Source organism: Streptomyces malaysiensis subsp. malaysiensis (genome assembly GCF_040653035.1).
Taxonomy (GTDB): Bacteria; Actinomycetota; Actinomycetes; order Streptomycetales; family Streptomycetaceae; genus Streptomyces; species Streptomyces malaysiensis.
On record NZ_JBEZNG010000010.1, the window covers coordinates 114,277 to 227,559 of the forward strand.

A 113,283-nucleotide genomic window follows, 5' to 3' on the forward strand; every position below is an offset into this window, starting at 1 on the left:
GCACCGCGGCGACGAGGACGGCGACCCGGGGTGACAGCGCCCCCGTGGCAATGGACGTGGCCATCGAATTGGCGGTGTCGTGGAAGCCGTTGGTGAAGTCGAAGGCCAGTGCCGTGAGGATGACGGCCACCAGAAGGAAGGAGACGGAGTCCATTCCCGACCTCCCGCACCAGGAGTGGTCCGGCACATCGTCCGCGTCGGACCGTCTCGTGAAGACCGCTGCCTGATGTCCACGCTAAGCGCGGCGTCAGAAGGGCGCCAACGCTGGCGGTCGGGCCCAACGGCCGGGCCCGGTCGGCACCGTGAACACGGCCCCGACCGGCGACACATACCGCTCGGGCCCGCCGTCAGGACCGCTCACCGGCAGCTCAGGGAGGCGCGGGCGTTGAGCGTCCGCACATCGCCTCCCGTGGTGTCCCGGTAGGTGTCGGTGAGGCGGGCGAGCTCCTCGGGGGTCCGGGCACCGGCCCGGTTCATGGCCCGGTTGGCCCGTACGACGGCCGCCGTCGCCTCGCGGCGCTCGGTCTCGTAGCGGGCCAGCGCGGCCGGCACACCCTCCGCCCGAGCGAGTTCGCGGGCCAGGACACGGGCGTCCACGACGGCCTGGGAGGCGCCGTTGGCCCCCACCGGATACATCGGATGTGCGGCGTCGCCGAGCAGCGTCACCCGCCCGCTCCCCCACCGCGGCAGCGGCTCGCGGTCGACCATCGGATATTCGAGGATCTCGCCGCTGCCGGTCAGCAGACCGGGCACATCCAGCCAGCCCAGCCGCCAGTCCGCGAAGTACGGCAGCACATCGGCGAGCCGGCCCGCCCGGTTCCAGGCCGCCTCCCCGGTGAGCGGTCCGGGCTCGGACATCCGCACCTGGCAGACCCAGTTGATCCGGCCGCCGCCGATCGGATACGCGACCAGCTCGGCGTCCCCGTCGCGCACGATCACCATCGAGCGCCCGGTGAGAAACGGCTCGGCCCGTGTGGCGCCCCGCCACATCCGGATGCCCGACCACAGCAGCGGACCGCCCCGCGGGTGCAGCGCAGCGCGGACCGCGGAGTGCAGCCCGTCGGCGCCGATCAGCGCCCGTGCGTACATGTCCTCGACCGCCCCCGTCGCGCGGTCGAGGACGCGTACGCGCACCCGGTCCCGCGCCCCGGAGCCGTCGAACCCCACCACCCGCGCCCCGGTGCGGACCGCGTCCGCGCCGATGCGCTCGCGGACCGCCGCCAGGAGCAGTCGCTGGAGCTCCCCGCGGTGGACCGAGTACTGCGGCCAGCGATAGCCCTGGGCCGCGCCCCGCGGTTCGGTGAAGATCCGTCGGCCGGACCGGTCGCAGTACACGTTCTCGGCGGTGGCCACGCCGATGGCGGCGAGCTCATCGCCGAGGCCGAGTTCGATGAGCTCGCGCACGGCGTGCGGCAGCAGATTGATCCCGACGCCGAGTGGCCGGATCTCGCGGGCGCTCTCGACGACCGCCACCTCGACCCCGGCCGCGTGGAGGCTCAGGGCGGCGGTCAGCCCGCCGATCCCGGCCCCGGCGATGAGCACGGTCATCACTCGGCTCCGGCCCCGGGGCGGATCTCGGGACGGATCTCGGGACGGTCGATGATGCGCAGCCAGGTGCCGTCCGGCTGGCGGCGGGCCACCTGCACCCGGCCGCCGGTGTGGTCGGCGGGCCGGGTCGAGGTGAGGGCCAGATCGCCGTAGTGGACGGTCGGCAGCGCCTCCTCCACCTGGAAGGGGCGCGGGGCATGCGCCAGCATCCGCTCGCAGACGGCGCGGATCGCCTCCCGGCCGACGGTCGTGGCGCCCGGCGGGTAGGCGAGCACCGCGTCGGGCTCGTAGAGCTCGGCCAGCCCCTCGGCGTCACCGGCGTTGGCGCGCTCCACGAACAGCCGGGCGAGATCCTCGGGGGTGGTGGCACGGGTACGGGTCTCGGTCATGGTCGACTCCTTTCGTCCGCCTCCACCCTCCGGCGAGCGCGATCAGAAGTCCAAGAGATGGTAAGTCTGATTGCTAGAATCATTCGTTATGGAGCTGCGGCAGCTTGAGTACTTCGTGGCGGTGGCCGAGGAGCGGAACTTCACCCGGGCCGCCGAGAAGGTGCATGTGGCCCAGCCGGGGGTCAGCGCGCAGATCCGCCGGCTGGAGCGTGAGCTGGGCCAGCAGTTGCTGGACCGCTCCGGCCGCTCGGTGCGGCTGACCGAGGCGGGCGCGGCGGTGCTCCCGTACGCACGGGCCGCGCTCGCGGCGGTGGCGGGCGCCCGGCTCGCGGTCGACGAGCTGACCGGACTGCTGCGCGGGCATGTCGCGGTCGGCACGGTCACCTCGCACAGCGTGGATCTGCCGGGGCTGCTGGCGGAGTTCCACGACGCCCATCCGGCGGTGGAGATCACCCTCACCGAGGCCACGTCGGCCGAGCTGCTGGAGGGTCTGCGCACGGGACGGCTCGACGCGGCGATCGTCAGCGTGGGACCCACCACCCCGCCCGGTGTCGAGCTGGAGGTGATCACGGATCAGCCGATCGTGGCCGCGGTCGGCCCCGGCCATGAGCTCGCCGTGCACTCGGCCATCTCGCTGGACACCCTGCGGGGCCGTGCGCTGATCAGCCTGCCGCGCGGCACGGGGCTGCGCACCCGGATCGACGAGGCGTGCGCGGCCGCCGGTTTCACTCCGCATATCGCGTTCGAGGCCAGCGATCCGGAGGTGCTGGCGCAGCTCGCCGAGCGGGGGCTGGGCGCGGCGATCCTGCCCGGCGCGTTCGCCGAGGCGCGGTCGGACCGGCTGCGGTCGATCCTCATCGACCGGCCGGCACTGCGGGGGCGGCTGGCCTTCGCCTGGCGGGCGGACGGCCCGAGCGGCCCGGCCGGCCGGACCTTCGTCGAGCGCGCCCGTACCGCCATGGCGGCCGGGGCGGCCACCCCATCGGACCCTGACCGCGCCGCCGGGTGAGCGGTCGTCCCCACAGGCGCGCATGGCACCACCCGTTGACAGCTCACCAGGGAAGATCCCAGAATTGCGGGCATGACCAGGCACCGGTTCGACGCGATGGGACATCTACGCGCCCCGGACCGAGCCGGGTGTGAGCGCTCGGGCCGATAGCCGGGACTCCGCACATCCCGCGGCCACCGCCCCCGCGCCCCGAGGCCACGCCGGTCATTCCTCTGACGCTCGCGATCGCCGGTCGCCCCCGACGACCCGGACATCGCGACGCCCCGGACGATCCGGACGTCGTTCCCGTGGCTCCCCGCGGCACGAGGGCGCCCCCCACCACCACCTGCCCCCTTGTCCGTTGTCACGCATGAGGAGACGCCATGACCGTCGTCGACACCACACCAGCAGCGGCTCTGCGCGAGGCCACCATCCCGCCGGACGGAATGTACGAGGGCGCGCGCGTGCTGCGGCGGCTGCCCGAGGAATGGGAGGAGCGTCCGTACGAGCGGTTCGAGGTCGCCCCCCTCGGACGCGTCATCGGGGCCGAGATCCGCGGCCTGGACCTCTCCCGGCCGCTGGAGCCCGCGCTGCGCGAGGAGCTCAACCGCGCCCTGCTGGAGTGGAAGGTGATCTTCTTCCGCGGCCAGCACCTCACCCCGGAGCAACAGCGCGGATTCGCCCGCCACTGGGGCGAGTTGGAGACCAACCCCCTGCTCGCCGCCGGTTCCAGCGAGGATGTCGTCCGCTTCGACAAGGGGTCCGGCGCCACACCGACCTTCGAGAACATCTGGCACACCGACGTCACCTTCCGCGCCCGCCCCGCGCTCGGCGCCGTGTTGCAGCTGCGTGAGGTGCCGCCGGTCGGCGGGGACACCATGTGGGCGGACATGGCGGCGGCGTACGACAACCTCCCGGTGGAGGTGAAGGACCGCATCGACGGCGCCACCGCGGTCCACGACTTCATCCCCGGCTTCGCCCGCTTCTACGAGCCCGAGCGGCTCGCCCCGTTCCAGGAGGTGTTCCCGCCGGTGGAGCACCCGGTCGTGCGCACCCATCCGGAGACCGGCCGGCGGATGCTGTTCGTCAACACCTCCTTCACCACCCGGATCACCGGGATGGAGCGGGAGGAGAGCGACCGGCTGCTGAGCTTCCTGTGCCGGCAGGCGCATGTTCCGGAGTACCAGGTGCGGTTCCACTGGCAGCCGGGCGACATCGCGTTCTGGGACAACCGCGCCACCCAGCATTACGCGGTCAACGACTACGCCCCGTATCCCAGGGTCGCCGAACGCGTCGCCATCGAGGGCGACCGGCCCTTCTGACCTCGGCCGACGGACGAGGCGGCCCCCGCCGCGAAGATTTTCGGTCATCCGCGAAGGCCTATGGAAGGCCCTGGAAAGCCCGCGCCCGGCGCGGACTCCCGCCAGGCGGATGGAACGATGCGCGGTGGGGGCCACATCGGAGGTATAACCGTTGCGGAATGGTCAGTTGACGAGCCGAGGGAGGGCGACGGGTGCGATACCGGGTCCTGGGGTCGCTTGAGCTGCGCGACGGCGAGGGGTGGGCTTCCCTCGGGCCGGCCAAGTGGCGCACGCTGCTCGCCGTGTTGCTGTGCCACGCCAACCAGACCGTCTCCACCGAGCGGCTCCTGGACGAGCTCTGGGGCGAGGGCCGGGCGCCCCAGAGCGCCACCAAACTGCTCCAGACCTATGTCTCCCGGCTCCGCCAGACCATGGGCGACGAGGCCGGGCAGACCCTGATCACCGAGAAGCAGGGCTACAAGGCACAGGGCTACCGGCTGGCGGTGGAGGCCGCCGAGTTCGACGCCCACCGCTTCGAGCAGCTGGTCGAGGAGGGTCGGCGATGCCTGGACCGGGAGGCGCCCGAGACCGCCGCGGAGCGGCTGCGCGAGGCGCTGGCGATGTGGCGCGGCACCCCCTTCGCCGATGTGCCCCCGACCCCGGCGGTGGCGGCGGAGGCCAGCCGTCTCGAGGAGTGCCGGCTCCAGGCCGTGGACGCCCGGATCGACGCGGATCTGCGGTGCGGGCGGCATACGGCCGTCCTGCGCGAGCTGGAGGCGCTGACCGTCGAGCATCCGTTCCGTGAGGAGCTGCGCGGCCGGCTGATGCTGGCCCTGTACCGGTCCGGCCGGCAGGCCGACGCCCTGGCCGTCTACCGCGATCTGCACCGGCTGCTGAACGAGGAGCTCGGGGTCGAGCCGACCCCGCCGCTGCGCGGGCTGCACGAGCGGATCCTGAACGCCGACGCCTCCCTGATGGCCCCGGCCGCCCCGGAGGCGGACCGGCCCTCCCCCGCTCCCCGCAAGGCCCCTCGCGGGCCCCGCCAACTGCCGCCCGCCAGCCCCGCGTTCACCGGCCGCCACGGCGAGGTCGCGGTGATCCAGGCGCTGATGGACGCGGCCGGGGACCCGGCTACGGACGAGGGCGGACGGTCGGTGGTGCTCGCGGCCATCGACGGCACCGGCGGGGTCGGCAAGTCGACCCTGGCCATCCATGTGGCCCACCAGCTCGCCGACCGCTTCCCCGACGGCCAGCTCTATGTGGATCTGTACGGGGCGACCGCCGGGCAGTCGGCCCTCGACCCCGGCGAGGTGCTCGGCCGCTTCCTGCGCGCGCTCGGTGTGGACGGCTCGAACGTGCCGGCCGACGCCGACGAGGCGTCCGCGCAGTTCCGTTCGCTGGCGGCGGGCCGGAGGCTGCTGGTGATCCTCGACAACGCCGCGAGCGTGGACCAGGTGCGGCCGCTGATCCCCGCCGGGCCGGGCTGTGCCGCGCTGGTCACCAGCCGGGAGATGCTGACCACCCTGGAGGGCGCCACCCATCTGCATCTGGATGTGCTCCCCCAGGACCAGGCGGTGGCGCTGCTGGAGCGGGTCGTGGGCGCCGAGCGGGTGGGGGCCGAGCCGGCGGAGGCCGAGGAGATCACCCGGCTGTGCGGCGGGCTGCCGCTGGCGCTGCGGATCGCGGGCGCCCGGCTGGCCGCCCGCCCCGCCTGGCCGCTGCGCACCCTGGTGACCAAGCTGACCGACGCCCGGGGGCGGCTGGACGAACTGCGCTTCGGCGATCTGGCCGTCCGGATCAGCTTCCAGGTGAGCTACGAGGCGTTCCGGCTCGGCCGGCGCTCCGACGACCTGGACGCGGTCCGCGCCTTCCGGCTGCTCAGCGTGGTGCACGGGCACGATATGAGCGTGCCGGTGGCGGCCGCGCTGCTGGACCTGCCCGCCGACCGCACCGAGAACGCGCTGGAGCGGCTGGTCGACGCCCAGCTCCTGGAGAGCCGGGACTCCGTCCGTTACCACATGCACGATCTGCTGCGGCTGTTCGCGTCGGAGCTGGCGGAGCAGGAGGAGCCGGAGGCGGAGCGCTCGGCGGCGCTGGAGCGGGCGCTGACGCGCTACGCGGCCACCGCCCAGCGGGCGGTCACCCTGCTCGACCCGCTCCGCCCCTGGCCCCGGCATCCCGTCGAGGGCCCGGCGGTCCCGCTGGACGGCCATGACGAGGCCGAACGCTGGCTGAAAGCCGAGCTACCCAATCTGCTGGCCGCCGTGGCCCAGGCGGCCGAGCCCGCCCGGCCCGAGGCGATCGCACGGCTGGGGCTGCGGCTGGCGCGGGCGCTCCAGTGGTTCCTCTTCCCCCGGGCCCACGCCCAGGACCTCTCGACCGTCAACGAGCTGGCCATCGAGACCGCCCGCCGCCTGGGCGACCGGGAGAGCGAGGCATGGGCGCTGGACGGCCTCTCCGCCGCGTACTGGCTGCTGCACAGCTATGACGAGGTGCGGGAGGCCCTGGAGTCGGCGCTGGAGATCTGGCGTGAACTGGGCCATCGGGAGGGCGAGTTGCGCTCCGCGTGCAATCTGGCGGACGCGCTGTGTGAACTGGGCCTGTTCGAGGAGGCCATCACGGCGCAGGAGCGGCAGCTGGCCCTCGCCCGTGCGGCCGGGGATCTGTCGGCCGAGGTGATCGGCCTGGGCAACCTCGGCCGGGCCCATCGGGGCCTGGGCCGTCCCGAGGACGCCCTGACCTGTTTCAAGGAGAGCCTGGAGTACGCCCGCCGCACGGGCAACATCCATCTGGAGGGCTTCGCCCTCTACGAGATCGGGATCACCTACATGGAACAGGGCAGGTTCCCCGAGGGCCGGACCCATATGGACCAGGCGCTGCCCGTGTGGAAGCGTCCCGGTACCTACGAGAGCTGGCGCGGGCACACCTGGAGCGGACTCTTCCCCGCCTGTATGACCTTGCAGATCGGCCCCGGCCCGCACTGAGAGGCGGGATCCGGGGCCCATCGGGCGGGGGGCGGGGTTTACGGCTCGCGAGGGGCGGGGTTCACGGCTCGCCGGGGGGCAGAGTTACGGCTTGTGGGGCGGCGGGGTTACGGCTTGCGGGCCACCCCGCCGTAGGCCCACACCCGTCTCGGGTCGGACTCGGCACCGATACCCGGGCGCCAGGAGGGCAGTTGCACCAGGCCCGGGTCGAGCAGTTCGAGGCCGGTGAAGAACTCCATGATCTCGGCATGGTCGCGGGCGACCAGGGTGACGGGGTCCCCGAAGCTGATGATCTCCCAGTCCCGGTCGGTGTCGAGGGTGAAGTCACCGGTGGCGTGGGAGAGGACCAGACAGCTGCCCGGCGCGGCCCAGTCCATGAGCCGGCGGACGATGCCGACGGGGTTCTCCAGGTCCTCGATGTAGTCCAGGACGAGGGCCAGCAGGATCGCGACCGGCCGCCCGGGGTCGAGCAGCCGCCGCAACTCCTCATGGCCCAGGAGGTCGTCGGGCGAGCGGATATCGGTCTTGACCATGGTGGTGCCGGAGACCGAGAGACGGGCCTGGCCATGGCTCGCCACGATGGGGTCGTTGTCGGCGTAGACCACTCGGGCGCGCGGATTCACGGCCTGGGCGATTTCATGCACATTCGGGTTCGCCGGCAATCCCGCGCCGATATCGAGGAATTGACTCATACCGGCGGAGGCGAGATGACGGACGGCGCGGTGAAGAAATCTCCGATTGGAGAGCGCGGTGTCGCGGACTTCCGGCGCGACTCCCAGAAATCGCTGGGCCTGCTCATAATCGGCGAGGTAATTGTCCTTACCGCCGACCAGATAGTTGTAGACCCTGGCCGGATTCGCCTGGCTGACGGCGAGACGGCCGTGGTCGGCCGGCCGCCACGCCCTTGTCCTGAGCCCGATGCCGGGTCCGCTGCTCTTCATCGTGAATCCCTTACCACTAGCACTGCCTCGCCTCGCCGCGAACGGTTCCTGATCACTGCGGATGCGGAGCCGCGCCCGGACGCCAGGTGACGGTCTCACTGGGCCCCGGTTCGGCCCAGGCGACCGGGTCCCGCGCCCACAGATGGAAGGGCAGGTCGTCATCGGCGGAGACCCGGCTGAGCTGCCCCCAGGAATACCCGCCCGAGTGGGCCGCGGCGGCCTGGAGTGCCGCTTCGAGACAGGCGCGAGCGGTGCGTTCGGCCCGGCAGGTACCGCTCGGGCCGGAACCCTCCACCCCGCCGGCGAGCTGGAAGGTGCTCCAGGCGTAGAGGAGTTCGTCCTCGATACGAGGCTGATGCTGCTGGTCGACGTTCACAGGCCCTCTCCAGACGCGTCCCTACCGGGCGGCTGTAGCGATGCGTCCAGCATGGAAGAGGGTGGATCAGCGGCGGTATACCGGCGGTAAAGCGAGGGCCGCGGCGGCTCGACCGGGTCCGCCCGGGTCGAGGTCCCCGCCGCGGCCGCATCGCGTTCCGCAAGGGAAAGGCCCTGGTCACACGCGCTGTGGCGACAAGGCGTGCGAGCAGGGCGGGCCGGTCAGCCGGCGAGCCAGGTCAGGACCTCCCGGTTGATCCGCTCGGGCGCCTCCAGGTGGAGGAAGTGCCCGGTGCCATCGATCAGTTCCATGCGCGAGCCGGCGGGGAGGTGGTCCCTCGCCCCCTGGACGACATCGGCGCCGATGCAGCCGTCGTCGGTGCCGTGCAGATACAGGATGGGGGTCTCCCCGGTGCTGGTGATGGCCTCCTGCTCGGCCGCGTACGCCGCCACATGGCGGGACGGGTCGAACAGGGCCCGGTAATAGCCGATCGCGGCGGCGAGGTTGGCCGGGTCCCGCAGGCTCTCCTTGACGTGCGCGATGTCCTCGGCGGCGTCCTGGTAGCCGGGCGACCAGTCCCGCCACAGGCCGTCGATCAGGGCCATGTCGTGCGCCGCCGCACCGGCCTCGGCCAGCGGCGTCTGGAACAGGAAGATGTAGAAGGAGCGCTTGAACTGGCCGTAGTCATAGTTGAAGAAGTCGGCCAGCACCCCGCCCAGCGGCGGCACCGACATCGTGACCGCGCGCCGCCAGCGCTCGGGGGCGCTGCCGGTGGCGCCGTACGTGGCGATGGCGCCCCAGTCGTGGCCGATGAGCACGGCGTCGCCGTCGCCGCCGAACGCCTCGTGCAGCGCGTTGGCGTCCGCGGCGATCGCCCCCGCCTGGTAGGCGCCGTCGGCGGGTATCCCGGTGGGCGCGTAGCCCCTCAGGAAGGGCGCGACGGCGTGGTAGCCCGCGTCCGCGAGCGCGGGGAGCAGATGACGCCAGGAGTGCGCGGAGTCCGGGAAGCCGTGCAAGCAGAGCGCCAATGGCGCGTCCGCCGGGCCCGCTTCGAAATACCCGAAATCAAGTCCATTTGCGTTGATGTTCTTGAGCTCTGTCACGCCCGAGGATGCTAATGCACCGTCAGGGTGCCGTCCATGTAGGGCCGGAACGGGCTGCGCACCGGGCCGGGGAAGTGGCAGACTGCGCTATACCGTCCAGAATTTCGATGACGCACCTGAGGTGTTTTCATCGGCCGAGCCCCAGGGAGGCCCGATGACCAGCCCGAGCAGCCCCGTCGCGGACCACCGCGACGCGATGATGCATCGCGGATTCCTCTATCGCGACGAGGAGGAAGTGATCGACATCTGCGTCCCGTTCCTCCGTGAGGGCCTGGAGGCGGACGACGCCGTGGCCGTCGTCGCCGCCGCCTCCAACATCGAGGCGTTGCGGGACGCCCTCGGGCAGGACGCCAAGGCGGTGCAGTTCGAGGAGGCGCTCAACTGGTACCAGCATCCGGTCAAGACCATCGCCGCCTATGACTCCTTCGTGAAGGCCGAGAAGCCCCGCCGGGTCCGGGTGATCGCCGAACCGGTGTGGCAGGGCCGTACCCCGCTCGAAGTGGTGGAGTGGGCGCGCTACGAGTCGATCGTCAACGCGGCCTTCGCCCACTCCGGCGCCCGCGCGATCTGCTGCTACGACCGGCGTCTGCTGCATCCCGAGATCCTCGCCTACGCGCGCCAGACCCACCCCGAGATCATCGACGGCCACGGGCCGGAGAAGAGCGACGCCTACACCGACCCCGGCCCGTTCAGCGCCACCTGCGACCGGCGCCCGCTGCCGTCCGCCCCGCGCGCGGCCGAGTCCGTGTCGATCGTCTCGACCGATCTGGACGCCGTGCGCGGCTTCGTCGCCGAGCGGGCGAGCCGGCACGGCATGGGCCATGACGCGCTGCGCAACATGGTCGCGGCGGTGAGCGAGGTGTCCACCACCGCGATCCGGCACGGCGGGGCCCCGGCGCGGCTGGGCACCTGGGTCCACGACGGCGATCTGGTCTGCGAGATCTCCGGCCCCGGCCACTGGTACCCGGACGCGCTGTGGGGCTTCACCCCGCCGGCCGACTCGGAGCCCGGATTCGGGCTGTGGGGCGTCCGTATGCTGTGCGACGTCGTGCAGATGCAGGCCGACGCGGACGGCACCCTCATCCGGCTGCGCACCCGGATCTGACCTCCCCGATCGACTGGGCGGCCGCTCGGCACCGCCCCGGCCGGATGCGGCCGGGGCGGTGCCGAGCGACACTGGCGTTGAGGCCGCCAGCCGTGCCGCGGAGTGCGGGTGGACGGGCCGCGATCCGTCTGGGAGGGCAGGCGATGAACACGCCCCACCGGCGCCGGGGTGCCCAGGGCACCCCGAGGGTGCGGGATCTGCCCACCCGCATCGACGCCACCGGCACCCGACGTGAGACGGACGCGCTGGGGACCGTCGAGGTCCCGGCCGACCGGTACTGGGGCGCCCAGACCCAGCGGGCCCTGGTCCACTTCGCGATCGGCGAGGACCGTATGCCCAAGGCGGTCTACCACGCCTACGGCCATGTCAAGAAGGCCGCCGCGCTGGTCAACGGCCGGGCGGGGCGACTGGCGGGATGGCGGGCGGATCTGATCGCCCATGTGGCCGACGAGGTGGTCTCCGGGGCGCTGGACGACCACTTCCCGCTGTATGTGTGGCAGTCCGGATCCGGCACCCAGACCAACATGAATGTCAACGAGGTCATCAGCAATCGCGCGATCCAGCTGGTCGGCGGCGTCATGGGCAGCAAGGACCCGGTGCACCCCAACGACCACGTCAATCTGGGCCAGTCCTCCAACGACACCTTTCCCACGGCGATGCACATCGCCGCGGTGCGCATCCTGCACGACCCCCTGCTGCCGCAGGTCAGCCTGCTCCAGGAGGCCATCGCCGCCAAGTCCCGCGCATGGTACGACGTCGTCAAGACCGGCCGCACCCATCTCCAGGACGCGGTTCCGCTCTCCGTGGGGCAGGAGTGGTCCGGCTACGCGGCCCAGCTCTCCGACGCGCTGGAGCGGCTGCGCGCCACCCTGCCGGATCTGTACCAGCTCGCCATCGGTGGCACGGCGGTCGGCACCGGTCTGGGCGTCCCCGAGGGCTTCGGCCCGGCGATGGCCCGGGAGATCGCCGGGGCCACCGGCCATCCGTTCAAGGTGGCGTCCAACTCCTTCGCGGCCATCAGCGGTGTGGACGCCATGGTGGCCGCCTCCGCCGGGCTGCGGGGCCTCGCCGTCCCCCTGATGAAGATCGCCGACGATATCCGCTGGCTCGCCTCCGGCCCGCACGGCGGGATCGGGGAACTCACACTGCCCGCGAACGAACCCGGCAGCTCCAGCATGCCCGGCAAGGTCAACCCGACGCAGTGCGAGGCCATGATGATGGTGTGCACCCAGGTGCTCTCCGACGACAACGCCGTCGCACACGCGGGCACCCGGGGCAACTTCCAGCTCAACGCGGCCCGGCCGCTCGTCATCAGCGACTTCCTGCACTCCGCCCGCATCCTCGCCGACGCCTGCGAGAAGCTGCGCGAGTACTGCGTGGAGGGCGTCCAGCTCAACCGCGAGCGGATCGACGAGTACCTCACCCGCTCGCTGATGCTGGTCACCGCGCTGGCCCCGGAGATCGGTCACGACAAGGCCGCCGCGATCGCCCGCAGGGCCGCCGTCGAGGGGACCACCCTGCGCGAGGCAGCCATCGCCAGCGGCCATATCGGCGCCGAGGACTTCGACCGCATCGTGGACCCCCGGAAGATGGCCCGCCTTCGCGACGGCTGAGCTCATCGGCACATCCCGTGCTCGGCCAGCGGCCCCACCTCCAGACCCGCGGCCCGGCACTCCGCCACCACCGTGGGCAGCGCGGCCAGCGCGGCGCGCCAGCAGCCGGTGGCCGCGGCGCGGTCGGTGTCATGCAGCAGAACGGTGGCGCCGCCGCGCAGATCGCGCCGTACGGTGGCGGCCACCGACCCCGGGGTGGCGTCCGCGGTCCAGTCGCGCCCCCAGGCCGACCAGAGGACGGGGGTGAGCCCGGCCCGTGCCGCCGCCAGCCAGCGGCCGCCGGTGAGGATGCCGTACGGCGGCCGGTACCACACCGGTGCCACGCCGGTGACCAGCCGTATCGCACGGGCGGCACGGGCGACCTCGGACGCGTCCCGGGACACCGTGGGCAGCCAGGGGCGGCTGTGGGTCCAGCCGTGGACGGCGAGCTCATGGCCCCGGCGGACGATCTCCGCGGTGGTGTGCGGGAAGCGTGTCACCCCGTCCCCCAGGACGAAGAAGGTGGCGCGGACGCCCAGTCCGTCCAGCACCTGGAGGAACCGCGGTGTGGTGCGCGGATCGGGTCCGTCGTCGAAGGTGAGGGCCACATGGTCGCACCGTCCACGGCCCGCCAGGGCGGGGAAGAGGACGCGCCGCGGCCCGGGCAGCCAGGTGCCGGCCGGTGCGAGATGCGCGGCCGCCGCGAGCAGCGCCGCGTTGCGCACCAGAACACCGGAGCGGTGGCGGGCGCTCATGGCGCTCCCCCACCGCCGGGCGCTCCGCCATTGCCGGATGTTCCGCCACCGCCGGGTGTTCCCCCACCGCCGGGGGCACTGCCACGGCCTGCCGCTCCCCCGCCGCCCGGTGCTCTCCCACCGCCGGGGACGCTCCCCCCACCTGCCGCTCCCCCACCGCCCGGTGCTCTCCCACCGCCGGGGGCACTGCCACCGCCTGCCGCTCCCCCGCCGCCCGGTGCTCCCCCACCGCCGGGGACGCTCCCCCCACCTGCCGCTCCCCCACCGCCCGGTGCTCTCCCACCGCCGGGGGCGCTCCCACCGCCGGGGGCACTGCCACCGCCGGGGGCGCTCCCACCGCCTGCCGCTCCCCCACCGCCAGGTGTTCTCCCACCGCCCGGTGCTCCCCCGCCGCCTGGTGTTCCGCCACCGGCGCCCGGGTCGCTCACCCTTCCGGGGGGCGAGACCCCGCCCTTCCGCGGCTGCTCGGGAACGGCCTGGTCCCAGGCGCCGCACATGGCGGGCGAGCGGGTCAGCCCCACGATCCCGGCCGCCATCAGCAGGATCCCGGCCACCTCGGGCACGATGCGCAGCCCCAGTTCGACGCGCTCGCCGAACAGCACCCAGCCCAGCGCGATGCTGACCAGGGCGTCGCCGAGGGTGAGCGCGGGCTGTGAGGCGGCCAGGGTGCCCGCGCGCAGGGTGCTCTGGAGCAGCAGGAAGCTCAGCAGCCCGACGACGCACACCGCGTACAGCGGCCAGTCGGTGAACACCTCGACCACTCCACCGGGGAATCGCCCGGTCATCTCCTTGATCAGCGCCGCCGTACAGGCGAAACACGCGGCGGTGGCGCTTCCGAGTGCGGCGGCGCGCGCGGCCCCGCGCAGCACCCGGGCCACCGAGATCAGGAGACCCACGGCGATGACCACCGCCACGCCCACGGGCAGCCAGCGGCCGTTCCGCGCCGTGCCGGCGCCGCTGGAGGGGTCGGCCGCCACCAGGAAGAGCGCGAGCCCGGCGGCGAGCATCGCGAACGACAGCCAGGTCCGGCCGTCCGGGCGGTGGCGGAAGACCAGACTGCCCACCACCAGGGTGAACAGCAGCTCGCTGACCAGCAGTGGCTGGACCACGGAGAGCCGTCCGACCGCCAGCGCGCCCACCTGCGCCACCGCCGACAGCATCATCGCGGCCAGCCCGGCCAGCCAGAACGGGCGGCGCAGCAGCCGTGCCAGCCGCAGCAGGTTCCGCATCGGGCCCCGGACGCCCCGCTCCTCCCGGACCTGGTCCATCGCGGCCCGCCGCTGGAGTACCGAGGCAGCGCCGTTGCCCAGGGCGGACAGCAGGGCCAGCACTACGGTCAGGACGCTCACCGGGGATCACCCGAAGCGTGAGGCCAACCGGTGGTACAGCCGTGGGGCCAGGGCCCGGACCACCGCGGGCAGCCGCATCCAGGCCGGTACGTACACCTCGTCCCGCCCGCGCTCGACGGCGTCCCAGACCGCGTCGGCGATCCGCTCGGGCGGCAGCGGACGGGGCAGCCGGCGGGTGTACGGGGTGCCGCGCCGGGCGAAGAACGGGGTGTCCACCACACCGGGGACCACATGGGTGACGCGCACTCCGGCCCGGCCCAGCTCATGACGCAGGGCGTCGGCGAAGACGCCGAGCGCCGCCTTGGCCGCGGAGTACACCGCCTCGCCGCGCACCCCGACGGTCCCGGCCACCGATCCGATCAGCACGATGTGTCCCCGCCGCTCGGCCTCCATCCGGGGCACGACCATGCGGACCAGGCGCATCGCGGCGAGCAGATCGACGCGGACCACCTGGTCGATGGCGGCGGGCGGCATCGTGGCGAAGGGGCCCGCCCAGCCCACGCCCGCCCCGGCGATCAGCAGATCCACCCGTCCGGCGGCACGGAGGGCGTCCTCGACGAGCGCCTCCGGACCCTCGGGCGCGGCCAGGTCGACGGGGAGGGCGAGGGCCGATGTCCTGGCGGCCACGCGGTCGAGCCGTTCCCGGTGGCGGCCGCTGACCAGCAGCCGCCATCCGCCCTCGGCCGCGATCCGGTCGGCGATGGCGGCCCCGATACCCGAGGAGGCACCGGTCACCAGCGCGACCCTGGTCCCGGTGGCGGCGGGGTGGCCGGTGTCCCGCACATGGCCGCGATCGAGGGGTGCGTCCGGGAGGGGGCGGATCATGACATCTCCCTGTCTCGCCGCCGACCGGCCGCTGGTCCTGGGTCACCGGCCGTCGAGCGCGCGGTTTGACGGCATGCGGAGCGGATACCTCCAGTGAGCCATGAGGAGCCGCGCCTCGCACCATCGGAGGTGGTCATGCACCCGCCGTCGGCACGTTTTCTTGTTGTGAGCGCCGGAATGGGAGCCGGACATGACGCGGTCGCCGCTGAGCTGGTCCGCAGGCTGGCGGACCGGGGCCAGGGGTCCGCCCGGGTGGATGTGCTGGAGTTGCTGCCGCACGGGATCGGGGCGGGGCTGCGTTCGTTCTATCGGACGACGATCCGCCGGGCCCCGATGGTGTACGAGGGCATCTACCGGGCGTTCTTCCGCCCCGGCAAGGGCCCCCGGCCGGGCAGCGCCCCGCTGGCCGCGCTCGCCGAGGCCCGGCTGCTGGCCCTGGTGGAGCGGGAGCGGCCGGACGTCGTCGTCCCGGTGTTCCATCTGGCCGCGCAGCTGACCGGCAGGCTCCGGGCGCGCGGGGCCCTGAGGGCGCCCAGCGCGGTCGTGGTGACCGATTTCGCGGTGCACCGCCAGTGGCTGCACCCGGGCAACGATCTGCATCTGTGTGTCACCCCGGATGCCGCGGAGGCGGTGCGCCGGGCGCTGGGCCGTCCGGCGGTGGCCACCGGACCGGTGGTGGCGGCGCGCTTCTTCGCCCCGGCGCCGGGGGCCGCGGGGTGGCGGCGTCGCTGGGGTGCGGTCGCGCCCGGGAGGCCACCGGTGCTGCTGTCCGTGGGGGCGTGGGGAGCGGGCACCCACGTGGCGGACACGGCGCGGCTGCTGTCCGGGGCGGGGTATCTGCCGGTGGTGCTGTGCGGCCGGGACGAACGGCTGCGCGCCGAGCTGTCCCGCCTGCCGGGGGTGGCGGCCCTCGGCTGGGAGCGGGACATGCCGGGGCTGCTGGCCGCGGTACGGGCCGTGGTGGACAACGCGGCCGGTCAGACCGCGCTGGAGGCGCTGGCCACCGGGGTGCCCGTGATCGGCTACCGCCCCATCCCGGGCCATGGGCGGGAGGGCGTACGGCGGATGGCCGAGCTGGGGCTCTCGGACCGCGCACGGGACTCATGGGAGCTGGTGCGGCTGCTCGATGTGGTCACCGAGCCCTCCGCGTGGCGGGAGCGCCGTATCGCGGCGGGCCGCCGGCTGTTCGCCGACGACGCCGCCGTCCGGCTGACCGATATGGTCGCCCGGACGGCGGCGTCGAGGTGAACGCCGCGGGGCTCATCCGCGAGGCTCGGCCCTTCGAGCGGCTCTGCCTTCGGGAGCCTGCCCTTCGAAGGTTCTAGCCCGCCTTCTCGACGAACTCGGTGGTGTAGGTCTTCTTCAGGTCCACCGTGGCGTTCTTCAGATTGGGGTTGAACGCCTTGAGGACGCGCTCGACGGTCGCCGGGCCGTCCGAGGGCATCACCCCGTCCTTGGTGAACATCGGCAGGGTGCTCTTGATGGCCTCCGCGTAGAGCTTCGCACCGCCCTGCGCGTAGTCGCTCGGCATCTTGGCGGCGATGTCCTCGGCCGAGTGGGTGGACATCCACTTCAGGGTCTTCACGAAGGCGTTGGCCAGCTTCTGCACCGTCTCCTTGTGGCCGTTCACCCAGTCGGTGTTCATGTAGAGCGAGGAGGACGGGTACAGGCCGCCGAGCGCCTGCTTGGAGCCCTCGGGTGTGCGCATGTCGATCAGGACCTTGCCGATCTTCTGCTCCACGATCTGGGCGACCGTCGGATCGGTCGTCATACCGCCCTGGATGGAGCCCTGCTTCAGGGCCGAGATGAAGGTCTGGCCCGCGCCGACCGCCACCGGGGTGAACTCGCTGGTCTTCACCCCGCCGTCGACCGCGAGGTACTTGGTCAGGAAGTCCGTGGACGAGCCCAGACCGGTGACCCCGAGCTTCTTGCCCTTGAAGTCCTTGGGGGACTTCATCTCGCCCGCCGCCTTGTTGGAGACCACCTCGACCTCGCCGGGGGCCTGGGCGAGCTGGACGACGGACTCCACCTGCTTGCCCTTGACCTGGAGATCGAGGGTGTGGTCGTAGAAGCCGACGACGCCCTGGACGTCGCCCGCGATCAGCGAGGTGGTGGCCTGCACCCCGGCGGGCTCGGTGAGCAGCTGGACCTTCAGGCCCTCCGACTTGAAGTAGCCGAGCCGCTGCGTGAGCATCGCCGGCATGTAGATGACCTTGTCCAGGCCACCCACCATGATCTTGACCTTGCCGTCCCCGCCCGAGTCGGAGTCACCGCCGCAGGCGGTGAGGGTGGTGAGAGCGAGCGCCGCGGCGACGGCTGCCGCGGAGAACTTGGCACTGCTGCGCATGGGTCACGTCCTTGTGAGCGGTGATGAGCTGAGAAGAGGAGGGCGGGGGCGGGGCGGGAGCCGGGGAGGGGGAGGCGGGGGACTCAGCGGTCCTCGCCCGGCTGGGCGGGCTTCCAGCGGAAGAGCCGCTTCTCCAGGAAGGTCAGCAGCCCCTCGGCGAGCAGGGCCACCACGGCGAGGATCACCATGGCGGCGTACACACCGGCGGCGTTGAAGGTGCCCTGCGAGGAGGACACCAGCAGGCCGAGCCCCTTGGTGGCGCCGATGTACTCGCCGACGATGGCGCCGATGAGGGCGAAGCCGAAGCTGACATGGAGGCTGGTGAAGATCCATGAGGTGGCGGAGGGGATCACCACCTGAAGGGTGACCTGGCGGTTGCTCGCACCGAGGATCCGGGAGTTGGCCACCAGGTTGCGGTCGACCTCCCGGGCGCCCTGGAAGGCATTGAAGAAGACGGGGAAGAAGACCAGGACGACGGCCGAGGCGACCTTCGAGGCCGGGCCGAGGCCGAACCAGATGAGGAAGATGGGCGCGAGCACGATACGCGGCAGTGCGTTGAGCACCTTGATGTACGGGCCGAGCACATCGGCGAGGAACGCGATCCGGCCGAACGCGATCCCCAGGACCACACCGGCCACGACGCCGATGCCCCAGCCCAGGAGCGCCTCGTAGAGCGTGTACCAGATCTGCTCCCACAGCGAGCCCTGTGCGGTGCCGTGCAGCGCCCACTGCTTGAGCTGGGCCCAGATCTTGGAGGGCATCGAGAAGTTGAAGGGGTCGATGACCTCGGCCCGGGACATCCATTCCCACAGCCCGATGACGCCGAGGAGCACCAGGGCGCGGGTGGACTGGACGAGGACGGCACGCTTGCGGGCCGCGCGCGCCCGGGCCGCGGAGCGGTTCGTACCGGGTGTTTTGCCGAGCGCGGGGGCGGCCTTGGCGGAGAGGGTCTCAGGCATCGACGGCACCTCGCTCACGGGTGATGCGGACCTCTTCGCCGAGCGAGGACCAGATCTCCCGGTAGATCTCCACGAACCGCGGCTCCAGCCGCACCGACTCCACCTTGCGGGGCCGGGGCAGGTCGATTTCGAAGACCTCCTTGACGGTGGCCGGTCCGGCCGTCATCACCACGACCTTGTCGGCCAGGGCGATGGACTCCTCCAGATCGTGGGTGACGAAGACGACACATGCGCCGGTCCCCGCCCACAGCTCCAGCAGTTCGTCCGACATCAGCGCACGGGTCTGCACATCGAGCGCCGAGAACGGCTCGTCCATGAGCAGGATCTCGGGGTCGTTGACGAAGGTCGACGCGAGCGCCACGCGCTTGCGCTGGCCACCCGACAGCTGATGCGGATAGCGGTCCTCGAAGGAGGAGAGGCCGACCCGGGCCAGCCACTCGCGGGCCCGCTCCTTCGCCTCAGCCTTGGGCACCCCGCGGAAGCGCGGGCCGGCCATCACATTCGACAGCACGCTCCGCCAGGGGAAGACCGCGTCCTGCTGGAAGACGAAGCCCACGTTGGAGGCGATGCCGCGGACCGGCTCACCGGCCACCAGCACCTCGCCTTCGGTGGGCTCCTCCAACCCGCTGACCAGCGTCAGTGTCGTGGACTTGCCGCAACCGGTGGGCCCGACGACGGCGACGAACTCACCGTGCCCGACGGTCAGGTCGAGATCCCTGACCGCTGTATGGAGGGCCCCGGACGGAGTCCGGAACGCCTTGCTCGTGCCCCGCAGCTCGATGGCGGGGCTGGTGTGGCTGCTCATGGCCGGGAGGCTAGGAGTGACCCGGGCCACAGCGGCAGTCTTGTGAGCACAACCCGCCCTTGCGCTCACAAACCCCGTTCTGCTCGTTTTGCTCGCGCCCGCGCAACGAAAACGCTACGGAGACTGGGCATACGCCCCCGGCGCCTTTACGGTGCGTTCACAGCACCATAAACGGACGAAGTAATACCGCTCGCGCACGGGACCGCGGGACGGGAGACAGGGGGCCTGTCATGCGTATCCGATGGCCTCGGCGTGTCTCCGGCCAGGTACTCGCCGCGCAGCTGTCCATCACCGCCGGGGTGATGGTGCTGGCGACCGCGCTGTTCCTGGCCCCGCTCAGCTCCGAGATCGACAACCAGGCGATGCACCAGGCGCTCGCCATCGCCCAGACCACCGCGGCCGATCCGGACATCGCCCGGGACCTCGCCGCCACCGAGCCCACCCCGAAGGGTCCGGTGCAGCGGGCGGCGGAGCGGATCCGCCGGGCCACCGGGGCGCTGTACATCGTGGTGATGGACTCCCGGGGCGTGCGCTGGTCGCACACCACCACCGCCCGGATCGGCGAACATGTCTCCACCGATCCGCGCGAGGCGCTCTCGGGCCGGGAGGTCCTCCAGATCGATGTGGGCACGCTCGGCCGCTCCGCCCGCGCCAAGGTGCCGCTGCACGCCCGGGACGGACGGATCATCGGGGCGGTGTCGGTGGGCATCGGCTACGGCAGCGTGCGCGACCAGCTGCTGGCGGCGGTGCCCCGGCTGCTGCTGTACGCGGGAGCGGCGCTCGGAGTGGGTGTCCTGGCGGCGATCGCCGTCTCGCGCCATCTGCGCCGCCGTACCCACGGTGTCGCGTTCGCCGATATCTCGGCGCTGCTCGACGAGCGGGAGGCGATGCTGCACGGCATCCGCGAAGGCGTCGTGGCCTTCGACCGGCAGGGCCGGATCCGCCTGGTCAACGACGAGGCCGGACGGCTGCTCGGGATCCTCCCGAACGCCACCGGCCACACCCTGGAGGAGTCCCTGCCGCCGGGCCGTACCACCGATGTGCTGGCGGGGCGGGTGGACGGCGCGGATCTGCTGACCGTCAGCGGCGGCCGGGTGCTGGTCGCCAACCGCATGCCGACCAAGGACGGCGGGGCGGTGGCCACGCTGCGCGACCGCACCGAGCTGGAGTTGCTGGGCCGCGAGCTGGACAGCACCCGTGGCCTGCTGGACGCGCTGCGCGCCCAGGACCACGAACACGCCAACCGGCTGCACACCCTGCTGGGGCTGCTGGAGCTCGGACTGCACGAGCGGGCGGCGCAGTTCGTGGCCGAGCTCACCCACGCCCGGCGCGCCTCGGCCGAGCAGATCTCCGAACGGGTGCACGATCCGCTGCTGTCGGCGCTGCTGGTCGGCAAGTCGGCCATCGTGGCCGAGCGCGGGGTCGCCCTGCGCATCTCGCCTTCGACCCTGCTGCCCGCGCGGGTGGTCGATCCGCGCGATCTGGTGACCGTGCTCGGCAACCTCATCGACAACGCGCTGGAGGCCGTGGCCGCACACCCCTCCCCCGCTCCGTCCATCGAGGTCGAGCTGAGGGCCGAGGGCACCACCGCCGTGCTGCGGGTGAGCGACACCGGCCCGGGGGTGCCACCGGGGATGCGCGAACAGATCTTCACCGAGGGCTGGTCCACCAAACCGCCCGCCCTCCCCAGCTCCCCGGAGGCCGGCCCCGGTGCCCACGAGGGGTCCGCCACGGTGTCGCCGCGCGGCCGGGGCATCGGACTGGCCCTGGTACGGCGGCTGGCCGAGCGTTACGGGGGGATGGCCCGGGTCACCGCCCGGGCCGGTGGCGGGGCGGTGTTCACCGTCGTCCTGCCCGAGGCCCTCACCGGGAACGACACACCCACTCATGAGTTCACCGCAGCAGGAGAGTCACGATGATCGACGTTCTTGTCGTGGACGACGACTTCCACGTCGCCGAGATCAACGCTGCGTATGTGGCCCAGGTGCCCGGCTACCGGGTCACCGCCCGCGCCCATACCGCCGCCCAGGCCCTCGCCACCCTCGAACGCACCCCGGTCGACCTCGTACTGCTCGACCACTATCTGCCGGACGAGACCGGGCTGACACTGGTGCGGCGGATGCGCCAGCTGGGCCACCACGCCGACGTCATCATGGTGACGGCGGCGTGTGATGTGACCACCGTCCAGGCCGCGATGCGCCATGGCGCGTTGCAGTACCTGGTCAAGCCGTTCAGCTTCGCCGGGCTGCGGGGCAAGCTGGACGCCTACGCGGGACTGCGCCGCACCCTCCAGGACGTCGGCGGGCGCGGCGAGACCGGCCAGGAGAGGGTGGACCGGATCTTCGGCGCCTTCGCGGCCGCCGACACCTCCGGTCCCTCCCTCCCCAAAGGCCACTCCGCGCCCACCGTCGACCTCATACGCCGGGTCCTGGACAAGGCCGACCATCCGCTCTCCGCCCATGAAGTGGCGGAGCGCACCGGTATCAGCCGCTCCACGGCCCAGCGCTATCTGAAGTACCTCGAGCATGCGGGCCGTATCAGCCTCACCCTCAAGTACGGGGACACCGGCCGCCCCGAACACCGCTACACATGGGTGGCGGTGAACTGACGGCACTCAGCTCGTGGCCGTGGCCTCGTACAGGCCACGACCGGAGCGCTGGGCCCGGTCCGAGGAGCGCAGCCGCTCGAGGGTGTTGCGCACCGAGTTCACATTGGTGCGGGTCTCGTCGCGGCCCAGGGCCTCGTTGACCTCCTGGGCGCGCATGGGACGGCCGGCCTTGCGCAGCGCGTTCAGCACGCTGTCGGCGAGCCCCGTGGAGCGCTCGGAGGTGGTGGCCGTCTCCTTGGCGGCGGTCTCCTTGGTGGCCTTCTCCGCTGCCTTGGTGTTCTTGGCGGGCTTCGCGGTGGCCTTGGTGGTGGCCTTCACCGTGGCCTTGGTGGACTTGGGAGCCTTCGCCGCGGTCTTCGCGGCGGTCTTCTTGGCGGCGGCGGTCTTCTTGGCCGCCGTCTTGGTGGCCCGTCCGGTGGCCGGCGCCTTGCCCGCCTTGCCCCCGCTGCGCTGGCGGCCGATGGCGGCCTTGCGGGTGGCGGCGGAGGTACGGCCGGTGGCGGCCGTGTCCTCGGTGGACTCCGGCTCGGCCTCGGCCGTGGCCTCGGCGGCGGGCTCCGCGGCCGGCTCGGCCGGGGCGGCCTCGGCCACGGGCGCCGCCACCGCGGCTGCGGCACCGTTGCCCGCCTGCTCCGGCACCGCGGAGGTGGAGAGCGCCTGAAGGCTGCTCAGGGCGGTGCTGACCGCCTCCAGCCGCTTGGTGACGGCCTCCAAATCACCCTTGAGGGCCTCCTGTTGCTTCTGGAGATGGGGGAGTTCGGCCTCCAGCACCTCGATGGTCGAACCCACACTGTTGTCCGCGCTCAACGCGTTCACTTCACTTCGTCCCCTTTCTGGGCGTCTGCGCCCATCGCAGCAGCGATTATGCCTGCTGTTCAGACGGTGCGGTGCCCTGTGTGCCACTACGCAAAACAACCACACGTGTCTCAGCACCCCATGAGAGGCCAACTTTCGGTGAAAACACACGTCTGTCACATGGCGCTCGCATAGCCGATGTCATCCGGAAGGGTGGCGCCGCAAACGCGGTGACGACGTGTCAGGCCCCCGTTTCCGGGTCGGCTTCACACGGGTGGTAGAAACACCGTACCCGTCCGAGGAAACAGAGGTAGCCCCATGAAGCTGCGCTGCGCCGTGCTCGACGACTATCAGGACGTGGCACTGTCGTCGGCCGACTGGTCGGGTGTGCTCGACGCGGTGGACGTGGTGCCGGTGCACGAGTACCTCGCCGGTGAGGACGCGGTGGCCGAGGCGATCGGGGACTGCGAGATCGTGGTCATCATGCGAGAGCGCACCCCCTTCCGCGCATCGCTGTTCGCCCGGCTGCCAAAGCTGAGGCTGCTGGTCACCACGGGGATGCGCAACGCGTCGGTCGATCTGGAGGCCGCCGCCCGCCACGGCGTCACCGTGTGCGGCACCGGCGGCGCGGCACAACCGACCGCCGAGCTCACCTGGGCGCTGATCCTGGGGCTGGCCCGCCATGTGGTGCCGGAGAGCACTGCGGTGCGGGACGGCGGACCGTGGCAGAGCACCGTCGGCACCGATCTGTACGGCCGCCGTCTGGGGTTGCTGGGGCTGGGCAGGATCGGCACCCAGGTGGCGCGAGTCGGCCGTGCCTTCGGTATGGAGGTGGCCGCGTGGAGCGCGAATCTGACGGCCGAGCGCGCGGAGGCGGCGGGGGTGCGGGCGGCCGGCTCCAAGGAGGAGCTGCTGGAGAGCAGTGACATCGTCTCGGTGCACCTGGTGCTCGGCGACCGCACCCGGGGGCTGCTGGGCGCACCCGAGCTGAGGCGGATGCGTCCCACGGCGCTCCTGGTGAACACCTCCCGCGCCGCGATCGTGGACCAGACGGCGCTCGCGCGGGCGCTGCGGGACGGCTGGATCGCGGGCGCGGCGGTCGATGTGTTCGAACACGAGCCGCTGCCGCCGGGCGACCCGTTCCGTACGCTCCCCCATCTGCTGGCCACCCCGCATCTGGGCTATGTCACCCGGGCCAACTACGAGCGGTTCTACGGCGATGTGGTGGAGGACATCCACGCCTACCTCCAGGGCGCGCCGATCCGCCGTCTGAGCCCGCCGGAACCGGCCGCCTGACGCAGCCCCGAGGAGCGCCAACGGGGCTTGTTCCAGGGCGTGTTGGGGCCGGTCGACGGCCTCGCCGACCTCGTTCGAACGTCCTGTACCTCACCACTGTCCGTCTGCCCGGGCCGAAAGCGACGCATGCCCTCCGCCCGGTGGACACTATTCCGTTTCGCCTTCGTCATACCGGACAGGCTGCCTGGCACGGACAACCCATCGGCCCGCACAACAGACCGGTGTCCGGTCCGCCGACCGGGCACCGCGGACGGAGGGAACGTGGCTCACAGCACATCTGGAACGCCCATGACCGACACGGCTTCGGCCGGACAGGACGCCCCGGGGGACGGCGACGGCGGCGAGGGGTCGGGGACACCACCGCCCAGCCGCCGTGGCATGCTCTCGGTGGCCGCGGCGGCCGGGCTCGGCCTGCTCACGGGCTGCGGCGAGGAGTCGGCCGACTCCGCCTCCGGGGCGGGCTCGCAAGGCCCCAGAAGTGCGAAGCCCTCCCCGTCCGCCACCCCGTCCAAGCCCTCCCCCTCCCCCACTCCGAAACCGCCGCCGGAGCTGCCCCGGGGCGGCCGGGAGCTGTCCCGCTACCGCCTGGTGGGCTACTGCGGACTGCCCGGGGCCGATGCGCTCGGCCGGCTCGGCATCGGGGATCTCGACGACCGTGTGCGCCAGATCGAGAAGACCGCCCGCGCCTACGCCGCGGACCGCGAACCACAGCCGGTGCTCGAACTCCTCGCGACCGTCGCCAACAGCTCCGCGGGCCCCGACGGCAGCTATCGCTCGCGCACCTCCCCCGACACCATCCGCCGCTTCCACGACGCGGCCAAGCGCCATCGTGCCCTGCTGCTGCTGAACATCCAGCCGGGCCGGGCATCGGTGCTCGGCGAGGTCAAGGCGTTGCGCGAATGGCTGGTCCACCCGGATGTCGGCATAGCGCTGGACCCGGAGTGGGAGATGGGTCCGGGCGAGGTGCCGGGGAACACCTACGGCCGGACCAGCGGCAAGGAGCTCACCGATGTGGCCCGCTATCTCTCCGGGATCGTCGCCGAACACGATCTGCCGCAGAAGCCGCTCGTCTTCCACCAGGTGGCCGTGTCCGTCGTCCAGGACCAGTCCGCGCTGCGCCCGCAGCCGGGTGTGGTGTTCATCAAGAGCGCGGACGGCATCGGTTCACCGGGGATGAAGCGCGACACCTGGCGGCAGCTGGTCAAGAACCAGCCCGAGGGTGTGCACACCGGCTTCAAACTCTTCTACGAGGAGGACGCCGAGGGGAGCCGGCTGATGACCCCGGAGGAGGTGCTGGCCCTGCGGCCACGCCCCGATTACGTCATGTTCGAGTGACCGCGGCGGCCCGCGCCACGGACGCGGCCGCCCCCGGCCGGAAGGCGGCCGGGGGCGGCTGAGGCTGCGATGGGGAGGGTGTTCAGGGGCGTGGCGCCGTCTGCACGGTGAGTGGTTCGTGGGTGGCGACGTCGCCGGGGCCGCGGCGGGTGAAACGCATGGCCACACAGGCACCCGCGTACAGCACCGCCACGACCAGCAGCAGTGCCTGATAGCCGGTGAGCAGGGCCAGATACTCCAGGGTGCCGCCGAACAGGGAGCCCAGCAGATTGGCGCCGAACGCCGAGGTGGGGTCGGAGGCCGCCGCCAGCCGGTCGGAGAAGATGAGGTTGGCGCAGAAGATGGGGGCGAAGGCCAGCGCGATCGCGGCGGCCAGCCGGGGGGCGAAGGGCAGCCCCAGCACCAGATGGGACGGGATCAGCCAGGCGATCGCGAGGCTGGAGAAGAGCATCAGCTGTAGCACCAGCTGGTTGACCCGGCGCAATCTGCGCCGGACCTCCACCGCGCACAGCACGGCGAGCAGCACACCCGCGAAGACCATGGCGTTGACCAGCCAGGTGGTGCCGAAGTAGAGGGCGAACCCGATCACGTTCTTGGTCTCCAGCAGCATGAACGCCGCGCCGAGCAGGAACATGTCCACATAGCGGGCGGTACCCCTCAGCCGGACCCCGGTCAGCCGTACCGACACCAGCGTCACCAGCAGGATCGCGCCCAGCACCCCGATGTAGAGGGTGGGGATGGTGCGGTGCAGCAGATAGGGGAAGGGGTGGTCGTCACCGGCGGCCGAGGGCACCGGGCCCGAGGGACGCCATACGGAGGCGGTGCAGGACTGGTCGCTCGAGGTGACACCGGCCACCAGGATGGCCGCCTTCTTGCCTCCGTAGTGGGTGATGCAGGGGGCGTGTCCGAAGACGGAGGTGAGCGAGGAGCCGAACCGGTCGATGAGCCAGTTCTGGCGGTAGTAGTTGTACATGGCGAACGCGCCGCCGGGGGCGAGGTGGCGGTGCGCCGCCTCGAACGCCTGCCGGGTGAACAGATAGCTCTCCAGGCGTAGGTTGCTGGCGCCCGACACCAGGGTCAGGGAGTCCGGCAGGGCGAGGACGACCAGGTCGTAGCGGGTCTTGGTGCGCTCGAGGAAGGCCCGGCCGTCGTTGATGTGCACATGCACCCGGGGGTTGTCATAGGGCCGGGCCGGATGCAGTGACGCGCCGATCTCCTGTAGCCGGGGGTCGATCTCCACCGCGTCCACCCGCTGGGCGCCGTGGGCGAGCGCCATCGCCACGTCGTTGCCGTTGCCCGCCCCGATGACCAGCACCCGGCGGTGGGAGTTCTTCGGTGTCTCGCGGTAGGGCTGCTCGTACGGGGAGTCGGGGCGTCTGAGCACCTTCAGCGGGGCGATGGACTGGTGCGGTACACCGTTGGCGGAGATCTTGTAGTCCCGGCTGCCCGAGGTCGGCTTGGTGACCTCGATCTTGTAGTAGGGGGACCAGGAGATGCCGCTGGCCGCCGTCTCCAGGGCCAGGATGGCCACCATCAACGCCAGCGGAACCGTGTATCTGATGGTGTTGCGGCGGCCGCCGAGGGTCAGCAGCGCCACCGCGGCGATCACACCCCACACCACCGACGGTGCGCGCAGCCAGGAGAGCAGCGCGAAGGACACCGAACCGGTGAGCGACCCCAGCAGGTCGAAGCGGTACGCCTCCAGGGAGGGCAGCTTACGGAACTGATCGGCCGTCATCTTTCCGATGGCCATCATGATGAGCGCGGTCAGTCCGAAGAGCACCGGCAGGGTCACCCACTGGGGCAGACCGGTGGTCTTCACGGCGGTGAAGTAGATGACCTCGCCGCTGGTCTGCCGCACCTGCACGGGGAACTCCCGTACCAGCACCACGAGAACGGCGAGCGGGACGGGTGTCCAGCGGGTGAGCCACTGCCCACGGCCCGCGGGCAGCAGGAATCCCAGGCCGATCCCGAGGAACGAGCCCAAGAGGATGAAGTTCGAGAAATAACTCAGATGGACGATATTGGCGCCGGTCCACCGGATCAGCGCGAGCTCGACGAAGAGCATGGTGGCGCTGGCCAGCAGCAGCCTCGCGCGCACGTTTTGCGGTCCTGGGCTGTGCTCCATGCCGGCCACGCTGTCATCCGGGGCGGAGCAGGTCGAGCACCCACACGGCCCGTGCGCGTCGGCCGGATGGCGGGCGTCCGGCGCATCGGGAAACGCTCCCGGCCGCTCGCCTTCCGGCCGCGTGACGCCTCGCCACCCCGCCTCCGCCGGGGCCGTCGGCGCAGGTCAGCCGCGTGGCATGGGGTGCGGTGCGACGGCCGTGCGCAGTGGCGCCGTCATGCCGTGGCACACCTCCCCGGTCGGCTCCCCGCGCCACCGCGGTACGGCGTTCGGGTCATGGCCCGCGCGGTGTCCGTCACCTGCCCGGGCCAACGCCGGACGCCCGCGCGGCGGAGGCGGCGGGAGACGGCGGAGCGGGTCGGCGCCGCGAGCGTGTGGCGATGGCCGTCGCCGCGGCCAGGGTCCCGGCGAGCACGCCCCAGGCGACGATGTCGCCGGTACGGGAGTACGGGGTGGGCGAGCCGTGGGTGGGAACGTCGGCGTACCAGATGCCCGAGTCGGTGGTGGTGTCCTTCGTGGACAGCGGCCGTCCGGTGGCGTCGTAGGCCCCGGACTGGCCGTTGAAGTCCTGGCGGACCAGCGCGTAGCCGTTCTCGATCGCGCGCAGCCCGGCCATGGCGGTGTGGGTGCGCCCCATCTCCGGCCAGTCGCCGCCGGGGACGAGGACGATGTCGGCGTCGATGTGGGTGTCCGCCGGGAAGTCGGCGTCGTAGCAGATGAGGTTGGCCAGCCGTCCGTAGGGAGTGTCGACGACCGGTACGCGCCCGTCGCCGGGCGTGTAGATCTCCAGCCCGGGGATGGGCCGGGCCTTCTCGTAGTCCCACAGCTTCGTGCCGTCGGGGCCGAAGAGATGTGTCTCGTCCCTGCCGTGGGGCGCGTCCGGCAGATACGTCAGGTCGGCCACCAGGAGATAGATGTTGTGCGCGGCCGCCGCCTCCGACGCCTGGCGCAGATAGGCGCCATGGTCCTCGTCGGCCACCCGCGCGGCGTTCTCCGACCAGACGACGATCCGCGCGCCGGCCGCGGCCGCCCGGGCGGTCTGGCGGAAGAGGTCGTCCAGGAGCGGTTGCGCGGCCCGGCGCACATCGGCCCGGTCGACGCGGCGCGGGTCGGTGACGTCGAGCCGGGACGCGCCGTGCACCGCCGTCTCCGCGTCGATGGCCGCCTGGCTCGGATTGATGCCGGCGACCTTGACGGTGTCGCCTCCGGTGCCGGTGAACACCATGCGCACCTGTCCGCCGACGACGATCAGCGCGACGGCCGCGGCGTAGAGGGCGGCCCAGCGCAGCGCGGTCCGGTGTGCGCCCCGGTCCCGGACCAGATTGCCGATCGTCGCCGCCGCGCCGATGAGGAACGCGATGACATACGGCCCGCCGAGCGCGGTGATCTGGAGGAGCGCCGTGCTCGAGTGCTGGGAGGCGGCCCGCATGCCGTAGGCGGTGCCGAACGGGCCGAAGGTGCCGAGGAGGAATTCCACGGACATGGCCGCGGCGGGGAACAGCAGCACCCTGCCGAGGGTGCCGGTGCGCGGAGCGAGCAGCCGGTCGACGACGTACGGCAGACCGTAGGCGATCCCGAAGGCCACGTCCCCCAGCAAAGTGAGCCAGGTGATGGGGACGGCGAGTTCGGCCATCCACGCCGCGGCCGATACCACCGTCACGGCGAACACCGCCGGCAGGCCCACGAGCGGGCGGGTGTGGCGCAGGAAGCGGATGAGGAGCAGCGGCGCCACCCATGCGGCCAGGGGCACGTCGAACCGGCCGCCGACGGACAGCAGGGACGCCGCGGCGCCGCCCCACAGGCACAGCCACGGGTATCGAGCGCCGGCGGGCACCAGCGGTCCGAGTGATTCTGACATCGGGCACTCCTGTAGCGCGGGCCGTGTCCGCACAGAACGGCCCGCATCGATGTGTACAATGCCCACATTGAATGATGGAGGTGTGGGCACTGTCAACATCAACCGGCTCGGGCTATCACCACGGGGATCTGCGAGCGGCCCTGCTCGACTCCGCCCTGGCACTCCTCGACACCGAGGGTCCGGGCGAGCTGTCGCTGCGCGCGGTCGCCCGGCATGCGGGGGTGTCCCCGAACGCCCCCTACCGCCACTATCGCGACAAGGAGACGCTGCTCGCCGCCCTCGCCACCCGGGGCTACACGGAGCTGGGCGAACGCCTCGCCGAGGCCGCCCCCGGAGACGATCCCGGCGCGGAAATCGTGGCCATGGCGTGCACGGCGGTCGACTACGCGCTCGACCACCCCGGGGTGTACCGCCTGATGTTCGGGCAGTCGTGCAGCACCCACCCCGACGCCATCGCCGCCTCCGACGCGGCGATGGCCTTCGTGGCGGACCGCATCGCGGCCGTCGCGGCACCGGAGCGGCGCGAGGCGCTGCTCACCGGCATCTGGTCGCTCGTCCACGGGCTCAGCACACTGCTGCTCGACGAACGGCTCGGCGCGCGGACGCGCACCGAGGCCGATGCCCTGGTGGAAACGGTCGTACGCACCATGCTGGGCACCGGCCTCGAACGGCCGGACGGGGAATCCGGAGCGGGGTGAACCCCCCTTCGGTCAGCGGACGTTCACCGGGTCAGCTCGCCCCGGTGGCGTAGAACGGCTTGCACACGGTGCCCACGTAGTCCGTGGCGATCTCCAGCACCCGGCCGCCGTCCGCCGAGGGCAGCAGCGCCGAACTGTAGTTGGGACACCAGTCGACCACCTTGGAGTCCACCCGCACCGGCGCGGGGATCGAACGCCAGGCTCCGGTGCCGCCGTTGCTGTTGGTCCACACGGTGGCACCGCTGCCTGCGGCGGTGCTGCCATCGGCGTTGTTCAGGACCTGGCCGACGAGGAACAGCTTGCCCCGGGGGTTGCCGGCCTCGGGGGCCCAGGCGAGGTTCGGGGTGTGGGTGAAGTACATGCCGTCGGCGGTTTCGGGACGGTAGCCGAGGTGTGCCGGGTCACCCCAGTTCCAGCCGTCCCACGAGGTCCGGTAGTGGACCACGCACGCGTACTGCCCCTGGGGAGCGCAGATCTCGTACGCCATGAAGTACTGACCGTCGGGCAGTTTGCGCACGATGGGCATGCCGGGCCGGTCGGAGGCGAGATTGCTGGCCACGGTGGCGTGGTGGCCGTTCCAGGTGAGCCCGTTGGCGCTGCGGGCGGCGACCAGCTTCTGGCTGTGGGCGGGGTCGGTCTCGTCCGAGTAGTGGGCCACCAGACGTCCGCTGGAGTCGACGGAGAACTCCGGCTCCCACAGCCCCTTGGTGTTGGAGGCGGTGGCCACGGTGGACAGATAGGACCAGGTGCGGCCCTGGTCGTTGCTGCGGAAGACCCGGATGGCCATCCGGCGGTCCGGCTCGTCCTGGCCGATGGAGGCGGCCCACAGCAGGGTCCCGGCGGGCATGGCGCCGACGGCCCGCGGCAGTTCGTACAGGGTGGCGCAGCATTCACCCTGTCCCCCGGACGCCTCGGGGTCGGCCACCTCGCCCACCTGCCGGAAGGTGGCGCCGTCGTCGGTGCTCTCGTAGATGGCGCCGAGCCCGTCCGAGCCGCGGAACGTGACCACGGACGCGAGGATGCGGCCGTTGGCGGCGCCGTTGTGCTCGAGCCGCAGGGCGCGGGGGTAGAGGCCGGTGCCGTCGCGCAACAGGGTGCCGGAGGCGGCCGCGGCCGGGGGTGCCTGGACGGCCAGGAGCGAGCCCAGGACGGTCAGGAGGGTCAGCAGGACGGGCAGGAGGTGTCTTCGGTACGGCGTGGTCATGCACGCTCCCTCAGGAGGAGTGGTGGAGGAAAAAGCGGGGCCCGGGCCATGCGAGGCGCAACGCTAGAGAGAATTTCCAACGTTGTAAATCCCTCGCGCACGCTTCCGCGAGGGGCCTGTCGAGGGTTGGCCGAGCGGGCTCCGGACAAGCGCTCCGCCGGAAGTGCCCCGATCCGCCGTCGATCGTCCGCGGCGCCGTCGTGGCTGGTCGCGGGGCGGAGAGGGACCGGTGGCGCCGACGGCCGGGACCGGCACGGCCACCGGCCGGGCGGCCGGTACGGCGGTCAGGACGGCGGTCAGGGCGCTGGCCGGGGCGCCGGGCCGAGGCCGGCGGACACCTCCGCCGCGTTACGCCGCCGCCGAGCGCGGCCGGGGGCGGGGCGGGGCAGGGCGGGTCAGTGTTCCTGGGCGGTGGGGCGTACCAGGATCTCGTTGACGGCGGTGCGCGAGGGCTGGGTGACCATGAAGGCGATGGCGCGCGCGATGTCCTCGGGGCGCAGCCAGGACTCCGGTGGCATCCCGCGTGCGACGGAGGCGGACGCGCTGTCGGCCGTCAGCTCCGTGGCGGTCATGCCCGGCTCGACCAGGCCCACCCGGACACCGCGTGCGGTCACCTCCTGGCGCATGGACTCGCTCAAGGCGCCCACCGCGTGTTTGGTGGCCGCGTAGACGGCGTTGCCGGGCCGCGCCAGCCGTCCGGCCACCGAGCTGATGTTCACCACGTCCGCCACCCCGCGCGGCCCCTCGGACGCCGTCCGCAGCAGATGCGGCAGCGCCTGCCGGGAGGTGTGCAGTACGGTCCTGACGTTGAGGTCGATCATCCGCTCCCAGCCCTCGGGGTCGCCCTCCTCAACGGTGCCGGTCGCCAGGGAGCCGGCGTTGTTCACCAGCACATCGAGGTGTCCGCACTCCCGCACGGCGTCCTCGACGCACTGACGGGCCCGCGCCGCGTCCTGGAGATCGGCGGTGAGGACGGCACAGGAACGGCCCTCCTTCCGGACGGTGGCGGCCAGCTCCTCCAGCCGTTCGGTGCGGCGGGCCACCAGCGCGAGATCGGCTCCCTGCCGGGCCAGCTCCATGGCGGTGGCCGCTCCGATGCCGCTGGACGCGCCGGTCACCAGCGCCACGCAGCCCGACAGCGGGCCATCGGAAGGCGCGGCGTTTCCGGCCTGCCGGTCGTTCCCGGGGTTCATGTCCGTCACCCTGGCTCCCTGGTCTCGCGGCGGTGGGGCGGCCACGGGGCCGCGTGGCCCGGGCCGCGCCCCGGGTACCCCGGCGACGGCGGCCCATCGCCCATGTCCCCGCCTTTCCTTCCTCCTTTCGGACCAGGCTTTCGGACCAGGGGCGCTCGGGCTTCCGGTGCGGGGGCGTGTCAGGAAGGCGCGGGCGGGGTCAGCGGAAGGCGCCGCTGTAGGCGTTGAGCGCGGGCTGGCCGCCGAGGTGGGCGTAGAGCACGTTGGAGTCCTCGGGTATGTCGCCGTCGCGGACGAGGTCGATGAGCCCGGCCATGGACTTGCCCTCGTAGACCGGGTCGAGGATCACCCCTTCGAGGCTTCCGGTGAGCCGGATCGCCTCGAGGGTGGACTCGACCGGCACCCCGTAGAGGTCCCCGGCCCAGCCCTCCAGCACGGTGATCTCCTCATCGCGCAGCTCCCGGCCGAGGCCGATCAGCGCGGCGGTCTCACGTGCGATCTTCTCCACCTGGGCCCGGGTCTCGGCGAGCTTGGCGGAGGCGTCGATGCCCAGGACGCGGCGGGGGCGGTCCTGGCCCGCGAAGCCCGCGATCATGCCCGCCTGGGTGGAGCCAGTGACGCTGCACACCACGATGGTGTCGAAGAAGACCCCCAGCTCGCGCTCCTGTTCCTGGACCTCGCGGGCCCAGTTGGCGAAGCCCAGACCGCCCAGCGGATGGTCGGAGGCCCCGGCGGGGATCGGATACGGCGTACCGCCCGCGGCGCGGACGTCCTCCAGGGCGCGCGCCCAGCTGTCCTTGAAGCCGATGCCGAACCCGGCGTCGACCAGCCTCACCTCCGCGCCCATGATCCGTGAGAGCAGGATGTTGCCGACCTTGTCGTTGACGGAGTCGGGCCAGTCCACCCAGCTCTCCTGCACCAGTACGGCCTTCAGCCCCAGCTTCGCCGCCACCGCGGCGACCTGGCGGGTGTGGTTGGACTGCACACCGCCGATGCTCACCAGGGTGTCCGCGCCCTTCCGGAGCGCGTCGGGGACGAGGTACTCCAGCTTGCGGGTCTTGTTGCCGCCGAAGGCCAGCCCGCTGTTGCAGTCCTCGCGCTTGGCCCAGATGCGCGCCCCGCCGAGGCGCTCGCTCAGCCGGTCCAGCGGGTGGACCGGGCTGGGGCCGAACAGCAGGGGGTGGCGCTCGAAGTCATCGAGGGACATGGGTGACTCCTTGTGGGTGGTGCCGGATGTCCGCGTGGGTGGTGCCGGATGTCCGCCGATCCCTACCCCGCCCCTCCCCGTCGGCACACGAGCCGATCCCTCCCCGACCCGGCCCCGGCTGCACACGACCGGCGTATGCCGATAGGCCGTTGGGGTCCCGCTGCTGTCCAGCCTGAGCACCCTGCCGCCGGGTCGCGGCGACTATCTGTGCCTGAGCCCTCGTACCGCCGAGACGGCGCTCGCCCGCCGAGCCCATCCGTCCGCCCCACTCGCCAAGGGAGCCGAGATCATGCCCCAGTACTTCCGCGACTCACCCGAGTCTCTCGTTCCCGACGCGCTCGCGGGCTTCGCCGCCGCCCATGCCGATCTCGTCGACTACAACCCCGACCACGGATACTTCCACACCCGCCACACCGCGCCCGCCCGCCGCGTCGGGCTGGTCTCGGGGGGTGGGTCCGGCCATGAACCCCTGCACTCCGGCTTCCTCGGTACGGGGATGCTGGACGCCGCCTGCCCGGGGCGGATCTTCGCCTCACCGCACAACCGGCAGATCTTCGAGGCCAGCCGGGCCGTCGCCCGGGCCGAGGGGGTGCTGCACATCGTCAAGAACTACACCGGCGACCGCATCAACTTCGGCATCGCCGCCGAGCGCCTCGCCCACGAGGGCATCCACTGCGCCCGGGTCCTCATCGACGACGACCTCGCCACCGACTCGGACGACATCGCGGTCGGCCGGCGCGGCACCGGCGCCACCCTGATCGTCGAGAAGATCCTCGGCGCCGCCGCCGACGAGGGGCGCGGTCTGGAGGACCTGGTCGCCCTCGGCACCGATGTGACCCGGCGGGCCCGCAGCCTCGCCGTGGCCTCGGCCGCCCATACCGCGCCCGCCTCCGGGGCGCCGGCCTTCACCCTGCCCGACAACGTCCTGGAGTTCGGGGTCGGCATCCACGGCGAGCGGGCCGAGGGCACCACCCCGCACGCACCGCTCGGCAAGCTGGTCGAGACCATGACGGACCAGTTGCTGGCCGCGCTGCCCGACTCCGCCGGGACACGGGTGCTCGCCCTGGTCAACGGGCTGGGCTCGATCACCTCGCTGGAGCTGTACGGCATCCGCGACGCCGTGGCCAAGGCCCTCGACGACCGCGGTGTCGGCCTCGACCGGTCCCTGACCGGCACCTTCGTGAGCGCCCTGGACATGCGGGGCTTCTCGCTGACCCTGTTCGCCACCGACGCGGAGGCGCTGCGGCTGTGGGACGCCCCCGCCCGCACCCCCGCCTGGCCCCTGTGACCCCGCCACCGCCCCGAGGAGCTGCCCCGCCCATGTCCGACCAGCCCGGCCCGAAGGGCCTCACCCACACCGCCGTCATGGACTGGCTGACACGGTTCGCCGCCACCGTACGGTCCGTGGAACCCGAGCTCACCGCGCTCGACCAGAAGGCGGGCGACGGGGACTTCGGCGCCAATCTGGTCACCGGGATGGACGGTGTCCGCCGGGCGCTGGACGCCCTGGCGGCGGGCGCGGGAAACGGCGGACGGGACGGCAGCGGCCCGGACGCGCCGCTCGACGCCGCCGCGCGGGTCTTCCTCGACGATGTCGGCGGCACCAGCGGTCCCCTGTTCGGACTGCTCTTCCAAGAGCTCGCCGACGCGCTGGGGATGGCCGCCGACCCGCCCGGAACCGCGGCGCTGGCCCTCGGCACGGCCGCGGGGGCGGCCGCGATCCAGCGGGTCGGCGAGGCCGAGGTGGGCGACAAGACGATGGTGGACGCCCTCGTGCCGGCCGCACGGGCCCTGGCCTCCTGTGAACCCACCGCCGACCCCGCGCACGCGCTCCACGTGGCCGCGGTGGCGGCCCATCGGGGCGCCCGCTCCACGACCGATCTGCGCGCGCGCCGGGGGCGTGCCAGCTACACCGGCGACCACGCCCGTGGCGTCCCGGACCCGGGCGCCCTGGCCGTCGCCCTGCTCTTCGCCTCCGCACACGCCGAGCTGACCTCGCTGAACCGGCTCCCCATGTCCTGAGGAGGGAGGCCGGGGCCATGAGGGGATCCCCGTACGCGCCGCCCGCCGGTGAACGCCGCGGCCGGGCCGTACGTACGGGGATCCGAGTCCTGGGCCGCATGGGACGGGCCGAGCCGGGCAGGCGACCAGGATTCGACTGTCGGCTCGATCACAGGTGTCCAGGAGGATCTGTGCAGCAGGGAACTTCCACCCGTGTGGCCACACCTCCGGCCGTCCCACGGCCGCGCGACGGCGGCGCGTCGGGGGGCCGGACGCGCGACCCGTACTTCGACAACGCGAAGTACCTCACGATCGTGCTGGTGGCGTGTGGCCACGCATGGGAGCCGCTCACCTACGGCAGCCGGGCGGTCACCGCGGTCTACCTGATGGTCTACGCCTTCCACATGCCCGCGTTCGCCCTCATATCGGGCTACTTCTCGCGGAGCTTCGACATGACGCCGGGGCGGGTGAAGCGCCTGCTCACGGGTGTCGTCGTGCCGTATGTGGTGTTCGAGGTGGCGTACACGCTCTTCTACCGCTGGGCACAGGACGACCCGGGCTATCCCATCAGCCTGCTCGACCCCTGGTATGTGATGTGGTTCCTGGCCGCGCTGTTCATCTGGCGGATCACCACTCCGATGTGGCTCGCGCTGCGCCATCCGGTGCCGGTGGCGCTGGCGGTGGCGGCACTGGCCTCGGTCTCGCCGGAGGCCGGCGGGGATCTGGGCCTCCAGCGGGTGCTGGCGTTCCTCCCGTTCTTCGTGGTGGGGCTCACCCTGCGACCGGACCACTTCACCCGGCTGCGGACCCGGCGCGCCCGGCTGATCGCCCTGCCGGTCGCGGGCTTCGCCCTGTGCACGGCGTACCTGGTGGCGCCCCGGCTGGACGCGGAGTGGTTCTACCACCGCAAGAGCGTCGCGGCGCTGGACGGCGTACCGCCCTGGACCGGTCTGTTCACCACGCCCGTCCTCTTCGCCCTGGCGCTGGTGCTGACGGCCTGCTTCCTGGCCTGGGTGCCGGGGCGCGGGACCTGGTTCACCGCGCTCGGTTCGGGGACGCTGTACGGCTATCTGCTGCACGGCTTCATCATCAAGTCGTCCCGTTTCTGGGACTGGTACGACCATCCGTGGCTGCACACACCGCTCGGGGAGCTCGCGGTCACCGCGGCCGCGGTGCTCATGATCACCGTGTTGTGCACGGAACCGGTGCGACGGGTCCTGCGCTCGCTGGTGGAACCGCGCATGGACTGGGCGTTCCGGCGCACCGGTTCCTCAGGGCGGACCGGCGCCGAGAGCGGCGGGGGTTCCGCCGTCAGTGGCGGCGGAGCTTGACGGTGTTGTCGGTGCGGGTGGCCGGCTCACCGTCGGGGTCGGTGACCTTCTCCTCGTGGACATCGCTGATGAGGACGTCCCACTGCCCGTCCGCGAGGTCGAGTCCGGCGAGCACCTCCTCGGGCGTGGGGAAGTGGAACTCCGGGTCGGGGTCCGGCGCCCAGGCCGGGAACGCGGCGTGTCCGGTGATCAGCAGCACTCCGCCGGGTGCGACGGCGCCCGCCGCGGTGCGCAGGATCCGCTCCCGGGGCAGTTCGAGCCAGGAGTGGAGGAAGTGGGTGGAGACCAGGTCGTAGGTGCCGTCCGGGAAGGACACGGACAGGTCGTGCCGCTGCCAGTCGATGCGGTCGCCGACGCCCTCCGACGCCGCGTGTTCGGCGCCGCGGTCCAGGGCCACCCGTGAGACGTCGGCGGCGGTGACCCGCCAGCCCTGCCGGGCGAGCCAGATCGCGTCGCCGCCCTCCCCGCAGCCCACGTCCAGTGCGCGGCCGGGGGTCAGCCCGGTGACCTCGCGCACCAGAACGGCGTTGGGCCTGCCGCTCCAGACGCGGTCACCGGCGCTGTAGAAGTTGTCCCAGAACTCCTCGGGCGTGGTGTCGGGCGAGATGCCGTGCGAGTCGGTGGTCATATCGGTCGCGCTCCCTTCGTCAGGGCACGAGAGTGTGCGCGGCCGTGACCACTTGACAAACATCTTTGCCGGGGTGGCAAATGAAGATATGGCTGATGAAGACCTCTCCGAGGTGCTGACCGCCGTAGGACCTCGGCTGCGGGTGCTGCGGCGCACCCGTGGCACCACCCTGGCCCAGCTCAGCGAGACGACCGGCATCTCGCTGAGCACCCTGTCGCGGCTGGAGTCGGGGCAGCGCAAGCCGACCCTGGAGCTGCTGCTGCCGCTGGCCAAGGCGTACGGGGTGCAGTTGGACGAGCTGGTGGGGGCGCCTGCCACCGGGGACCCCCGTGTCCACGCCAAGCCGTTCACCCGGTACGGCCAGACGTTCATTCCGCTGACCCGCTATCTGGGCGGACTGCACGCGTACAAGCAGATCATGCCGCCCCGGCCGCAGGGCAGCGGCGACGGACCGCTGGAGCAGCGTGTGCACGAGGGCTATGAGTGGCTCTATGTGCTCTCCGGGCGGCTGCGCCTGGCGCTGGGCGAGCACGATCTGGTGCTCGCGGCCGGTGAGGCCGCCGAATTCGACACCCGCACCCCCCATGGTTTCGCCAACGCCGGGGACCAGCCGGTGGAGTTCCTCTCCCTGTTCGGGGCGCAGGGCGAGCGCATCCATGTCCGCGCCCGCCCCGCCGGCACCTGACCCGCGGCGCCACCACCGCGCCGCGCGGGCGCGTCCCCGTCCCCCGTTCCGCCCCGGGCGCTCACCCCGAGGGCTCGTCCGGGACGGGCTGCTCGGGGTGGACACTTCCGATCCGCGGCTCGCCCCGCCGTCCCGTGCCGGACTCGTCCGTCTCGGGGACGTCGTCCACACCGTCCGGCTCCTGGTCGACGCCCGCCACGTCCAAGGGGTCGGGCCCGTCCTGCGCCTGCTGGTCGGGCAGGTCCCTGGGGATCCCGCCCCGCTCCTGTCGCCGGTCTTCGCTCACGATGCCGCTCCTTTCCTCGGTGGAGAGGGCACAGCAGGGGCGAATACCCGCGAGCGGCCGGCGAATGCGTTTCGGCGCCGGTTCGATACGGCCGTCCTCTTCGCGCGGCCGGCTACTCCCCCCGCTCCAGCACATACAGCTCCGGCAGGTTGACCACGATGGCCTCCTGGGTGCTGCGGGCGATGACCACCACCGCCTCGTCGTCGGGGTCCGGGTTCTCCTCCCGGTGCGGCACATAGGGCGGAACGAAGATGTAGTCGCCCGGCCGGGTGCGCAGCCGGATCTCCTCGACCTGTCCGTCCCGCTCCTCGGCGAAGACGAACTCGGGGTGGCCCTTCACCACGAAGATGGCCGTCTCGGACTCGCCGTGGTGGTGGTTGGCGGAGGCGGTGTCCGGCGCCACATGGGTCTGGCCCATCCAGAGCCGCTCGGACCCCACCGACTGGCCGCTGATCGCGGCGAACCGCCGCATGCCCTCGGTCTGGGCGGTGCCGGGGTCGACGTCCTCGGTGCGGATGTGGTGCAGCCGCGCCCGCAACGGACCGTCGGGGGCGGTGGCCTTCAGATGCGGATGGAACGCGTCGTGCTGCTGCGCGGGGTCGCCGCCGGGCGTCGTCATGACACCGACCGTAGAAAGCCCGGGTAATGGATGTCAACAGATGTCCTTTCGCTCACCAGGCACAACACCACGAAATCCACGCTGCATAATGGCGGTATGCAGATCTCGGCGAAGGCGGACTACGCGGTCCGGGCGCTGGCGGAACTGGCCGCGGACGCGGGCAGACCACTCACCTGTGAGGCGATAGCGACCTCCCAGGACATCCCCTTCCGGTTCCTCAAGGGAGTCTTCCGCGATCTGCGCCAGGCCGGTCTGGTGCGCAGCCAGCGCGGCTGCGAGGGTGGCTACTGGCTCGCCCGCGATCCCGCCGAGATGACACTCGCGGACATCGTGCTCGCGGTGGACGGGGCGTTCCTGACGCTGCGCGGCGAGCAGCTGGACGGCCTCGGCTACCACGGTCCGGCGGCCGGGCTGCCCGGGGTGTGGCGCGGGATGGAGGAGCACATACGCCAGGTGCTGACCTCCACGGCCCTGAGCGATCTGGTCGGCGAACGGCTGGCGGCATGACGCCCGCGAGCCCTGACCGGCCCCGGAGCACCGGGACGGATGGCGACGGCGCCGTCGAGATCGTGGAGTACACCGATCCGGCCTGCCCGTGGGCATGGGGTTCCGAGCCCGCGTTCCGCCTTCTGCGGGCCCTCACCGCGGGGCGGGCCCGCTGGCGCCGGGTGTTCGGCATCCTCTTCGACGAGGACGACGACCCGGCCCCCGATCCGGCGGCCGAGACCGCCTGGTACGGCCGCTATATCGCCGATATCGCCCGCCACACACGGGCGCCCTACGCCCGGCGGCTGCGGTGGGTGGCGGCCACCAGCAGACCGGCCTCGCTCGCCGCGAAGGCGGCCGAGCGGCAGGGCGCCACGGCCGCGGAGCGGGTGCTGCGGCGGCTGCGCGAGACCACGTTCGTACTGGGTACTCCAGCCGATACGGCAGAGCGGGTGCGCGCCGCGCTGACCGGCCTCGACGGTGTCGATGTGGCGCGGCTGGGCGCGGAGACGGGCGAGCCCTCGGTGGTGGCGGCCGTCCGGCGGGACCACGCCGAGGCCCGCGACCCCGTCCCGGAGGCATCCGCCTTCCACGCCCCTGGGCCACATGGCACAGGCGTCAAGGAAACCGACAGCGGGGTGCGTTACGCACTGCCCACGTTGGTGTTCTCCGGCCCCGGCGGACGTGTGGCCACGCCGGGATGGCGGAGCGTGGCCGAGTACACGGCGGCGCTGCGCACGGTGGCTCCCCATCACCGCTGGGAGCCGACCCCGATCGACGCCGAGGCGGCCCTGGCGGAGTACCGCAGCCTGACCGGGCCCGATCTGTCGCTGCTGACGGGCGGAACCACTCCCCCGCGCACGGCCGTACGGGTCGAGACGGCGGGCGGACCACTGTGGCTGCACCCGGACGAGGCCGCCACCCATCCCGTGCTCATGACCCGCACAAGCTGAAAAGCCCCAGGTCGTAGCCGTCTTGGCCAATGAGACACCGAAAGGTGTCCATTGACTTCGCCGACCTTCGCCCCTCACCATGGGCACATGCTGACGACGCACCCCGGTGTGGTGTGCCGATACGTGGACTTCGGGCGCACCGCCAGCGCCATCTGTCGCGACCGCTGATCGCCCGCTCCCCCCTTCCGCGATCCGCCGCGTCCCGAGCGCCTCGCTCCGCTCGTTCCCCCTCGGTTGCCCCGTTTTCCTCGTTTCCCGCTTGCCTCGTTCCCCTCGTTCTCCTCCCCGGGCCCCACCGCCTCCGGCCTTCATGACCGCCGCCCGTCCGCGTGCCCTCGCCGACGTGCCCGGCCGTGTGCGGCCATATGCCCGCAGCCAGGGGGGTAGTTGACACCACGAAAGGCGACGTCCAGCCATGACTTCCGCCGCCCCGCCACGCCCCGTCCGCCGACCGCCCGATCCACCGCCGAACCCCGCTCCGGGGCGGCGCTCCGTGCTCGGACTCGCCCTGGGGGCGGGTGGCTCCCTGCTGCTGGCCGCCTGTGGCGGGGTGGCCACGACCGGGGCGGGTGGCGGGGGCGAGACCCTGCGCTGGGGCTGGGATCTGCCCTCCACCTGGGACCCGGTGTTCTCCTCCAAGGGCTGGGACGTCCATCTGCTGTCGCTCGTCTACTCCGGGCTGACCCAGCTCGACGCCAAGGGCGCCGCCGAACCCGCGCTCGCCTCCTCCTGGCGCTACTCCCCCGACGGCCGGCGCCTCACCTTCACCCTCCGCCACGGCCTGCGGTTCTCCGACGGCACCCCGGTGAACGCCGAGGCCGTCAGGAAGAGCCTCGAGCGCGGCAAGAACCACCCCAAGTCCCTGATCGCCTCCCAGCTGACCAGCATCGACACGGTACGGGCCCCCGATCCGCACACCGTGGTCCTCGAACTCACCGAGGCCGACTACCAGTTGCCCGCGCTGCTGGCCGGGAAGACCGGCATGGTGGTCAGCCCCGCCGCATTCGGAGCGGACGAGGCGCGGCTGGCCACCAGGCCGGTCGGCCACGGCCCCTTCCGGCTGGTGTCGTACACCCAGAACTCCATGGCGAGCCTGCGCCGCGACCCCGGCTACTGGAACGCCGAGCACATCGCCGTCGAGCGCTTCGAGGCGTTTCCCAAGCCCGATGAGACCACCGCGCTCGCCGCACTCCAGTCCGGGCGGCTCAATGTGGCCCAGATTCCGTTCAGCCAGGTGAAGGCGGCGCGTGAGGCCGGTTTCAGGGTGCAGCTCATCCCGTCGATGGTGGTGCGCGTCCTCGATGTGAACACCGCCATGAAGCCCTTCGACGACCCCGCCGTCCTCAAGGCCCTGAAGTACGCCGTGGACCGCCAAGCCCTGCTGGACAGCGAGCAGTTCGGCCATGGCGAGGTGGACCACCAGCCCTTTCCGCCCGGCTACACGGGTTTCGACCCGGCGCTCGGCGCGGTGTACCGGCACGATCCGGAGCGGGCGCGCGCACTGCTCCGGAAGGCCGGATATCACGACGGGGTCGGGGTGACCATCACCACCACCCAGCCGCAGGGCGCGCCCGAGCAGTTGCAGGCGCAGCTGAACCGGGTCGGGTTCCGGGCCCGGATCGAGGTCATCCCCGAGGCGCGGGCGTCCCAGGTGGTGTACGTCCAGCACTCCCGCGCCCTGTACCTCGACCAGTTCGCCGGGCGGGAGTCACCGGTGCAGGCGATGCAGGTGCTCTTCGGCGCGGAGGGGCTGATGAACCCCTCGCGCCGTACCACGCCCGAACTGGACGCGGCCGTGGCCGCGGTGCGCCGCACCCCGCTGGAGTCGCCGCGCTATCCGGAGGTGCTGCGGGCGGCCACCGCGGTGGCGGTGCGCACGATGCCGAATGTGTTCCTCTACACGGTGCCGCGCGCCCTGGCCCGTACCTCCTCCGTCTCCCCCATCCCCTCGCTTCCCGTGGTGCAGCGGTTCGAGGGGGTGACGGCCGGATGACCGCCCTCGCTCCGCGGATCGCGCGGACACCTGGGAAGGCCGTGCGGGCGGCCCGGCTGCCGCGTTCGCTCGGCCGCGTCCTCGCCACGGCGGGCACGGTGTTCCTGCTCTCCTCCGCCCTCACCTTCGGCCTCGGCGCGCTCTCCGGGGCCAATCCGGCGGCCGCGGTGCTCGGGGAGACGGCGACGCCCGCCGATATCGCCCGGATGAACCATCAGTTCGGCCTCGACCGGCCCCTGTGGGAGCAGTACGTGTCATGGCTGGGGCATGCCTTCACCGGCGACCTGGGCCGCTCGTGGTTCACCACGGTCCCGGTGGCGGAGAGCATCCGGCAGGCCATTCCGGTGGATCTGTCCATCGCCGGACTCGCCCTGCTGATCGCCGTGGTGCTGGGCGGGGCCGCCGGTGTCGCCGCCGCGCTCAGGGCGGGCGGACGGCTGGACCGGGCCGTCACCGCGCTGTGCGCCGTGCTCGGCACACTGCCCGGTTTCGTGGTGGCCATCGCGCTGGTCACGGTGTTCTCGCTGAAGCTGGGGTGGCTGCCGTCCGGTGGCTATGTGCCACTGGACATGGACCCCGCCCAGTGGCTGCGGTACACCGTGATGCCCGCGTTCGCGCTGAGCCTGGAGGCCGCGGCCGCCATCGCCCGTCAGCTGCGCACCTCGCTGGTGGGCACGTTGCGGGAGAACTATGTGACGGGCGCGGTGATGCGCGGACTGCCCGCCCGCCGGGTGGTGTTCGGCCACGCCCTGCGCAACGCCGCGGGACCCGCGCTCACGGCGCTCGGGATGAGCGTGCCGATGCTGCTCGGCGGTGCGGTGGTCACCCAGCAGATCTTCGCACTGCCCGGTCTCGCCCAGCTCACCCTGCAATCGGCCGAGCAGCACGACATCCCGGTGATCCAGGGGACGCTGCTGGTGACCATCGCGGTGGTCCTGGTCGTCAATGTGGCGATCAACGCGGCGCTGCTCGCGCTGAATCCCGCCGCCCGGCGCCGGGAGGTGACGCGCCGATGAGGACGCTGCGACGGGCGTGGCGGCCCGCTTACGCCAAGGTGGCGCTGCTGGTGCTGCTGGCCATCGTGCTGCTGGCCGTGTTCGGCGGCCGGCTCGCGCCCCATGACCCGCTGGCCCAGAACCCCCGGAACATGCTGCGCGGCCCCGGGCCCGGCCACCTTCTGGGCACCGACTATCTGGGCCGCGATGTGCTCAGCCGGCTGCTGGAGGGCAGTGGCCGCTCGGTGGCGGGCGCCGTGGAGGCGGTGGCCGCGGCGATGGCGGTCGGGGTGCCGGCCGGGCTGGCCTCGCTGTGGATGGGGCGCGTGGGCGAGTGGATCGCACAGCGCGCCGTCGACGCGCTGATGACGCTGCCGTTCACCGTGTTCGCCATCGCGGTGGTGGGCGCCCTGGGCAACGGGATGCACCAGGCCATGCTGGCGCTCGGGGTGCTCTACGCCCCGCTGTTCTTCCGGATGACCCGCGCCGCCGCGCTGAGCCTCCGGCACGCCCCGTACGTGGAGTCGGCCGAGCTGTTCGGCGCCTCGGTCGGGCGGGTGCTGCGGATCCACATCTGGAGCAAGGTCCTGCCGACGGTCATCGTCACGGCCGCCCATGCGCTGGCCACATGTCTGCTGGTGGTGTCCTCGCTGACCTTCCTCGGGGTCGGTGTGCAGCCTCCCGCCGCCACCTGGGGCGGCATGCTCGCCACCGATCTGGGCTTCCTCACCCAGCAGATCTGGGCACCGGTGTTCCCTGCCGCGCTGATCGTCATCACCGCCGGTGCGCTCAATGTGCTGGCCGACGCCGTACGGGACGCCGGGGCGGACGAGTTGCTGCCCGGCGGCGCCCCGGGCCCGGCCGCCGGTGCCCCCGCCACCACCGACTCCCCCGACACCACCAAGGAGCGGGCCGATGCCGCACTCCCCGTCGTCTGACCCCGCCACGTCCGCCACGCCCGGTGTGCCCGCCGACCGGCCGGCCGCGCTGTCGGTCGAGGGGCTCGGCGTCACCGTCTCGTCCGGGCGGCTGACGGCCGTCCGTGATGTGTCCTTCACCGTGGGCCGCGGTGAGGCCGTCGGCCTGGTCGGCGAGTCCGGCAGCGGCAAGACCCTCATCTGCCGGTCGGTGCTCGGCCTGCTGCCGCCCGGCTGCGCGGTGTCCGAGGGCGAGATCTCGCTGGCGGACGAGGCGCTGACCGGGCTGTCGCGCCGGGAGTGGGACCGTGTGCGGGGCACCCGGGTGGGCGCCGTCTTCCAGGACCCCGCCTCGTATCTCAACCCCTCGCTGACCGTGGGGCGCCAGCTGTCCGAGGTGCTGCGGGTGAAGCTGGGTCTTGACCGTGCGCGGGCCGCCGAACGGACCGTCGAACTGTTCGCGGCCGTCGGGTTGCACGACCCCGCCGAGGTGGCCCGGCGCCATCCGCACGAGCTGTCCGGCGGGATGCTCCAGCGGGTGCTGATCGCCGTCGCGGTGGCCTGCGCACCGGATCTGCTGGTGGCAGACGAGGCCACCACCGCACTGGATGTGGTGGTCCAGGCCGAGGTCCTGGAGCTGCTGGCCCGGATGCGCGCCGAGCACGATCTGGCGCTGCTGCTGGTCAGCCACGATCTGGCGGTGATCGCCGAGGTGTGCGACCGGATCCTGGTGGCCTACGCCGGGGAGCTGGTCGAGGACGGCCCCGCCGAACGAGTGCTGAACGACCCCCTGCATCCGTACACCGAGGCGCTGTTGCGCGTGGCCACGGTCGACGACTGGGAGCGGCGTGAGCTGGAGGTGATCCCGGGCGCGCCGCCCGAGGTGGGCGCGCGGCTGCCGGGCTGCCGGTTCGCGGACCGCTGCGCGTTCGCCGCGCCCGAGTGCCTCGACGGTCCGGTGCCGCTGCGGGAGACGGCCGACGGGCGGCGGGTGCGGTGTGTCCGCGGCGAGGAGCTCGATCTGTCGCGGGCCGGTGCGCACGGCGCCCGGGAGGTGGCGGTATGAGCGGGCTGCTGGAGCTCTCCGGGCTGACCGTGGCCTTCGGCCGGCGGGGCGCGCGGCCGGTGCTGGACGGTGTGGAGCTGTCCGTGGGCGAGGGGGAGATCGTCGGGGTCATCGGGGAGACCGGCTCGGGCAAGACCACACTGGCCCGCACCGCCGTGGGTCTCGTCCCGGCGCGCTCGGGGCGGGTGGTCTTCGACGGGCGCGAGATCTCCGGGCTGCGGGGGCGGGCGCTGCGCGCGTTCCGCCGTTCGGGGCGGCTGAGTTACGCGTTCCAGGATCCGCTGCGGGCGCTGGACCCGGAGCTGACGGTCCGGCGGGCGGTGGCCGAGCCGCTCGCCGTCGCGGGGGATCTGGACGGCGCGGAGATCGCCGCACGTGTGGACGAGGCGCTGGAGACGGTGGGCCTGGACGCGGCGCGCCTCGGCGATCGGCTGCCCGGCGCGATCTCCGGCGGCCAGCGCCAGCGGGTGCTGCTCGCGCGGGCGATCGTGACCCGGCCCCGGCTGCTGATCGCCGATGAGCCGGTGAGCGCCCTGGACGCCTCCAACCGCAACCGGGTGCTGCGGCTGCTGGACCGGCTGCGCACCGAGCGCGGGATGGCCGTCGTGGTCATCTCGCACGACCTCAGCTCGCTGGCGGGCATCGCCGACCGGGTGGCGGTGCTGTATCGCGGCCGGGTGGTGGAGCAGGGCCCCGTGCGGGAGGTGTTCGGCCGGCCCCTGCATCCGTACACCGCGCTGCTCATCGCCTCCGCGCCGAGCGTACGGGCCGAGGGCGGGCCGGGCGCGGCGGCGCTGCGCCCGTCGGCGGAACCGCCGGCCTGGGCGGCGCGTGAGGGCTGTGTCTTCGCCCACCGCTGCCCGTTCGTCATCGGCTCCTGCCGCACCGCGCCCGCGTCGGGCCCGGTGGGCGAGGGGCGTACGGCCGCCTGCCACCGGGTGCCCGAGTGGCGTGGGCTGGTGGCCACCGCGCAGGGGCCGCCGGAGCTGGTGGCGGCCGCCGGAGAGACCCACAAGGCAGCCGGGCGGCCCCCGGCCCTGTCCCGCACCTCGGAGAAAGGCTGACGATGTCCGTCGAGTTCATCGGCATGATCGGCACCCATGAGGTGTCCGAGATCCACCCGGCCCGCGGTCCGGTCGTGGACACCGAGTACACGCTGCGGTTCGCCCGCGCCCATGAGGACGCGGGCTTCGACCGGGTGCTGATCGGCTACGGCTCCGCCACCCCGGACGGCGCCCAGGTGGCCGCGTATGTCGCCGCGCACACCGAGCGGCTCGGGCTGCTGGTGGCCCATCGGCCCGGCTTCGTGGCCCCCACCCTGGCCGCCCGTACGTTCGCCACCCTCGACCAGTTCTCCGGTGGCCGGGTGGCCGTGCACATCATCAGCGGCGGGCGCGACGCCGAGCAGCGGCGGGACGGCGACTATCTGGCCAAGGACGACCGTTACGCCCGCACCGACGAGTATCTGGAGATCCTGAAGCGGGCGTGGACGGATGAGGAGCCGTTCGGATACGACGGCCGCTTCTACCGCTTCGAGGACTTCCACGCCGAGGTCCGCCCCCGTCAGCGACCGCGCGTCCCCCTGTACTTCGGGGGCTCCTCCGAGGCCGCGTACACCGTGGGCGGCAGGCACGCGGACACCTTCGCGCTGTGGGGCGAGCCACTGGCGGAGACGGCGGAGCAGATCGCCTCCGTGCACCGGGCCGCCAAGGCCGCGGGCCGGGCCGAGCCGCCCGGCATCAGCGTGTCCTTCCGGCCCATCCTCGGCGCGACCGAGGAGCTGGCGTGGGAGCGGGCGCACCGGATCCTCGACACCATCAGGGCCCATGGCCCGGCGGGCTCCTTCACCTCCTCCCGGTGGGGCCGCGAGACGCTGGGCTCGCCCACGACCGGGGGCGCCGGCCCGCAGAACGTCGGCTCCCGGCGGCTGCTGGCGGCCGCGGCCCGGGGCGAGCGCCACGACCGGGCGCTGTGGACGGCGACGGCGGCCGCCACCGGGGCCGCCGGGAACTCCACGGCGCTGGTCGGCACCCCAGAGACGGTCGCCAACGCGCTGCTGGACTATGTGGACATCGGCGTCACGACCCTGCTGATCCGCGGCTACGACCCGCTGGACGACGCCGTCGGCTACGGCCGTGAACTGCTGCCGCTGGTCCGCCAGGAGCTGGCCCACCGGGCCGGTGGGGGCGGCTCGTAAAGATCTCCTCCATCATCTGAACGCAACTCATGCGCCGCCCGTACCCACTGCCGGGTCGTGCTCGTCGTGGATGAGCCGATCCCGTAACCCCCCAACAGGAGGTCATGAGTTGAGCCATAAACGGGTACCCAAGCGAAAGATCGTGTTCGCGGGGGCCGGGGCCGCCGCCATCGCGGCGGCCGCCATACTGCTGCCCAACGCAAACGCCTCACAGGACGACAACGAGGCCGAGGCCCAGCCCAAGAAGGTGGACGCCGCGTCGGCGGCGGACATCGCCACGCGGCTCGCGTCACAGCTGGGCGAGGCGTTCGGCGGGGCCTACTACGACAAGGACGAACAGCGGGTCGTCGTCAATGTCGTCGGCGCCAACAACAATGTGAACGTCCAGGTCAAGAGCGCCGGGGCGGTGGTCAGAAGCGTCGAGAACAGCACCAAGTCGCTTCAGACCGCCGCCAAAACCCTCAAGACCAAGGCCACCATCCCGGGCACCTCCTGGTCGGTGGACCCCAAGACCAACGAGCTGCGGGTCACCGCGGACTCCACCGTCACCGGGGCCAACTGGGACACCCTCGAGTCCACCGTGAAATCGCTGGGCGCGGGCATGGCCACCCTCAAGAAGTCCACGGGCGAGTTCAAGCCCTTCGTCGCGGGCGGCGACGCCATCTTCGGCGGCGGCGCACGCTGCTCACTCGGCTTCAACGTCACCACGGACAGCGGCGCCCCCGCGTTCCTCACCGCCGGCCACTGCGGCGTCGCGGCCGAGCAGTGGTCGGACTCCCAGAACGGCGCGGCGATCGGCACCGTACAGGACGCCACCTTCCCCGGTGACGGGGACTTCGCGCTGGTCACCTACGACGACCCGAACACCGAGGCCCCGAGCGCGGTGAACACCGGGAACCAGAACGTGGACATCGTCGGGGCCGCCGAGGCCACGGTGGGCCAGCAGGTGCAGCGTATGGGCAGCACCACCGGGCTCAACGACGGCTCGGTCACCGGTCTGGACGCGACGGTCAACTACCCCGAGGGCACGGTCAGCGGCCTCATCCAGACCGATGTGTGCGCGGAGCCCGGCGACAGCGGCGGCCCGCTGTTCAGCGCGGACGGCAACGCCATCGGCCTGACCTCCGGCGGCAGCGGTGACTGCACCGCCGGCGGTGAGACCTTCTTCCAGCCGGTGACCACCGCACTGGAGGCGGTCGGTGCGCAGATCGGGGACGGCGGCGCGGCCGGAGGCGGCGGCGCGGCGGACGGCGGTGGCGCCGACGGCTCCGGAGCCGCCGGAGACGGCGCGGGCGCGGACGGCGCCGGTGGGGCTGCCGAGAACGGCTGAACCCACGCGACCCGGGGTGTCCCGCGCCGTCACCGCGGGACACCCCGGGAGCCGCGGCACTCGCGCGACCCGACGGCCCGGGGCCGCGCTACTCGGTTCGGCACCCCGGAGGCCGCGGCAGGCGGAGAGGTCGGCACCCCAGGAGCCACGGCAGGCGGAGAGGCCGGCGCCCCAGGAGGCGTGACGGGCCGGGCGGCAGCTCAGCGCGTGGACAGCCCCGCGCGCACCCGCTCCACCGTGATCGGCAGATCGCGCACCCGCACCCCCGTGGCGTGGTACACCGCGTTGGCGATCGCCGCCGCCGTGCCGACGATGCCCAGCTCCCCGACGCCCTTGCTGCCCATCGGGTTGAGCTCGTCGTCGTCCTCCTCCAGCCAGTGTGCCTGGACATCCCGCACATCGGCGTGGGCCGCGATGTGATAGGTGGCGAGGTCGTGGTTGGCGAAGTCACCGAACCGCGGGTCCGTCTCCAGGTTTTCGTACAGCGCCGCCGACAGCCCCATGCACATCCCGCCGCGCAGCTGCGAGCCCGCCGTCCGGGGGTTGATGATGCGCCCGGCGGCGAACATCCCCAGCAGCCGGTCGACGCGCACCTGGCCGGTGACGGAGTCCACCCGCACCTCCGCGAACTGGGCGCCGAAGGCGTGGCGCGAGAACTGCCCGCGCGCCTCGACGTCCTCGGTGGTGTCCCCCTGTGCCTCCAGCCCGCCGGGCGGAAGCGCGCCGGAGAGCTCGTCGAGCCGCTTGGCCAGCGCCCGGCACGCCTTGGCCACCGCCCACCCCCAGGAGCTGAGGCCCATCGAGCCGCCCGCCCACGGTGCCTGGCCGTAGGCGCTGCGGCCGATGTCGAGGGTGACCCGGTCGATCTCCACACCGAGTTCGTCCGCCGCCACCTGGGTGAGCGCGGTACGGGCTCCGGTGCCGATGTCGGACGCGGCGATCCGTACCGTGAAGCCTCCGGCGGGCTCGGCGCGGGCGGTCGCGGTGGAGGGCCGGGTGAGTGCGGGGTAGTTGCCCGCCGCCATTCCCGTGCCGACCAGCCAGTCACCCTCCCGGCGGCGCCCCGGAGCGGGGTCGCGGCCCGCCCAGCCGAAGCGCGCCGCGCCCTCCCGCAGACAGGCCACCAGATTGCGGCTGCTGAAGGGGTGACCGGTCTCGGGGTCCACGGACGGCTCATTGGCCACCCGCAGTTCGATGGGGTCCATGCCCAGCTCAACGGCCAGCTCGTCCATCGCGCTCTCCAGCGCGAACATCCCGGGCGCCTCGCCGGGGGCGCGCATCCACGAGGGCGTCGGCACATCCAGCTGCGCCAGCCGGTGGACGGTCCTGCGGTGGCGCGCGGCGTACATGACGCGGGTGGGGGTGACCGTCTGCTCGCAGTACGGGGTGAGCGTGGAGCTCTGCTGGAGCGCGTCGTGCCAGATCGCGGTGAGCTTGCCGGTCCGCTCGGCGCCGAGCCGGATGCGCTGGAGGGTGGGCGTGCGGTACGAGACCATGGTGAACATCTGCTGCCGGGTGGCGGCCACCTTGACCGGTCGGCCCACCGCGCGGGCGGCCAGCGCGGCGAGCACCGTGGGCGGGCGGGGCACCGCCTTGGAGCCGAAGCCCCCGCCGGTGTGGTCGGCCACGACCCGTACGGCGCCCTCGGGCAGGCCGAACATCGCGGCCAGCCTGTCGGCCGTCATCCAGGGGCCCTGGTCGCCGTTGTAGAGGGTGAGCGAGTCGTCCCCGTCCCAGACCGCGATGGTGGCATGCGGTTCCATCGTGCTGGTGTGCTCCGGGGGCGTGGTGTACGTGACGTCGAGGACGACCGGCGCCGCGGCGAGGGCGGCCTCCACATCGCCCTTCTCCATGTGTCCCGGGTGACCGCCGTTGACGGTTTCGGGGACGAAGATGCGCGGATCGCCGTCCATCAGCTCGGAGTCGTGGTCGTCCACGTCGTACTCGATCCGTACGGCCGCGGCGGCCTGACGTGCCGTCTCGTAGGTGTCCGCCACCACGGCCGCCACGATCTGCCCCCGGTGGGCGATGTCCGGGGACTGGAGAACGGCGAGTTCGGGGGCGTCGGTCGGGCGCAGCCGGAACACATTGTGGCTGTCGAGCACGGCGACCACCCCCGGCAGGGCCAGCGCCGCGGCGGTGTCCAGGGCGCGCACCCTGCCGCGCGGGATGGTGGACTGGATCGCCCATGCGTACAGGGCGTCCGGCACCGGGTACTCATAGGCGTAGAGCGCGGTGCCGGTGACCTTCTCGCGTCCTTCGACACGGGCCACCTCCGCGCCCACGGTCCGCTGGATCGTGGTCATCGACGCTGTCCTCCCACGAGGTCGCGCACGGCCGAGGTGATGACGTCCACGGCCAGGTCGATCTTGAACGCGTTCTGCGGCAGCGGGCGCGCCGGGGCGAACTCGGCCCGTGCCGCCTCCCGCAGGCTCTCCCCGGTCGGCCGCCGGCCGGTCAGCAGCCGCTCGGCCTCGCGGGCCCGCCAGGGGCGTGCGCCCACTCCGCCGAGCCCGAGCCGGATCTCCCGCAGGGTGCCGTCGGTGTCGGTGGCGGCCACGGCGGCCACCGACACCAGCGCGAACGCGTAGGACCAGCGGTCGCGGACCTTGCGGTAGGACATGGCGGCGCCCTCGGGGGGCGGTGGCAGCTCGACCCCGGTGATCAGATCGCCCGGCTGGAGCACCGTCTCGCGGTCCGGTGTGTCACCGGGCAGCAGATAGAACTCGTTCAGCGACACCGTACGGGTGCTGCCGTTGACCCGCCGCAGATGGACGACGGCGTCGAGCGCGGCCATCGCCACCGCCATGTCGGAGGGGTGGCCCGCCACGCAGGAGTCGGAAGTGCCGAGGACGGCCAGGTCGCGGTGGAGGCCCTGGATGGCCGAACAGCCGGTGCCCGGCCGCCGTTTGTTGCAGGGTTTGGTCACGTCCTGGAAGTACACACAGCGGGTGCGCTGGAGCAGATTGCCACCGGTGGTGGCCACCGTCCGAAGCTGCCCGGAGGCCCCGGACAGCAGCGCCTCGGCCAGTGCCGGGAAGCGCTCGCGGATGCCGGGGTCCCCGGCGAGCCGGCTGCCCGGGACCAGCGCGCCGATGAGCACACCGCCGTCGGGGCGGTGCTCGATGGTGTCGTACGGGAGCCCGGTGATGTCGACGAGCATGGCGGGCTCGGTCACCCCGAGCTTCATCAGGTCCACCAGATTGGTGCCCCCGGCCAGGTACACCGTCTCGGTGGAGTCGGCCACGAGCGTGGCGGCGGCCCCGGGGTCGGTGGCGCGCTCATAGGCGAAGGGCTTCATCGCGCCCCTCCCGCCACACCGGCGCGGGCCGGCGCCCCGCCGCCGTCGGCCCCGGCCACCTCGCGGATGGCGGCCACGATGCCGGGGTACGCCCCGCAGCGGCACAGATTGCCGCTCATCCGCTCCCGGATCTCGTCGGCGTCCAGGTCACCCGGTGCGCCGGCCCCGGCCGCCATGTCCTCGGTGACATGGCTGGGCCAGCCGCGCGCGGCCTCGGTGAGGGCGCCGATCGCGGAGCAGATCTGGCCGGGTGTGCAGTAGCCGCACTGGAAGCCGTCGTGTTCCAGGAACGCCCGCTGGAGCGGATGGAGTTCCGCCGGGGCGGCGAGCCCCGCGACACCCTCGATGGTGGTGATGTCACGGCCCTGGGCGGCCACGGCGAACACCAGGCAGCTGTTGACCCGCTCCCCGTCGATCAGGACGGTGCAGGCCCCGCACTGCCCGTGGTCGCACCCCTTCTTGACCCCGGTCAGCGCCAGGTGTTCGCGCAGGGCGTCCAGCAGGGTCACCCGGTGGTCGAGGGTGAGGGGGCGGTCAGCACCGTTGATACGCAGCGTGAAGTCGCTGTGGAACGTGTGAGCTGTCACATCACTCAGCCTGGCATCGGGGTGGGCGCCCCGCATCTTCGGCGGCGGCCGCCCCGCTGGGGTCTGTCGTCAAGGGCGCCCCCTTTGACGACAGGCCCTAGGGCTCCGGTGGCTCGTCGGGCACCGGGGGCAGCCGCAGATGCGCCAGGTCCGGGGGGACCGGGGAGGGCGGGCGGTAGAACGGCGGGGCCGCATCGGCGGCGGGCGAGTCGGCCAGCCGGAAGCGGTCCCGCAGCCGGTGGTAGAACTCCGTCGGCGCCAGCCGTACCAGCCGCAGCCGGTCCGGCGCCCGGTAGGCGGCCACCCAGTCGCCCGGCTCCAGCACCCCGCGCAGCTGCCCGTCGAGGCTGACCGCCACCCGCCCCGAGGTCGGCAGGACCCGCACGGCCACGGCCTCGTCCACCGCGGCCACCACGGTGCGGTCGAAGGCGATGTGCGGGGCCACCGGGGTGAAGACCACCGCGTCCAGGTAGGGGGAGACCACCGGTCCACCGGCGGCGAAGCTGTAGGCGGTGGAGCCGGTCGGGGTGGCGACGATGATCGCGTCGGCCGAGTACGAGGCGAGCAGCTGCCCGGACACATACACGCCCAGTCCGGCCTGGCGGTCGCGGGCGAGCTTCTCGAAGACCACGTCGTTGACGGCGATGACATCCAGCGGAATGCCCCAGCCCACCTCCTCGGGGCCGCGGCCGGGGCGCACCCTGGGCGGGGGCGGCACCGGGCCCCGCCCGTACCGCAGCAGCGCCTCCATGCCCTCGGGCATCTCCAGCTGCCGGGACGCCCGCAGGGTGAGCAGCATGCGCTCCTCGATGGTGGCACGGCCGTCGTGAACGGCGTCCAGCGCCTCCTCCACCTGATCAACGGTGATCTCGGTGAGGAAGCCGACCCGTCCCACGTTCACCCCGAGCGCAGCGGCCCCGTTCCTGGCGGCGAGCCGGGCGCCGCGCAGAAAGGTGCCGTCGCCGCCGAAGGTGACGATCAGATCGGGGTGGCCGGCGGCCGCGGCCTCCTCCCGGGAGCTGCGCCGGGGCTGATCGCCACGCCAGACGTCCAGCTCGAAACAGGAGATGCCATGGGCAGCGGCCCATGCGCGGGCGGTGTTCGCCGCCGCGACGGCGGTGGGGCGGGCCTGGTGGACGACCACGCCGAGCCGGTTGACTGCCATGGCACTTCCACCCTAGGTCGGCCGGGCCGGAAGCGCCCATCAGGCCGGGTACGCGTTCCCGGCCGACCCGCCCGGACGGGGGCGGGCGGACACGCGCGGACACGCGCCGGGTGCTCTGGAGTCGAACATCCGCCCTGATCTATGGTGTTGGGCGGCATGGAGACCTGCGCAGGAACCACAGCGCATCCATACGGAGCCGGGGGGATGATGCGGCAGATGGCGAGCCAGAGACGAACCGCGCTGGTCGAGGAGCTGATGGGGCGTTTCCCCCAGGTGCCCCGGGAGGCCGTGCTCAAGGAGGACCTGCTGCGCGGCGGCATGGCCTTCGACGAGTCCGCGCTCAGCGGCAACGAGGACGGCGACGTCAAGCCGAAGTCGTACTTCATCTTCTCGTTCGACCACCGCACCCTGCCGGAGCTGGGCGCCGCGGCCCTCAACCGGCCGCCCGAGGAGATCGTGCTCACCGGCGGGCCGTACGAGCTGCGCCGCACCGTGGTGTCCGTCCGCGTCAACCCCGCCTCGCCGTATGTGGTCCGGGCGGGTGAGGACGGTGCGCTGGGCCTGTATCTGGACGGGGCGCGCATCGCCGACGTGGGGCTGCCGCCGATGCCGGACTACTACCGTCACACCTTGTCGAACGGCAAGTCGGTGATGGAGGTGGCGCCGACCATCCAGTGGGGCTATCTGGTCTATCTGACGGTTTTCCGGGTGTGCCAGTACTTCGGCGCCAAGGAGGAGTGCCAGTACTGCGATATCAACCACAACTGGCGTCAGCACAAGGCGGCGGGCCGCCCGTACACCGGGGTGAAGCCGGTGGAGGAGGTGCTGGAGGCGCTGGAGATCATCGACCGCCATGACACCGCCCGCGCCTCCCAGGCGTACACCCTCACCGGTGGCGCGATCACCTCGCATATCGGCGGCCGTGACGAGGCCGACTTCTACGGCCACTACGCCAAGGCCATCGAGGAGCGCTTCCCGGGCCGGTGGATCGGCAAGGTGGTGGCGCAGGCGCTGCCCAAGGAGGACGTCCAGCGGTTCCACGACTACGGGGTGCGGATCTACCACCCCAATTTCGAGGTGTGGGACCGGCGGCTGTTCGAGCTGTACTGCCCGGGCAAGGAGCGCTACATCGGCAGGGACGAGTGGCATCGCCGGATCCTGGACTCGACCGAGGTGTTCGGCGCCCGGAATGTGATCCCCAACTTCGTCGCGGGCGTGGAGATGGCCGAGCCGTTCGGCTTCTCCTCGGTGGCCGAGGCGATCGACTCCACCGCCGAGGGGCTGCGGTTCTTCATGTCCCACGGGGTCGTGCCCCGGTTCACCACCTGGTGCCCCGAGCCGACGACACCGCTGGGCAAGGCCAATCCGCAGGGCGCCCCGCTGGAGTACCACATCCGGCTGCTGGAGACCTACCGGGCGACGCTCGAGGACTTCGGGCTGTCCTCGCCGCCCGGATACGGTCCGCCGGGGCCGGGGCGGGCGGTGTTCTCGGTGAGCTCGTTCATGGACAGCCTGCCCGCCACCGATCCGGACCCGGAGCCGGTGACGACCTGACACCGACGACGGACTGACACCGACGGCGCCCTGACGCGGCGGCCGCCCCGGCTCGGCGGGATCTCCTCAGCCGACATGGACATGGGGGCGGCGGCCGCGGTCGGGCTCGGCCTCGCGGAGCACCTCACGGGTGACGGGGGCGACCTCGCCCTGGCCGAAGAGGAAGAAGCGCAGGAAGTGGGCCAGCGGATGGCCCTCCGTCCACTCGAAGTAGATGTGTGGACGCTGCCCGGTCATGTCCCGCACCCACAGCAGCAGCGCGGCCAGCGCGTTGGGGATGGTGGCGCTCTGGAGGGTCAGCACGCGGTAGCGGCCGTGCAGCACCTCTCCGCACACCCGCAGATCGCTTTCGAACTCCGACGGGTCGGCCACGGTGACCTCGACGAAGATGATGTCGTCCTCGGGCGGGATGTCGTTGTCCGCCCGGATCTGGTGCTGCTTGTCGCGGTATTCGACCAGGTCACGGCGTTCCGGCTGATTGGCGATGAAGCGGATCCTGCGGTGCGCGGTGTCGCGGATGAACCGCTCGGCCAGCGGGTCGAACGTCACGCTGGTGACCCGTAGCTCGAACGCCCTGGCCACCCGGGACAGCAGCGACACGGCCAGGATGCCCGCGATGAAGCAGGCGCCGATCTTGACGCCGTCGGGCCGTTCGATCACGTTGACCGCGGTGGTGTACAGGAAGATCGCCGCGATGACGCCGAAGCCGAGGGTCCAGCGGCGCTGCCGGGCGCGCCGGGCGGCGATGGTGACGGCGATGGCGGCGGAGGTGATGAGCACGAGCACACCGGTGGCGTAGGCGCCGCCCTGGGCGTCCACATCCGCCTTGAAGATCCAGGTCACCAGGAACGCGATGGCGATGAACACCAGCACCATGGGGCGGACCGCGCGCGCCCAGTGGGGGGCCATGCCGTAACGCGGCAGATAGCGGGGCATCAGATTGAGCAGTCCGGCCATGGCCGAGGCGCCGGCGAACCAGAGGATGGCGATGGTGGAGGCGTCATAGACGCTGCCGAACGCCGAGCCCAGGTACTCATGGGCGAGATAGGCCAGGGCGCGCCCATTGGCCCGGCCGCCCGGTTCGAACTCCCGCTGCGGGATCAGCAGGGTTGTGATGAAGCTGGAGGTGATGAGGAAGACGCTCATGATCACCGCGGCGGTGGTCAGCAGCTTCCTGGCGCCGTGGATGCGTCCGGCGGGGCGCTCCGGGGTGTCGCCGGGCTTGCCCTCGATATGCGGCATGACGGCCACGCCGGTCTCGAATCCGGACAGGCCCAGGGCCAGCTTCGGGAAGATCACCAGCGCCACGCCGATCATCACCAGGGGACTGCCGCGCTCTGCGACCAGCGCCCGGGACCAGTCGGGGATCACCTGCGGGGCGGTCCAGACATGCCACAGCCCGACCGCCACCACGATGGCGTTGAGCAGCAGATAGACCGCGACCAGCGCCACCGCGATCCCGATGGCCTCGGTGAACCCCTTGAGGAACACCGCGCCCAGCAGCCCCACCAGGATCAGGGTGACGGCCACCTCATGGCCGTTCAGGGCCGAGGTGAAATGCGGGTTCTCCACCAGGTGGGCGGTGGCGTCGGCGGCGGAGAGGGTGATGGTGATGAGGAAGTCGGTGGCCGCGAAGCCCAGCAGGGTGAGAACGAACACCTTGCCCTTCCAGAAGGTCAGCAGCCGCTCCAGCATCGCGATCGAGCCCTGGCCGTGCGGACTCTCCTCGGCCACCCTGCGGTACACCGGCAGCGCGCCGACCAGGGTCACCACCACCAGCACCACGGTGGCCAGCGGGGAGAGCAGCCCGGCCGCCAGGGCGGCGATACCGGGCTGGTAACCGAGGGTGGAGAAGTAGTCCAGACCGGTCAGGCACATCACCCGCCACCACGGCCGGCCCTCATGTACGCCCTCCGGCTCGGCGTGCGGGCCGGGCTGGCGCTTGGCCATGTCGGTCAGGCCCTCCAGCAGCCATCCGCGCAGCCGGTGCCGTGCCCCGCCGTCGGAGGCGGCGCCGCCAGAGGTGGAGGAGGCCACGGGGTGCTCCCGTCGTCCAGCGAAAGGTTCCCGGCCCTCGGGGAGACCCTTCGGCCAGCGTATGCGGGCCGGCCGGCCGCCACCCGGCCGGTGCCGCCGGCCGAAGGACATCGTCTTCTCAGTGAGTTCTCATCTTCGGTCCCTACGGTTGCGCCACATGGACACCACCAAGACCGACCAACCGACCGACACCGCAGCGCAGCCCGCAGAAGCCGAGGAAGCCACGGCGGAGGGTGTCCCGAACGCTGTATCGGACCCGCGTAAGACCCCGGACGCGCGGGAGACCCAGGACTCGGAGGAAACACCGGACGACTCGGAGACGTCCGCCTCCGTCGGGGAAACCACCGCCGATGACACCGCACCCCCTTCCCTGGCCACCGCGCCGGGCATCGTCCTCGGCGCCGCCTCGGTCGTGGGCGCCGGGCTCGGGCTCGCCTCGCTCACCGGCACCTGGCTCGGCACGATGTTGCAGGAGCGCAAGCAGCTGACCGGCCAGATCAAGGCCCAGTCCGGCTCCGCCGCCGATCAGATCGCCATGGTGTACGGCACTCCATGGCACACCACGGCCCTGGTCAACGGGCTGTTCGCGCTGGTCGCCGTGGTGATCGCCGGTGTGGTGCTGCTACGGCAGCGGCGGCCCGCCACGGCCGGGGCGCCCTGGGTGACCGCGGTGGCCTGGGGAGCGGTGGCGCTCGGTGTGATCGGACTGCTGATCGCCGCCGCCATGGGGCTCGACCTCTTCAGCGCCCTGCCGAAGGTGCCCGCGTCCCCGAACACTCCGGCCGGCTGACCCGCTCCGAGCGCGCCCCGTGGGCCGGATGGACCGGCGGGGCGCGCTCCGCCCGGCGGGCGTCTCACGATTGAGATCCCGGTATCGGGACACACGCGGAGGGGACAGGCCGTCCGGCCGCCCCGGCGCAGAGAGCCGCTCCGGCGCAAAGCCGCCCCGGCGCAGAGGGCCATCAGGACGGCATGGACTTCGCGCATACGGAGTTTCCCGCCGATGAGCCGTTCCACAGCGCACCACTCCGACCGGCACGGGACACCGCGTACGCGGGGGACGCCGGACCCGCCGGAGACCTCTCGCGTACCCGCACCGCCGGACGCACACCAAGGGCCCGACCGGCCCGATCCGCCGGATGGACATCGGGGCCCGGAGCGGCCCGGCACGCCGGACGGACACCAGGGACCGGACCGGCACAGCAGGCCGGACGAACGCCAGGGCCCGGACCGGCCCGGCGCGTCGCGGGGCGAGGACGCCCGGACCGCCGTCACCGTCTTCGTCGCGCTCGGCGCCAATCTGCTCATCGCGCTGGCCAAGGCCGTCGGCGGGGTCTTCTCCGGCTCCCCCGCGCTGCTCTCCGAGGCCGCTCACTCCGTCGCGGACAGCCTCAACGAGGTGTTTCTGCTCGCCTCCCTCAAACGCAGCAAGCGGGCGCCCGACGACCAGCACCCCTTCGGCTACGGCAAGGAGCGCTACTTCTGGTCGCTGCTGGCCGCCGTCGGCATCTTCGTCATGGGCGGCTGCTTCTCCTTCTTCCAGGGCGCCGAGGCGCTGAGCTCGGGCAGCTCCGAGGACCACAGCGGCTATCTGGTGGGCCTCGCGGTGCTCGGGGTGGCGCTGCTCGCCGAGGGCTCCTCGCTGGTCCGGGCGCTGGTCCAGGTCCGCGGGCACGCCCGGGAGGCGGGCCACGGCATGGTGGCCGAGCTGCGCGCGGGTGACGACCCCACGCTGCGCACCGTCCTGGCCGAGGACTCCACCGCCTGTCTCGGCGTGGTGTTCGCGCTGCTCGGCATGTGGCTGCACATGGTCACCGGCGAGGTGGCCTATGAGGCCACGGCCTCCTTCCTGATCGGGGCGCTGCTGGTCTATGTGGCCTACCGGCTGGCCAAGGAGTCGCGCGGGCGGCTCATCGGCGAGGCGATCGATCCGGCCCAGCGCCGGGAGCTGCGCCGGTTCCTCGAGGCGCAGCCGGAGATCGACACCGTGACCGGTCTGCTGACGATGCGTCTGGGCAATGACTCGACGCTGGTGGCGGCCCGGGTCGACCTCGTCCCCGGCCACGACAGCGAGGAGGTCGAGGAGGTCCTGGTGCGCGTCAAGACGGCGATGGCGGAGATCTGGCCGTACGCCGACCAGATCTTCCTCGATGTCACCGAAGCCTCGGCCAGGGACCGGGCGAGGGCGCGCGCGGACCGCCAGGCGCTCGACGAGCGGGTGGCCGCCGTGGAAAAGGAGGACCGCGGGACGTGAGATTGGCCCCGGCGGGCCTGGGTACCCGGCGTGGACCAGCCCACAACAGCGAACTCATGTACGGAGGCAGAACTGATGGGCCTCGGCGGTTGCATTTTGATGATCGCGGTGGGAGGGATTCTCACCTTCGCCACCGACTGGAACGCCAACGGTCTCAACGTCCACTTGGTCGGTCTGATCCTGATGGCCGTCGGCATCATCGGCACATCGGCGTATGTGAGTGTCTACAAGCGCCGGCGCGTCGTGGAGCCGACCGCCGTGGCTCCCCCGGTGGTCGAGGAGCCCGAGCGGCACCGGCACCACCACCACTACGACTACTGAGTGCCGGAACGGCAGTTCCCTTTCCGACGAGGTGGCCCCCGCCGCGGGCGGGGGCCACCTCGTCGTCGTACGTCCCCTGGCCGACCGCGGCCAGGACCCGAGCGACCCTGCCCTCGGCCATAGCGAACGTCTCACCGGCTCATCCCCAGCCGGTGGAGTAGCCGCGGTAGCGGCGGCGCCGGGGCCGGATGGTCAGTGTGGACAGCAGCCCGACGAACCCCACCACGATGACCACCAGACCGGGCCCGAAGCCCTGGGCGTACGCCACCACATCGTCGAGCGTCGAGACGCCGTCGTCGATCCCGGATGTCCCGGTGGCACCGGGCGCGGCGCCCGTCTGACCGCCGGAGGCGATGGCCGGGTTGGGGCTCTGGGCCTTGGCTCCCGGAATGCCCACCCCGAGCGCGCTCAGCGCCTTGGTCACGGGCTGGAAGAAGGTCACCCCGCCCTTCTCGCAGTCGCCGCTGCCGCCGGAGGTGACGCCGAGCGCCACGCCCTGGGCGAAGAGCGGCCCGCCGCTGTCGCCGGGCTCGGCGCACACGGTGGCCTGGACCAGCCCGGTGACCGTGCCCTCGGGGTAGTTGACCGTCGCGTTGAGCCCGGTCACCTTGCCCGAGCGCAGCCCGGTGGTGCTGCCGCTGCGGAACACCTCCTGGCCCACGACGGGGTCGGCGACACCGGTGACCCGCACCACCCGGCCGCCGCCGACGTCGAGCACACCGCTCTGGTCGAGCGAGGCGTTGTCGTACCGCACCAATGAGAAGTCACTGCCGGGGAAGCTGCTCCGGACCGTCGTGCCGATGCGGGTGCGGCCGCTGCCGTCGGTGAACCAGGGGGTGCCGGTGGGGCCGCAGTGACCCGCCGTCAGGATGAACCCGGCCTGGCCGTCGGTGACGTTGAAACCCGCCGAACAGCGGCTGCCGTTGGTGAACATGGGAGCGGCCCCGGCGGTTCTGGTGGTGAAGGAGCCCGCCGTCCGCTGCGTCCGCACCTCGTCGCCCACCTCCGCGGCCAGCGCCTTCATCGTCGACCAGCGGGCGGTGGAGACACTGCTGTCGCCGACCAGCACGACCTGGTTGGACTTGGGGTCCACCATCCACGCGGTGCCCGCCACCCGGGGCGCGGAGCGCAGCTTCTCGGTCGCGGAGTCCAGTTGCTCCATGCTGTACCGCACCCGTTTGACGGTGGCCCCGGCCCTGCTGACCTCGTCCGCGGCCGTGTCGTCCGTCACCGCCACCACCGGGCGGCCGTCGGCGCCGATCCAGTTGCCCGCCGTACGGGAGGAGCCGAGCGCGGACACCAGCCGTCCGCCCACATCGTCCGCCTGACGCGCGCTCAGGGCTCTCGAACCCTCGTTTCCGGTCGTCCCGTGGGCCGATCCGCCCGGCCCGGCCTGGGAGACCATCACCCCGCCACAGACCAGTGCCCCGACAGCCACGACCCGCACGGCCCGGCGCACGCCGCGCCGCATGTGCTTCACCACCCTGCCTCCTTACGTCGATCCGGAGGGCCCCGGACGGCGAAGGCCCACCCCTCATACGCAAGGAGGCGTCATCCTGTTCACTCCCCGGACGGCGACGGCTCCCAGAGGTCAGCGCCGGTCGCCGTAGCGCTTGCCGAGGAACCCCCCGACCAGGGCGGCCGTACCGCCGCCGAGGATGGCCGCGCCCTGGGTGGCGGCGTCATGGGCGAGGAAGTACGTGGCCACCCAGATGTACGCCACGACCGTGCCGGCGCCCAGCAGCGAGCCGAACGCCTGCAACCCCGTGTGCACCCAGTCCATACGGCGGCGGTGCTCACGCTCCCGCTGGAGTTCGGTGAGCATCCACTCCACCGTGCCGGGCCTGACCGCCTCCCACTCCTTGGCCTGCTCCACCGGCAGCCGGTCGCCCCAGGGCACCGCCGACTCCGCAGGGCCGCCCTGGACGGGGTTCTCACTCGTGTTCTCGGTCACGGAGCCTCCCCCGGACGGTCCGGACGGGATGTGGGGTCCGCGCCCGCCGCCCGTGGCGGTGGCGGGCCGAGCGCGGTGAGGAAGTCGGCCATGTCCCGTTCCATCTCTCGCTCCACCGGACGCCGCGCCCGCCGAACAGCGGGCCGAGGCATCGCCAGGGCCGCCAGATATCCCTCGCTCAGCGCCTGCCAGGGCCCGGCGGGGCGGGCGCCCGCCTCCCCGGCGTCCGGGTGCAGTGCGTCGAGCCACCGGGCCTGCCGGTCCCGCTGTCTGGCCGATGCGAAGCCGCGCGCCGCGAGCGCCAGCCACAGCAGGCCGAGACATCCGGGCCCCACCCATCCGGGAACGTCGTCCCAGGAGTCCGGGGTCAGCGAGGGCAGGGCCAGCGCGCCCGACACGGCGAGCAGGATCCCCAGTACGACGACGATCGGGGCGAGGGCTCCGGCGCCGCCCGCACCGCTCACCCGGGGGGCCGACCGCATGGCCTCCGCGGCTCCCGCGGGCGCGGGGAGGGCCGCTGCCTCGGCCCCCGGGGCGGACATGGGCTCTCCCCGGGCCGAGTCGCGCAGCAGCGCCTCTGCCTCATCGGCCGTCAGCCGCCGCTCCGGGTCCTTGGCCAGCAGTCCCTCGATCAGCGGCCGCAGCGCACCCGCGTATCTCATGGGCGGCGGCGGGGCGCTCCACACCGCGCTCATCACCTCACCCACCGTCAGCCCCTGGAACGGCGCATGGCCCTCGACGACCTCGTACAGGGTCACGCCCAGGGACCACAGGTCGGCCTTCAGCATCCCTTCCGCGGTCGCCGGAAGGGAGGGGGACGTGAAGCGTTCCGGTGCCATATAGGCGGGTGTGCCGACCACACCGCCCTCGTCCGCGAAGGTCAGGCCCAGCTGGTCCACCAGCACCGCGGGGCCGTCCGGGCGGAAGAGGACGTTACGCGGTTTGACGTCCCCATGGGCCATCCCCGCCGCGTACAGCGCACGTAATCCGCGCAGCACTTCCAGGCCGATCCGGGCCGTCTCGGTCACGCCGAGCCGCCCGCCCCGATCGCCGATCCGGTCCGCCAGCGAACGCTGGTCGAGGCGCTCCATGACGATCCAGACCCGGCCCTCGCTCTCGCCCAGGTCGTAGATGGCGGCCAGGTGCCGATGGAGGGTCGAGGCGAGGACCCGGACCTCGCGGCGCAACCGGCCGAGCCAGCGCGTATACGCCTCCGGGTCCGGATCGCCGTCCGGGGTCAGCTCCTTGACGACGACGGGGCGGCCGAGCAATACGTCGTAGGCGTCCCAGACCACGCTCATACCGCCGCGGCCCATGCGCGCGCGCAGTTGGTACCGGCCGCCAATCACGGTTCCGTGGGGCGATCCTGAATCGTTCCCCCGCTCCTCCCCGCCGGAGGCTTCCCCGGTCGTCATCCGCTCCCCCTCACCAGCCGACTGACGCCCACAGTAAGGCGTCGGCCGGGCCCGGCGAAGGGGGTGGTGCGCATGGACACGCGTGCGGTGGGGCGACGCGCCTCACGAGGCGCCCTTGGCGTAGGGCGCGCTGGTGAACACCACCTCGTCCGCGGCGCCGTCGGTCACCCAGAACCGTTGCGGCTTCTCCCCGTAGAGCGCGAAGAGCGGGTCCGGCCCCCAGGCCAGCACCACCTCGTCCTTGCCGTCGTGGTCGAAGTCCCCGGCACCGTGGAGCCTGACGGCGCGCCGCTTCTTCGGCACCTCGTGGCCGTCCACACGGGCCGGGACGGTGCGGTCGAGGGTGCGGCGGTGGGCGATCTCCCCGGGGGCGTCCGGGCGGATCGTCAGCAGTTCGGTGCCGCCGGTGCGCAGCGAGACGGCCAGTTCGTCGGTGCCGTCCCCGTCGGTGTCGGCCGCGGCGAGCGCATCGCCGCCCAGGGCGGGGATCCTGATCGGCCGGGGGTCCGATCCGGCCGAGCGCTCGGTGTACACGCTGACCGACTGGCTGACGTCCGCGGGCTCGGTCTCATAGCCCGGTTCGTCGTTGCGGCTGCCGGTGTCGGCGACCGCGACATCCCGCTTCCCGTCACCGTCGAAGTCGCCGAAGGCGATGGCGTTGCCCTTACGGAGGGTGCGGCCGGTGGTGGCGAGGCCGTCCGGGCCCGCCTTGAGGAGCGCGGAGTCCGTCTGATCGTCGTCGCCCTGCGCGTGCACCACCAGATCGGTGGGCCGGTCGCCGTCGATGGCGTCGGCGTGCAGCTCCGCGATCTGGCCGCTGGAGCCGAGGGGGTTGGCGTATGTCGCGGTGCGGGCGGCCTTGCCGTCACGGCCGAACGGCCCGTACAGCACGTGGAAGTCCTTGCCTCCCTGGCGCACGGCGGCCAGATCGTGGTGTCCGTCCCCGTTGAAGTCACCCGTCGTCAGGGGCCACGGGCTCTCCAGGCCGTCGTCGGCGTCGGCCAGCCCCACCGGAGTGGCGGGGGCTCCCCGGCGCGGTCCCTCGGGGCCGCCCCAGGTGATGTAGGGAAGCGTCTGGGTGGTGATGTGAACGCGCCCGGCACTGGCCGGGTCGCGCTCCTTGGTGGCGGTGGCGATCACATCGGCGTAGCCGTCGCCGTCGAGGTCGGCGGTGGTCGCGGACCGCATCTCGCCCGCGACGCGGTCGTCCCATCCGGCGCCGGTGGGCAGGCCGAGGTCCGTACGGCCGAGCACGGTGCGGACGGCGGGGTCGAGCCCCTTCGCCGAGCCGTACACGAAGGCGATATGGCGCAGGCCGCCGAGCTCCTCGTCGGAGGCGAGCGGGATTCTGAGCTCGGGGCGGCCGTCGCCGTTCAGGTCGTCCGGCAGCGCGCTGCCCTCGCCCCGGGGGACGGGAGCGGTCGCGGTGGGGGTGACGACAGGTGAGGCCGTGCTCTTCCCGGCCCCGTCGCCACCCTTCTTCCCGTCGTCTCCCCCGCCACCGCCGCACGCGGTGAGCAGCGCCAGCGCGGTGGCGCAGAGAGTGGCGGTGACGGGGCGGAGCCGGGTGGTGGGGGATGCCATCAAGCTACGACAGCGCATTCCGGTGCGGACACGCCATCGGAGAGATCATTTCGTTACGGCAGGCCGCCCATCGGCCGGTGTCCGGCCGTCATGGCCTGCCCTCCTGTCGGCCGGTGTCCGCTCGTCACGGCACGCGCTCCGCCAGCGCGCACCCGCTCCTTACGACACACCCTCCGTCAGCGAGTGTCCGCTCCTTACGACACACCCTCCGTCAGCGAGTGTCCGCTCGTTACGACACGCCCTCCGCCAACGGGTGGCCGCAGCGCAGATTCCAGCGGCCCGCGCGGCCGCTGAGTTCCGTCGCGGTCAGCGGGGCGACGTCCAGCCGCCAGAAGGCGGGGGCGGGCAGGCCGAGGGCGTGGACGAGCGCGGCCCGGACCACGGCCGGTTCCACCACGGCGAGCAGCCGCCCCTCACGGGCCGGTCCGGACGGACTCGCTGAGCCCTCTTTCCGGGCCTCCAGCCAGACCCCGATCCGTTCCACCAACGCCAGCAGCGACTCGCCACCGTGTGGCGCCGCGGCCGGATCGGAAAGCCACGCGGCGACCTCCTCCGGGGCCCGCTGCCCCACCTCGTCCAGTGAACGGCCCCGCCAGCGGCCCACATCGAGATCGCCCAACTCCGGCGCCACGGCGGCGTCGAGCCCCAGGGCCGCGGCGGTACCGCGGCAGCGCTCGGAGGGTGCGGTGAACGCGATGTCGTGGCGGGGCAGCGCCGCGGCCGCCGCCCGTGCCCGGCGCACCCCGGCCGCGTCCGGCGGGGCGTCGTCGAACCGCACCTGCCGCAGTGCCGCGTTGACGGCGGGCGCGACCAGCGTGATACGCACCACCCAGCCCCCCATCCGCACCATTCGCCCACGTAGAGCCACACATTCGGGCATCCGCCCCGTAGCGGCGGACGACGCTCGCACGCTACCGTCTCATGGAGACGACGGCGTGACGGAAGCCCGGTGAGATTCCGGCACGGTCGCGCCACTGTATGTCCGGCGGAGCACCCGTTACGCGGGCCGCCCGCCGGGCGAGTCAGACCCAGCGCCGTCGTATGAGCACCAACGACCGGGACGCGTGTTCCCCTGGAGGTTCCACCATGGCTCAGTCCGCCGTTTCCGCACCCAGCGCCCAGCCGGTGCCGGAGATCACCCCCATCTCGCTGAAGGCCATCGCCCCGTGGGCGCTCTTCTTCGGCCTCCTCATGCTGATCCTCCTGTACTTCATCGGCGCCGAGCAGGGCGCCACCGCCGTGCTCTCCGGCGAAGGTGTGCACGAGTGGGTCCACGACGGCCGCCATCTGCTCGGCTTCCCCTGCCACTGACCCCGACCTCCGCTTTCCGCCGCAGGTCCCGTCCCCAGGGGAATCGAATTCTTCATGAACTCCATATCCGTCCGGGCGTTGCTCGTCCGGGGCATGCTCGCGGGCCTCGCCGCCGGGCTTCCGGCGCTCGGCGTGGCCTATCTGCTCGGCGAGCCGCGCGTGGACTCGGCCATCGCGTACGAGGACGCGCACAGCCATGAGCACGGCGCCGAGCTCGTCAGCCGCACCATGCAGTCCACCGCCGGTCTGAGCACCGGCGTTCTCGTCTACGGTGTCGCCTTCGGCGGTATCGCGGCCCTCGCGGTGTGTGTGGCCCTCGGCCGCATCGGCCGGTTCGGGCCGCGTGCCACCGCCGCGCTGGTGTCGCTGGGCGCGCTGGTGGCCGGCTATCTGGTGCCGTTCTTCAAGTACCCGGCCAATCCGCCGGCCGTGGGCGATCCGGAGACCCTCGACCAGCGCACCACGCTGTACTTCCTGATGGTCGTGCTCAGTGTGCTGCTGGCCGTGGGCGCGGTCATCCTCGGCAGACGGCTCGCGCCCCGGCTCGGCAACTGGAATGCCACGGTGGCCGCCGCGGTGGCCTTCATCGTGGTGGTGGGCCTGGCGTACGCCTTCCTGCCGTCGTTCAACGAGGTGCCCGAGGGGTTCCCCGGGACACTGCTGTGGCAGTTCCGGCTGGCCGCCCTCGCGGTCCAGTGCACTCTGTGGGTGTCGTTCGGCCTGCTCTTCGGACATCTGGCCGAGCGGCTGCTGTCGCCGCGCCCCACGGCGGCGGACCGGGTGGCGGCCACGGGCGCCACCGATCTGGCCACCGCCGAACGGCCCTGATCACATCGGCGTGACCCGGGTGGCGGATCCCGCCACCCGGCAAGCGCAGCCGCGGATGCACATGGCCGCGAACCCCGACACGGTGGAGATATCGGACATCACCGACCGGGTTGGGGTGCTGGGGTATGCGCGTGACCGGACTTGGGCATGCTGGGCTGTTCATCGAGACCGCGGCGGGATCGGTGCTCTGCGATCCATGGGTCAATCCCGCCTTCTTCGGCTCGTGGTTTCCGTTCCCGGACAACACCGATCTGGACTGGGCGCACTATGGGCGCGCGGCGGACTATCTGTATGTCTCCCATCTGCACCGCGACCACTTCGACGCGGAGAATCTGCGCCGGAACGTGCGCAAGGACGTCACGGTGCTGCTTCCGGCCTTCGCCACCGATGAGCTGGAACGCGAGCTGAGGGCGCTCAGCTTCACCAACTTCCTGCACACCCGCTCCGGTACACCGGTCGAGCGCGACGGTCTGCGCATCATGATCACCGCGTTGACCGGCCCCGGGGACGGCCCCATCGGCGACTCGGCGCTCTCGCTGGACGACGGCCGGAGCGTGCTGCTCAACCAGAACGACGCCCATCCGCTGGACATCGCGGCGATCCGGGACTTCGGCGAGGTGGACGCGTACTTCGTCCAGTTCTCCGGGGCCATCTGGTACCCGATGGTGTACCAGCTGCCGCACTCGGCCAAGAAGGAGTTCGCCGCGCGCAAGCGGCAGGGGCAGTTCGACCGGGCGCTGCGGTACATCGACGCGGTGGAAGCCAAGCATGTGTTCCCCAACGCGGGCCCGCCGTGCTTCCTCGACGACGAGCTCTTCGAGCACAACGGCACCGGCCGGGACGGGGAGAGCATCTTCGTGGACCAGCTGGAGTTCCTGCGTGAGCTGGGCCGGGCGCGCCCGGAGGTGGCGGCGCATCTGCTGCTGCCCGGGACGGTGGCGGAGCCGGAGAGCACGGTGTGCAAGCTCAGCCACCGCTACACCGAGATGGAGATCGAGCGCGTCTTCGGCGAAAAGCGCGCGTATCTGCGGGACTTCGCGGCCCGGCAGCAGCCCACGCTCGCCGCCGAGCGCGCCTCGCGGGCCCCCGCGCTGCCGCGCGAGCGGCTGCTGAGCGAGCTGAAGCAGTGGTGGGAGCCGCTGCTGACCAGGGCCGACCGGATCTGCACGGGTGTCGGCGGCCCGGCGCGGCTCGATGTGGGCGACGTGCCCATCGTGATCGACTTCCCGGCGCGGGAGGTCCGCCTCTGGGACGGTGAGCGCTGCCGCTACACGCTGTCCACCTCGGCCGATCTGGTGGCCACCAATATCGCCCGGCGCGAGGTGGACTGGTCCAACAGCCTGCTGTTGTCGATGCGGTTCACCGCCAGCCGGATCGGGCCCTACAACGAGTTCCTGTATGTGTTCTTCAAGTGCCTGTCCATGGAGCGCATCGAGTATGTGGAGAACTACTACGACTCCTGCCAGGACGACGGCCAGGACATCGAGCTGGACGGCTGGCGGGTGCAGCGGCGCTGCCCCCATCTGCGCGCCGACCTCGAACGGTTCGGGCAGATCGAGGGCGAGGTGCTCACCTGCACCCTGCACGGCTGGCGCTACGACCTGTCCACCGGCCGCTGTCTGACCTCGGACGGACACGACATTCGCGCCTCGGCCGTGTCCTGACCCGGGGCCTGACCGGCCGCCCTGGTGGCATGGCGCCGTCCCTACGATGGGTGGGACCAGCGACGATCGGTACGACAGGAGCGATGCGCCCATGCCCGAGGTCCCGAAGCCGACCGGCTCCCCCGCCCGTCAGAACGTCACCTTCCCCAGCGCCGGAACCACCGCCCACGGGTATCTGGCGCTGCCACCCTCCGGGCGGGGGCCGGGGTTGATCGTCATTCAGGAGTGGTGGGGCCTGGACCACCACATCGCCGATGTCACCGACCGGCTGGCCCGCGAGGGCTTTGTCGCGCTGGCGCCCGATCTGTACGGGGGCAGCGTCGCCCATAGCGCCGAAGAGGCGCACCGGATGATGGCGGAACTGCCGGTGGCGCGTGGGGTCGAGCTGCTCTCCGGGGCGGTCGGCCATCTCCTCGGCCGGCCCGAGGTCACCTCCGACACCGTGGGGGCGGTCGGATTCTGCATGGGCGGCGGTTTTGTGCTGTATCTGGCCGCCACCGATTCCCGGGTCGGCGCGGCGGTGCCCTTCTACGGCGTCATCCAGGGCGAGCTGCCGGACTTCTCCGGTCTGCGGGCCGACATCCTGGGCCATTTCGGGGAGAAGGACACCACCATTCCGCTGGACGGCCTGGAGGAGCTGCGCCGGGCCATCCGGGAGGAGTCCGGGGTGCAGCCTGATTTCCGGCTCTATCCGGCGGGTCACGCCTTCTTCAACGACGAGCGGCCGTCCTATCACGCGGAATCCGCGGTGTCGGCCTGGCGGAGCACGCTCGACTTCCTGCACGAGCGGCTGGGCTGACGAAATCGGCTCATCCCCGGAAAGGGCCTTAAGGCTTCATGAAGCCTTAAGGCCCTTTTAAGGTCCGGCCCGGCAGGCCCGGCCCGGTTCAATTCTCAATCACATTCATCCAAAAAACTTTCCGCCGGTCATGAGACGACTCCGGCATCCGCCCGTATGGGATGGCGGACAGCTTGAAACAAGGAGTCGACATGACACGCAGAAGGACACTCAGCGGCAAGAAGAAGCTCGGCCTGCTGGTCGGTTCGCTCGCGCTGGCGGGCACCGGCGCCGGGGTCCTGGCCGCCACCAGCAACGCCAGCACCGAGGGCACGGCGCAGTCCTCCACGGCCTGCACCGGGCTGGAACAGGCCCTGGCCAACAACGAGAAGTTCATCGCGGACCAGCGGGCCAATCCGGATGCGCAGTCGGAGGCGCGGATAGCCAATCGCCAGGCCGTGATCGAGGAGATCAAGCGAAAGCAGCAGGCATCGGGGTGCGCCGTCGGCGAGGGCACGGGCCAGGCCGGGGCGGAGGCCCCGGCCGATGGCGGCGCCTCGGCCTCGGCTCCCGCCTCGGAGGCGGCCCCGGATCCCGGCGCCGGTGACACCGGTGCCTCCGGCGAGGTCGTCTGCGCGGGGTCGACCGTCACGTTGTCCGGTGAGGGCGGGGCCCCGGCCGCCTCCAGCAATCAGTTCCCGGTCGGCACGAAGCTGAAGGTGACCAATCTGGACAACGACAAGTCGACAACCGTCTCCGTCACCTCGACCTCGGGCAGCTGCGCCCTGCTGAACAACGCCGCCTTCGAGCAGGTCCGCGAGCAGGGCAAATTCCTGATCCGCAACGCGCGCATCGAACGCGTGGGCTGAACCGGCGGCACCCCGGACGCCATGGGGCGGCCGGGGTGCCGCCGGGGTGCGCACCGGCCGCACAGCGGCGGCGCGCCGGCGCCGGGGGCAGGCCGTGGATCACTTCGCAGACCGCCGAAGCGTCCACGGCCTGCCCCAACACGGGCATGAACCGCCGATCTGACCGCCATGTCCGACTGTGACCGGTATCGCAGGGTGAGAGCGCGGCACCTGGGTACCCGCTCGCCATGGACAGAAATGAGCAGCCACTGCTCACACCCGATCTGCCGCCGGTCGTTGACGTACCGGATCTGACCTTCCCTCCTCAGGGACGGCACTCCGATGAGTCGAAGCGCACGGCGGAGCGGGACGGCGAGAAGGAAACCCCCTCCTCCGCCCCCGCCTCGCCCCCCGACCAGCGCCCCATGGCGGCGTAACCGACATCCCCCGAAGGTCCCCGGGGCATCCCCCGGACGTTCGCCTTCCCTCAGATATCCCCCGGACATCCCTGGACATCCCTGGACATCCCCTGGACGCGCCCCGTGTCGCTGCCGCGACGCGCCTGAGCCCGTCGGGATGATCTCGCGTACTCCCCGTGTTGAGGATGGGCACGGGGAGACGTCAGGCGAGTCTTCGCACAAGGGATGAGGGGACGGACATCATGCCGTTGCAGGGTGAGTACGAGCCGAGCCCGGAGAAGTGGGTACGCGATCAGGTCGACCTGATCGAGAGCTCCGGCGGCCTCGAGGGAACGACCTTGCGGGGCCTGCCCGTGATCGTTCTGACGACGCGGGGCGCGAAGAGCGGAAAGATCCGCAAAACCCCGCTGATGCGGGTGGAGCACAACGGCGCCTATGCCGTCGTCGCCTCGCTGGGCGGCTCCCCCAAACACCCGGTCTGGTACTACAACATCCTGGCCGACCCCCGGGTGGAGCTCCAGGACGGCCCGATCCGGCAGGACATGACCGCGCGCGAGGTCACCGGCGAGGAGAAGGCCGTGTGGTGGGGGCGCGCGGTCGAGGCGTTCCCGGACTACGCCGAGTACCAGACGAAGACCGACCGCCAGATCCCGGTGTTCGTCCTGGATCAGTCGCCCACCGGGCACTGACCCCCGGTGCCCGGCGCGTCCACCGCGCCGGGCACCCGTGGATCACCCGGAGGCCCTGTGTGATCCACGTCAAAGCATGTCTGTTCAACAGATCGGGTAGCCGGGGGCTGACCCGGAATCCGTACCGAGAAAGTGCGCCACATGAACGCAGAAAAGTCCGACTTCGTGCCGATCTACGACAGCCTCGTGGCGGAGCACGGCGATGTCCCCGCCGAGGCCCGGGAGGCGGCCGAGGAAATCCAGCGGGAGGCCGCCGAGGCCCTGGACTGGAGTACGGTGCGCGGCGGCTGACGCGCACCGGCCCCGTCGCCCGGCCCACCGGATCCATGTCCCGTGAGCGGCCGTCCGTGATACTCCCAGGAAGGCCGCTCGACACCCCTCACCTTCGATAAGCTGCTGATGACGCACTGTGCTTGACGGCGTCGACGCTTATCTCACGAGGGGAAACAGTTGACTACAGGGGTCGAGACTTTCGAGTTTCAGGTCGAGGCGCGGCAGCTTCTCCAGTTGATGATCCATTCGATCTACTCGAACAAGGACGTCTTCTTGCGGGAGCTCATCTCCAACGCTTCCGACGCGCTGGACAGACTGCGCCTCGAATCGCTGCGTGACGAAAGCCTTCAGGCGGACACCTCTGATCTCCATATCGCCATCGAGATCGACCAGGAGTCGCGCACACTGACCGTCCGCGACAACGGCATCGGCATGTCGCATGACGGAGTCGTGGAGCTCATCGGCACGATCGCGAACTCCGGCACCGCCAAATTCCTCAAGGAGCTGCGGGAGTCGAAGGACGCGGCCGCCTCCGCGGACCTCATCGGGCAGTTCGGGGTGGGCTTCTACTCCAGCTTCATGGTGGCCGACGAGGTGACCCTGGTGACCCGTCACGCGGGGGAGAGCCAGGGCACCCGCTGGGTCTCCAGCGGCGCGGGCACCTACACGATCGAGCCGGTCGACGACGCGCCGCAGGGCACCTCCGTCAGGATGCGGCTCAAGCCGGAGGACACCGAGGACCACCTCTACGACTACGCCTCGCCGTGGAAGATCCGGGAAATCGTCAAACAGCACTCGGATTTCATCACCTGGCCCATCAGGATGGCCCCCGCCCAGCCCCCGGCCACGGCGGAGGACGAGGCGGAGGAGGGCGAGGAGAAGGCGCCCGAGCTCGAGACCGTGAACTCGATGAAGGCGCTGTGGGCCCGCCCCAAGGGCGAGGTCACCGACGAGGAATACCACGAGTTCTACAAGCACATCAGCCATGACTGGGCCGATCCGCTCGAGACCATCCGCATGCAGGCGGAGGGCACCTTCGAATACCAGTCGCTGCTCTTCATTCCGGCCCGCGCACCGCAGGACCTGTATATGCAGGACCGCAAGCGGGGGGTTCAGCTCTATGTCAAGCGCGTCTTCATCATGGACGACTGCGAAGCGCTGATGCCGGAATACCTCCGCTTCATCAAGGGCGTGGTGGACGCGGCGGACCTCTCGCTGAACGTCTCGCGGGAAACCCTTCAGCAGGACCGCCAGATTCAGCTGATGCGGCGGCGTCTGGTGAAGAAGGTGCTCTCCACGGTGAAGGACATCATGTCCTCCGACGCGGAGCGCTACGCGACCTTCTGGAAGGAATTCGGCCGCGTCCTCAAGGAAGGTCTCCTCGGCGACCTGGAGAACCGCGAGGCGATCCTCGAGGTGTGTTCCTTCGCCTCGACCCATGACACCGAGCAGCCGACCACGCTGCGCGGTTACGTCGAGCGCATGAAGGACGGGCAGGAGCACATCTACTACATGACCGGCGAGTCCCGGTCGATCATGGAGAGTTCGCCCCATATGGAGGCGTTCCGGGACAAGGGCTTCGAGGTACTCCTCCTCACCGACCCCATCGACGAGCTGTGGGTCGACGCCGTGCCGGAGTTCGACGGCAAGCAGCTCCGTTCCATCGCCAAGGGCCAGGTCGATCTCGACTCCCAGGACGAGAAGGACGAGGAGGCGGAGGCCGAGCGGGAGCAGCGGCAGAAGGACTTCGCCGAGTTGCTCACCTGGATGACGACGACGCTGAGCGAGCAGGTCAAGGAGGTTCGGCTGTCCTCACGGCTGACCACCTCCCCGGCCTGCATCGTGGGTGACACCTTCGATGTCACCCCGGCCCTGGAGAACATCTATCGCTCCATGGGCCAGAACATGCCCCAGATCAAGCGCATTCTGGAGATCAACCCCACCCATCCGCTGGTCAGCGGGTTGCGCAAGGCCCACTCCGAGCGCAAGGACGACAGCGGGCTCGCGGAGACGGCCGAGCTGCTCCACAGCATGGCGCTGCTCGCCGAGGGCGGTGAGCTGAGCGATCCGTCGCGCTTCATCAAGCTGGTGGCGGAGCGGGTGCAGCAGACGCTCTAGCCATGCCTCGGCGTGACGCGGGGCGGGCCCACTCGGGCCCGCCCCGCTTCGTGTCGGTCACCGTCCGCCGAGGCAGGCCGACGCGGAGGCGTCGATCAGCTGCCGCAGCGCGCCGTGGTAGACCTCGTGGTCGGTCAGCGCGGGCAGGACGACGGCGAGGTTGCCGGTGAGGGTCGGGAAGTCCTCGGGGTCCAGCGCGGCGAGCGCCGTACGCGCGGCGGAGCGCACCTTCTTCACGTCACGGTGGTCGACGAAGGCGACGGCGCCGAGCGTGAGCAGATACAGCCGCCGGTAGACCCGGATCGCCGCGTCGGGTGTCATTCCGGCGGCGACGCTGTGTGCCAGCTGCGGCTCCACCAGGCGGCTCAGCAGATGCGGGCCCCACCAGGCACGGCCCGAGCGCAGCGCCACAAGACCGGGGTGCTCGATCAGCACCTCGTAGAACGCGGAGAAGCGGGCCTCGGTGGCGGTTGCCCAGTCGAGGTCCTGCCCCACCAGCGGCATCCGCGCGGCCAGCCGGTCCGCGCACGCGTTCACCAGACCGTCGAAGTCGCCGCAGCGGCGGAAGACCGTGGCGTGGGAGACCCCCAGCAGCTGCGCCACCCTGCGGAAGCTCAGCGCCTCGGGCCCCTCGTCGTCGACGACGGACAGGGCCGCCTCGGCGATGGCCTCCAGAGTGGGCTGATCGGCTCGGTCCCGGTTGCTTCGCACGGCCCGAGCGTACCAGTGGTTGTTACAGTGTTTCAGTGACTCTTTCCATCGAGGATGTACGAGCCGCGGCCCAGCGGGCCGCGGGACATATCCGGCCCGTGGCGCTCGCGCCGGTGGAGCAGGGGACGTGGGGTGCGGCCGAGGGATGGCTGGCCCTGGAGTTCCTCCAGTACACCGGCACCTTCAAGGCGCGCGGCGCGTTCAACTTCACCAGGGCCCACCGGGAGGCGGGCACCCTGCCCGGCACGGGTGTCGTCATCGCGTCGGGCGGAAACGCCGGGCTGGCGTGTGCGTGGGCGGCCGCACGGCACTCCGTGCCCGCCACCGTGTTCGTGCCCGAGACCGCTCCCCCGGTGAAGGTCGACCGGCTGCGCCGGCTCGGCGCCGAGGTCCACCAGACCGGCACCGAGTACGCCGACGCGCGGGATGCCGCGCAGAAGCACGCCGCCGAGACCGGCGCGCTGCTCTCGCACGCATATGACCACCCGCTGATCGCCGCCGGGGCGGGCACCGTGATGGAGGAGATCCTCCGGGCCCGGCCCGACCTGGACACCGTGGTGGTGGCGGTCGGGGGCGGCGGGCTGTTCACCGGTGTCGCGGTGTCCGCCCTGGAGCACGGGGTGGGGGTCGTCGCCGTGGAGCCGTACGGGTGCCGGGCCCTGAACGCCGCGCTGGAGGCCGGTGCGGTGGTCGATGTGCCGGTGGACTCGGTGGCGGCGGACTCGCTGGGGGCGCGCCATGTGTCCTCGGACGCGCTGGCGTGGGCCCGTAAGGACGGGGTGCGGTCCGTCCTGGTGTCCGACGAGGCGATCGTCTCCGCGCGACAGGCCCTGTGGGACGAGCGCAGGATCGCGGTCGAGCACGCGGCGGCCACGGCGCTTTCGGCCCTGACCTCCGGTGTGTACCGGCCACGGCCCGGGGAGAAGGTCGCGGTGCTCCTCTGCGGCGCCAACACCGACCCGGCGGACCTCACCCGGGCCCGTTAGCGGTACGGCCGCGGGCCGGGCCGGGGCGGCTCGGGTCTCACGACCGTGGACGGGCCCGTACGGCAGTCCGACCGGATGCCGCACGGGCCCGTTCCCCGTGGCCGGTTACGCGCCGTCGTAGGCCGCCCGGAGCGCGGCGATGTCCAGCTTGCCCATCTTCATCATCGCCTCGGTGGCCCGCTTGGCCTTCTGCGGGTCCTCGCTGCTGATCATCTCGAGGAGCGCGGTGGGGACGATCTGCCAGGACACCCCGAACTTGTCCTTCACCCAGCCGCAGGGGCCCTCCTCGCCGCCCTCGGAGAGCCTGCTCCAGTAGTAGTCCACCTCGTCCTGGTCCTCGCAGTGGACCTGGAAGGAGATGGCCTCGCTGAAGGTGAACTCCGGCCCGCCGTTGAGCCCCACGAACTTCTGTCCGTTGGCCTCGAACTCGACGGTCAGCACGGTCCCCGCCGGGCCGCCGGGCTCGACCCCGGTGTAGTGCGTGATCCGTCCGAGCCTGGAGTTCTTGAAGATCGAAACGTAGTGCTGCGCCGCCTCTTCGGCCTTGCCGTCGAACCACAGACACGTGGTGAATCCGTCGCCGGCCATCGGTACCTCCTGCGCTGGGGAGCGTTTAACCCTTCAGACCGCTCCCGCGCCGGGAACTCATCGGTCCTCGGCCGGCGGATTTCCGGTGAGGTAGTGGTGCAGCCGGCAGGAGCCCTCGAGCATGGCCGTGGCCCGCTGGGCGAGCCCTTCCTGGCGCTGCGCGATGACCGTACGCAGGGCCTCGCTGCCGCCGGTGCGGCGCAGGCCGTCCAGGACGGGCCGGATCTGGGGCAGCGGATAGCGGACCTGGCGCAGCAGGTCGATCATCCGGGCGTCGCGGACATCGGACGGGCCGTAGACGCGGTAGCCGGTGCCCGGGTCGCGCCGCGGGCGCAGCAGTCCCGCGGACTCCCACACCCGCAGGGCCGAGGTGCGCAGGCCCAGACGGGCGGCCACCTCGCCGATGCGCAGCGGCCCGGAGCGGGACGGCGCCGAGGTGTCCGTGTTCTGCTCGGCGACCGCTTCGAGCGCCTTCCCCGCCTCCCGGAGGGAGAGCCGCTGGCCATGGAGCGCGGCATGGCCGGCGTCGACCAGGGTGAGCGCCAGGGCGATGTCCTCGGCGTGCACGGCCCGCATGACCTCGCGGGCGGTCTCCGGGCCGTATCCCGGCAGCAGGGCCCGGAAGGTCACCAGGGCTCTGCGGTGCCGGTCGCCGAGTCTGCGGTATCCGGCGGGGGTGCGGGCGGCCGGGGGCAGGATGCCCGCGTCGACGTAGTTGCGGATCTGCTGGGTGGAGACACCCGCCATCCGGGCCAGATCGACGGGGCGCAGCGCGGCGTCCGTACGGCTCACGGTTCGTCACCTTCGAGGCAGGGGTTCACGGGCGAGTTGAAGGTTAGCGCTCACTCTCCCACGGCGCAGCCAGCGGCCATGGGAAGGAAATCCGCGAAAAGTCTCAACGTGCACTTCAATGAAACACTTGAAGGCATGGATGTCAGCGAAATCAAGGTCCGTGGCGCCAGGGAGAACAATCTCCAGGGCGTGAGTGTGAACATTCCCAAGCAACGCCTCACGGTCTTCACCGGTGTCTCCGGCTCCGGTAAGTCCTCGCTCGTCTTCGACACCATCGCCGCGGAGTCGAGGCGGCTGATCAACGAGACCTATTCGGCGTTCGTCCAGAACTTCATGCCGACGCCTGGCCGTCCGGAAGTCGACTCGCTGCGGAATCTGAGTGCGGCGATCATCGTGGACCAGGAGCCGATGGGCGCCAACTCCCGTTCCACCGTGGGCACCGCCACCGACGCCCACACCCTGCTGCGGATCCTGTTCAGCCGGATCGGCAGCCCTTATGTCGGCCCTCCCCTCGCCTTCAGCTTCAACACCGCGGAGGGCATGTGTCCGCGGTGCGAGGGGCTCGGCAAGGTCACCGACATCGACATCGGCCAACTCGTCGACACGGAGAAGTCATTGAAGGAGGGGGCGATCACCGTCCCCGGATTCGAGGTGGACAGCTGGCACTGGCAGGTTATGGCGGCCTCCGGCCTTTTCGACCCCGATATCAGGGTCCGGGAGTACACCCCCGAGCAGTGGGAGGACTTCCTCCACAAACCGGCCACCAAGATCAAGGTGGGGAAGAACAACCTCACCTACGAGGGGCTGGTGACCAAGGTCCGCCGGCTGTACCTCGGGAAGGACCGGGAGACGATGCAGCCGCGGACGCGTGCGTTCGCCGACCGGGCCATGACCCTGACCGAGTGCCCCGAGTGTGAGGGCGCCCGGCTGTGCGAGGCCGTCCGGTCCTGCCGGATCGACGGCCGCTCCATCACGGAGTGCTCGGCCCTTCAGATCAGCGATCTCGCGGAGTTCGTCCGCGGTGTCCGGCACGATTCCGTCGGACCGGTTCTGGAGAACCTGTGCGCTCTCCTGGACTCATTGACCGAGATCGGGCTGGGGTATCTGAGCCTGGACCGGGAGTCCTCCACCCTGTCCGGTGGCGAGGCCCAGCGGGTGCGGATGGTCCGGCACCTCGGCTCCAGCCTGACCGATGTGACCTATGTCTTCGACGAGCCCACGGTGGGCCTGCATCCGCATGACATCGAGCGGATGAACCGTCTGCTGCTCCAGCTGCGCGACAAGGGCAACACGGTGCTGGTCGTGGAGCACAAACCGGAGACCATCCGGATCGCCGACCATGTGGTGGACCTGGGGCCCGGCGCGGGGGCGGCGGGCGGGCGGATCTGCTACGAGGGCGACCTGGCCGGGCTGCGCGCCTCCGACACCCTCACCGGGCGCCATCTGGACCACCGGGTGCGGCTGCGCGAGAAGGCGCGGCGGCCCACCGGGCAACTGCCGGTCCGGGGCGCGCGACTGCACAATCTGCGGGATGTGAGCGTCGACATCCCCCTCGGTGTGCTCACCGTGATCACCGGTGTCGCCGGATCGGGCAAGAGCTCCCTGATCCATGGGTCGCTGTCCGGGCGGGAGGAGGTGATCGTCGCCGACCAGTCGGCGATCCGTGGCTCCCGTCGCAGCAACCCGGCCACCTATACGGGGCTTCTCGATCCGATCCGGACCGCGTTCGCCAAGGCCAACCGCGTCAAACCGGGTCTGTTCAGCGCCAATTCCGAGGGTGCCTGCCCCCTGTGCAAGGGCATCGGGCTGATCTACACCGATCTCGCCATGATGGCCGAGGTGGCCTCGGTGTGCGAGGGCTGTGAGGGCAGGCGGTTCCGGCCCGAGGTGCTGACGTACCGGCTGCGCGGACAGAACATCAGCGAAGTCCTGGGCATGTCGGTGGCCGAGGCGCGGGAGTTCTTCACCACCGGTCAGGCCCGGGTGATCCTGGACCGGCTGACCGCGGTGGGGCTGGGCTATCTGGGTCTCGGCCAGCCGCTCACCACGCTCTCCGGGGGTGAGCGCCAGCGGCTGAAGCTGGCCATCCATATGGCGCGGAGCGGTACGACCTACGTCCTGGACGAACCGACCACCGGACTGCACCTCGCCGATGTGGACCAGCTGCTCGCCCTGCTCGACCGCCTTGTCGACGCGGGCAACACGGTCGTCGTCATCGAGCACCACCAGGCCGTGATGGCCCATGCGGACTGGATCATCGACATGGGTCCGGGGGCGGGGCATGACGGCGGTCAGGTGGTGTTCACCGGCACCCCGGCCGACCTCGTGGACACCGGCGGCAGCCTCACCGCCGTCCACCTGCGCGACTACGTCAAGCAGGCGTGAGCCCCCCGCCCCGGTGGTCCCGCCCCGCCCTCATGGCTCGGGACGGGACCACTGGTCCGCCACCGTGCGTCAGGGGGCGGGCGGGGGTGCGGGAGCGCCCGCGGGCGGCGGGATCTTGGCGTACGCGGCCGTGGTGGCGCCGGTCTCGGCGGGCGCCACCACGCTTTCGCGCGGCATCAGGGCGTCGCGTGCCGCGCCCGGGTCCCAGCCGGTGTCGACCACCCGCTTCTGCACCAGGATCGCGGCCCCGAGGACCGCGAGGCCGAGCAGCAGGATGACGATGAGTCCGGCGGCGCCACCGGCCTTGCCCGCGTTGCCGATGAGCGCGCCGAACCAGCCGAAGTCGGCGTCGCCGAAGGTGGTGTTCTGGTCGCCGAACGCGCCGAGCACCTTGAGCAGCAGGGCGGGGAGGAAGGTGATGAGCAGCCCGTTGAGGAACGCCCCCACCACCGCGCCGCGCCGGCCACCGGTCGCGTTGCCGTAGACCCCGGCCGCGCCGCCGGTGAAGAAGTGCGGCACCAGGCCGGGCAGCACCAGGGCGAGACCGAAGGCCGGATTGAACACCCAGGTGAGCAGGGCCAGACCGATCAGGCCGCCGGTGAAGCTGGAGAGGAAGCCGATCAGCACCGCGTTCTGCGCGTACGGGAACACGATGGGCGCGTCCAGCGCGGGCAGGGCGCCGGGGACGACCTTCCGCGCGATCCCCTGGAAGGCCGGGACGAGCTCGCCGAGGATCGTACGGACGCCGAAGAGGATCACCGCGACCGCGATGCCGAACTGGAGCCCCTGCATCACGGACTGCATCAGATAGTTCCCGGTGCCGGTGGCCACGGCGCCGCCGGTGCCCGTGGCGAACGCCTTGAAGGCGGCCTTCTGCCCCTCCTTGACGAGCAGGAGGACGGCCATGACCAGGTAGATCAGCAGCATCGACAGGGCGGTGGCCACCATCGAGTCGCGCAGGAAGCGCAGCCCCTCGGGGAGCTTCATCTCCTCGGTGGAGCGGCTGCGCCTGCCGACCACCTTTCCGGCCGCGCCCGCCACGATGTATCCGGCGGTGCCGAAGTGGCCGATGGCGACGGTGTCGCTTCCGGTGACCCGCTTGGTCCAGGGGTGGGCGAAGGCGGGCATCGCGACCAGCATGATGCCCAGCAGCACACCGCCGACGGCCACCACGGCGACGGTCGAGCGGCCGCCGTTGGCCAAAACCACGGTCAGCAGCGTGGCCATGAACAGCATGTGGTGGCCGGTCAGAAAGACATAGCGGAGCGGGGTGAACCGGGCCAGCAGCAGGCTGACCACGAAGCCCAGGATCATCAGCCAGGCGACCCGGGAGCCGAACTGGTCCTGGGCGATGCCGACGATGGCCTCGTTGGTGGGGATGACGCCGTGGGCGCCGGTGACGCCCTGGATCATGGTGCCCAGGGGGGCGAGGGAGTCGGTGACCAGTCCCGCTCCCGCGCCGATCAGCAGAAAACCGAGGGTCGCCTTGATGGCGCCGCCGATGATCTGCCCGGTGCTTCTCCTCATCGCGATCAGTCCGACGGCGGTGATGATGCCGATCAGATACGCGGGTTCGCTCAGAATCTCATTGACGAGAAACGTGGCGAGGGTGACAAACCAGCTCATGGTGCTTCCTCTGTCCCCGTCGTTCAGACGTCGTACGTGTCCCGGAGCACCGCGTCCACCTCGGCGGTGCTGGTGAAGTCCTGGACGACCTTCACGGGCCGTCCCACATCCCCCAAAGTCCTGGCGATCTCACGGGAGGTGAGCAGGGCCACGGCCTCGGACGCCTTGCCCTTCGCGGAGATGGTGTCGGTGGCCTCCACGGTGACGAACCTGGACCAGCCCCAGCGGTCCAGCACCTGCTCCAGGGTGTTCTTGAGGAACAGACTGGTGCCCACGCCATTGCCGCAGACGGTGAGGATCTTGTGCAGCGAGGCCGCTCGGGGCCCGGAGGCGGCGGACGGTTCGGGGGCGGCGAACGGCTTGGAGGCGGCGGACGGTTCGGGTTCGGCGGACGGGTCGGACGCCTCGGCACCGTCCCCGGTCAGCACCGCGTGCAGCGCCTCCGGGGTGGGCGCCGCCGCGAGGGCGGCCGCGGTGCCGGGGTCGCCCAGGAGCCGTGCCAGGCTCGCCATCGCGGAGGTGTGCGCGGCCGAGTCCTTGGCGGCCAGGGCGACCACGAGGGTGACCGGGTCGTTGGACTCATGCCCGAATTCCACGGGCTCGGCGAGCCGGACCCAGGACATCCCGGTGGTGAGCACCGCCGGGGACGGCCGGGAGTGGGCGAAGGCCACCCCGGGGGCGATGACGATATACGGACCGTTCTCCTCGACGTTGGCGACCATCTCGCGGGTGTACTCGTCGGTGGCGGCTCCCGTTTCCACCATGAGACGCCCGGCGGCGCCTATCGCCTCACGCCAGTCGGCCGCCCGGACGTCGAGCCGTACGGCCTCGACCGGGAGCAGGTCTTTCAGATCTTCCATGCAGGTCATCATGGATGACATGGGCACCGTCACACAGCCCCCGGGGGTGGAAGCGGAGCGGTAGCCTCCGTGCCCTTGGACCAGCATACGAAGACGAGGGCCGCGAGCCCCGCGCACCCCGCGGCGGCCACCAGAGCGCCGGGCAGCGACCAGGCGGCGAGCGGACCGGCGAGCGCCGCGCCCAGGGCGAAGCCGGTGATCTTCAGGCTGGCGCCGGTGGTGAAGACCTGACCGCGCAGCCGCTCGGGCGCCTCCCGGTGGCGCACCGCGAACAGGGCCGTGAGCAGCGGGCCTTCGGCGGCGCCGGTGAGCAGCGCGGCGGCGATCACCGGGGCCGGATGGCCGATGGCCGCCAGCAGGGGCGCGAGGGCGAGCAGCAGGGCGCCACCGAGGAGCACGGTGTCCGGGCGCGGTGGGCGCGGGTGGCGGGAGAGGGCCGCGTTGGCCACGAGGGCCGATGCGGCGGTGGCGGACAGCAGCAGGGCGCCACGGTCGGCACCGCCGAGTACGGCCGCGCCGAGCGGCGGGCAGCAGGTGAGCAACGCGCCTTGGCCCACACAGGAGATGACGGAGGTGGCGGTGGCGCGGGCCAGGCGCCGGTTGCGGGCGACGACCCGCAGCCCGGCGGTGAGATCGGCCCGGACCGAGGAGGTGGGCGGCGGTGTGGAGACGGGCCGCTCAGGCGCGGGGAGCGCCCAGGCTGCGGGCAGCGCGAGGCCGATCAGCGCGATGGACACCGCCACGGCGGCCGGCGCCCCGAGCGCCCCCGCCACGGCCCCGGCGAGTGCGGGCCCCACCAGCGCGGCGAGGCTGAACGTCATCGCGTCGAGCGCGTTGGCACGGGGCAGGGTCCCCGGCGGCGCCACCCGCGGCAGCTGGGAGGTCCAGCCGCCGGACAGGGCCGGTCCCAGCACCCCCGCACCCACCGCGAGAAGCACCGTGAGGGCGAACGGCAGCCGCTCCAGGGCCAGGAGGATCGCGGTCAGCGCCGCCGCGTAGAAGGCGAGCGCCGCGGCCAGCAGCCGCCCCGGCCGGGCGGAGCGGTCGAGCAGCACCCCGAAGAGCGGCCCGCCGAGCGCCGCCGCGACCATGACGCCCGCCAGCAGCGACGAGCCGGAGGTGGCGGAACCGGTGAGCGCCGGTCCGGCCAGCAGCAGCGCGGGGCCGGACATCTCGTCCCCCGCGCGGGCGGCGGCCGCGCCGCCCAGATAGCACCTCATCGCGTAACGCCCTAACATGCGCGGCACATTACGCAGCTAACGCAAAACCTCGCCAGGTGCGTTACATTGACCCCGTGTCACCACCCTTGAACGACGACCGGTCCACCCGGCATTCGGTACGGGCCACCGCCCGCCGCACCGCCGCCCTCGTCAACGCCCTGACCGCGGAGCCGGATCCGGATCCCGGCGCGATCGCCGGGATCCTTCTCGACCACGGCGAGCTCGGCCCGCTCGAGCTCACCGCCGGCGATGTCGCGGGCCTGCGCACCGCCGCGCTGCGGCTGCGCGAGGTGTTCACCGCCGACGGTGTCGACGAAGCCGCCGGGGTGCTGAACCGGCTGCTGCGGGAGGGCACGGGTCCGCTGCGGCTCAGCTCGCACGACGGCCGCTCGCCCTGGCATCCGCATCTGGACAGCGATGACGAGGCGCCCTGGGGCGAATGGTTCCTGGCCTCGTCGTGCATGGCGCTGACCGTGCTGCTCTGGGAGGGTCAGCGCCCGCCCGGCGGTCTGTGCTCCTCCCCCGGCTGCGGCGATGTCTTCCTCACCGTGGGCAGCGGACCGGAGCGCCGCTACTGTTCTCGCCGGTGCGCGACCCGGGAGCGGGTGGCCGCCCACCGGCGCGCCAGGGCCGGATCCCGGTCCCCGTGAGGACTCCGGCGGATTCGACGCGTCAGCCGGGGTGCGTCGCGTAGGGCGTGTCGCCCCGCGCGGGGTCCTGGGCATGCCGAGCCCGGCGTCCGATACGGGAGCCGAACCAGCCGAGCAGAAACCCGGCGGGGACGGTGATGAGGCCGGGGTTGCGGAGCGGGAACCAGTGGAAGTCGCGGTCGGGGAAGACCGCGAGGGGGTTGCCGGAGATCGCCGGGGAGAAGGCCATGGCCACGGCGGTGAGCACGAGCCCCCCGTACAGCGCCCAGCGCAGTCCGTTCACCGTGAAGCCGCGCCACAGGGTGCCGTAGAGCACGACCGGCAGCAGGGCCGAGGCGGCGGCCGCGAAGGTGAAGGAGATCAGGACCTGCCGGTTCCAGTGCTGGGTCACGATGGCGAGGACGACGGCCGTGACGCCGACGGCCACGATGGCCGCGCGGGCGGCGGCGAGCTCGCGATCGGCCGAGAGCCTGCCCCTGAAGACGACCTTGGCCAGCACGTCATGGGCGAGGGAGGCCGCGGCGGCCAGGGTGAGCCCGGCGACCGCCGCGAGCGTGGTGGCGACGACCGCGCAGGCCACGACGGAGAAGAGCAGGCTGCGGTGGGCCTCCGGCGCCGCCGGGTCCAGGGCGAGGGTGAGCAGCAGCAGGGAGTCGCCGCCGGTGGGGTCGGAGGCGCGCAGGGCGCGGGCGCCCACGACGGCGGTGGCTCCGGCACCCACGATCACGATCAGCCCGAGGATGGTGGTGACCGCGCCGACCGCCCAGGTGGTGGCGGCGCGGGCGGCCCGCATCCCGCGGATCGGGTGCAGCCGCATGGTGAGATGGGGCATACAGGCCGCGCCGACGGCGAGGGTGAGCTGGACGCTGATGACGTCCAGGCGGCCGCTGAGGGAGTCTCCGTACTGGCGGCCGGACTGCCAGAAGCCGTTGCCGTAGCCGCTGGCGTCGGCCGCGGCGTCGAAGAGGGCGACCGGGTTCCAGGAGAAGCGCCTCAGCACCAGGCAGGCGAGCAGGACGAACGCGGCGAGCAGCAGCACCGTCTTGAGGATCTGGATGAAGCCGGTGCCCTTCATCCCGCCGAGGGCGGCGTAGCAGACCATGAGCGAGCCGATGAAGACGGTGCAGCCGGTGACCGCGCCGCTTCCGGGGATGCCGAGCAGCAGCGCCAGCATGTCGCCTGCGCCGTTGAGCTGTACCAGCAGCAGCGGCAGGACCACCACCAGCACCACGACGGCGGTGCCTACGCGGGCGGGGCGCTCGCTCAGCCGCTCGGAGAGGACGTCGCCGAGGGTGAACTGCCCGCGTCCGCACAGCGGTCCGGCGAGGACCAGCATGAACAGCAGGATGGAGAGCACGGTGGAGGTGGCGATGAGCACCCCGTCGAATCCGGCGAGGGCGATGGTGCCGGTGGTGCTGAGCACGGTGGCGGCGGAGATGTAGTCACCCGCGATGGCCAGGCCGTTCTGCATCGGGCTGAGCGCGCCGGTGCCGAGGTAGAACTCGGTGGGGTCGTCATTGCCGGTGGCCGCGAGGATGCAGAGCAGGAACGAGATGGCCATGAAGCCCGCGAAGAGCACGAACGCCAGCGTTCTGGGGTCGAGGAAGCTCACCGCTCCCCCTCCCCCGCGGCGCCGGACCGGCGGTGGGCCCGGGCCAGGACGGTGAGCAGCACCGCCGTGTCCAGGCCGATCAGCATGGCGCCCACGGTGAACCCGCCGCCCGCACCGAGGTTGACCACACCCTCGGCGGCGCAGTTCACCACCACCGCGGCCACATGACAGGTGAGCGCGGCGCAGGCCGCCCGCGCCGGCCAGGGCCACGGCCGCTGCCACGGCGAGCGCCGCTCCGGCGGAGGCGGAGGCGGAGGCGGCGCCGTGGCGTGGTGCGGCATCGTGGCGGCACGGCGCGTGGTGCGGTACGGGCCGCGGTGCGCGGTGGGGTGCGTGGCGCGGGACCCGACGGACGGGACGGACGGGACGTGCGGGCCCCAGAGGTGGTCGTGGTCGGACATGTCGCGGCTCCTTGTGCGGATTCCGTCCCACGTCACCGGGACGGAATCGCCACGACAGCAGGTCGGCACGGTCGCGTACAGGCCAACCGGCGGACCGTGTGACGGGCGCACATGATCGGCGCGGGGCCGTTGTGCACGCCCACACCGTCTCGGGCGGGCAGCCGGTGCTCAGGAGGTCAGCAGCCGGTGCGCGGACAGCGCGAGCGACAGCTCCATCACCTCTCGGGGGCGGTCCAGTGAACGCCCGGTCAACTGCTCATAGCGGCGGAGCCGGTTGAGCACCGTGTTGCGGTGGCAGAACAGCAGCTCGCCCGCGCGGCGCGCCGACCCATCGGCCTCCAGCCAGGCGGCCAGCGTCGTCAGCAGCAGCTCCCGGTCGGCGGGCTCCAGCGCCAGGACCGGTCCGAGCATCCGGTCGGCGAGCGCGGTGCCGAGTTCCGGGGAGGACACCACCAGCGCCTCCGGATAGCGCTCCTCCAGCAGCGCCGCCTCCCCGGCGGCCGGGCGGGTGCGCAGCGCCGTATCGGCGAGCCTGCGGGCGGTGTTGACCGCGGCCAGACCGGTCACGGCGGGGCTGACCCCGGCCCGTACGCCGGGCGGCAGCTCCAGCCCGCGCACCAGCCGCTCCACACCGACGCCATCACCGCTGTCGCCGTCGCTGCCATAGCCATCACCGCCGTCGCCGTCGGTGTCGCCGAGCAGCACGATGGCGTGGGCGATGCCCTCCGCCGTGTGCCAGACCGTGCGAAGACCGGCGCACACCCCGGTGACGGGGTGCGGCGCCCGCGCCGGGGCATCGGTGTCCTCCAGCGCCACGACCGCGTAACGCCCCCGCTCGGGCAGGCCGAGGACCTCCTCCGCCTCGGGGAAGTCGGTCACCCGGGCGGTGCCGTCGAGCAGAGCGGCGACGATGATCCGGTAGCGGTTCTCCCGGTGCCAGGAGAGCTGCCGTTCGACCTCCTGGTACGCCGTGGCGACGAGGGTGCAGTGCTCGTCGACGAAGTTCCATACGTCGGCGGCGACATGGACCAGCGCCTGGGCGCCCAGTGGGTCCTCCTTCGAGGCGGTCTCCAGGAGCCGCTCCCAGACGACGGTGCAGCCGATGCGGTACGCGTGCAGCAGCGCGTCCAGCGGAAAGCCCTGGGCGGCGCGGTCGGTGCCGATCCGCCACGCGCAGGATCTGGCCGATTCGCGCGTCTCCTTGGGGCGCACCAGCGAGCGCACATTGTGGCTGAGCGAGTCGTGGACCTCCCGCCACACCTCGTGCGGGTCGAGGGAGGGCGACCGGTAGACGGGCTCGCGCTCCTTCATCAGCGTGACGATACGGTCCGTCAGCCGTGGGACCTCCTCGATGAGCACGCGGGCGGTGCGGTGCAGCAGCGCCACGGTCTCGGCGTCGGCCCGCGACCGGATCGGCGGGCGGGCGGCGGGCATCCGGGGCGGTGTACGGCCCCGGTCGGCGGACCGGCGGGGGGCCGGGCGGCCCATGGCGGGGGCGGAAGCGCGGGAGCCGGTGACGGGGTGCATAGACGTTCCTCCACCTGTGACGGGCGAAAGCGCAGCTCGACGCGGCAGCGTGAGGCCACGGCCAGGTTTGATACCAGAGCCTGCCCCGCTATTGCACCATCGGCATACCGATGGGTCGGTGGCTTCACGGAATTCTTCCGCACGCCCGGCGGTTGCCGCACCGGACTCCGGCGGCGGTTCGGCATTCGGGACCTCGTCGGCCGAGACCCCCGGGATATGCTGTCGATCACTTGAATCCTCGGGGGGAGAGCTCCGTATGCTCGATCGTCTGGCGGTCCATGAGCTGATCCACCGCTGGTGGTTCGTCTTCGACGAGGGGCAGTTCGACGTCTGGCCCGAGCTGCTGACCGAGGACGTACACATCACCTCCCGCTCGGACACCGGGAAGTCTCCGTACGAGGAGTTCATCGCCTCCGACAACCAGGGCCGTGAGCAGGTGATCGCCTGGCAGCGGAAGCACCGCGAGGCGGCCGGCTACCCGCTGCGCCACAATGCCTCGAACATCCACATCGAGCGGGTCGACGGCGATGACATCTCGGTGGTGTCCTATATGTACGCCACCAACATCACCGAGGGCCAGGTGACCCCGATAGCCGGGGGCGTGGTGCGCTGTGTGGTCCGCTCCGACGGTGCCGCCTACCGTCTCGCACAGCTCCACATCGTGCTGGACACCCACGCGGTGGCCTTCACCGAGCGCTAGTACCCGTACGACGAGTGCGGCGGCCACCTCACAGAGATGGCCGCCGCCCCCCGTGCGTTCCCCCGTCGGTGGGCTCGATCGGCGCGTGGCTTCCGGGCTTGCGCCTACCAGCCCTTGGTCACGCGGTGGGCCGTCAGGGATCCGCAGTTCGATCCGTAGGTCCAGGTGGACTGGTTCTCGATGCCCCCGGCCCAGTCCACACACTTGCCACGCCCGTCGCCGTACACCGGGCCCGCGTACGAGGTGTACGCGCCGCCGTCCTCGGCCGACTCGTCGGCTCCCTGAACGTACAGGTAGGCGAACATGGGAACCGGCTTGCCCGTGGCGTTCCGGACGGTGACCACGCAGTTCTTGCCCTTGGCGGAGTTGTAGGTGAGGAAGACGGTGCCCTTGGAGCCGATGGGCGCCGAGTTCACCACCTTGTATCCGGTGCCGCACACCCCGTTGTACGTGGCCGTGGCGGCGGCCGACGCCTGCGGCGTGATGGCCACGGTGCCCGCGATGGCGGCGGTGGCGAGGACCGCGGTGGCGGCCATACGGCGAGAAAGATTCATTTGTCCCCCTTAATGATTCTTCATGGGCGTAGGCGCTGTTTGCGTCTGCCTAGGGAGACATGCGGAGCTCGTGGATGGTTGTACGGCGTCATGCCACGGCTTCCGGGGGCCCGTTGAACGCACGGGCCGGGCCTCCCGTATCCCCCGGGACGGGTGAGCCACCCGTCGCCGCACCGAGCTGGAGGGCCGCACCGGATGACCTCGCACCGCACCGCCGCCGTGGGCGCTCTTCTCGGCGCCCTCCCCTGTCTGTTCACGGCGCTGGCCGCTCAGCCCGCCCAGGCGCACGGGGCGCCGACGGATCCGGTGAGCCGGACGTTCGCCTGCTCACCCGAGGGCGGGGCCGCGGCGCGGTCGGCCGCGTGCCGGGCGGCCCGGGCCGCCAATGGCCCGGAGGCGGCGGACTGGGACAATCTGCGGATCGCCGGGGTCGAGGGCAGGGACCGGGAGCGGGTCCCGGACGGAAAGCTGTGCAGCGGGGGCCTGGAGGCGTACCGGGGGCTGGACCTGGCGCGCGCCGACTGGCCCTCGACCCGGCTTTCGGCCGGGGCGAAGCTCACGCTCACCTACCGGTCGACGATCCCGCACACGGGGACCTTCGAGCTGTATCTCACCAAGGAGGGCTACGCTCCCACCCGGCCGCTGAGGTGGTCGGATCTGGAGCCGAAGCCGTTCGCCACGGCCAAGGACCCCGCGCTGGTGGACGACGCGTACCGCGTCCAGGCCACGCTGCCCGCCGGCCGAACCGGCCGTCAGTTGGTCTACACGATCTGGCGGAACACCAGCACCCCGGACACCTACTACTCCTGCTCCGACGTGGTGCTGAGCGCCGCCGCGGGGAAGGGCCCGAAGGACGCGCCGGAGCGGCCCGCCACCCCGTCCGGCGGGGCCGCGGCCCCGTCGGTGGAGGTCACCGCCCCGCCGTCCCGGGGCGACGCGCCGCCCTCCCCGGCCACCTCCGCCACCGGAGCGGACGACGGCGGCACCACCACTCCGGTGCTGCTCGCCGGTGGCGCGTCCGTGCTGGTGCTGGGCGCGGGCGTCGCCGCCACCGTACGGCGGCGGCGCCCGGGCCGCTGACGGGCTGTCACCGGTAGCCGTGCCGGGCCGTGACATGGCGCGGGTAGTAGCGCTCGTCGGGCGCGGGCCGGTACTCCTTCCAGCGGGGGGTGTCGCCGGTGGGGTGGTCGCCGAGGACGGTCACCCGCTGTCCCCTGCGGGGCCCGCTGTAGTCGTTGACGGCCAGGTGCTGGGTGGCGCGGTTGTCCCACATCGCGACCGCGCCGGGTTGCCAGCGGTAGCGGCAGTTGAACCGGGGCGACTCGGAGTGCTCGAAGAGGTACTGGAGCAGGGCGTCGCTCTCCGGGCGGCTGAGCTGCGGGATGTGCGAGGTCCACATGCGCGTCACATACAGCGAGCGCCTGCCGGTCTCGGGGTGGATCCGCACCACCGGGTGTTCGGCGGAGTGCTCGCCGGTCTGCGGTGTGTTGAGGACGTGGACGGCGGTGAGCCCATCGAGGAGTTCGCGCATCGGCTCGGAGAGCGTCTCGTAGACCAGGTACTGGTTGCTCCACATGGTGTCGCCGCCGGAGGCGGGACACACCTGGAGATGGAGGATGGAGGCGACCGGCGGATTGGGCTGGAAGGTCACGTCGATATGCCACTCGTCGGCCTTGGCGCCCTGGTCCGCGTCCAGGACGACGATCTCGGGGTGGCCGTCGGCCTTCGGCAGGAACGGATGGACCTCCAGCTCCCCCAGCCGCCGCCCCAGGGCGATATGCGCCTTTGGGGTGAGGTGTTCCTGGTCGGGGAAGAAGACCACGAGGTGCTCGAGCAGCAACTCATGGATGCGCTCGAAGAGTTCGTCGGTGAGCTCGGTCAGATCGACACCGCGGATCTCCGCGCCGAGCGCTCCGGAGACGGGGGTCACGGCCAGTTCGGGAGTGGGCATGCGATAAACCGTCCTCACATGGATTGCGGTCGGCCGGCCGATGCGGCCGGCACTCGGTGGGCGCGCGGATCGGGGACGAGACCGAGCTGCTGAAGCCGGTCCAGCGGGGTCAGCGGGCGGGGGCCGAGGCCCGACATGTTGTGGGTGACGGTGTGCAGCAGCCGGGGGTTGGCCCCGGTGTGGCGGACCGCCCGGCGGCCCAGGATCCGGCCGCGCCACGACAGATCGGTGACCATCCGCGCCGCGTTGCCGCTGGTCCTGGCCGCCTGGACGAGAAGGGGCAGCTGCCGTTCGTGGTAGTCGCGCAGCGCGCCGTCCACCGCCGCGGCCGACATCCCGCCCATCCGCTCCAGCCGGTCCGCCAGCCGCTCGGCGAGAGCGCCGGCGCTGGTGATGGCGGTGTTCATGCCCTGCGCGGCCATCGGGTGGACGGCGTACGCGGCCTCGCCGACCAGCGCCAGTCCATGCCCGGCCAGCCGGGGCGACAGCAGCCGTCCGACGGGCAGCGTCTGCCGGGTGTCGAGATGGGCGAGCAGGGAGGCGGTCAGCGGCTCCAGGGCGGGCACCTGGGACAGCGCCCGGGTGGCCCAGTCGGCCAGCCCCCCGCGCGCCGTGACGCCGCGCAGCTCATCGGGCCCGGCCTGGAGGTAGAGCCGCAGCCGGCCGCCCGGCAGCGGATAGAGCAGGCGCAGCCCCCGGTCGGTGACGTACGCGGAGAAGTCGTCGGCCCGCGCGGCGGCTTCGGCGTCGGCGATGTCGAAGGAGACCAGCCGGTGCGGGTAGTCGATCCGTTTGGCCTCGATGTCCGCCCAGGTCCGCAGCCGTGAGGAGATGCCATCGGCGGCGACCACGAGCGGGGCCCGCTCCTCGTAGACCCTGCCGCCTTCGGCCAGCCGCAGTCCGGTGATCCGGCCGGAGTCGTCGCGCAGCGGCGACTCCGCGCGGACGCCCCGGCGCAGTTCGACGCGCGGCCCGAGCCCCTCGGCCAGGGCGGTGAGGATGGTGGTGTGGTCATGGGCCAGCAACCACTGGTCGGGGGCGGGCAGTTGACCGTAGTCGAGGGACATCAGCGCGGTGCCCCGCGGATCGCGGACGACCAGCCGTCCGAGCCGGACCGCGCCCTGGGCGTCGAGCCGCTGCTCCACGCCCCAGGAGCGCAGCAGACGCAGCGCGCCCGGCTGGAGCACCTCTCCCTTGGCGATCGGGCGGATCCTCGGCTGCTTGTCGACCACCAGGACGTCCAGTCCGAGGCCGCCGAGCGCGCGGGCCGCCGCGAGACCCCCGACGCCCGCCCCGCACACCAGCACATCGGGGCTCATGGCCTGCCTCCTTCGCCGTCGCCTGTGATGTCTTTCGTGCGGGTCGCGGTGGCCGTGGCCGTCGCGGAGCGGTAGTGGGCCAGGGCCCGCAGCGCCAGGCCCGCCGCGATGCCGTCGTCGGCGTAGCGGGCACAGCCGCGGATGTACTCGTTGACCGGCGCCGGGTTCCAGCCGCCGTCCGCCCGCTGGGCGTCGACGAGCCAGCGGGCCGCCGCCGCGAGGGCCGGGTCGGCGGGGCTCGGCCCGGCGGCGAGCAGCCCGCGCAGCGCCCAGGCGGTCTCCTCCACGGTGCCGGGCCGGGTGCCCTCGCCGGTGCTCCACGAGCCGTCGGGGTGCCGGGTGCGCAGCAGCCAGTCCCTGGCCCGGGCCGCCGCCCGGCGGTGCTCCTCGGTGCGGCCCGCCCGGGTGAGCGCCTCCAGCGCCGCGGCGGTGCCGGGGGTGCCGCCGCGGTACCACATGGCCTCGAACGATCCGTCCGGGCGCTGCCGGCCGACCAGCCACCGCACCGCCTTGGCCACGCGCGGGTCGTCGGCCCCGGCCCCGGAGTCGAGCAGGGCGCCCACGATCTTGGCGGTCATCTGGGGACAGGGTCCGAAGCCGCCCGGTTTGGTGTTCCGCACGGCCAGGCTCCAGGACCCGGCCGCGTCCTGGGTGGCGGTCAGCCACGCCAGTCCGGCGCGCACATGCGGGTCGTACGCGCCGCCGGGCAGCCGCAGCAGGATGGCGCTGGACTCGGCCGTCTCCAGGGCCATCGGCCAGCTGCGGGGGCTGGAGAACCCCCAGTAGCCGGCCGGGCAGCCGAGCGCGTCGAACGGCTCGGGCTGCTGGTGGCGGTGGAGCATCTCGCGGGTGCCGATCAGCTGGGGGTCGTCGGCGCGACCGGCTTCGATCAGCGCGGCGGTGGCGAAGTTCGTCCAGGTCACATCGAGGGGCATCAGATCCCAGGAGCCGTCGGGGCGCGCCGCCGAGCGGAGCCAGCCGGCGGCGGCGCGGACCAGGTCGGGCGCCTGTCCGGAGCGGGCGAGGCCCAGGCAGATGAGTCCGGTGAGCCAGGGGTCGGTGCTGAACCCGCCGGTGGCGCCCTCGCGTTCGTACGCGTCACGGAGGATCGCCAGGGCCCTGGGGCGGGCCAGCCGGTCCAGGGCGCGGCCGACCGGGCCGCGGCGGCGGTGGGCGGACTGGGCGAGCGCCTGGCCGGCGTAGATGGGCAGCCGCAGGCTGAGCAGACGGCGGCTGAGGCCGGGGAGGAGCAGCAGTTCCAGGGGGAGCCGGCGCTGGGCGCCCTCATGGGGCAGCCCGGCGAAGGTGTGGAACTGGCGGATGAGGGCGGTCATCAGGGGTTCCGGGACGGCCGCGGAGCCGCCGAGTTCCTCGAACCGATCCCGTGCGGCGCGTACGGCCGACGCCGCCCGGCGGGGGGCCACCAGTTGGAGCGCGGCGGCGGCGAGCGCGGTGGTGAGGGGTTCGGTGGGCACCGAGCGCATGGCCCAGCCGCCGTCGTCCCGCTGGGTCTCGCACAGCCAGGTGACACCGCGCTCGATGGTCTCGGCCGAGCCCTCCGGATCGGCGAAGTGCAGTGCGGTGAGGGCTCCGGCGGTGTTCAGCGGCGAGGCGTGGTGCGCGCCGAAGACGAAGGCGCCGTCGTCGCGCCGATGGGCCAGGAGCGCCTCGGCACCGGCGACGATGGCCGTGCCGACGCTCTCGGTCAAGGCGGAAGGGGGCATGGGATCGGACCCTTCTGGTGGTGGCGCGCCGTGTCAGGGGCGTGGATCGGGGAGGGTGGACCGGCCATCGGCCAGAGGGGCGGGGAACTCATGGCGGGACCGCATCCGGCTCTGGGTGATGACGCTGACCGCGAGGAGCGGCGTCAGCAGCGCCAGGGCGGGTACGGCGCCGGCGCCCGCGGCCACCACCGCCGCGGCCAGCACCAGGCGTTCGCAGACGAGGACGGCGTGGGCGCGCAGCGCCAGCGCGGGGGTGAGGTGCCCCGGTGACCGCAGCAGCAGCCCGAAGACGCCCGCGCCGCACAGCGCCGCCGCCGACAGCAGCACCAGATAGCCGGCCGTGTCCTCGGGCACCAGCCCGGTGGCGGCGCAGGCCACGGCCACGGCGGTCAGATACAGCGCGGCCGCGGTGTGCGTGGCGCGCCGTACGCCCCGGCGCACCGGCACGGTGGCGTAGCCGCCCTCGCGGTCGCCGTCGACGTCGCGGAGGGTGCCGACGAGGTTGGACGCGGTGTCATGGGCCAGGAAGACCAGGGCGAAGGGCAGCGTCCGCCACGGTGGCCACGGCTGGACGGCCATCGCGCCGAACAGCACGGTGAGCGCGGTCAGCACACCGCGGACGAGATTGCCCGGCAGGCCACGCCCCTTGAGGACCCGGCTGTAGGCCACGATGCCCGCCATGGCGGCGGCGGCCACGGCCACCGCGCGCCAGTTGGCCCACAGGGCCAGCGCGGCCACCGCGAGGGCGCAGCCGATACCCGCGGCCACGGCCGTACGAGGACTCAACCGTCCGGAGGGTATGGGGCGTTGGGGCTTGCTGAGGGCGTCCAGGTCACGGTCGTAGTAGTCGCCGAGATAGTGGCCGGCGACCCAGCCGAGGGTCGGCGCGGCCCAGGCCACCGTCAACTGCCCCGTGGTGGGGTGCGATCCGGTGAGCGAGGCTCCGGCGAGTCCGACCAGACCGGGGTACCACAGGGTGTACGGGCGCCAGGTCTGGAGATGGGCGAGGAGTGCCGTGCGCGGGGCCGCCACGGCGTCACCGGTCCCGGCTGACCGACAGATCGGCCACCGCCGCGAGCACGGCGGTGGCCCGGGAGCGGGGCAGCTCCGCCAGACAGGACTTGGCCAGGTCCGCCTGGGCCGTGGCCCGGTCCCGCGCGGCGTCGAGCGCGCCGGTCGTCTCCAGCAGTTCGTGCACCGTCCGCAGCGCGTCGGCGGCGGGCAGGGCGCCGCCGAGCGCCGCCTCCAGCCGGGCGCGGGCCGGGGCACCGGCCATGGCGTGGCAGAGCAGAACGGGGAAGGTGGGCCGGGCGGCCGCGATGTCGCTGAGGGCGGACTTGCCGGTGGTGCGGCTGTCGCTGGTGTACGGCAGCAGGTCGTCGTGCATCTGGAAGGCCGACCCCAGGTGTTCGGCGTAGGCGGTGAGCGCGTGCCGCTGGGCGGGGGATCCGCCGCCCAGGATCGCCCCGCCCCGGCAGGCGGCCCGGAACAGCGCCCCGGTCTTCAGGGCGGTCATGGTGACGTACCGGTCGAGTCCGCAGCCGAGGTCGCCGCGGAGTTCGGCCTCCATCGCCTGGCCGCGGCACAGATCGACGCCCGCCTGAGCGAAGACCCGTACGGCGTCGAGGACCCGGCCCGGCGGCAGCCCGCCCGCCTCGTCGGTGCCGTCGGTGAGCACGCCGAACGTGCCCAGCATCAGGGCGTCCCCGGTGACGATGGCGTCGGCGGTGCCGTGGCGCGCCGCGACGGACGGACGGCCCCGCCGCATGGCGTCGCCGTCGATGACATCGTCGTGGACGAGGGATCCCACATGGAGGTACTCCACGCTCAGCGCGGCCGGGACGACGGCGGGTCCGCCGCCGCCCACCGCCTCTGCGGCCTCCATGAGCAGCAGCGGGCGCAGCAGCTTGCCCGCCGGGAGCAGCGCGTACCGGGAGATCCGGTGGAGCCGTTCGGCCTCGCGCGGCCAGCGCCGGTCGAGCTCGCGCAGCAGGAGCTCCATGGTGGGGGCGGCCTCCGCCAGCGGGTCGGCCACCTCGGTGACCGCGACATCGGGCGGGGTCATACGGTCGCCTCCCGGTACTTTCCGGCGAGTTGGGCGAACGCCTGGTTGGCGGCGGGCTCGGCGACGGTGACCCGGATGCCTTCGCCCGGTTTGCCGCACACCACCACGCCGTGGTCCGCGCAGAACTGGGTGAAGCGCTCCACACCGGAGGTCATGGGCAGCCAGAGGAAGTTGCCCTGGCTCGCGGGCACCTCCCAGCCCTGGTCGAGCAGGGTCCGGTGGAGCCGCTCGCGCTCCTCGACGGTCCGGGCGCACTGCCCGAGCACCCGCTCATGGGCGCCGAGCGCGGCGATGGCGGCCTCCTGTGCCACGGCGCTCACCCGGTGGAAGGGCAGGACCGAGCGGAGCGGGGCGAGCACGGGCTCATGGGCCACGAGATAGCCGACCCGCAGGCTGAGCAGTCCGTAGGACTTGGAGAACGTCCGCACCACACAGACCCGTTCATCGGCGCGGTGCAGTGCGATGCCGTCGGCGATGGCGCCGGGGTCGGCGAAGTCCCGGTACGCCTCGTCGATGACGACGGTGACATAGGCCGGCAGCCGGTCCAGCAGGCGCAGGATCCGCTCCTGGTCCAGCGCGGTGCCGGTGGGGTTGTTGGGGGTGCACAACAGGACCATGCGGGTGCGGTCGGTGACGGCGTCCGCCATCGCCTTCAGATCGTGGTCGTATCCGGAGAGCGGCACCCGCACGGTGGTGGATCCGGCGTTGGCCGCCATCATGGGGTACGCCTCCCATGAGGGCCAGGCGTGCACCGTGTCGGTGTCGGGTCCGGTGAGGGTGGAGAACAGCTCCTGGAGCAGCGCGCCGGAGCCCGGTCCGGCGAGTATGTGCTCCGGGCCCACTCCCAGATGCACGGCGAGGGCCTGGCACAGCCCGGTGCCGAGGGCATCGAGGGTACGGTGGGCGTTCCGCGCGGTGCGCAGGACGGCGTCCACCACTTCGGGGAGCGGGGGGTGAACGGTTTCGTTGAGCGACATCTGGTGGAAGGGATTGTTCTCCGCCACCACCGGAGTCATGCGATTCCAGCCATCATGCATCGGGCACCATCCATCCATTCCAGCGGGGGGTCGGGCGGAGGGAGGAATGTCACCGCGCCCGGTTCCCCTTGCCGGTCCGGCCGGATCGTCGGGGAGGAAACCGTCGTGGGCGGGCTGTGACCGTACGGTCAGCCAGTGCGGGTGGGACCGTGTCCGATCGGTCAGTTCGATGAGCGAGTTCGGGCGAAATCCGTCACCATGATTTTGACGGTCTCCCGATCACTCGTCCAATTAAAGTCTTCCGGGAATTGATAAACAATTTTTATCTTCCTGTAGTGATCGATCTTCGCCAGCTCACCGTGCTCACAGAAGTCTGTCGCGCCGGCTCCTACAGCGCCGCGGCGGACAGTCTCGGGTACACCCAACCGGCCATCAGCTATCACATGCGCGCGCTGGAACGTGCCGTGGGCGTGGCGCTCACGGTCAAGGCGGGACGGGGGGTGCGGCTGACGCCGGCGGGCCACAGACTCGCCGAGCGCGCCCAAGGGGTGCTGGCCGGGCTGCGGGACGTGGAGAACGAGTTCGAGGCGCTCGCCGCGCGCACCCGGGGCCGGGTGCGGATGTCCTCCGTGCAGAGCGTCAGTGTCGCCGTGCTGCCCGCCGCGCTGGCCAGGCTGGGCGCCTCCCGTATCGAGGTGGAGGTGGAGCTGGGCCAGACCGCCTCCCAGGACGCGTACCGGCTGCTGGACTCGGGCGAGACCGATCTGGCGATCGTCGCCGACGACGAGCCGGGAGAGGCGGCGGGAGAGGCGACGGGGCCCGCGGTCACCCCGCTGCGCCGGGTCCCGCTGCTGGTCGACCGCCGCCATGTGCTGCTGCCGCGCGGCCATGCGCTCGCGGGGCGGCGCAGCGTTCACCTCGCCGATCTGTCGCGGGAGCGGTGGATCCTGGAGCGGGACCGCGAGCGGCTGCTGCGGCGCTGCGCGGAGGCGGGGTTCGAGCCCCGGGTGGTGACCACGACCGACGACCAGGCGACGACGCTGGGCCTGGTGGGCGATGGGGTGGGCATCGCCCTGATGGACGGCCTGGGTCTGCTCCCCCGGTGCGATCCTCGGGTCGAGCCGCGTCCGCTGGACGACTGGCCCCGGCGCCATGTCTGCGCGCTGCTGCGGCCGGAGGCGGCCAGGGTGCCCGCGGTGGCCGCCCTGCTGGGGGCGCTGCGGGCGGTGGCCGTCGAGCAGTCGCGGGATGCCGCCTGAGCGGCGACGGCCCGACGCCGGGCTACCTCATCGGCCCCGGGCCGGGCTCATCCGCCACGCACGGGGCCCGAAGACGGGCTCCGGCGTGCGCCGGGCGTCTGGGCCGGGCTCATCCGCCGTGCGCTCGGTTCAGGGCCCGTTCTGTCCGCCGTGCGCTCGGCCCAAGGACCGCCCCCTCCGCCGTGTACCCGGCTCAAGACCCGTTCGGTCCGCCGTGCGCCGGGCCCGGGGCCCGTCTCATCCGCCGTGCACCCGGCCCAAGGACCGCCCCCTCCGCCGTGCACCCGGCTCAAGGCCCGCTCTGTCCGCCGTGCGCCGGGCCCGGGGCCCGTCTCATCCGCCGTGGACGGCGCTCAGTGCTCGCGCGCCGGGGGCGCAGCTTTCGCGGAGGGCGGCCAGTTCGGCGGGCGGCAGGGTCGCGGCGGCCGTGCCCCGGCGGTCGCCGTCGAGCAGGGCCCGTCCGGCCGCCAGCCACTCCGGGAGGGGCTCCACCCCGACGTGGTGGGCCAGCCGGGTGAGCTCGCGCTCGGGCGCGTCGAGGAGGCCCTCGTACGACAGGGACATCCGGATGTCGGCGGGGAGCCGGGACAGACGCTCCAGCCCCTCGACGATCGTGGCCGACCACAGACGGCCGAACTCGGCGGTCGGTACCGACCGTTGGTACAGCGGGCGCAGATCGGCGTCGTCGTCGCTGAGCAGGGCGTCGAGACCGGCCGGAAGGTCCTCGGTGGTCTCGGCGCGCTCCGTCATCAGCTGGATCAGCCGGAAGCCGGGGTGGCGGCTCATGGAGAGCGCGCAGTCGGCGCCGTCCCGGTGGAGGTGGACGAACCGGGCCTCGGGAAAGACCTCCCGCAGCCGGGGCACCGACCGCAGCGAGTAGCCCGACCGCTCCACGACGGCGCGTCGGCCGAACCGCTCCCCCAGCAGGCCGAACAGCGCCCGGTAGTGATCGGCCACCGGCGCGGCGGGCCGCCGGGTCAGCTCCGGCTCCAGCGCGTCGAACAGCGCGTCGGGGTCGTCGGTGAGATGCGGCAGCGTCATCATGCACAGGGCCGGAATGCCACCGCCGGCCACCGAGAACCGCCCCTCGACATGCGGATACCGGTACTCCGGCAGCGGGATGCCATCGCGGATGACCCGGTTGGCGAACGAGCGCGGAGTGGCGAGGATCCGCCAGAACTCCGCCCCGGTCAGCGGCGCCTCGGGCAGCGCGTCCGGCTCCAGCGAGGCGATCAGCTCGCTCACGCTGAGCAGATCCGGATGCAGCCGCAGGACGCGCGACAGCGCGGTGGAACCGCATCGTCCGGTCCCCACGACGAAGGTCAGCGGCCGTACGCTCACCCCAGGTGCCCCTTCCGTCTCGACGACTACCGACCCTGTCTACCCACCGCCACCGCCGCGCACCCCCGGCCACCCCCGTCACTAGTGAGGTCTCCCGTCACTGGTGGGACTTCTCGTCACAGGCGGAGGCCACCCGTGCTCTTGAGGTCGGCTCGGCGTGACCGTACGTTCCACCGGACGGCCACCGCAGGACACACCCCCCACACCGCGGGGGCCGACACTTGGGCCGACACCGCACCTTCAAGACCTTGGAGGAGCCATGCCCGCACCTGTGTTCAGCCGCCGTCGCGGTATGCGCGTCGCGGCCGCGGCGGCCGTCGCGCTTCCGCTCGCCGCCCAGCCGCAGTACGTGGCCACGGCGGTCCCCGCCGCCCCGGTCGCCCCCGCCGACGGTCCACGGCTGGCCGCCATGACCTTCAATCTGCGCTACGCCAGTGACAGCGAGCCCAACTCCTGGGGCCGGCGCCGCCCGGTCATGCGGGAGCTGCTGCGCCGGGCCCGGCCCCATCTGCTGGGCACTCAGGAGGGGCTGTACGGCCAGCTGCGTGATATCGCCCAGGACCTCGGGCAGCGCTACTCCTGGATCGGCGTCGGGCGGATGGGCGGCAGCCGCGACGAGTTCATGGCCGTCTTCTACGACACCGGGCGGCTGGAACCCCTGGAGTACGACCACTTCTGGCTGTCCGACACCCCGAATGTGATCGGTTCCAACACCTGGGGCGGGGCCGTGGTCCGCATGGTCACCTGGGCGCGCTTCCACGACCGGCACACCGGCAAGGAGTTCTACGCCCTCAACACCCATCTGGACCACCGCGGCCAGAACGCCCGTGAGCACGCCGCCGCTCTGATCACCGAGCGGCTCGGCGGTCTGGACTCCGCGCTCCCCCGCATCGTGACCGGCGACTTCAATGTGGCGGCCCATGGCAACCCGGTGTACGACGCCATGCTGAACGGCGGGACGCTGGTGGACACCTGGGACACCGCCGAGCGGCGCGGCCCGCTGTACGGGACGTTCCACGGCTTCGGCCCGCTGACCCCCGACGGCGACCGGATCGACTGGATCCTGACCTCGCCGGGGGTGCGCACCCGCCACGCCGCCATCGACACCTTCTCCCAGGACACCCAGTACCCCAGCGACCATCTGCCGGTGCGGACCGTCCTGGAGCTGTGACGCCGGGCGGCCGCGCCGGACGCCGTCGATCCGCTCCTCCGGGGGCGGATCGACGGGTCGGCGGGCCCTCAGCGGTCGGCCGTCTCCGCCGAGAGCGCCCGCACCCGCAGCAGGGTGGCCACGGCCAGCAGGGCCACACAGCCCGTGAAGACGAGCCCGGCGGTCCGCAGGCCGACCGCCACCGTCAGCGCGCCGACTCCGATCACCGGAATCGAGATCGCCAGGTACATCAGCACGAAGAGGGCGGAGGTGACCTCGGCGCGGCGGTCGGCCGGACTGCGCTCCGTCACCACCCGTACGGCCGCGTGGAACGACAGCCCCTGGCCCGTCCCCGCCACCACGGCGCCCAGCACCAGCAGCGCGAGCGACGCGATGGCCAGTGAGACCGCGATGGCCGCCATCCCGGCCACCAGCACCGCGCACCCTCCGGGCAGCGACCACCCGGGGCCCAGCCGCCGCCCCAGCACCTGCCCGGCGATCGAGGCGGCGAACACGGAGAACGCCACGGCACCGGCGACCGCGAGATTGCTCTCCCCCTCCACCTCGCTCAGGAACGTGGGCGACACCGAGGTGAACAGGCCCAGTGTGGCGAAGCCCGCGAACCCCGCCATGGCCGCGGCCGCGAACGTCGAGCGCATCTCCTTGGGCACCCGCAGCCGCTGCGGCCTCAGCGGCGGACGGCTCCGCGTCCGTACGGTCTCCGGGAGGGCGAGCACCACGGCGGCGGCCACCGCCACCAGCACCAGGTCCACCACGAACACCAGCTTCAGCGGCGCCGGGGCGTACTGCGCCAGCACACCCGCCAGCAACGGGCCGACGCCGAGACCGCCCAGGTTGGCCCCGGTGGCGAGGAGAGTGGCGGCACGGCGCCGGCTCGGCGGCGCCAGCTCGATCACCGTCACGGTGGCGGTGCCGGTGGCCAGACCGGCGGACAGCCCCGACAGGGTGCGGCCCGCGAACAGCTCCGGCAGTCCCCGGGCGAGCAGGAAACACACCGCGCTCAGGGCCGACAGCACCAGCGCGGCCAGCATGACGGGCCGTCGCCCGATGAAGTCGGACACGCTTCCGAGCAGCAGCAGCGCGACGATGACCCCCGCCGCGTATACGGCGAAGATCACCGTGACCATGAACGAGGAGAAGCCGAACTCCCGCTGATAGAGCGAGTAGAGCGGCGTGGGCAGCGTCGTACCGCACATCGTGACCACGAAGGCGTAGGCGGCCGCGAGATACGGCCACGCTCTGCTCACGTCGTTTCGACGGCTTTCCATGTGATCTGATTCCACCACACATCACATGTCCGTCAAACGCGGTGACGCGCCGCCCGCCACCTGGCGGGTTACGTGCGGTAGCGGGGCATCCCGTCATTCGGCCCTCATCCCATGCGGCAGGATGGCACCTCACGCCGGAGCCGTACACATGTACGCCGGCACAGCCCGTACACCCCAGGTACAAGCAGGTGACATGGTGATCCCACAAACCTCCAGACCGGAGGCCGCACCGACGACGGCATGCCGTACGGCCACTTCTGACGCGCTGTCCGGCACCGGGGAGAGTGGTCGATGAACCGGGCTCTCACCTTGCACGATGTCATCGTCGTCGGGGCGGCCCTGGTATGCGGCGCGGCCGGTGGTGTGTTGTTGCGCCTGGCGCTGCGCTGGCTGGGTGAGCGGGCCCGCGCCACCCGCTGGAGCGGCGACGACATCATCGTCGACACCTTGCGCACCCTGGCGCCGTGGGCGTCGATGGCCGCCGGTGTGGCCGCCGCGGCCGCCGCGCTGCCGCTGACCCCCACGGTCGGCCATGACGTCGATCAGACGCTGGTGGCCGCTCTGATCCTGGTCACCACCGCCACGGCGGCGCGAGTGGTGGCCGATCTGGTGCGCTCACTGGCGCTGTCCCGCTCAGGCGTGGCGGGCACGGCCACCATCTTCGTCAACATCACACGGATCGCCGTACTGGCGATGGGTGTGCTGATCCTGCTGGAGACGCTGGGCGTCTCGATCGCCCCGCTGCTCACCGCGCTGGGCGTGGGAGGTCTGGCGGTCGCCCTGGCCCTCCAGGACACCCTGGCCAACCTCTTCGCGGGGGTGCACATCCTGGCCTCCAAGACGGTGCAGCCCGGCCACTACATCCGGCTCAGCAGCGGGGAGGAGGGGTATGTGGTCGACATCAACTGGCGCAACACGGCGGTGCGGCAGCTGTCGGACAACCTCGTCATCATCCCGAACGCCAAGCTGGGCAACACCATCATGACCAACTTTCACCAGCCCGAGCAGCAGATGTCGGTCATGGTCCAGGCGAAGGTCGGCTACGGAAGCGATCTGGACCATGTCGAGCGGGTGACCGTCGAGGTCGCCGGGAAGGTGATGTCCGGTGTCGAGGGCGGCGTCGTCGACCACGAGGCCAGCGTGCGCTTCCACACCTTCGGAGAGTCCGGCATCGACTTCTCGGTGTTTCTGCGGGCCCTGGAGTTCAGCGACCAGTACCTCATCAAGCATGAGTTCATGAAGGAGCTGCACCGCCGGTTCCGCGCCGAGGGCATCGAGATCCCGCTGCCCACGCGTACGCTCGTCCTGCCCGACCAGGACCGCGTTCCGCTGCCGGGCCGCCCGGCGATCTGACGCCGTCAGGGCAGCAGCCGCCGCTCGGTGGCCACCGCCACCGCCCCGGCCCGGGTCTCGACCCCCAATTTCCCGTAGATCCGTCCCAGATGGGTCTTGACCGTGGCCTCGCTGATGAACAGGGCCCGGGCGATCTCCCGGTTGCCCAGGCCGCGGGCCAGCTGCCGGAGGATGTCGCGCTCCCGCTCGGACAGCCCGGGGCGCGGGCTGCGCATCCGGGCCAGCACCCGGTCGGCGACCGGGGCCGACAGCGCGGTACGGCCGGAGGCGGCGTTCCGGATCGCCGCGAACAGCTCCTCCGGGCGCTCGGCCTTGAGCAGATAGCCGGTGGCCCCCGCCTCGATGGCACGGGTGATGTCGGCGTCGGTGTCGAACATGGTGAGCACCAGGACACGGGGCGCGGGTGGATCGCCACGGGCCAGCCGCCGGGTGGCGGTCACCCCGTCCATACCCTCCCCGAGCTGGAGATCCATCAGCACCACATCGGGCCGCAGCCGGGTGGCCATGGCGAGGGCCTCCTCGCCGCTGCCCGCCTCGCCGACCACCTCGATCCCCTCGGTGCTGGCCAGCAGCGCCCGCAGCCCGGCCCGCACCACGGCGTGGTCGTCGCAGAGCAGCAGCCGAATGGCGGGCGCGGACGGGGCCACGCTCGGAGCGGGGCCGGACGAGGGGGACGGCGACGGGCCCGCGGCCGGGCCGGACGACGAGGGCGACGAAGGGGAAGGGGACGGGGAAGGGGACGGGGACGGGCTCATGGCGTGGCCTCCACGGGGCGGTCGGGGACGAGGGCGGGAAGGGGCTCCACGGGGATCGCGGCCGAGACCACGGTCCCCTCGCCCGGTGCGGACTCCACGGTGAGCGTGCCACCCAGCTGCCGTACCCGGGCCCGCATGGCCGGGAGCCCATGTCCGCGCGACCGGTCCGCGCCGGGGGCCGGGACGGCGCCGGTGTCGAAGCCACGGCCGTCATCGGCGATGTCCAGACAGATCTGATCGCCCATCCAGGTCAGGGTGAGCGCGGCCCGGCCCGCCCCGGCGTGCTCCCGCACATTGGCCAGCGCGCCCTGGGCGATGCGCAGCAGCGCGGCCGCCACCCGCTCGGGCAGCGGGCCGAGGGGGCCGTCGAGCCGGAAGTCCACCGTCCGCCCCGGGCCGCTCTCCCGCTCGGCGAGCGCGCCGAGCGCCTGGGCCAGGGAGCGCTCGGCGAGGTCGGCCGGGGCCAGGTCCTGGACGAACCGGCGGGCCTCGGCGAGGCTGCGGGACACGATCTCCGCCGCGTCCCGCATATGTCCGCGGGCCGCCTCCGGATCCGTCTCCCAGGTGCGGTCGGCGGCCTGGAGCAGCATCCGCTGGCTGGACAGCCCCTGGGCGAGGGTGTCATGGATCTCCGAGGACAGCCGCTGGCGCTCGGCCAGGATCCCCGCCCGCCGCTCGGTCGCGGCCAGATCGCGGCGGGTGCGGACGAGATCGTCGATCAGCGTCCGCTGCCGGGCCGACTGGCGCCGCAGATGGATGAGGACGGCGGCGGCCACGGCGGCGATGGCGGGCGGCGCGATCAGCGCGTTGGGGTCGAAGCCGTCGTGCATGAACCGCAGTTTGGAGGCGACGACCAGCACGGTGAGCACGGCGGCCAGGGGCACCGCGAACCGGGTGGGCAGGGTGTGCAGACCGGTGAAGAACAGCGGCATCGCGCACCATGCGGCGCTCGGCGCGAGGACCAGCAGCGCGACCCACGCGGCCAGCACCGCGGCCAGCCAGACCAGATAGCGGCCGGAGGGCCGGCCGCCGGGGCCCGGCGCGGGCGCCGGCCACCGTCCGGGCGGATAGAGCGCGCCGAAGGCCACGAAGAGGGCGATGACCCAGCCGTTCGGCGCGCCGCCGGTGTCCCGGATCAGATAGCGGACCAGCGAGGACCCCAGCAGCAGGAAGAACGCGATGTGCAGGACCGCCGTCAGCCACCGCTCATCCGGATCGTCCGGCCCGTCGGATCCGGACCGCCCGGACCACGCCGACCAGGTGGCCGACCACAGCACCGGCCACGGCGCCCGCCCGGACCGCCCGCCTGCCCCGACCGCCCTGCCCGCCGACCGCACCCCGGCCCCTCCTCGCTCCCCGGTTCACCCCGGATCCTCGGTTCTCTTCACTGCTCTTCGATTCGCTCCCCCAGCCAGTCCTAACGCGCCCGGCCGGACGCCGCATCATCCGATCGGTTGATACGACGATCACCCGGATCGCCCGCGGACCGGGGCCGCTCCACCGATCCCCGCCGCCGCCACGGCGCAGAGGCTGGTACCGACCAGAGCGACGCGGGAACGCATAAACCGCCGCGTCCGCACCTCGAGCCCGAGAGAGTCCCCATGCCCGCCAAGAACCTCAGCGTCAATCGCTCCGCCCTCGGCCACCGCGTCTCCTACGCGCTGCGTCATCCGCAGCGCGTCCCGCGCCATCTGGTCCGCGCCACCCGGGACGCCTGGCTGCGCTACCGCTACCCGGACCATGTCGCGTACTACCGCGCAGTCATGCGGTCCGACACCCGCACCAGCCCGGAAGCGGCGGTCGGCAGCCGCAGCCATGACCGGTGGCTGGCGCTGGGCGAGATGCAGTTCGACTATCTCCTCGGCCACGGTCTGCGGCCGGAGCACCGGATGCTGGAGATCGGCTGCGGCAATCTGCGGGCGGGCTGGCGGTTCATCGGCCATCTGGAGCCGGGCCACTACTACGGCGTGGACATCTCGCCCGAGATCCTCGCCGCCGCACAGGACACACTGGTGCGCCACGGGCTCCAGAGCCGCGTTCCCACCCTCACCCCGGTCCGCGATCTGACGCTGCGGTTCCTGCCCGACGCCCACTTCGACGTGGTGCACGCGCACAGTGTGTTCTCGCACTCGCCACTGCCGGTCATCGAGGAGTGCCTGGCCCATGTCGGCCGTGTCATGGCGCCGGGCGGCTGGTTCGACTTCACCTTCGACCGCACCGAGGGCGTGGAACACCAGGTGCTGCGGGAAGACTTCTACTACCGCACCGATACGCTCATCGCCCTGGCGGAGAAGCACGGTCTGGCGGCCCGCTTCATGGCGGACTGGGAGGAGCTGCCGCACGGCCAGTCGAAGATCCGCGTCACCCACCGCGAGGCCGGGCAGACGTCCTGACCTGGCCCGCGCTCTTCCCGCAGCGAAGGAAGCACACCATGACCGCACACTCCCCCGGCCTCGTCCCCTTCCATCTGGCCATCCCCGTCGACGACCTCGACGCGGCCCGTGAGTTCTACGGCAAGGTGCTCGGGTTCGCCCAGGGCCGCTCGGACACCAAGTGGATCGACTGGAACTTCCGCGGCCATCAGGTGGTCACCCACCAGGTGGGCGACGGCCCGGCGAAGACCCCGCGCGACGGTGTCGCGGGAACCAACCCGGTCGACGGCCACCAGGTGCCCGTACCGCACTTCGGCCTGGTGCTCCCGGTGCCGGAGTTCCAGGAGCTCGCAGAGCGGCTCAGGGCGGCGGGCACGGACTTCGTCATCGAGCCGTATGTGCGCTTCGAGGGCGAACCGGGCGAGCAGTGGACGATGTTCTTCCTCGACCCCGCCGGAAACGCCCTGGAGTTCAAGGCGTTCGCCGACATCGAGCGGCTCTTCGCGGTCTGATCCGCCCGGCGGGCCGTTCCCCGGCCCGCCGGACGCGCGGGGTCCGTGGGGGCGCTCGGTGGCCGGTGCTCCCCTCCGCGTCCGCCGACTATTCGACGGCGCATTACCCGAGGCATATGTGCCCTTCGACCCCTCCGTTGACGTTCCTCCCGATCCTGTGACGCACTTCATATCGCAACACACGGGACAAACTCGTTGCTAGAGAGTGCCGTAGACTTTTAGTACGTACTGTTGCGTGGTGGATAGACGAATACAGACGAATAGATTGAGCACCAAGAGGTCACTCATGCAGCCCTTCGTACTGAAGCACGCAATCCCCGCCGAGCGGTCGGCGGCCAGTGTTCCCTACGCATATAGCGCCGCCTTGCAGTTGAATGTCCTCTCCGACGGCCGTCCCGCCATCGCCGACCGGGCGGTGCTGCTGGCGACCGGCACGACCACATCCACAGCCGGCTCCAAGACACACTTCGACGACTGACGTTCGCATACGTCGATGACGGTACTCATCCTGACGAGCCGCCAGGATGTCACCGCCGACTTGGTGGTGGCGGAACTGCGCGAACAAGGCGTCCCTCTGGTGCGTTTCGATCCGGCAGACCTTCCGGATCAGGCTGCCCTGTCGACCGAATTCGACCGTGGTGACTTCACGGGATATCTGTCGACCGAGGGACGTCTCGTCAGCATCCACGGTGTGCGGTCCATCTGGGTCCGCAGACCGGGCCGGCCCGCCGCCCACGCGCCGAATCCGTCGGAGTGGCTGACGGCCGAGTGCGGACAGGCCCTGTACGGGATGCTCTACGCGACAACGGCACGCTGGATGAACCATCCCGCGGCCGCCGAACCGGCCCGCCACAAACCGTTCCAGTTGCGGGTGGCCCAGCACAGCGGTTTCGCCGTGCCATCGACTCTTGTCACCACCTATCCGCGCGCGGCGCGGGATTTCGCCATCCAGTGCGCGGACATCGTGGTGAAATCCGCCTCCGGTCCGCCCTCCGTCGATCCACCGGTCGCGCTGCCGACGACCCGCATCGGACCGGACACGGATTTCTCCGATGTCGCGGCCGGGGCCACCCTTCTTCAGCGGTACATTCCCAAACGGGCCGACATCCGGCTGATCTGCGTCGGCAGCGAGTTATACGCCGCTCGCAAGACCGCCGCCTCCGGCCAGGTGGACGGGCGCTATGGATGTCATGGACATCACTGGGAAGCCGTCGATGTGCCCGCCAGAATCGCGCGCTCCGTCCATGAGTACATGACGCTCACCGGCCTCGCCTACGGGGCCTTCGACTTCGCCGAGGACGCCGAGGGCGTTTGGTGGTTCCTGGAGTGCAACCAGGGCGGCCAATTCGGCTTTGTCGAGTTGGAAACCGGTCAGCCCATCGCGGCGGCGGTCGCGTCCTGGCTGGCGGCGCCCAGCGTCGCCCACCGTTGAGAACGGCGTTCCCGCACATCCGCGCACATACCGTGACGGCCGGCTACGCGGAGGCATGACCTGGGCCTTCGCCAGGGAGGACGAGGCCGGTGGCGCCCGCGCCACCGTGGCATACGCTGCGCACCCCGCTCGATGCGGGGCGTGGCCGCCGGTCCCGGTACCGCCGTCCGGGCGCTGCGCCGGACCGGCCGGTCGGTCGTATGCTGAATCGAGAGTCTGCGCTACCCAGGGTTTCCAGCCCCTCCCCCCAGCGCGGGAGGTTCCGATGACCGTCGCCGAGAGCAACCGCCCCCACCCGACGGACGCGTCCCGCTATGTGCCCATCGCCGAGCACGGTCTGATCGGCGATCTGCGCACCGCCGCGCTCGTCGACACGGGCGGCACCATCGACTGGTACTGCCCGGTACGGTTCGACGCGCCCAGTGTGTTCGCGTCGATCCTGGACACCGACCGTGGCGGTTCGTTCCGGCTCACGCCGGATGTGCCCGCCCGCACGAAGCAGTTCTACTTCCCCGACACCAATATCCTCATCACCCGCTTCTTCGCGGACGACGGGGTCGCCGAGGTCCAGGACTTCATGCCGATCGTGGACGACTCGCGCGAAGCGGACCGGCACCGGCTGATCCGCCGGGTGCTGTGCGTACGCGGATCGCTCCCGTTCACCGCGCGGGTGGCGCCCCGGTTCGACTACGCCCGGCAGTCGCACACGGTGCGCACCGAGCAGGGGCTCACGATCTTCGAGTCCCCGGAGCTGTCGCTTGCGCTGACGTCAAGCGTCACCGTGGAGACCGACGGACTCGATGCGGTGTCCACGTTCAAGCTGGTCGAGGGCGAGGCCGCGGTTTTCGCACTGGACCGGATCGGCGGCGCCGTGCGGCCGCGGCACTGTCCGCAGGCGGAGGCGGAGGAACTGTTCAACGCCACCGTGCGCTACTGGCGCCGCTGGCTCTCGCAGTCCCGCTACCGCGGGCGGTGGCGGGAGATGGTGCACCGCTCGGCGCTCACCCTGAAGCTGCTCACCTACGCGCCGACCGGCGCCATCGTGGCCGCCCCGACCACCAGCCTGCCCGAGCAGATCGGCGGTGAGCGCAACTGGGACTACCGGTACGCATGGGTCCGCGATTCCGCGTTCTGCATCTACGCGCTGCTGAGGCTGGGCTTCACCCAGGAGGCCGAGGCGTTCGTGCGCTTCCTCTCCGAGGACATCCGCCTGGGCGACGGCCCCGGCGGCCCGCTCCAGATCATGTACGGCATCGACGGCCGCAGCGAGATCCCCGAGCAGATGCTCCCGCATCTGGAGGGCCATCTGGGCTCGTCCCCGGTCCGGGTCGGCAATGCGGCGGTCGACCAGCTCCAGCTGGACATCTACGGGGCGCTGGTGGACTCCCTCTACCTCTATGACAAATGGGGGCAGCCGCTGTCGAGCGGCCACTGGGACGCCGTCTGCGAGGTGGTCGGCTGGGTCTGCGACAACTGGGACCGGCCCGATATGAGCGTCTGGGAGACCCGCTCCGGACCGCAGCACTTCCTGTACTCGCAGCTGATGTGCTGGGTCGCGATCGAGCGGGCGATGCGCATCGCCCGCCACCGCGGCCTGCCCGCGGACATGTCCCGCTGGTCGCGGGCGCGCGATGACATCTACCGGCGGATCATGCGCAGCGGCTGGTCGCCGCGGCGGCTCGCCTTCGTACAGCGCGAGGGCGAGGAGGTGCTCGACGCCTCGGTGCTGATGATGCCGCTGTCGAAGTTCATCTCCCCCACCGACCCCAAATGGCTGTCCACCCTGGACGCGCTGGGCGAGGAGCTGGTGTCCGATTCGCTGGTCTACCGCTACGACCCCACGGTCAGCCCGGACGGGCTGCGCGGGGCGGAGGGCACCTTCTCGATCTGCTCGTTCTGGTACGTCGAGGCGCTGTCCCGGGCCGGACGGGTGGACGAGGCGCGGCTGGCCTTCGAGAAGATGCTCACGTACGCCAACCACGTCGGGCTGTACGCGGAGGAGATCGGCCGCACCGGTGAGCAGATCGGCAACTTCCCGCAGGCGTTCACCCATCTCGCGCTCATCAGCGCCGCGTTCAACCTGGACCGGGCCCTGGGCTGACCGCGCGTCCACCGCGGCCGCGAGCGCCGCCCTCGCCGAGATCCACGGCGGCCGGACCGCCCCGCCGGGCGGCTGAGCCGGTCGTCGGTGGGTGGCCGGTTCAGCGCGACGGCGCCGGGACCACCAGGGCGAGTCGTTGTACTCGTCGAGCTCGGGCGGGAAGGCGCGGCGAGCGGCGGTGGTGGCGAGCCACTGCAACAGCGCGGTCTTACCGGGGCCGTGGCCTCCAAGCTCAGATAGGCGGCGTCCAGGGGCCGTTGAGGATCTGGAGACAGCTGAGGTCCAGCAGGCTGTTGCAGAGATGGGTGCCGTCGGCGCTGAGCTGCCGGGTGGCCTGCGGGGCCCGCTTCTTGAGGGTGTGCGCGAGGGTGCGATACCCCAGGCGCACCGCTTGGACGTCGCCCATGCCGATATGGCCCAGGGCCAACAGGGTCACCGTCAGCGCGTCGGTGACGGCCCGGCGCTCGTCCTCGGGTACGGCTCGCTCGTGGGGATCGCCGGTGACCGCGCGCTCGACCAGCTCCTCGACCAGTTCGCGGACGTCGTCCTCGGTCAGGGTCCGCTTCTCCCCCTGCCAGGCCACCAGGCCGGAGATCCGCACCGGCTGGTGCACCAGCTCGGCCCCGGGGGCCGGCTGGGCGAACAGTCTGCGGATCAGCGGACCGGCCGCCGCGGCGGCCGCGCGCACCCCGACGCCGATGGCTCCTGGCTCCATCCCCCACCGATCCCAGCGTTGAAGCGGCGTTCCGGGTCCATGTATAGCACCACCCGGCGCGGCCGGAGGGCCACTCTGCGTATCCAGGCGATCATGGATATCGAGGACCGGATGCCATGCCGCACACCATCCACGAGAACTCGATCACACCCCGGGCGTGCCATGTGGAACGCGGCAGTAGGGTTCGCCGACAAGCGTGTGTTGGTACCGGGCAGCAGGTAGAAGGGATCGGGCATGTTCCGCAAGGTGCTGGTCGCCAATCGTGGAGAGATCGCCATTCGCGCCTTTCGCGCCGGCTATGAGCTGGGCGCGAGAACCGTCGCCGTGTTCCCGCACGAGGACCGCAACTCGCTGCATCGGCTCAAGGCCGACGAGGCGTACGAGATCGGTGCGCCCGGCCATCCGGTGCGGGCCTATCTCTCCGTCGAGGAGATCGTCCGCGCGGCGCGCAAGGCGGGCGCGGACGCGGTGTACCCCGGATACGGCTTCCTGTCCGAGAACCCCGAACTCGCGCGCGCGTGCGAGGAGGCGGGGATCACGTTCGTGGGGCCCGGCGCGCAGACCCTGGAGCTCACCGGGAACAAGGCGCGCGCGGTGGCCGCCGCCCGTGCGGCCGGGGTGCCGGTGCTCGGCTCGTCCGAGCCGTCGACCGATGTGGACGAGCTGGTCCGGGCCGCGGACGAGCTCGGTTTCCCGGTGTTCGTCAAGGCCGTCGCCGGTGGTGGCGGGCGCGGGATGCGCAGGGTCGAGCGCCGCGAGACGCTGCGCGAGTCCATCGAGGCGGCGGCCCGGGAGGCGGAGTCCGCCTTCGGCGATCCCACGGTCTTCCTGGAGAAGGCGGTGGTGGAGCCCCGCCATATCGAGGTGCAGATCCTCGCCGACGGGCAGGGCGATGTCATCCATCTGTTCGAACGCGACTGTTCGGTGCAGCGGCGTCACCAGAAGGTGATCGAGCTGGCGCCGGCGCCCAATCTGGATCCGGAGCTGCGGGCGCGGATCTGCGCGGACGCGGTGAAGTTCGCCCGGCAGATCGGCTATCGCAACGCCGGCACGGTGGAGTTCCTGCTCGACCGCGAGGGCAACCATGTGTTCATCGAGATGAATCCGCGGATCCAGGTCGAGCACACGGTGACCGAGGAGATCACCGATGTGGACCTGGTCCAGGCACAGCTGCGGATCGCCGCCGGTCAGACGCTGGCCGACCTCGGCCTCACGCAGGACACCGTGTATCCGCGGGGCGCGGCGCTGCAATGCCGGATCACCACCGAGGACCCGGCCAACGGCTTCCGCCCGGACACCGGCATGATCAGCGCGTACCGCTCGCCGGGCGGTTCGGGCATCCGGCTGGACGGTGGCACCACCCACGCCGGTGCGGAGGTCAGCGCGCACTTCGACTCGATGCTGGTCAAGCTGACCTGCCGGGGGCGGGACTTCACCACCGCGGTCGGCCGGGCCCGGCGCGCGGTGGCCGAGTTCCGCATCCGCGGCGTGTCCACGAACATCCCGTTCCTCCAGGCGGTGCTGGACGATCCGGACTTCCGGGCCGGGCAGGTCACCACGTCGTTCATCGAACAGCGGCCGCATCTGCTGACCGCGCGTCACTCTGCCGACCGCGGCACCAAACTGCTCACCTATCTCGCCGATGTCACGGTGAACAAGCCCCACGGCGAGCGGCCGCATCTGATCGACGCGACCACCAAGCTGCCCCCGGTGCCGGACACCGAACCGCCCGCCGGTACCAAGCAGCGGCTCACCGAACTCGGTCCCGAGGGTTTCGCGCGATGGCTGCGCGAGTCGCCCACGATCGGTGTCACCGACACCACCTTCCGGGACGCGCACCAGTCGCTGCTGGCCACCCGGGTCCGCACCAGGGACCTGCTGGCCGTGGCCCCGGTGGTGGCGCGGACCGTGCCGCAGCTGCTGTCGCTGGAGTGCTGGGGCGGGGCCACCTACGACGTGGCGCTGCGCTTCCTCGCCGAGGACCCCTGGGAGCGGCTGGCCAAGCTGCGCGAGGCGGTGCCCAACATCTGTCTCCAGATGCTGCTGCGCGGCCGCAACACCGTGGGCTACACGCCGTATC

102 protein-coding genes and 1 pseudogene (2 of these 103 cut by a window edge) are annotated in these 113,283 nt (G+C 72.0%); 51 read left to right on the forward strand and 52 right to left on the reverse strand.

All coding sequences use genetic code 11. The features are described 5' to 3' along the window. The 3 genes from AB0E24_RS21675 to AB0E24_RS21685 all read right to left on the reverse strand — a co-directional run. On the reverse strand, positions 1-154 hold the 5' end (the start) of the coding sequence (locus tag AB0E24_RS21675) for an inorganic phosphate transporter (RefSeq protein WP_102933472.1). It extends 989 nt beyond the left edge of the window; 154 of the gene's 1,143 nt are visible here — the first part of the coding sequence; its start codon is at positions 152-154; its stop codon lies off the left edge, out of view. 203 nt (positions 155-357) lie between these two features. Further along, positions 358-1,548, reverse strand: a complete 1,191-nt coding sequence (locus AB0E24_RS21680; protein ID WP_359379093.1) for a flavin-dependent oxidoreductase — start codon at positions 1,546-1,548, stop codon at positions 358-360. Continuing rightward, a complete protein-coding gene (locus tag AB0E24_RS21685; RefSeq protein ID WP_359379096.1) occupies positions 1,548-1,937 on the reverse strand; it encodes a YybH family protein in 390 nt (129 codons plus the stop codon). The genes AB0E24_RS21680 and AB0E24_RS21685 overlap by 1 nt, the downstream gene beginning before the upstream one ends. Positions 1,938-2,025: 88 nt before the next feature. On the opposite strand from AB0E24_RS21685, the gene AB0E24_RS21690 reads away from it, so the two are divergent. The 3 genes from AB0E24_RS21690 to AB0E24_RS21700 all read left to right on the forward strand — a co-directional run bounded on the left by AB0E24_RS21690 (position 2,026) and on the right by AB0E24_RS21700 (position 7,210). Continuing rightward, a complete protein-coding gene (locus AB0E24_RS21690) occupies positions 2,026-2,946 on the forward strand; it encodes a LysR family transcriptional regulator (RefSeq protein ID WP_069862254.1) in 921 nt (306 codons plus the stop codon). A gap of 362 nt (positions 2,947-3,308) precedes the next feature. After that, positions 3,309-4,247 (forward strand): TauD/TfdA dioxygenase family protein, encoded by a 939-nt coding sequence (locus AB0E24_RS21695; RefSeq protein WP_232636491.1) that lies wholly within the window; start codon positions 3,309-3,311, stop codon positions 4,245-4,247. A 191-nt stretch (positions 4,248-4,438) separates the two neighbouring features. Next, positions 4,439-7,210: an AfsR/SARP family transcriptional regulator gene (locus AB0E24_RS21700; protein ID WP_069862252.1), complete on the forward strand. Its 2,772-nt coding sequence runs from the start codon at positions 4,439-4,441 to the stop codon at positions 7,208-7,210. A 107-nt stretch (positions 7,211-7,317) separates the two neighbouring features. Here AB0E24_RS21700 and AB0E24_RS21705 read toward each other — a convergent pair whose 3' ends face one another. From AB0E24_RS21705 to AB0E24_RS21715, 3 genes are all read right to left on the reverse strand, one after another. After that, entirely contained in the window at positions 7,318-8,151 is an 834-nt protein-coding gene (locus AB0E24_RS21705; protein ID WP_359379102.1) for an SAM-dependent methyltransferase, read from the reverse strand. 52 nt (positions 8,152-8,203) lie between these two features. Continuing rightward, entirely contained in the window at positions 8,204-8,527 is a 324-nt protein-coding gene (locus AB0E24_RS21710) for a hypothetical protein (RefSeq protein ID WP_069862250.1), read from the reverse strand. 221 nt (positions 8,528-8,748) lie between these two features. Continuing rightward, positions 8,749-9,630 (reverse strand): alpha/beta fold hydrolase, encoded by an 882-nt coding sequence (locus AB0E24_RS21715; RefSeq protein WP_069862248.1) that lies wholly within the window; start codon positions 9,628-9,630, stop codon positions 8,749-8,751. 154 nt (positions 9,631-9,784) lie between these two features. On the opposite strand from AB0E24_RS21715, the gene AB0E24_RS21720 reads away from it, so the two are divergent. Both AB0E24_RS21720 and AB0E24_RS21725 read left to right on the forward strand, forming a co-directional pair. Then, positions 9,785-10,735: an anti-sigma factor RsbA family regulatory protein gene (locus AB0E24_RS21720; protein ID WP_069862246.1), complete on the forward strand. Its 951-nt coding sequence runs from the start codon at positions 9,785-9,787 to the stop codon at positions 10,733-10,735. Positions 10,736-10,878: 143 nt separating this feature from the next. Continuing rightward, complete coding sequence (locus tag AB0E24_RS21725) at positions 10,879-12,348, forward strand: class II fumarate hydratase (RefSeq protein ID WP_359379106.1); 1,470 nt, start codon at positions 10,879-10,881, stop codon at positions 12,346-12,348. Between the two features lie 2 nt (positions 12,349-12,350). Here AB0E24_RS21725 and AB0E24_RS21730 read toward each other — a convergent pair whose 3' ends face one another. The 3 genes and pseudogenes from AB0E24_RS21730 to AB0E24_RS21740 all read right to left on the reverse strand — a co-directional run bounded on the left by AB0E24_RS21730 (position 12,351) and on the right by AB0E24_RS21740 (position 15,256). Continuing rightward, complete coding sequence (locus tag AB0E24_RS21730) at positions 12,351-13,082, reverse strand: polysaccharide deacetylase family protein (protein ID WP_435865306.1); 732 nt, start codon at positions 13,080-13,082, stop codon at positions 12,351-12,353. Positions 13,083-13,546: 464 nt separating this feature from the next. Then, positions 13,547-14,431, reverse strand: a pseudogene (locus AB0E24_RS21735) (DMT family transporter); the annotation flags it as partial. Between the two features lie 6 nt (positions 14,432-14,437). Further along, positions 14,438-15,256, reverse strand: coding sequence for an SDR family NAD(P)-dependent oxidoreductase (locus tag AB0E24_RS21740; protein ID WP_102933478.1), 819 nt, complete (start codon positions 15,254-15,256; stop codon positions 14,438-14,440). Between the two features lie 135 nt (positions 15,257-15,391). On the opposite strand from AB0E24_RS21740, the gene AB0E24_RS21745 reads away from it, so the two are divergent. Further along, positions 15,392-16,504 (forward strand): MGDG synthase family glycosyltransferase, encoded by a 1,113-nt coding sequence (locus AB0E24_RS21745; RefSeq protein ID WP_435865307.1) that lies wholly within the window; start codon positions 15,392-15,394, stop codon positions 16,502-16,504. Between the two features lie 73 nt (positions 16,505-16,577). Here the strand turns inward: AB0E24_RS21745 and AB0E24_RS21750 are convergent, their stop codons facing one another. The 3 genes from AB0E24_RS21750 to AB0E24_RS21760 form a co-directional block, all read right to left on the reverse strand. After that, complete coding sequence (locus tag AB0E24_RS21750) at positions 16,578-17,603, reverse strand: ABC transporter substrate-binding protein (protein WP_069862236.1); 1,026 nt, start codon at positions 17,601-17,603, stop codon at positions 16,578-16,580. 83 nt (positions 17,604-17,686) lie between these two features. Next, on the reverse strand, positions 17,687-18,562 hold the full coding sequence (locus AB0E24_RS21755; RefSeq protein ID WP_069863058.1) for an ABC transporter permease: 876 nt from the start codon (positions 18,560-18,562) through the stop codon (positions 17,687-17,689). Continuing rightward, positions 18,555-19,367 (reverse strand): ABC transporter ATP-binding protein, encoded by an 813-nt coding sequence (locus AB0E24_RS21760; RefSeq protein WP_069862229.1) that lies wholly within the window; start codon positions 19,365-19,367, stop codon positions 18,555-18,557. The genes AB0E24_RS21755 and AB0E24_RS21760 overlap by 8 nt, the downstream gene beginning before the upstream one ends. A 230-nt stretch (positions 19,368-19,597) precedes the next feature. Here AB0E24_RS21760 and AB0E24_RS21765 point away from each other — a divergent pair, with 230 nt between their 5' ends. Continuing rightward, positions 19,598-21,286 carry an ATP-binding protein gene (locus AB0E24_RS21765; RefSeq protein WP_069862227.1) on the forward strand — a complete coding sequence of 563 codons (1,689 nt, stop codon included), beginning with the start codon at positions 19,598-19,600 and terminating at the stop codon, positions 21,284-21,286. Further along, complete coding sequence (locus tag AB0E24_RS21770) at positions 21,283-21,975, forward strand: response regulator (RefSeq protein WP_069862225.1); 693 nt, start codon at positions 21,283-21,285, stop codon at positions 21,973-21,975. The genes AB0E24_RS21765 and AB0E24_RS21770 overlap by 4 nt, the downstream gene beginning before the upstream one ends. Positions 21,976-21,981: 6 nt before the next feature. On the opposite strand, the gene AB0E24_RS21775 is transcribed toward AB0E24_RS21770, so the two are convergent. Next, a complete protein-coding gene (locus AB0E24_RS21775) occupies positions 21,982-22,791 on the reverse strand; it encodes a prephenate dehydrogenase (protein ID WP_100808370.1) in 810 nt (269 codons plus the stop codon). A gap of 297 nt (positions 22,792-23,088) precedes the next feature. Between AB0E24_RS21775 and AB0E24_RS21780 the strand changes: the two genes are divergently transcribed. Together AB0E24_RS21780 and AB0E24_RS21785 are read left to right on the forward strand one after the other, a co-directional pair. Further along, positions 23,089-24,066, forward strand: a complete 978-nt coding sequence (locus tag AB0E24_RS21780) for a D-2-hydroxyacid dehydrogenase family protein (protein ID WP_069862222.1) — start codon at positions 23,089-23,091, stop codon at positions 24,064-24,066. Between the two features lie 288 nt (positions 24,067-24,354). Further along, a complete protein-coding gene (locus AB0E24_RS21785; RefSeq protein WP_359379118.1) occupies positions 24,355-25,401 on the forward strand; it encodes a hypothetical protein in 1,047 nt (348 codons plus the stop codon). Between the two features lie 82 nt (positions 25,402-25,483). Here the strand turns inward: AB0E24_RS21785 and AB0E24_RS21790 are convergent, their stop codons facing one another. After that, entirely contained in the window at positions 25,484-27,502 is a 2,019-nt protein-coding gene (locus AB0E24_RS21790) for a spermine/spermidine synthase domain-containing protein (protein WP_231981600.1), read from the reverse strand. Between the two features lie 322 nt (positions 27,503-27,824). After that, a complete protein-coding gene (locus tag AB0E24_RS21795; protein WP_359379121.1) occupies positions 27,825-29,387 on the reverse strand; it encodes a nitrilase-related carbon-nitrogen hydrolase in 1,563 nt (520 codons plus the stop codon). 71 nt (positions 29,388-29,458) lie between these two features. Here AB0E24_RS21795 and AB0E24_RS21800 point away from each other — a divergent pair, with 71 nt between their 5' ends. After that, positions 29,459-30,085 (forward strand): TetR/AcrR family transcriptional regulator, encoded by a 627-nt coding sequence (locus AB0E24_RS21800; protein WP_359379124.1) that lies wholly within the window; start codon positions 29,459-29,461, stop codon positions 30,083-30,085. A gap of 31 nt (positions 30,086-30,116) precedes the next feature. Here AB0E24_RS21800 and AB0E24_RS21805 read toward each other — a convergent pair whose 3' ends face one another. The 3 genes from AB0E24_RS21805 to AB0E24_RS21815 all read right to left on the reverse strand — a co-directional run bounded on the left by AB0E24_RS21805 (position 30,117) and on the right by AB0E24_RS21815 (position 33,689). Beyond that, positions 30,117-31,289: a sialidase family protein gene (locus tag AB0E24_RS21805; protein ID WP_079256199.1), complete on the reverse strand. Its 1,173-nt coding sequence runs from the start codon at positions 31,287-31,289 to the stop codon at positions 30,117-30,119. Positions 31,290-31,684: 395 nt separating this feature from the next. Further along, complete coding sequence (locus AB0E24_RS21810) at positions 31,685-32,482, reverse strand: SDR family oxidoreductase (RefSeq protein ID WP_069862212.1); 798 nt, start codon at positions 32,480-32,482, stop codon at positions 31,685-31,687. A 199-nt stretch (positions 32,483-32,681) separates the two neighbouring features. Next, positions 32,682-33,689, reverse strand: coding sequence for a 1-aminocyclopropane-1-carboxylate deaminase (locus AB0E24_RS21815; RefSeq protein WP_347233691.1), 1,008 nt, complete (start codon positions 33,687-33,689; stop codon positions 32,682-32,684). A 289-nt stretch (positions 33,690-33,978) separates the two neighbouring features. On the opposite strand from AB0E24_RS21815, the gene AB0E24_RS21820 reads away from it, so the two are divergent. The 3 genes from AB0E24_RS21820 to AB0E24_RS21830 all read left to right on the forward strand — a co-directional run bounded on the left by AB0E24_RS21820 (position 33,979) and on the right by AB0E24_RS21830 (position 37,021). Further along, entirely contained in the window at positions 33,979-34,977 is a 999-nt protein-coding gene (locus tag AB0E24_RS21820; RefSeq protein WP_079256201.1) for a dihydroxyacetone kinase subunit DhaK, read from the forward strand. 32 nt (positions 34,978-35,009) lie between these two features. Next, positions 35,010-35,711, forward strand: coding sequence for a DAK2 domain-containing protein (locus AB0E24_RS21825; protein ID WP_069872332.1), 702 nt, complete (start codon positions 35,010-35,012; stop codon positions 35,709-35,711). A 170-nt stretch (positions 35,712-35,881) separates the two neighbouring features. Then, positions 35,882-37,021 carry an acyltransferase family protein gene (locus tag AB0E24_RS21830; protein WP_093706438.1) on the forward strand — a complete coding sequence of 380 codons (1,140 nt, stop codon included), beginning with the start codon at positions 35,882-35,884 and terminating at the stop codon, positions 37,019-37,021. Here the strand turns inward: AB0E24_RS21830 and AB0E24_RS21835 are convergent. Continuing rightward, the gene (locus tag AB0E24_RS21835; protein WP_069872330.1) at positions 37,002-37,649 is read right to left on the reverse strand and encodes a class I SAM-dependent methyltransferase; all 648 of its coding nucleotides are present in this window, start codon (positions 37,647-37,649) and stop codon (positions 37,002-37,004) included. The two genes, AB0E24_RS21830 and AB0E24_RS21835, sit on opposite strands and share 20 nt — an antisense overlap. Positions 37,650-37,737: 88 nt before the next feature. Here AB0E24_RS21835 and AB0E24_RS21840 point away from each other — a divergent pair, with 88 nt between their 5' ends. Further along, complete coding sequence (locus AB0E24_RS21840; protein ID WP_069872327.1) at positions 37,738-38,334, forward strand: helix-turn-helix domain-containing protein; 597 nt, start codon at positions 37,738-37,740, stop codon at positions 38,332-38,334. Between the two features lie 61 nt (positions 38,335-38,395). Here AB0E24_RS21840 and AB0E24_RS21845 read toward each other — a convergent pair whose 3' ends face one another. Then, positions 38,396-38,620 carry a hypothetical protein gene (locus AB0E24_RS21845; protein WP_069872325.1) on the reverse strand — a complete coding sequence of 75 codons (225 nt, stop codon included), beginning with the start codon at positions 38,618-38,620 and terminating at the stop codon, positions 38,396-38,398. A gap of 112 nt (positions 38,621-38,732) precedes the next feature. After that, positions 38,733-39,239, reverse strand: coding sequence for a cupin domain-containing protein (locus AB0E24_RS21850; RefSeq protein ID WP_079256204.1), 507 nt, complete (start codon positions 39,237-39,239; stop codon positions 38,733-38,735). Positions 39,240-39,335: 96 nt separating this feature from the next. On the opposite strand from AB0E24_RS21850, the gene AB0E24_RS21855 reads away from it, so the two are divergent. The 9 genes from AB0E24_RS21855 to AB0E24_RS21895 all read left to right on the forward strand — a co-directional run bounded on the left by AB0E24_RS21855 (position 39,336) and on the right by AB0E24_RS21895 (position 49,176). After that, positions 39,336-39,746: an RrF2 family transcriptional regulator gene (locus tag AB0E24_RS21855; protein WP_069872321.1), complete on the forward strand. Its 411-nt coding sequence runs from the start codon at positions 39,336-39,338 to the stop codon at positions 39,744-39,746. After that, on the forward strand, positions 39,743-40,678 hold the full coding sequence (locus tag AB0E24_RS21860; RefSeq protein WP_359379132.1) for a DsbA family oxidoreductase: 936 nt from the start codon (positions 39,743-39,745) through the stop codon (positions 40,676-40,678). Before AB0E24_RS21855 ends, AB0E24_RS21860 begins: the two co-directional genes overlap by 4 nt. Positions 40,679-41,093: 415 nt before the next feature. Then, positions 41,094-42,671: an ABC transporter substrate-binding protein gene (locus tag AB0E24_RS21865; RefSeq protein WP_359379134.1), complete on the forward strand. Its 1,578-nt coding sequence runs from the start codon at positions 41,094-41,096 to the stop codon at positions 42,669-42,671. After that, positions 42,668-43,687, forward strand: a complete 1,020-nt coding sequence (locus AB0E24_RS21870) for an ABC transporter permease (protein ID WP_359379137.1) — start codon at positions 42,668-42,670, stop codon at positions 43,685-43,687. The genes AB0E24_RS21865 and AB0E24_RS21870 overlap by 4 nt, the downstream gene beginning before the upstream one ends. Then, complete coding sequence (locus AB0E24_RS21875) at positions 43,684-44,604, forward strand: ABC transporter permease (protein WP_359379140.1); 921 nt, start codon at positions 43,684-43,686, stop codon at positions 44,602-44,604. The genes AB0E24_RS21870 and AB0E24_RS21875 overlap by 4 nt, the downstream gene beginning before the upstream one ends. After that, positions 44,582-45,649 (forward strand): ABC transporter ATP-binding protein, encoded by a 1,068-nt coding sequence (locus tag AB0E24_RS21880; RefSeq protein ID WP_100808361.1) that lies wholly within the window; start codon positions 44,582-44,584, stop codon positions 45,647-45,649. Before AB0E24_RS21875 ends, AB0E24_RS21880 begins: the two co-directional genes overlap by 23 nt. Continuing rightward, the gene (locus AB0E24_RS21885) at positions 45,646-46,713 is read left to right on the forward strand and encodes an ABC transporter ATP-binding protein (protein WP_359379143.1); all 1,068 of its coding nucleotides are present in this window, start codon (positions 45,646-45,648) and stop codon (positions 46,711-46,713) included. Before AB0E24_RS21880 ends, AB0E24_RS21885 begins: the two co-directional genes overlap by 4 nt. A 2-nt stretch (positions 46,714-46,715) precedes the next feature. Next, entirely contained in the window at positions 46,716-47,846 is a 1,131-nt protein-coding gene (locus AB0E24_RS21890) for an LLM class flavin-dependent oxidoreductase (RefSeq protein WP_359379145.1), read from the forward strand. Positions 47,847-47,955: 109 nt separating this feature from the next. Further along, positions 47,956-49,176 carry a S1 family peptidase gene (locus tag AB0E24_RS21895; RefSeq protein ID WP_359379147.1) on the forward strand — a complete coding sequence of 407 codons (1,221 nt, stop codon included), beginning with the start codon at positions 47,956-47,958 and terminating at the stop codon, positions 49,174-49,176. Between the two features lie 200 nt (positions 49,177-49,376). On the opposite strand, the gene AB0E24_RS21900 is transcribed toward AB0E24_RS21895, so the two are convergent. The 4 genes from AB0E24_RS21900 to AB0E24_RS21915 form a co-directional block, all read right to left on the reverse strand. Beyond that, positions 49,377-51,482, reverse strand: coding sequence for a xanthine dehydrogenase family protein molybdopterin-binding subunit (locus tag AB0E24_RS21900; protein ID WP_359379149.1), 2,106 nt, complete (start codon positions 51,480-51,482; stop codon positions 49,377-49,379). Further along, positions 51,479-52,477, reverse strand: a complete 999-nt coding sequence (locus AB0E24_RS21905) for an FAD binding domain-containing protein (RefSeq protein WP_079256214.1) — start codon at positions 52,475-52,477, stop codon at positions 51,479-51,481. The genes AB0E24_RS21900 and AB0E24_RS21905 overlap by 4 nt, the downstream gene beginning before the upstream one ends. After that, positions 52,474-53,100 (reverse strand): 2Fe-2S iron-sulfur cluster-binding protein, encoded by a 627-nt coding sequence (locus tag AB0E24_RS21910; protein ID WP_069872296.1) that lies wholly within the window; start codon positions 53,098-53,100, stop codon positions 52,474-52,476. Before AB0E24_RS21910 ends, AB0E24_RS21905 begins: the two co-directional genes overlap by 4 nt. Before the next feature lie 61 nt (positions 53,101-53,161). Then, on the reverse strand, positions 53,162-54,229 hold the full coding sequence (locus tag AB0E24_RS21915; protein ID WP_069872294.1) for an NAD(+)/NADH kinase: 1,068 nt from the start codon (positions 54,227-54,229) through the stop codon (positions 53,162-53,164). Between the two features lie 216 nt (positions 54,230-54,445). Between AB0E24_RS21915 and AB0E24_RS21920 the strand changes: the two genes are divergently transcribed. Further along, positions 54,446-55,783, forward strand: coding sequence for a radical SAM protein (locus AB0E24_RS21920; protein ID WP_099016762.1), 1,338 nt, complete (start codon positions 54,446-54,448; stop codon positions 55,781-55,783). A 66-nt stretch (positions 55,784-55,849) separates the two neighbouring features. Here the strand turns inward: AB0E24_RS21920 and AB0E24_RS21925 are convergent, their stop codons facing one another. Beyond that, a complete protein-coding gene (locus AB0E24_RS21925; protein WP_100808355.1) occupies positions 55,850-57,820 on the reverse strand; it encodes an APC family permease in 1,971 nt (656 codons plus the stop codon). Between the two features lie 157 nt (positions 57,821-57,977). On the opposite strand from AB0E24_RS21925, the gene AB0E24_RS21930 reads away from it, so the two are divergent. The 3 genes from AB0E24_RS21930 (at position 57,978) to AB0E24_RS21940 (ending at position 60,395) form a co-directional block, all read left to right on the forward strand. Next, entirely contained in the window at positions 57,978-58,610 is a 633-nt protein-coding gene (locus tag AB0E24_RS21930; protein WP_359379158.1) for a hypothetical protein, read from the forward strand. A gap of 213 nt (positions 58,611-58,823) precedes the next feature. Beyond that, positions 58,824-60,074 carry a cation diffusion facilitator family transporter gene (locus tag AB0E24_RS21935; protein WP_359379161.1) on the forward strand — a complete coding sequence of 417 codons (1,251 nt, stop codon included), beginning with the start codon at positions 58,824-58,826 and terminating at the stop codon, positions 60,072-60,074. Positions 60,075-60,149: 75 nt separating this feature from the next. Further along, entirely contained in the window at positions 60,150-60,395 is a 246-nt protein-coding gene (locus AB0E24_RS21940) for a hypothetical protein (protein ID WP_069872286.1), read from the forward strand. 139 nt (positions 60,396-60,534) lie between these two features. Here the strand turns inward: AB0E24_RS21940 and AB0E24_RS21945 are convergent, their stop codons facing one another. The 5 genes from AB0E24_RS21945 to AB0E24_RS21965 all read right to left on the reverse strand — a co-directional run bounded on the left by AB0E24_RS21945 (position 60,535) and on the right by AB0E24_RS21965 (position 66,177). Next, positions 60,535-61,875 carry a S1 family peptidase gene (locus tag AB0E24_RS21945; protein WP_079260283.1) on the reverse strand — a complete coding sequence of 447 codons (1,341 nt, stop codon included), beginning with the start codon at positions 61,873-61,875 and terminating at the stop codon, positions 60,535-60,537. 111 nt (positions 61,876-61,986) lie between these two features. Further along, on the reverse strand, positions 61,987-62,349 hold the full coding sequence (locus AB0E24_RS21950; RefSeq protein ID WP_069872282.1) for a hypothetical protein: 363 nt from the start codon (positions 62,347-62,349) through the stop codon (positions 61,987-61,989). Continuing rightward, entirely contained in the window at positions 62,346-63,764 is a 1,419-nt protein-coding gene (locus AB0E24_RS21955; RefSeq protein ID WP_359379165.1) for a serine/threonine-protein kinase, read from the reverse strand. The genes AB0E24_RS21950 and AB0E24_RS21955 overlap by 4 nt, the downstream gene beginning before the upstream one ends. 102 nt (positions 63,765-63,866) lie before the next feature. Further along, positions 63,867-65,348, reverse strand: a complete 1,482-nt coding sequence (locus AB0E24_RS21960; RefSeq protein ID WP_359379168.1) for an FG-GAP and VCBS repeat-containing protein — start codon at positions 65,346-65,348, stop codon at positions 63,867-63,869. Between the two features lie 229 nt (positions 65,349-65,577). Beyond that, positions 65,578-66,177, reverse strand: a complete 600-nt coding sequence (locus tag AB0E24_RS21965) for a histidine phosphatase family protein (RefSeq protein WP_359379170.1) — start codon at positions 66,175-66,177, stop codon at positions 65,578-65,580. A 257-nt stretch (positions 66,178-66,434) separates the two neighbouring features. Between AB0E24_RS21965 and AB0E24_RS21970 the strand changes: the two genes are divergently transcribed. The 9 genes from AB0E24_RS21970 to htpG all read left to right on the forward strand — a co-directional run bounded on the left by AB0E24_RS21970 (position 66,435) and on the right by htpG (position 74,276). Continuing rightward, a complete protein-coding gene (locus AB0E24_RS21970; protein ID WP_069872272.1) occupies positions 66,435-66,659 on the forward strand; it encodes a CbtB domain-containing protein in 225 nt (74 codons plus the stop codon). A 54-nt stretch (positions 66,660-66,713) separates the two neighbouring features. Continuing rightward, positions 66,714-67,487: a CbtA family protein gene (locus tag AB0E24_RS21975; RefSeq protein WP_100808349.1), complete on the forward strand. Its 774-nt coding sequence runs from the start codon at positions 66,714-66,716 to the stop codon at positions 67,485-67,487. A gap of 125 nt (positions 67,488-67,612) precedes the next feature. After that, on the forward strand, positions 67,613-69,151 hold the full coding sequence (locus AB0E24_RS21980; protein WP_359379174.1) for a Rieske 2Fe-2S domain-containing protein: 1,539 nt from the start codon (positions 67,613-67,615) through the stop codon (positions 69,149-69,151). Positions 69,152-69,242: 91 nt separating this feature from the next. Next, a complete protein-coding gene (locus AB0E24_RS21985; protein ID WP_359379176.1) occupies positions 69,243-69,950 on the forward strand; it encodes a dienelactone hydrolase family protein in 708 nt (235 codons plus the stop codon). 191 nt (positions 69,951-70,141) lie between these two features. After that, positions 70,142-70,798, forward strand: a complete 657-nt coding sequence (locus AB0E24_RS21990; protein ID WP_069872262.1) for an SCO2207 family protein — start codon at positions 70,142-70,144, stop codon at positions 70,796-70,798. Between the two features lie 227 nt (positions 70,799-71,025). After that, a complete protein-coding gene (locus AB0E24_RS21995) occupies positions 71,026-71,214 on the forward strand; it encodes a hypothetical protein (RefSeq protein ID WP_079256223.1) in 189 nt (62 codons plus the stop codon). Between the two features lie 224 nt (positions 71,215-71,438). Then, positions 71,439-71,885, forward strand: a complete 447-nt coding sequence (locus AB0E24_RS22000; RefSeq protein ID WP_069872257.1) for a nitroreductase family deazaflavin-dependent oxidoreductase — start codon at positions 71,439-71,441, stop codon at positions 71,883-71,885. A gap of 141 nt (positions 71,886-72,026) precedes the next feature. Continuing rightward, entirely contained in the window at positions 72,027-72,176 is a 150-nt protein-coding gene (locus AB0E24_RS22005) for a hypothetical protein (protein ID WP_167459891.1), read from the forward strand. A 159-nt stretch (positions 72,177-72,335) separates the two neighbouring features. Continuing rightward, a complete protein-coding gene (htpG, locus tag AB0E24_RS22010; protein ID WP_359379181.1) occupies positions 72,336-74,276 on the forward strand; it encodes a molecular chaperone HtpG in 1,941 nt (646 codons plus the stop codon). 57 nt (positions 74,277-74,333) lie between these two features. Here htpG and AB0E24_RS22015 read toward each other — a convergent pair whose 3' ends face one another. Next, positions 74,334-74,987, reverse strand: coding sequence for a TetR/AcrR family transcriptional regulator (locus AB0E24_RS22015; protein WP_359379183.1), 654 nt, complete (start codon positions 74,985-74,987; stop codon positions 74,334-74,336). Between the two features lie 35 nt (positions 74,988-75,022). Here AB0E24_RS22015 and AB0E24_RS22020 point away from each other — a divergent pair, with 35 nt between their 5' ends. Continuing rightward, positions 75,023-75,973 carry a serine/threonine dehydratase gene (locus AB0E24_RS22020; RefSeq protein ID WP_099012451.1) on the forward strand — a complete coding sequence of 317 codons (951 nt, stop codon included), beginning with the start codon at positions 75,023-75,025 and terminating at the stop codon, positions 75,971-75,973. Between the two features lie 105 nt (positions 75,974-76,078). Here AB0E24_RS22020 and AB0E24_RS22025 read toward each other — a convergent pair whose 3' ends face one another. Both AB0E24_RS22025 and AB0E24_RS22030 read right to left on the reverse strand, forming a co-directional pair. Beyond that, positions 76,079-76,561 (reverse strand): VOC family protein, encoded by a 483-nt coding sequence (locus AB0E24_RS22025; RefSeq protein ID WP_102933503.1) that lies wholly within the window; start codon positions 76,559-76,561, stop codon positions 76,079-76,081. 57 nt (positions 76,562-76,618) lie between these two features. Next, the gene (locus AB0E24_RS22030) at positions 76,619-77,353 is read right to left on the reverse strand and encodes a MerR family transcriptional regulator (RefSeq protein ID WP_359379187.1); all 735 of its coding nucleotides are present in this window, start codon (positions 77,351-77,353) and stop codon (positions 76,619-76,621) included. A 135-nt stretch (positions 77,354-77,488) separates the two neighbouring features. On the opposite strand from AB0E24_RS22030, the gene AB0E24_RS22035 reads away from it, so the two are divergent. Then, positions 77,489-79,738 carry an ATP-binding cassette domain-containing protein gene (locus tag AB0E24_RS22035; RefSeq protein ID WP_359379189.1) on the forward strand — a complete coding sequence of 750 codons (2,250 nt, stop codon included), beginning with the start codon at positions 77,489-77,491 and terminating at the stop codon, positions 79,736-79,738. A gap of 69 nt (positions 79,739-79,807) precedes the next feature. On the opposite strand, the gene ulaA is transcribed toward AB0E24_RS22035, so the two are convergent. From ulaA to AB0E24_RS22050, 3 genes are read right to left on the reverse strand one after another with little or no spacing between them, the layout of a single operon-like run. Continuing rightward, entirely contained in the window at positions 79,808-81,364 is a 1,557-nt protein-coding gene (ulaA, locus tag AB0E24_RS22040; RefSeq protein WP_069872242.1) for a PTS ascorbate transporter subunit IIC, read from the reverse strand. A gap of 23 nt (positions 81,365-81,387) precedes the next feature. Next, entirely contained in the window at positions 81,388-82,224 is an 837-nt protein-coding gene (locus tag AB0E24_RS22045; RefSeq protein ID WP_359379192.1) for a PTS sugar transporter subunit IIAB, read from the reverse strand. A 29-nt stretch (positions 82,225-82,253) separates the two neighbouring features. Continuing rightward, entirely contained in the window at positions 82,254-83,444 is a 1,191-nt protein-coding gene (locus AB0E24_RS22050) for an MFS transporter (protein WP_359379195.1), read from the reverse strand. Between the two features lie 74 nt (positions 83,445-83,518). On the opposite strand from AB0E24_RS22050, the gene AB0E24_RS22055 reads away from it, so the two are divergent. After that, positions 83,519-84,094: a CGNR zinc finger domain-containing protein gene (locus AB0E24_RS22055; RefSeq protein WP_180990557.1), complete on the forward strand. Its 576-nt coding sequence runs from the start codon at positions 83,519-83,521 to the stop codon at positions 84,092-84,094. A gap of 22 nt (positions 84,095-84,116) precedes the next feature. On the opposite strand, the gene AB0E24_RS22060 is transcribed toward AB0E24_RS22055, so the two are convergent. The 3 genes from AB0E24_RS22060 to AB0E24_RS22070 all read right to left on the reverse strand — a co-directional run bounded on the left by AB0E24_RS22060 (position 84,117) and on the right by AB0E24_RS22070 (position 87,634). Continuing rightward, the gene (locus AB0E24_RS22060) at positions 84,117-85,706 is read right to left on the reverse strand and encodes a sodium/solute symporter (protein WP_359379198.1); all 1,590 of its coding nucleotides are present in this window, start codon (positions 85,704-85,706) and stop codon (positions 84,117-84,119) included. Continuing rightward, positions 85,703-86,107, reverse strand: coding sequence for a hypothetical protein (locus AB0E24_RS22065; protein ID WP_359379201.1), 405 nt, complete (start codon positions 86,105-86,107; stop codon positions 85,703-85,705). Before AB0E24_RS22065 ends, AB0E24_RS22060 begins: the two co-directional genes overlap by 4 nt. 168 nt (positions 86,108-86,275) lie before the next feature. Then, a complete protein-coding gene (locus AB0E24_RS22070) occupies positions 86,276-87,634 on the reverse strand; it encodes a PucR family transcriptional regulator (RefSeq protein WP_359379204.1) in 1,359 nt (452 codons plus the stop codon). Between the two features lie 256 nt (positions 87,635-87,890). On the opposite strand from AB0E24_RS22070, the gene AB0E24_RS22075 reads away from it, so the two are divergent. After that, positions 87,891-88,334, forward strand: a complete 444-nt coding sequence (locus AB0E24_RS22075; protein ID WP_069872234.1) for a nuclear transport factor 2 family protein — start codon at positions 87,891-87,893, stop codon at positions 88,332-88,334. Between the two features lie 104 nt (positions 88,335-88,438). Here AB0E24_RS22075 and AB0E24_RS22080 read toward each other — a convergent pair whose 3' ends face one another. Continuing rightward, positions 88,439-88,888, reverse strand: coding sequence for a spore-associated protein A (locus tag AB0E24_RS22080; protein WP_069872232.1), 450 nt, complete (start codon positions 88,886-88,888; stop codon positions 88,439-88,441). A 195-nt stretch (positions 88,889-89,083) separates the two neighbouring features. Between AB0E24_RS22080 and AB0E24_RS22085 the strand changes: the two genes are divergently transcribed. Then, the gene (locus tag AB0E24_RS22085; protein ID WP_359379207.1) at positions 89,084-89,968 is read left to right on the forward strand and encodes a lytic polysaccharide monooxygenase auxiliary activity family 9 protein; all 885 of its coding nucleotides are present in this window, start codon (positions 89,084-89,086) and stop codon (positions 89,966-89,968) included. A gap of 7 nt (positions 89,969-89,975) precedes the next feature. Here the strand turns inward: AB0E24_RS22085 and AB0E24_RS22090 are convergent, their stop codons facing one another. From AB0E24_RS22090 to AB0E24_RS22115, 6 genes are read right to left on the reverse strand one after another with little or no spacing between them, the layout of a single operon-like run. Next, positions 89,976-90,839, reverse strand: coding sequence for a TauD/TfdA dioxygenase family protein (locus AB0E24_RS22090; protein ID WP_359379210.1), 864 nt, complete (start codon positions 90,837-90,839; stop codon positions 89,976-89,978). A gap of 14 nt (positions 90,840-90,853) precedes the next feature. Continuing rightward, positions 90,854-92,158 (reverse strand): FAD-dependent oxidoreductase, encoded by a 1,305-nt coding sequence (locus AB0E24_RS22095; protein ID WP_359379213.1) that lies wholly within the window; start codon positions 92,156-92,158, stop codon positions 90,854-90,856. Continuing rightward, positions 92,155-93,882: a prenyltransferase/squalene oxidase repeat-containing protein gene (locus AB0E24_RS22100; RefSeq protein ID WP_069872224.1), complete on the reverse strand. Its 1,728-nt coding sequence runs from the start codon at positions 93,880-93,882 to the stop codon at positions 92,155-92,157. Before AB0E24_RS22100 ends, AB0E24_RS22095 begins: the two co-directional genes overlap by 4 nt. Before the next feature lie 33 nt (positions 93,883-93,915). After that, positions 93,916-94,914 carry a UbiA family prenyltransferase gene (locus AB0E24_RS22105; protein WP_351376978.1) on the reverse strand — a complete coding sequence of 333 codons (999 nt, stop codon included), beginning with the start codon at positions 94,912-94,914 and terminating at the stop codon, positions 93,916-93,918. A gap of 4 nt (positions 94,915-94,918) precedes the next feature. Next, positions 94,919-95,947, reverse strand: coding sequence for a polyprenyl synthetase family protein (locus AB0E24_RS22110; protein WP_079256241.1), 1,029 nt, complete (start codon positions 95,945-95,947; stop codon positions 94,919-94,921). Beyond that, positions 95,944-96,963: an aminotransferase class I/II-fold pyridoxal phosphate-dependent enzyme gene (locus AB0E24_RS22115; protein WP_359379218.1), complete on the reverse strand. Its 1,020-nt coding sequence runs from the start codon at positions 96,961-96,963 to the stop codon at positions 95,944-95,946. The genes AB0E24_RS22110 and AB0E24_RS22115 overlap by 4 nt, the downstream gene beginning before the upstream one ends. Positions 96,964-97,259: 296 nt before the next feature. Here AB0E24_RS22115 and AB0E24_RS22120 point away from each other — a divergent pair, with 296 nt between their 5' ends. Then, positions 97,260-98,183: a LysR family transcriptional regulator gene (locus AB0E24_RS22120; RefSeq protein ID WP_359379220.1), complete on the forward strand. Its 924-nt coding sequence runs from the start codon at positions 97,260-97,262 to the stop codon at positions 98,181-98,183. Between the two features lie 333 nt (positions 98,184-98,516). On the opposite strand, the gene AB0E24_RS22125 is transcribed toward AB0E24_RS22120, so the two are convergent. Then, positions 98,517-99,524, reverse strand: coding sequence for a sulfotransferase (locus AB0E24_RS22125; protein WP_251770011.1), 1,008 nt, complete (start codon positions 99,522-99,524; stop codon positions 98,517-98,519). A gap of 259 nt (positions 99,525-99,783) precedes the next feature. Between AB0E24_RS22125 and AB0E24_RS22130 the strand changes: the two genes are divergently transcribed. Further along, entirely contained in the window at positions 99,784-100,695 is a 912-nt protein-coding gene (locus tag AB0E24_RS22130; protein WP_359379224.1) for an endonuclease/exonuclease/phosphatase family protein, read from the forward strand. Positions 100,696-100,763: 68 nt separating this feature from the next. Here the strand turns inward: AB0E24_RS22130 and AB0E24_RS22135 are convergent, their stop codons facing one another. After that, positions 100,764-101,963, reverse strand: a complete 1,200-nt coding sequence (locus AB0E24_RS22135; protein WP_069872208.1) for an MFS transporter — start codon at positions 101,961-101,963, stop codon at positions 100,764-100,766. Positions 101,964-102,254: 291 nt separating this feature from the next. Here AB0E24_RS22135 and AB0E24_RS22140 point away from each other — a divergent pair, with 291 nt between their 5' ends. Continuing rightward, entirely contained in the window at positions 102,255-103,316 is a 1,062-nt protein-coding gene (locus AB0E24_RS22140) for a mechanosensitive ion channel family protein (RefSeq protein WP_069872206.1), read from the forward strand. Positions 103,317-103,321: 5 nt separating this feature from the next. On the opposite strand, the gene AB0E24_RS22145 is transcribed toward AB0E24_RS22140, so the two are convergent. Together AB0E24_RS22145 and AB0E24_RS22150 are read right to left on the reverse strand one after the other, a co-directional pair. Further along, on the reverse strand, positions 103,322-103,942 hold the full coding sequence (locus AB0E24_RS22145; RefSeq protein ID WP_359379343.1) for a response regulator: 621 nt from the start codon (positions 103,940-103,942) through the stop codon (positions 103,322-103,324). A gap of 125 nt (positions 103,943-104,067) precedes the next feature. After that, positions 104,068-105,348: a sensor histidine kinase gene (locus AB0E24_RS22150; RefSeq protein ID WP_359379345.1), complete on the reverse strand. Its 1,281-nt coding sequence runs from the start codon at positions 105,346-105,348 to the stop codon at positions 104,068-104,070. Between the two features lie 324 nt (positions 105,349-105,672). Between AB0E24_RS22150 and AB0E24_RS22155 the strand changes: the two genes are divergently transcribed. From AB0E24_RS22155 to AB0E24_RS22175, 5 genes are all read left to right on the forward strand, one after another. Further along, positions 105,673-106,464: a class I SAM-dependent methyltransferase gene (locus AB0E24_RS22155; RefSeq protein ID WP_093701596.1), complete on the forward strand. Its 792-nt coding sequence runs from the start codon at positions 105,673-105,675 to the stop codon at positions 106,462-106,464. A 38-nt stretch (positions 106,465-106,502) separates the two neighbouring features. Then, positions 106,503-106,955 carry a VOC family protein gene (locus AB0E24_RS22160; RefSeq protein WP_069872199.1) on the forward strand — a complete coding sequence of 151 codons (453 nt, stop codon included), beginning with the start codon at positions 106,503-106,505 and terminating at the stop codon, positions 106,953-106,955. A 286-nt stretch (positions 106,956-107,241) separates the two neighbouring features. Next, positions 107,242-107,433 carry a putative ATP-grasp-modified RiPP gene (gene tgmA / locus AB0E24_RS22165; protein ID WP_069872196.1) on the forward strand — a complete coding sequence of 64 codons (192 nt, stop codon included), beginning with the start codon at positions 107,242-107,244 and terminating at the stop codon, positions 107,431-107,433. 15 nt (positions 107,434-107,448) lie between these two features. Continuing rightward, positions 107,449-108,387, forward strand: a complete 939-nt coding sequence (tgmB, locus tag AB0E24_RS22170) for an ATP-grasp ribosomal peptide maturase (protein ID WP_069872194.1) — start codon at positions 107,449-107,451, stop codon at positions 108,385-108,387. A 265-nt stretch (positions 108,388-108,652) separates the two neighbouring features. Continuing rightward, positions 108,653-110,488, forward strand: coding sequence for a glycoside hydrolase family 15 protein (locus tag AB0E24_RS22175; RefSeq protein WP_079256248.1), 1,836 nt, complete (start codon positions 108,653-108,655; stop codon positions 110,486-110,488). Positions 110,489-110,720: 232 nt separating this feature from the next. On the opposite strand, the gene AB0E24_RS22180 is transcribed toward AB0E24_RS22175, so the two are convergent. Next, positions 110,721-111,203 carry an NACHT N-terminal Helical domain 1-containing protein gene (locus tag AB0E24_RS22180; RefSeq protein WP_347233723.1) on the reverse strand — a complete coding sequence of 161 codons (483 nt, stop codon included), beginning with the start codon at positions 111,201-111,203 and terminating at the stop codon, positions 110,721-110,723. 234 nt (positions 111,204-111,437) lie between these two features. Here AB0E24_RS22180 and AB0E24_RS22185 point away from each other — a divergent pair, with 234 nt between their 5' ends. Beyond that, a protein-coding gene (locus AB0E24_RS22185; protein ID WP_069872188.1) for a pyruvate carboxylase crosses the window boundary here: on the forward strand, positions 111,438-113,283 show its 5' portion. The gene runs 1,529 nt beyond the window's last position; the window shows 1,846 of its 3,375 coding nt (coding positions 1-1,846); it begins with the start codon at positions 111,438-111,440; the stop codon falls past the right edge of the window.

Bases quoted from the DNA above. Each gene is read 5' to 3' on its own strand.
- AB0E24_RS21680 (WP_359379093.1), bottom strand. From the start codon at position 1,548: ATGACCGTGCTCATCGCCGGGGCCGGGATCGGCGGGCTGACCGCCGCC.
- AB0E24_RS21685 (WP_359379096.1), bottom strand. From the start codon at position 1,937: ATGACCGAGACCCGTACCCGTGCCACCACCCCCGAGGATCTCGCCCGG.
- AB0E24_RS21690 (WP_069862254.1), top strand. From the start codon at position 2,026: ATGGAGCTGCGGCAGCTTGAGTACTTCGTGGCGGTGGCCGAGGAGCGG.
- AB0E24_RS21695 (WP_232636491.1), top strand. From the start codon at position 3,309: ATGACCGTCGTCGACACCACACCAGCAGCGGCTCTGCGCGAGGCCACC.
- AB0E24_RS21705 (WP_359379102.1), bottom strand. From the start codon at position 8,151: ATGAAGAGCAGCGGACCCGGCATCGGGCTCAGGACAAGGGCGTGGCGG.
- AB0E24_RS21720 (WP_069862246.1), top strand. From the start codon at position 9,785: ATGACCAGCCCGAGCAGCCCCGTCGCGGACCACCGCGACGCGATGATG.
- AB0E24_RS21725 (WP_359379106.1), top strand. From the start codon at position 10,879: ATGAACACGCCCCACCGGCGCCGGGGTGCCCAGGGCACCCCGAGGGTG.
- AB0E24_RS21730 (WP_435865306.1), bottom strand. From the start codon at position 13,082: ATGAGCGCCCGCCACCGCTCCGGTGTTCTGGTGCGCAACGCGGCGCTG.
- AB0E24_RS21740 (WP_102933478.1), bottom strand. From the start codon at position 15,256: ATGATCCGCCCCCTCCCGGACGCACCCCTCGATCGCGGCCATGTGCGG.
- AB0E24_RS21745 (WP_435865307.1), top strand. From the start codon at position 15,392: ATGCACCCGCCGTCGGCACGTTTTCTTGTTGTGAGCGCCGGAATGGGA.
- AB0E24_RS21750 (WP_069862236.1), bottom strand. From the start codon at position 17,603: ATGCGCAGCAGTGCCAAGTTCTCCGCGGCAGCCGTCGCCGCGGCGCTC.
- AB0E24_RS21755 (WP_069863058.1), bottom strand. From the start codon at position 18,562: ATGCCTGAGACCCTCTCCGCCAAGGCCGCCCCCGCGCTCGGCAAAACA.
- AB0E24_RS21760 (WP_069862229.1), bottom strand. From the start codon at position 19,367: ATGAGCAGCCACACCAGCCCCGCCATCGAGCTGCGGGGCACGAGCAAG.
- AB0E24_RS21765 (WP_069862227.1), top strand. From the start codon at position 19,598: ATGCGTATCCGATGGCCTCGGCGTGTCTCCGGCCAGGTACTCGCCGCG.
- AB0E24_RS21770 (WP_069862225.1), top strand. From the start codon at position 21,283: ATGATCGACGTTCTTGTCGTGGACGACGACTTCCACGTCGCCGAGATC.
- AB0E24_RS21780 (WP_069862222.1), top strand. From the start codon at position 23,089: ATGAAGCTGCGCTGCGCCGTGCTCGACGACTATCAGGACGTGGCACTG.
- AB0E24_RS21785 (WP_359379118.1), top strand. From the start codon at position 24,355: ATGACCGACACGGCTTCGGCCGGACAGGACGCCCCGGGGGACGGCGAC.
- AB0E24_RS21795 (WP_359379121.1), bottom strand. From the start codon at position 29,387: ATGTCAGAATCACTCGGACCGCTGGTGCCCGCCGGCGCTCGATACCCG.
- AB0E24_RS21800 (WP_359379124.1), top strand. From the start codon at position 29,459: ATGATGGAGGTGTGGGCACTGTCAACATCAACCGGCTCGGGCTATCAC.
- AB0E24_RS21805 (WP_079256199.1), bottom strand. From the start codon at position 31,289: ATGACCACGCCGTACCGAAGACACCTCCTGCCCGTCCTGCTGACCCTC.
- AB0E24_RS21810 (WP_069862212.1), bottom strand. From the start codon at position 32,482: ATGAACCCCGGGAACGACCGGCAGGCCGGAAACGCCGCGCCTTCCGAT.
- AB0E24_RS21815 (WP_347233691.1), bottom strand. From the start codon at position 33,689: ATGTCCCTCGATGACTTCGAGCGCCACCCCCTGCTGTTCGGCCCCAGC.
- AB0E24_RS21820 (WP_079256201.1), top strand. From the start codon at position 33,979: ATGCCCCAGTACTTCCGCGACTCACCCGAGTCTCTCGTTCCCGACGCG.
- AB0E24_RS21825 (WP_069872332.1), top strand. From the start codon at position 35,010: ATGTCCGACCAGCCCGGCCCGAAGGGCCTCACCCACACCGCCGTCATG.
- AB0E24_RS21835 (WP_069872330.1), bottom strand. From the start codon at position 37,649: ATGACCACCGACTCGCACGGCATCTCGCCCGACACCACGCCCGAGGAG.
- AB0E24_RS21840 (WP_069872327.1), top strand. From the start codon at position 37,738: ATGGCTGATGAAGACCTCTCCGAGGTGCTGACCGCCGTAGGACCTCGG.
- AB0E24_RS21850 (WP_079256204.1), bottom strand. From the start codon at position 39,239: ATGACGACGCCCGGCGGCGACCCCGCGCAGCAGCACGACGCGTTCCAT.
- AB0E24_RS21855 (WP_069872321.1), top strand. From the start codon at position 39,336: ATGCAGATCTCGGCGAAGGCGGACTACGCGGTCCGGGCGCTGGCGGAA.
- AB0E24_RS21860 (WP_359379132.1), top strand. From the start codon at position 39,743: ATGACGCCCGCGAGCCCTGACCGGCCCCGGAGCACCGGGACGGATGGC.
- AB0E24_RS21865 (WP_359379134.1), top strand. From the start codon at position 41,094: ATGACTTCCGCCGCCCCGCCACGCCCCGTCCGCCGACCGCCCGATCCA.
- AB0E24_RS21870 (WP_359379137.1), top strand. From the start codon at position 42,668: ATGACCGCCCTCGCTCCGCGGATCGCGCGGACACCTGGGAAGGCCGTG.
- AB0E24_RS21875 (WP_359379140.1), top strand. From the start codon at position 43,684: ATGAGGACGCTGCGACGGGCGTGGCGGCCCGCTTACGCCAAGGTGGCG.
- AB0E24_RS21880 (WP_100808361.1), top strand. From the start codon at position 44,582: ATGCCGCACTCCCCGTCGTCTGACCCCGCCACGTCCGCCACGCCCGGT.
- AB0E24_RS21885 (WP_359379143.1), top strand. From the start codon at position 45,646: ATGAGCGGGCTGCTGGAGCTCTCCGGGCTGACCGTGGCCTTCGGCCGG.
- AB0E24_RS21890 (WP_359379145.1), top strand. From the start codon at position 46,716: ATGTCCGTCGAGTTCATCGGCATGATCGGCACCCATGAGGTGTCCGAG.
- AB0E24_RS21900 (WP_359379149.1), bottom strand. From the start codon at position 51,482: ATGACCACGATCCAGCGGACCGTGGGCGCGGAGGTGGCCCGTGTCGAA.
- AB0E24_RS21905 (WP_079256214.1), bottom strand. From the start codon at position 52,477: ATGAAGCCCTTCGCCTATGAGCGCGCCACCGACCCCGGGGCCGCCGCC.
- AB0E24_RS21910 (WP_069872296.1), bottom strand. From the start codon at position 53,100: ATGCGGGGCGCCCACCCCGATGCCAGGCTGAGTGATGTGACAGCTCAC.
- AB0E24_RS21915 (WP_069872294.1), bottom strand. From the start codon at position 54,229: ATGGCAGTCAACCGGCTCGGCGTGGTCGTCCACCAGGCCCGCCCCACC.
- AB0E24_RS21920 (WP_099016762.1), top strand. From the start codon at position 54,446: ATGGCGAGCCAGAGACGAACCGCGCTGGTCGAGGAGCTGATGGGGCGT.
- AB0E24_RS21930 (WP_359379158.1), top strand. From the start codon at position 57,978: ATGGACACCACCAAGACCGACCAACCGACCGACACCGCAGCGCAGCCC.
- AB0E24_RS21935 (WP_359379161.1), top strand. From the start codon at position 58,824: ATGAGCCGTTCCACAGCGCACCACTCCGACCGGCACGGGACACCGCGT.
- AB0E24_RS21940 (WP_069872286.1), top strand. From the start codon at position 60,150: ATGGGCCTCGGCGGTTGCATTTTGATGATCGCGGTGGGAGGGATTCTC.
- AB0E24_RS21955 (WP_359379165.1), bottom strand. From the start codon at position 63,764: ATGACGACCGGGGAAGCCTCCGGCGGGGAGGAGCGGGGGAACGATTCA.
- AB0E24_RS21960 (WP_359379168.1), bottom strand. From the start codon at position 65,348: ATGGCATCCCCCACCACCCGGCTCCGCCCCGTCACCGCCACTCTCTGC.
- AB0E24_RS21970 (WP_069872272.1), top strand. From the start codon at position 66,435: ATGGCTCAGTCCGCCGTTTCCGCACCCAGCGCCCAGCCGGTGCCGGAG.
- AB0E24_RS21975 (WP_100808349.1), top strand. From the start codon at position 66,714: ATGAACTCCATATCCGTCCGGGCGTTGCTCGTCCGGGGCATGCTCGCG.
- AB0E24_RS21980 (WP_359379174.1), top strand. From the start codon at position 67,613: ATGCGCGTGACCGGACTTGGGCATGCTGGGCTGTTCATCGAGACCGCG.
- AB0E24_RS21985 (WP_359379176.1), top strand. From the start codon at position 69,243: ATGCCCGAGGTCCCGAAGCCGACCGGCTCCCCCGCCCGTCAGAACGTC.
- AB0E24_RS21990 (WP_069872262.1), top strand. From the start codon at position 70,142: ATGACACGCAGAAGGACACTCAGCGGCAAGAAGAAGCTCGGCCTGCTG.
- AB0E24_RS21995 (WP_079256223.1), top strand. From the start codon at position 71,026: ATGGACAGAAATGAGCAGCCACTGCTCACACCCGATCTGCCGCCGGTC.
- AB0E24_RS22000 (WP_069872257.1), top strand. From the start codon at position 71,439: ATGCCGTTGCAGGGTGAGTACGAGCCGAGCCCGGAGAAGTGGGTACGC.
- AB0E24_RS22005 (WP_167459891.1), top strand. From the start codon at position 72,027: ATGAACGCAGAAAAGTCCGACTTCGTGCCGATCTACGACAGCCTCGTG.
- AB0E24_RS22025 (WP_102933503.1), bottom strand. From the start codon at position 76,561: ATGGCCGGCGACGGATTCACCACGTGTCTGTGGTTCGACGGCAAGGCC.
- AB0E24_RS22035 (WP_359379189.1), top strand. From the start codon at position 77,489: ATGGATGTCAGCGAAATCAAGGTCCGTGGCGCCAGGGAGAACAATCTC.
- ulaA (WP_069872242.1), bottom strand. From the start codon at position 81,364: ATGAGCTGGTTTGTCACCCTCGCCACGTTTCTCGTCAATGAGATTCTG.
- AB0E24_RS22045 (WP_359379192.1), bottom strand. From the start codon at position 82,224: ATGGAAGATCTGAAAGACCTGCTCCCGGTCGAGGCCGTACGGCTCGAC.
- AB0E24_RS22050 (WP_359379195.1), bottom strand. From the start codon at position 83,444: ATGAGGTGCTATCTGGGCGGCGCGGCCGCCGCCCGCGCGGGGGACGAG.
- AB0E24_RS22065 (WP_359379201.1), bottom strand. From the start codon at position 86,107: ATGTCCGACCACGACCACCTCTGGGGCCCGCACGTCCCGTCCGTCCCG.
- AB0E24_RS22070 (WP_359379204.1), bottom strand. From the start codon at position 87,634: ATGCACCCCGTCACCGGCTCCCGCGCTTCCGCCCCCGCCATGGGCCGC.
- AB0E24_RS22075 (WP_069872234.1), top strand. From the start codon at position 87,891: ATGCTCGATCGTCTGGCGGTCCATGAGCTGATCCACCGCTGGTGGTTC.
- AB0E24_RS22080 (WP_069872232.1), bottom strand. From the start codon at position 88,888: ATGAATCTTTCTCGCCGTATGGCCGCCACCGCGGTCCTCGCCACCGCC.
- AB0E24_RS22085 (WP_359379207.1), top strand. From the start codon at position 89,084: ATGACCTCGCACCGCACCGCCGCCGTGGGCGCTCTTCTCGGCGCCCTC.
- AB0E24_RS22090 (WP_359379210.1), bottom strand. From the start codon at position 90,839: ATGCCCACTCCCGAACTGGCCGTGACCCCCGTCTCCGGAGCGCTCGGC.
- AB0E24_RS22095 (WP_359379213.1), bottom strand. From the start codon at position 92,158: ATGAGCCCCGATGTGCTGGTGTGCGGGGCGGGCGTCGGGGGTCTCGCG.
- AB0E24_RS22100 (WP_069872224.1), bottom strand. From the start codon at position 93,882: ATGCCCCCTTCCGCCTTGACCGAGAGCGTCGGCACGGCCATCGTCGCC.
- AB0E24_RS22110 (WP_079256241.1), bottom strand. From the start codon at position 95,947: ATGACCCCGCCCGATGTCGCGGTCACCGAGGTGGCCGACCCGCTGGCG.
- AB0E24_RS22115 (WP_359379218.1), bottom strand. From the start codon at position 96,963: ATGACTCCGGTGGTGGCGGAGAACAATCCCTTCCACCAGATGTCGCTC.
- AB0E24_RS22130 (WP_359379224.1), top strand. From the start codon at position 99,784: ATGCCCGCACCTGTGTTCAGCCGCCGTCGCGGTATGCGCGTCGCGGCC.
- AB0E24_RS22135 (WP_069872208.1), bottom strand. From the start codon at position 101,963: ATGGAAAGCCGTCGAAACGACGTGAGCAGAGCGTGGCCGTATCTCGCG.
- AB0E24_RS22140 (WP_069872206.1), top strand. From the start codon at position 102,255: ATGAACCGGGCTCTCACCTTGCACGATGTCATCGTCGTCGGGGCGGCC.
- AB0E24_RS22155 (WP_093701596.1), top strand. From the start codon at position 105,673: ATGCCCGCCAAGAACCTCAGCGTCAATCGCTCCGCCCTCGGCCACCGC.
- AB0E24_RS22160 (WP_069872199.1), top strand. From the start codon at position 106,503: ATGACCGCACACTCCCCCGGCCTCGTCCCCTTCCATCTGGCCATCCCC.
- tgmA (WP_069872196.1), top strand. From the start codon at position 107,242: ATGCAGCCCTTCGTACTGAAGCACGCAATCCCCGCCGAGCGGTCGGCG.
- tgmB (WP_069872194.1), top strand. From the start codon at position 107,449: ATGACGGTACTCATCCTGACGAGCCGCCAGGATGTCACCGCCGACTTG.
- AB0E24_RS22175 (WP_079256248.1), top strand. From the start codon at position 108,653: ATGACCGTCGCCGAGAGCAACCGCCCCCACCCGACGGACGCGTCCCGC.
- AB0E24_RS22180 (WP_347233723.1), bottom strand. From the start codon at position 111,203: ATGGAGCCAGGAGCCATCGGCGTCGGGGTGCGCGCGGCCGCCGCGGCG.